Below are 115,343 nucleotides of genomic sequence, written 5' to 3' on the forward strand. Positions count from 1 at the left end.
GGAGCGCCGGCATGATCGCGATGCCACTGATCGATCTGAGCCTGCAGATCGTCACGCTTGGCAAGCAAATCGCGGTTCTTCGGTGCGAGCTCGGTGATGACCTTGTCGGCGCCGGCCCAGAACGTCTCGGCGTCTACACCGGTGCCGGGAAGAGCCTCCTCGACCACGAAGTCGTAGAGAACCTTGGCAACCTGAAGACTGCCGACCTGAACGCGCTCAGTCATGAATAGCCTCACTTTTCCGAAAGCGGAGCACCACATATGGATGCCATGAACCAACATCAATGTTACCTGGGAGTATTCCCACCGCTGTCCGCGCCCTGAGCTGCGATAATCGGGCGCGAAGAGCTGAAACGATCAAGTGAAATTCGTTCTGTCTAGAGTTTGCGCGCGGAAATCTCGAAACCGGCCTTGCGTAGACGCTCGGCCAGGACGTCGCCGAGCGCCGTCGCTGGAGTCAAAACGCCGGTAGCCGGGGGGAGATCCTTGTGGTCCTTCGCCAATGACAACGCAGATTCGCCGAGCATTACCGCCGTCGCGCTGTATCCCGGGTCGCCCTTCGCCTTCACTCGTGAGGTGTATCGAGCGCCGGTCGTGGTCGTGGTGAACACATCGAGCGTGAAGTGCCCCTTCTTCTGGGTGCTCTCGCTCGGGCCCTCGCCGGGTGCAGGCAATACCTTGTCGAGAAGGAAACGTGTCGGAGGAAGGGCGAGTCCGGCGACCAGCGCGCCGAGGCCGACTGCGACACCGCCCGCGATTACCGGTGACACCACCGAGGAGCCGACGCTCATCACCTCGCTGTACTTGAACTTCTTGCCGTACGCCCACTCTCGGAGCGCATTGCTGCGACGGACGACTCGTGTGTTGTACGACGCCATCACGAACGGTGCCTTCCATCCCTTCAACGACGGATCGATCTTCTTGCCGTCGACCACGCTCACGTCGCTCTGTCGTCCGAGGTCCGGCTCCCGGTCACGATCGGGGCTCAGTGAATACGGCGAGGCAGCGAGTTTCCGTAGGCGCGCATCGTCTTTCGACACGTCGATCTGATTGCGAAGCGAATCGATCGTGCCACCGCTCACGCCGCCGCGCAGCGCCGTGACCACCAGCGTTGTGTCGGTGAGCTCACCGGCGCCGTCGGCAGTGACCTTCTCGTGGAGGACGTGAACTCCGAGATCGGAAGGGATGGAATCGAATCCGCAGGAATGGACGATCTTTGCGCCGGTCGAGACCGCCAGCTCATGGTTGGCGTCGATGCTCTCGCGGTGGAACAGCACCTCACCGGTGAGGTCGACGTAATGAGTTCCGGCGGAGGCGCATTCGTGAACAAGGGTGTGACCGTACTTGGCGTACGGGCCGACCGTGGTGGCGACGACCCGAGTTCGCTGCGCGAGCGCCTTCAATGCGGTGGCGTCGTCGGCGTCGGCGATGATCAGGGGGAGATCGGCAGCGGCGGTACCCAGATCGGCGCGAGTGGCTGCCAACTTCTCGAGGGAGCGGCCACCGAGGCCGATCTTCGTGCCTTCGGGAGCATGTTTGACGAGGTAGTCGGCGAGTAGCTTTCCGACGAAGCCGCTCGCTCCGTAGACGATGATGTCGAGTTCTCGGGCGGGCGAGGTTCCAGTCATGGAGCCAGCCTACAAACGCGCACTCGAAAGTGATGTGACCGTGGTCACTCAGCAGGGAGGGGTTCCTTGACGACGAGGATCGGAGCCTCCACTTCGAGCAGGAGACGCTGCAGCGGGCGTTCGAGGAGGAACTTGCCGATGGGGGACATCCGGCGTGTTCCGACGATCAGGAGATCGACACCCGCGCCGTGGACCAGGTTCACGAGCGCGGTCACCGGATCGCCGTCGTGCTCGGTGGTGCGCAGATCCCACTTCGTCTCCGAGAATCCACCGGCGTCGAGCGCTGACTGAATCTCGCCGCGAAGAGCGGCCCGATCGTCCTCGGTGTCTCCGGTGTCGGCCGTGTCCCCGATGTTGACATCGTCCAGGACGTGCAGAACCAGCAGTTCCTCGCTTCGACCCACGGATTCCCGTGCGGCGGCCACGATTGCGGCGCGGCCTTCCGGGCTGTCCTTGTGTACGACGGCGATCGTCATGGTTCCTCCGAGTCGGTGAGCAGGTTCGCAGTCCATTATCGCCTGCAATGCTGTGCCCTACCTGAATTGAGCTACTCGACACGGGGGTTTGGCGGTGACGAGATCGCCACATCGGGGCGCCTAGGTGCTGCCTGTCACCACTGCGGGGTGCCGCCCATCACCACGGCGAGGGTTTGTAATCCTTGAGGAAGCAGCCGTGCAGGTCGATACCCAGTTCGCCCTGAACGATGGGGTCGTAGACGCGGGCTGCACCGTCGACGAGGTCGAGTGGTGCGTGGAAACCTTCGTCGGCCAACCGCATCTTGGTGAAGTGCGGGCGTTCGTCGGTGATCCAGCCGGTGTCGACGGCGGTCATGAGGATGCCGTCGTCGAGCATTTCCTTGGAGCTGGTGCGGGTCAGCATGTTCAGTGCTGCCTTGGCCATGTTGGTGTGCGGGTGGCCAGGGCCCTTGTACGCGCGGCTGAACTGGCCTTCCATGGCGGAGACATTCACGACGTACTTGCGTCGCGCAGCTGCCGCGGCCATCGAGGGGCGCAGGCGTGAAACGAGGATGAATGGCGCTACCGAGTTGCAGAGCTGGACTTCGAGAAGCTCGATCGGATCGACTTCCTCGACGGTCTGGACCCAACTGTTGGTGTGCGCGAGGTCCGGCAGCAGCCCGCCGGCGTCGATGGCGATGCCTTGCTCGATGCGATCGGGTGAAGCCGACTTGGCGACGAGTGCGAGCGAACTGACCGCGTCGGCGGACAGATTTCCGGAGGTGATGCTTGCGACGTCCGACAGCGATCCGGCCAGAGCCGCGGGGTGAGCGTCGCTCGTCTTGCCGAAGGTCAGGACATCAGGAAGTTCACCGGCGGGCAGGGCACCGGACTCGGCATCGACCAAGGCGCCGTAAGCGCCGGGGGAGCGTCGAACAGTTTGTGCGGCGTTGTTGATCAGGATGTCGAGCGGACCCTGTGCGGCAACGGAATCCGCGAGTGCAACAACCTGGGCGGGGTCGCGGAGGTCGATGCCGACGATGCGCAGACGGTGAATCCAGTCGTTGCTGTCTTCCATCGCTTTGAATCGGCGGATCGCGTCGTTGGGGAATCGCGTCGTGATGGTCAGATGTGCGCCGTCACGCAGCAGGCGCAGCGCGATGTACATACCGATCTTCGCGCGGCCGCCGGTCAGAAGTGCGCGTCGGCCGGTGAGATCAGTGCTCGCATCACGTTTGCTGCGGCTGGTGGCAGCGCACTCGGGGCACAGTTGGTGGTAGAAGGCGTCGACTGCGGTGTAGCGCTGCTTGCAGATGTAGCACGGTCGCGCCTTGATGAGCGTGCCGGCGGAAGCGCCGGCGGTGTTCGACTTGATCGGAATGCCTGCGGTCTCGTCGTCGATGCGATCGGGTGAACCTGTGGCAGTCGCGGCGACTACTTGGCGGTCCGCTTCGTTGACGGCTGCGCGCGAGGCGAGGCGGCGCTTCTTCTTGAGTCGCTTGAACAGATGGCCGACAGCGCGCTGCATGGTGATCGAATCGGGATGCTCGTCGTCGAGTTCGGCGGCTTCGGAAAGGACCTTCAGGCAGATTTCGAGTTCTGCGGGGTCGAGGCCGGTGAGTTCGGCTCGAGCAGATTCTGAATCGGCTGTTTCCAGCGAATCTGCCTGCAGTGCATCCGACTTCTTGGTGTCTGTATCCACTTCGAACTTCTGTTCCATCTCGATCGCCGCTCGCGCGGACTGTTCCCTGGTGCGGGAACTTCGCCAATTACGAGAAAAGCTCCGGTTCGATGAACCGGAGCTTTTCCTGTCTGTCTCAACACAGAGTGTCCGAGGGGGGACTTGAACCCCCACGTCCGTTAATAGGACACTAGCACCTCAAGCTAGCGCGTCTGCCATTCCGCCACTCGGACTCGGCCCCGATTTCTCGGTGCTGGGAAAGAGTATCCGATTAGGTGAGCTGCCCCAAATCGCCAGGTTGCGGGGCATTCCGGTCGCCCGCGTCGTTTGATTCGATGGTAGGAAAGTGGAATGACCACAACCCCGAATAATCCGAATCCGAGCAGAGCCGAAGCAGAAGTAGTCGAACTGGTCAGTTCTCTCATCCGCTTCGACACCTCGAACACGGGAGAACTCGAAACCACCAAGGGTGAGCGTGCGTGCGCGGAGTGGGTTGCCGCGCAGCTTCAAGAAGTCGGCTACGAGACGGAATACGTCGAGTCCGGTGCACCCGGACGCGGGAACGTCTTTGCCCGCTTGAAGGGAGCTGAGTCGGGTCGAGGCGCATTGATGCTTCACGGTCACCTCGACGTCGTTCCGGCCGAGCCCGCCGACTGGAGCGTCCATCCCTTTGCCGGCACCGTCCAGGACGGTTACGTCTGGGGGCGCGGAGCCGTGGACATGAAGGACATGGTCGGGATGATCTTGGCCCTCGCCAGGCAGTTCAAGGCGGAAGGCGTCGTACCGCCGCGTGATCTGGTGTTCGCCTTCGTGGCGGACGAGGAAGCGGGCGGCAAGTACGGATGCCAGTGGCTGGTCGAGCACCGCCCGGATCTGTTCGAGGGAGTGACCGAAGCCGTCGGTGAGGTGGGCGGTTTCTCGCTGACGGTTCCGCGGCCGGACGGAACCGACCGCAGGCTCTACCTCGTGGAGACTGCGGAAAAGGGCCTCGGTTGGATGCGTCTGACGGCCAAGGGACGCGCCGGGCACGGCTCCTTCCTCCACGACGACAACGCAGTCGCGACACTCGCCGGCGCGGTCTCGAGACTCGCTGCTCATCAGTTCCCGATCGTGATCTCGGATTCGGTTGCCGAGTTCCTCACCGCCGTCGGCGAAGAGACCGGATTGGACTTCGATCCAGGATCACCCGACATCGACGGGACTCTCGCGAAGTTGGGGACGATCGCCAACATCATCGGGGCGACCTTCCGTGACACGGCGAACCCGACGATGCTCAAGGCCGGATACAAGGCGAACGTCATTCCGCAGACTGCCGAGGCAGTCTTCGACTGCCGCGTGCTGCCGGGACGGCAGGCTGAATTCGAGCGCACGGTGGACCAGCTGATCGGCCCCGACGTGACCCGCGAGTGGATCACCAAGCTCGATTCGTACGAAACAACGTTCGACGGCCACCTCGTAGACGCCATGAACGAGGCGATCCTCGCCCATGATCCGGAGGCTCGCACAGTTCCGTACATGCTCTCCGGCGGAACCGACGCGAAGGCATTCGCGAAACTGGGCATTCGCTGCTTCGGCTTCGCGCCGTTGCAGTTGCCGCCCGAGCTCGATTTCAGTGCGCTGTTCCACGGCGTCGACGAGCGAGTTCCGGTGGACGCACTACTGTTCGGGACACGTGTTCTGGAACATTTCCTGCTCAATTCCTGACGAGCACGTAGATAGATCCGTGAGCTCGACGCACATCGAGCTCTCTTGTCACAGAAAGGATTCGCATGGCGCACGATCCGTACGAACCATTGCCGAAGTTGCCGAGTTTCGAGCTGACCAGTGACGACATCACTGCGGGCCAGCCGCTGAAGCTTGCTCAGGCCAGTGGAGCCTTCGGAGTTCCCGGTGGCGAAGACATCTCACCGCAGCTCTCGTGGTCCGGCTTTCCAGCCGAGACGAAGAGCTTCGTCGTGACGGTGTTCGATCCGGACGCACCGACGGCGTCAGGATTCTGGCACTGGGCCGTGGCGAACATCCCCGCTTCCGTCACCGAACTCCCGGCCGGTGCCGGCGCGGCGGACAGCGATGTCCTGCCTGCCGGAACCGTCACCCTCCGCCACGACGGTGGCGGGTTCGGTTTCATCGGTGCAGGCCCGCCTCCCGGGCACGGTCCGCATCGCTACATCGTGGCGGTGCATGCCCTCGACGTGGAGACGCTCGACGGAGTCACCCCTGACTCGTCGCCGGCGTTCCTCGGTTTCAACGTGTTCCATCACGCGATCGCGCGTGCAACCCTGACCGGGACGTTCGAGGTCGAGTAATCACTTTGCTGTGCGCCTTTATTAACCGCGGGCGGTTAATAAAGGCGCACAGCAGTTTCTAGCGAGGGTTCTCAGCTCCCACAGCCTGGGCGATCGACGAGAAGCCGGCTGCGCGGACGCGCTTGGCTATGCCCTTGTGGATGCTGCGAGCCCAGAACGGTCCGCCGTAGATGAAGCCGGTGTACCCCTGCACCAGCGTCGCGCCGGCGAGGATGCGCTCCCACGCCTGGTCGGCTGTTTCGATGCCGCCGACCGAGATGATGGTCATCTTGTCGCCGACTCGGGCGTACAGGCGCCGGAGCACCTCGAGCGAGCGGTCGGCAACCGGTGCACCGGACAGCCCGCCAGCGCCGAGTGCAGCTACCTCGGCATCCGGGGTCTTCAAACCGTCGCGGCGGATCGTGGTGTTGGTCGCGACGATTCCGGCAAGCCCGAGTTCGACTGCCAGATCGGCGACAGCGTCGACGTCCTCGTCCGAGAGATCGGGCGCGATCTTCACCAGTACCGGCACGCTGACGGTGTCGAGCACGGCCTGCAGGATCGGGCGCAGAGATTCGACGGCCTGCAGATCACGGAGTCCGGGTGTGTTCGGCGAGCTGACATTCACGACCATGAAGTCGGCCAGCGGACCCAGAAGCTGTGCGCTGGCGGTGTAGTCGGCAGCGGCGTCGGCAGCTTCGACGATCTTGGTCTTGCCGATGTTGGCACCGATCGGCACCGTGACGCGGCGCTGTCGCAGGAAATTCGCCGCGTGACCAGCGCCGTGGTTGTTGAAGCCCATTCGGTTGATCAGAGCGCGGTCGGCCGGAAGTCGGAAGAGACGCGGCGCGGGGTTACCGGGCTGAGCTTGGGCCGTCACTGTTCCGACCTCGGCGAAACCGAATCCCAACGGGCCCCAGGCGTCGACTCCGGTGGCGTCCTTGTCGAATCCTGCGGCCAGGCCGAGAGGTGCCGGGAACGTCAGACCGAAAGCCTGACTGCGCAGAACCGGGTCGTCGACGACAAGGACTTTTGCGACCAACCAGCGAAGGGGAGCGAACCGTGTCACCAGTTTCATCGCGGTGAAGGCAATGTGGTGGATGCGTTCCGGTGGGACCCGGAACATCAGGCTCAGCAGCAGTTGGTACACGATTCTCCAGCTCTTCGATGGTGTGATTTTGTCAGCGGTTTCGATGGCGGCGGGTTCTGGTCGTCTGTTGAACGATCAGTGCTGAATGCCGTCCGGATCGGTCACGTGCAGCGGCGTCTTCTTTCGCTTGAGCAGCACGCGACGACTGCCGTCGGGGTAGAGACGGACTCGGGAGAGTTCCCACCCGCCGAACTCGGCCGAGATCGCCAGGCGCATCGACGCCGTGACCCGCGAAACGTTCGGCGGTAGCCGGAGCGGCACGTAGTCGAACTTGTCGTCCGACGTCTCCCACTGCGCGGGGATCCCGCGCGTACGCTTTTCCATCAGTTCTCCCGTGACGGGATGACCTGCAGCCCGTCACCGGTTGCCGATCCGACGATCAGATTGCCGTTGGAAGAGTCTACGGCCAACGAATTCGGCTGTCGCACCGTCTTGAACCGCCCGGTCTCCACGGGGATGCCGGACGACAGATCGAAGCCGACCACTTCGTTGGTCGCCGTCAGTGTCACCCACACCCGATCCGCGGTCTCGTCGTAGGCGACGGCGTAAGGCGATTCGCCGACGGGGTAGCGCTGGTGCATCAGGAGCGGATCGGCAGTGAAGACGAGCAGTTCGTTGCCGGTGGTGTCGGTGACAAGGATGCGTCCGAAGCGATCGGTGGCCAGATGAGTTGCGCCCTCACCGGCGCGAAGAGCGACGCCGAGTTTGCCGTCTTCGAGATTGATCGCCGTCAGCGAGGTCTGACGGTGATCGAGGGCGCTCAGGTTGTCGCCGGTAACCGCAAGTTCGTCGACGGATGCAAACCCCGAAACCGTCTGTGACTGATCGGTCTTCGGGTCGACGATGTGAACTGAACCATTGTCCGTGCCGATCGCGATGCGGCCGTCGGTCAGCTCGACCGCGGAGTTCGCCTGGCCGTCGACCGGTATGGACGTCTGTTCGCCCGATGTCAGATTCAGCTTCACTACCTGGCGATCCATCGCCAGCAGAGCGCTACCGTCGGAGCCGATCGAAACGTCGCGTACGTCTGAATCCAGAGCTATCGGACGACCTGCGGAGGCGGGGTCGGCGCCGGCCAAACTGTCCGAAGGAACGACCAGCACCGATCGTGGGTCGTTGGCAACCAGAACAGCGCTGCGCGTGATCGGGTCGAATGTGATGGAATCGATCAGACCTGAATACGGGTGAACCACGCCGTCCGGGGTGCTGGTGGTGGCCGGTGAGACCGCTGCCGTAGCGGGATCGATCGTGATGAGGTCGTCTCCGCCATCTCCGGAAGAACATCCTGTGACCAGCAGAACCGCCGCCCCCATTGCTGCTGCAGTGGTGCGGATCCCTAGGCGAGCCATGTGTAGTTCCTCTTTTTCTTGTCATCTGTTCTTCACGCAGTGCGACTGTCATCGATCATCCCTGATCGCAGTCGGGCGCCGTTCATCGCGTCGAGGAACTACCGACCATTCCGCTCACACCCTTGACGCGATACCGTACGAACAGCGGTTGCGGTTGACGCTGCAATCACCGAGGAGATCATTGTGATTCCCACAGAACCCACCGATTCCGGCGCACAGCCGCCCGAACCGGCGCGGCCGGGCTTCGAGATCGAGGACCTCTCCGTCGGCGCTCATGCACACGGTTTCGGCAGGTCCGACGGTCGAACTTTCGCGTTCCGCGTACGCAAGAGCGTGCTGTTCGTCGAGGTATACGGCGAATACTGCGAGCACAGTGTGCCGACCCCTTCGGACGTTGTCGCCACGGCGGAGCGATCGGTCACCGACATCGATCTGACCGACGAGCGAAGCATCGCCGGTGTGGTGCGCGACGCAGTTCTCTCGACCGAGACTGATTGGTCACATCCGGACGTCGGTGACGGCGTTCGTCAGGGCGAGGGTCGCAGCCTGCCGACGGTGAGAGCAGTCCTGAACAGGCTGGGATCGATCATCGATTCTGTTCGGTGAATTCTCGGCGCGGGATAACCAGCGTTGCTCCGGTTGTCGGATGCGGGAACACCTCGACCGGATAACCGTAGACGCGGGTCAGAAGCTCTTCGTGCAGCACCGATTCCGGGGGACCGTCGGCGGCGATGCGTCCATTCTCGAGTACGACGATTCGGTCGGCATACGCCGCTGCCAACGCGAGATCGTGCAAAACGACGACGACGGCATCGCCGTCCGCAGCGCGAGCGCGCGCCACGGACATCACCGCTTCCTGGTGTCCGAGATCGAGTGCTGCAGTCGGCTCGTCCAGCAGGATGGTCGACGTTTCCTGTGCCAGTACCCGGGCAAGAGCGACCCGCGCCTGCTCGCCACCGGACAGCACGGCGAATGGCCGATTGGCGAACCCCTCGACATCGCAGGTCTTCATCGCCGCGGTGATAGCAGCGCCGTCGCGGTCTTCTCGGCGCGTTCCGGCCCATGGCGCACGTCCCATGCGAACGACCTGGCGAGCGCTGAACGAAAATCCGATGGTGTGTTTCTGGGGGAGCACCGCGCGTCGGCGCGCCATGTCGATCGGCGACCACTGAGTGAGGTCAGTGCCTTCGACGACCACCCGCCCAGCGATGACGGGCTGATCACCGGCCAACGCCGCAAGAAGAGTCGACTTACCGGCGCCGTTCGGTCCGACGAGGACGACGAGCTCGCCTGCCCGGACTTCGATGGATACGCCTTCGAGAATGTGTCGACCACCGCGTTCGACGGTGATGTCGCGCGCTTCGAGGGTGACATCACCGACGCCAGGGCTTTCCGGTTCGGGGGTGACGTGGCCGAACAGTTCGCGCCAGTTTCTTACGAGGCTGCTCATGCCCACCCGCCCTGTTGCGCGCGTGTTCGTCGGAGAAGCCAGAAGAAGAAGGGGCCGCCAACCAGAGCGGTCAGCATTCCGAGGGGCAGGTCTGCGTTGTCGATCAGCGACCGCGAGCCGAGATCTGCGACAAGCAGAACCAGTGCGCCGGCAAGGGCGCTCGCCGGAATCAGCGCGCGGTGGCCGGGGCCGACAAGAATGCGCATCAGGTGCGGAACGATCAGTCCGACGAAGAGGATGATGCCGGTGAAGGCAACACTCGCCGAGACCAGGAGAGCGACGATCAGAACCGCGAACTGGCGCAGCCGTTCGACGTTGACACCCAGGTGACGAGCTGCATGTTCACCGAGTGCGAGAAGGTCCAGACGCGGAGCGATCATGACCGTCGCGGCAATTCCGACAACGGTCATCGGCGCCACGATCATGACGGCATTCCACGACGCTCCGTTGAGTGAGCCGAGTTGCCAGAACACGATCTGATCGCGAGCGGACGGGCTGGCGACGAAGGTGAAGAACGCGATGAGTCCGCCGGCGAACGCATTGATCGCGACGCCGGTCAGCACCAATGTCACTACTTCGGTTCGGCCTTCGTGGCGCGCAAGCAGGTAGACCGCCGCGGTGGTGAACAGCCCGGCGACGAACGCCGCCGCAGCAACGGCCCAGCCGGCCACGAACGTGCCGCCGACGACGATGACAGCGCTCGCGCCAACTGCAGCGCCCGCGGACACTCCGATCACCCCGGGCTCCGCGAGTGGATTGGAGAACACACCCTGCAGGAGCGCACCGGAACATCCCAGCGCCGCGCCGACACAGATGGCGAGCACGACGCGGGGGAAGCGAACCTCCCACAAAGTCACTTCACCGCTGGGATGGGCGGGCATCGGACCGAGATCGATCCCGATGCGGTGCAGGATGCTGCCCAAAACCTCGAGAGGCGATGTCGGAACTTGACCGATGCACGCCGACAGCACTGCGACGATCACCAGGGCGAGAGTCAAGCTGACCAGAACCGCACTCACCCGCGACCGCGACGCGGGGCCAGACGCCGACTTGTCGGCGCCCCCGACGTCATGTGAATCCTCGGCTGCGGACACAGACTTACCTGCTTCGGAACTACCTGTTTCTGTACTCACGAATCAGCACTCACAAATCTTTGCTCACGATCCACCGGGCTCGTAGATCGCTTCGGCGAGTGCCGCCATGACGCGTCCGGTGTTCGGCCCGAAGCTGAGCAGGACACCGTCCTCCATGTCGACTACTCGTTTGTTCTTTCCGGCCGGCGTCTGAGCGATGCCAGGGACCTTTTCGAGGCCGTCGATTCCGCCGATCGATGCCAATCCGTCCGTCATCATCAGCAGGGCGTCAGGCGCTGCGGCGATGAGCGCTTCGCTGGTGATGGGTACGAACTGTTGTGTGATGCCCGAGGCGGTACCCGCATCTGTGGCGCCGAGGGCCTCGATCAAGGAATCGGCACCCGAACCTTCACCGCCGATCATGGTGATGGCCGATCCGCGCATGTAGAGGAACGCGATCTTCAGTGGATCGCCGTCGTTGGGAACCAGATCGCGCGCAGCAGCGATCTCCGATTCGGTTCGATCGATCAGCGCTGCGCCCTGGGCCGGAACGCCGAGCGCGTCGGCGACTGCTTGGATCTGCCCCGGCACACCTTCGAGGGTTCGGGTCGGGTCGAAGAACACCACGGGAACACCGGCGGCGCGCAACTGATCCTGGACGCTCTTGGGCCCGATGCTCGTGTCAGTGAGAACCACGGTGGGATTCAAATCGAGGATGGCTTCGGTATTGAGCGATTGGCCGCCGACCGTGACAACCGGTACGTCCGCGACCGCGGGGAACTTGGCGGCGGTGTCGCGGCCGACAAGGTTGTCACCGAGGCCGAGCGCCACCGTTGTCGTTGCGAGCGTCCCGTAGCGGTCGGCCGCAACGATCCGGCTGTTGTCGGTGATGGTCACGTCGACGCCGTCGAAGCTCTTCACCGTCACGGGCAGCGTTGCGGTCGGGTTGTCGGACACGGGAACCGGGCTGGAATCTTCGAGTACTGCGGTCCTGGCACCCTGAGATGTCGTGGAGTTGTCGCTGGATCCGCAAGCCACCAGACCGAAACCGGCTGCTGCGACCAGTGCCGCCGCGGCCAAGCGCTTCATCATTTGACGAGGTAGCTCTCGATGTCGCCTTCGAGGTCGGCGAACAGGTCACCGTTGAGGCGGTACGCCAGATTCACCTCGTCGATGAAACGCTGCTGTTCTTCGGCCGGAATCTGCAGCGCATCCAGATTCGAGCGGTAGTCGTCCTTGAAAGGCTTCGGCTTGGGGATGCCTTCGAAGATGTAGAAGCGAAGTCCGTCGGTCTCGAATCCGTAGGCGCGCTCGAGCATCCGGCGGATGATCTGTCCGCCCGAGAGGTCACCCATGTATCGCAGGTAGTGATGTGCGACGAAGCCGGCGGGCCAGTCGAACGCCACTTCCTTCAGGCGGGCGATGTAACGCTCGGTTGCCGGCAAGGCCACGAGTTCGTCGCGCCAGTTCGGTCCGCCGAGGAACTCGAGATCGGCTTCGAGCGAAGCCACCCGCAACAGATCCTCGGACAGGAACGGAGCGACCAACTCGTTGTCGGCGTGTGTGCGGCCGGCCTCTTCGAGGCTCGTGTAGACGAGGTACGTCTGTCCCAGAAGAGCGGCGTAGCCAGCCGTGGTCAGCTCACCGCCGAGAAGCGCGCCTACGAATCGGGACTGCTCCGTCTCGCGGTGTGCTGCGTCCGTCTCGGTCTTGATTCGTTCGGAGAAGGCGGGGCCTGCGTCTGCGGAAAGGCTGTCTACGTCGAGCGTGGTCATTGATTCTCCTGAGGCTGTAGTCAAGCGTTGCCTACTAGGTTAGCCTGCCCTCGCCAACACGATACCTTCGGTATTTCGATCAGCGGGACAGATCAAGCGCTCACATCGTCGAGAGCCGCGGCAATCGCTTTCGGAAGTTCCAATTCTTCGGTTGCCAGTACTCCTGTCAACTGGGCGAGATCCCGCGTGCCGACGACGGCGCTGGCCACCCCGGCGCGATCGCGCGCCCAGGCCAGTGCCACCGCCAGTGGGGAAGTACCCAGACCGTCGGCGGCGGTAACGACGGCGTCGACCACCCGGATCGAGGAATCGGTCAGATAGCTCTGTACATCTTGCGAATGTGCTTCGTCGGCGCCGCGGGAATCGACGGGAATGCCGTCGCGGTACTTGCCGGTCAGAACACCGCCCGCCAGGGGTACTGCGGCGAACACTCCGACGCCGTGGTGGGCCGCCGCTGCGAACAATTCTTCCTCGACGCCGCGCGCGAGCAACGAGTACTCGGCCTGCGTCGCGGCGAGTGTTGTTGCGCCACCGGCTCCGACGGCCGTCGCGAGCTGCCAGCCGAGGTAGCCGCGCACGCCCACATACCGCACCTTGCCGCTCGAGACCGCGTAGTCGAGGGTTGCTGCAACCTCGTCGACGGGCGTGAGCGGATCCCAGGTTGCGACCTGCCACATGTCGAGGAAGTCGGTTCCGAGTTCACGAAGAGTCGCGTCGAGCTGGCGGAGCAATCCGCGCCGCGAGCAGTCGACGCGGTCGGTGCCGATCGGAGTGGGATCGATGCCGGCGCTCGAGCTGATGATGAGTTCGTCACGTGGAACGACGTCGTCGAGCAACTCCGCGAGGATCCGTTGCGCCGCACCGGCGCCGTATGCGGGCGAGGTGTCGACCAAGGTTCCGCCGGCCTCGGCGAAGGCGAGCAGCTGCGCCGCAGCCTCGTCGCCGTCCGTGTCGCGTCCCCATGTCAGTGTGCCGAGCCCAAGTCGCGAGACCCGAAGTCCGCTCGTTCCGACAGATCTGTGCTTCATAACCGCCTGCATCTCGCGCCCGACTCGTGTGCGCAAGTGCGGCACCCGAGAGATCTCACCACGTGCAGACTAGTAGGCGCTCGCCTCGAGTCGGGGTATTCGGACACGGACGTGCCGGGCGCGGCGCGGCGTCGTGGGCCCCGGTAGCGTGGCGCCGGTGAAACGTGAACCCGACACACGAAACCTGTGTGCAGTAACCCCATTCGAATCAGCCGGGATCGGTGAGTGATGGGCGAAGCGATGACCTGGCTCCAGGCCGTGATCCTGGGCCTCGTGCAGGGATTGACCGAGTTCTTGCCCATCTCGTCTTCCGGACATTTGCGAATCGTGTCGGAGATATTCTTCGGCAGTGACGCCGGTGCGTCGTTCACCGCGGTGACGCAGCTCGGCACCGAACTGGCTGTGTTGATCTACTTCGCGCGCGACATCGTGAGGATCATCACTGCCTGGTTCCGGGGTGTGTTCAATGCCGAGCACCGGGGCGATCTCGATTACCGGATGGGCTGGTACGTCATCATCGGTACCATTCCGGTCGGCATCCTCGGGTTTCTGTTCAAAGACCAGATCCGTACCGGCGCACGCAATCTGTGGCTGATTGCCACGATGTTGATCGTGTTCGCGCTCGTCATCGCCGCTGCCGAGTACTACGGACGCAAGACGCGCCCGATCGAATCGCTCACAGCGCGCGACGGCATCATCATGGGTTCGGCTCAGGCGCTAGCGCTCATCCCGGGTGTCTCACGTTCGGGTGGCACGATCAGTGCCGGTCTTTTCCTCGGACTCACCCGTGAGGCCGCAGCTCGTTACTCGTTCCTGCTGGCGATCCCGGCGGTTCTCGCCTCCGGTTTGTTCAGCCTCCCGGATGCCTTCGAGCCGGCCGGTGAGGGTCTGAACGCGAGCGGTCCGCAGTTGCTGGTGGCAACCGTCATCGCCTTCGCGGTCGGTTACGCAGCGATCGCCTGGCTGCTTCGATTTGTTGTCGATCACTCCATGTACTGGTTCGTGGGATACAGAATCGCTCTCGGCGTAGTCGTCCTTGCGCTGCTGGCCACAGGGGTCGTGTCCGCGACATAGAGCCCGTTTCGACGTCGACCACCCGTCCGTGCGGCCACCGCCCCATTAGGGTTGTGGAATGACAGTTGTCCTACTGCGGCACGGGCGGTCGACGTCCAACACTGCCCATACCCTGGCCGGTCGAACGCCGGGTGTGGAACTCGACGACCACGGCCGGAAACAGGCCGAAGGCGTCGTCGATCGGCTGGTCGGTCTGGACATCGCGGAGATCGTCCGCTCGCCGCTGTTGCGGTGCGAGCAGACGGTCGGCCCCATTGCCGTCGACCGTGGTCTGACGCCGGTGGTCGAGGATCGCCTGATCGAGGTCGATTACGGCGACTGGACGGGTCGCCCGCTGAAGGAACTCTTGGAAGAACCGCTCTGGAAAGTGGTGCAGCGCCACGCTTCCGGTGCGGTCTTTCCCGGCGGTGAAGGGCTGGCCCAGGTACAGGCGCGAGCCGTTGCCGCGATCCGAGAGCACGATGCACGGCTGGCCGAAGAACACGGCAAAGACGTCGTCTGGATCGCCTGCACACACGGTGACGTCATCAAATCGGTTCTCGCCGACGCGTTTGCGATGCACCTCGATTCGTTCCAGCGGATCGTCGCCGAGCCGGCCTCGGTCAGCGTGATTCGCTACACGGCCACACTGCCGTTCGTTCTTCGAGTCAACGACACCGGAGACGTGCTCGCAGCGATCAGTGCAGCGAAGACCGCGACCAACGGTTCGGCTCCCGCGCAGGAGTCCGTCCCCGGTGGAGAGGTCGGTGCGTGAGCTGTGACGGATAATGGGTATTCAGTGATGTTCTGCTCGAACTCGAGGAGGTGCAATGTCGCGCGCGATTCACGTATTTCGCACTCCTGACCGATTTGTCGCAGGAACGGTGGGCGAGCCCGGTGACAGGTCTTTCTATCTCCAAGCCGTGCACGATTCACGGGTGGTGAGTGTGCTGCTCGAGAAGCAGCAGGTTCAGGTCCTCGCCGATCGCATGGGCCTTCTCCTCGAAGAGGTACATCGACGCTTCGGAACCGAGGTTCCGCCGCAGGCCGACGATGTCTCCGATCTCAGCCCGCTGGTCACACCGCTCGACGCGGAGTTCCGGGTCGGCACGATGGGGCTCGGTTGGGACGCCGATGCCGGTGCGGTCGTCGTGGAGTTGCTTGCCGTCAGCGAGACGGAGTTCGACGAATCGGTTGTCCTCGACGACGCCGACGACGGTCCGGACGCGGTCCGTGTGTTCCTGACCCCGGAGCAAGCGCGCGAATTCTCGCTGCGGTCCGAACGCGTCATCGCGGCGGGACGCGCGCCATGCCCTCTGTGTGGTGAGCCGCTGGCGCCCGAGGGGCACGTGTGCATCCGAACCAACGGATACCGGCGCGGCGAGTCCTTCGGTTTTGCGATCGACGACGCAGACGACGACGAGGTCTGACGTCGTGTCCGAACCTGGTGTGCCGGACGTTCTGCTCGAGGGTGATCTGACCCTGATCGGCCAGATCACCACGGCAAGCAACGCCACGCTGGTGTGCGAGTCGACTCTGGGGGAGCAGTCCACCCGTGTGGTCTACAAACCGGTGCGGGGTGAACGCCCACTGTGGGATTTCCCGGACGGCACTCTGGCCGGGCGTGAGGTTGCGTCGTACCGCGTGTCCGAGGCGCTGGGCTGGGGAGTGATTCCGCGAACAGTGTTGCGGGACGGCCCTTTCGGGCCAGGCATGGTGCAGCGTTGGATTGACACCGTCGATCGCCGCGCGGATGGATCCGGCGGACTCGAGATGGTCGACCTGTGCAGTCCGGGCAATGTTCCACCAGGGTGGTTCGAGGTCCTGCAGGCCTTCGACTCGGAGGGTGAACCAGTCTCTCTGATCCATGCGGACGATCCACGGCTGCAGCGAATGGCCGTTCTGGACGTCCTCATCAACAACGCCGACCGCAAAGGTGGCCACGCCCTCGAAGGCGTCGACGGCTCGGTGTACGGCGTTGATCACGGAATCTGTCTTCATTCGGAGAACAAGCTACGGACCGTGTTGTGGGGGTGGGCGGGGCAGCCCGTACCCGGTGCCTTGATCGCCGACGTCGCCGAATTCGCGACAACGCTCGATGGAGATCTCGGGGACGAGTTGTCCGAACTGATCACGGAAGAGGAAATCGTGGCCTTGGCGGTCCGGGCGATGCAGTTCGCAGAGTCGGCCGTGATGCCCGAACCGAACGGCCATCGAACGATTCCCTGGCCGGCTTTCTAGTCTCGAGACGTTTCCCGCTGTTCGCGAGTTGCCGTCTTCAATCCGGGTGAGCGAACCAATCGCAGTAGTTGTTCGCGCAGCGCGGCGACGTCCCCGACGCCGACGGTCAACGCCGCATCTTCCTTCTCGAGCGTCAGTAGTCGCTCGTACGTCAGTCTTCCGGCGTCGGTTATCGCGATCACGCGCCGACGCTCGTCCCGCGGATCGGTGTCACGCGTGACGTAACCCGCTCGTTCGAGACGGTCGATCGTGCGGCTCATCGTCTGATCGGTGACGCGGGCGTTCTTCGCGATGTCGCGTTGAGATGCCGCCCCACCGGCGATCGAGTGGAGCACGATCAGGCCCGCGTGCGTCATGTCCTGAGACCGCAGAACCTTCTCCCACGAGTGCTCTACCAGGCGCGCAGCGGTGGACAACAGCCGGCCGGTTGGCCAGTCGTCCAGGCCGTCGCTGCTCATGTTTTTGCCTTCCGTTTGCAATTACTCAGCATGCTGAACAAAATAGTCGGCAAGTCCTCTCTGCTGCCGATCCCTGGAGACCCAGTGAGCACACCAGTACAAAATCGTCCTGTTCGTCGCCTTCGATGGATTGTGCCAGCTCTCCTCGTCATCGGCTGGCTGGCAATCGGAGGATTCGGCGGCCCGTTCGCCGGAAAGCTCAGCACGGTGCAGCAGAACGACAACACGTCGTTCCTGCCGGCGTCGGCCGAAGCCACCGAAGTGGCAAAGCTTCAAGAGAGCTTCACGGACACCCGCTTCGTGCCGGCCATCGTCGTGGCGGAACGACCAGGTGGCCTCGAGCCCACCGACTCCACCTTCCTGTCCCAGACCGTCGATTCGTTTGTCGGTACCGAGGGATTCGGTGACGCGTCATCGCCGCCGATCCCGTCGGCCGACGGCCAGGCGTTGCAGATGTTCCTGCCGGTCGACAGCACCCTCGAGGTCAAGGACAGCGTGAAAGCGCTGCGCGCGGCGCTGGAGTCGAGCCCTGACGGACTGACAGTCAAGGTCACCGGCCCTGCTGGGCAGGTTGCGGATCTGTCGGCAGCATTCGCCGGTATCGACGGACTGCTGTTGTTGGTAGCCGGATCCGTCGTGATCCTGATCCTGATCATCGTCTACCGGAGTCCGATCCTGCCGTTCGTGGTGATCTTTTCGGCGATCTTCGCACTCGGATTGTCGAGCTTGCTCGTGTATCTGCTCGCCGACGCGGACGTCATCGCACTGAACGGTCAGAGCCAGGGCATCCTGTTCATCCTCGTGTTCGGTGCCGCCACCGACTACGCGCTGCTTCTGGTCTCTCGCTACCGGGAAGAATTGCGGATCGAGAAGGACAAGTACGCAGCAATGCGGACTGCGTGGCGCGCGACGCTCGAACCTGTCGCGGCGTCTGCCGGAACGGTCATCGCGGGCGTTCTGTGCCTGTTGCTCTCCGACCTGAACTCGAACCGCGGACTCGGTCCGGTGGCCGCCATCGGTATCGCCGCGTCCTTCCTCGCATCGATGACGTTCCTACCCGCTGTCCTCGTTCTGTTCGGGCGGACTGCGTACTGGCCGACCAAGCCGAAGTTCGACGCCGACCGCGAGCACCACGACGAGGCGAACGATCACCGGTTCTGGGCCGGGCTCGCTGCTCGAATCGGACGGCACCCGCGCCGCTTCTGGGTGGCGTCGACGCTGGTGCTTGTGATCTTCGCGCTGATGATGCCGCAGTTCAAAGCCAGCGGTGTCTCTTCGTCCGACATCTTCTTGCTCGACGTCGATTCGGTTGCAGGCCAGGAGATTCTCGGCGAGCACTTCGACGCGGGTTCGGGTTCCCCGGCCGTGGTCATCGCGAATGCGGATCAGGTGGACGCCGTCGCGGCAGCCAGTCGCGTGGAGGGCGTCAGCGACGTAAGCGTCGTACAGAACGGGGGAGTCCCTCTGGTTGTCGACGGACGAGTCTCACTGCAGGCGACGTTGACTGACGCTGCCGACTCACTCGAGGCCGAAGACACCATCGTGCGACTACGTGATGCAGTTCACTCCGTGGACGGCGCCGACGCGTTGGTCGGTGGCGTCACTGCGACCGACCTCGACACGAAGACCACCTCGACACGGGACCGGACACTCATCATTCCCGTGGTGATCATCGTGGTGTTCGTGATTCTCTCCCTGTTGCTGCGTTCGCTTCTCGCACCGCTGCTTCTCATGGGCACCGTTGTGCTCTCGTTTGCTGCGACACTGGGCATTTCGTCGCTGGTGTTCGACCACGTCTTCGGGTTCCCCGGCGCGGATCCGGTGGTCCCGCTGTTTGCGTTCGTGTTCCTGGTGGCTCTGGGAATCGACTACAACATCTTCCTCATGACGAGGGTGCGTGAGGAAGCGCTGAAGATCGGCACTCGGGCGGGTGCGCTGCGGGGACTCACCGTGACCGGCGGGGTGATCACGTCTGCCGGAGTTGTTCTGGCAGCAACCTTCTCGGCGTTGGCGGTGATCCCGCTGTTGTTCCTCGCGCAGATCGCGTTCATCGTGGCGTTCGGTGTCCTGCTCGACGCTCTGATCGTCCGATCCTTGCTGGTCCCGGCCCTGACCTACGACATCGGTCAGAAGATCTGGTGGCCGAGCAAGCTCGCGTCGACGCCCGAACCGGAGCAGGATCAGCCAGCACCTTCCCAGCCTCAGAGCAGTCTCCACTAGGCTCGGCAGCATGCAGTCTTGGTCCGATACCGCACTCCCGTCCGTTCCCGGTCAGGGGCCGCCGTTGCGGCTGTACGACACAGCCGACCGTCAGGTTCGCCCCGTCACCCCGGGCAAGAAAGCGACGATGTACGTCTGCGGCATCACCCCGTACGACGCCACCCACCTCGGTCACGCCGCCACCTACCTCACGTTCGACCTCGTGAACCGCATCTGGCGCGACGCCGGACACGACGTCCATTACGTCCAGAACGTGACCGACGTGGACGACCCGCTGTTCGAGCGGGCCAATCGCGACGGCGAGGACTGGATCGTCCTCGGCATGCGTGAGACCGCGCTCTTCCGGGAGGACATGGAAGCGCTGCGCGTGCTTCCGCCGAAGGACTACATCGGGGCCGTCGAATCGGTGAACGAAGTAGTCGAGTTGGTGGAGAAATTCGTGGCGTCCGGCGCCGCGTACATCGTCGACGACGCGGAGTTCCCCGACGTCTACTTCCGCGCCGACGCGACCGAGCAGTTCGGCTACGAGTCGGGCTACGACCGCGCGACGATGGAGAAGTTCTTTGCCGAACGCGGCGGAGATCCCGATCGCGTCGGAAAGCGCAATCCGCTCGACGCTCTCGTCTGGCGGGCGGAGCGTCCGGGCGAGCCTTCGTGGCCCTCACCCTTCGGGCCGGGGCGCCCCGGTTGGCACATCGAGTGCGCGGCCATTGCGCTCAACCGCATCGGCTCCGGCTTCGACGTCCAGGGCGGTGGCAGCGACCTGATCTTCCCGCACCACGAGTTCTCGGCAGCACATGCCGAATCTGCAACGGGTGATCGCCGTTTTGCGCGGCACTACGTGCACACCGGCATGATCGGCCTCGACGGCGAGAAGATGTCGAAGAGTCGCGGAAACCTCGTCTTCGTCTCGAAACTGCGCGGTGAAGGGGTCGATCCCGCAGCAATTCGTCTCGGATTGCTCTCCGGCCACTACCGCCAGGATCGCGCGTGGACCGATCAGGTCCTCGAGGATGCTCAGTCGCGTCTGAAGGTATGGCGCGAGGCAGCGGCTCTCGATTCCGCGCCGTCAGCCACCGACACTGTTGCGCGTTTGCGTCAGCATTTGGCCGACGATCTCGACACTCCGAAGGCGCTCGACGCGCTCGACGGTTGGGCACGCCGCGCCATCGAGGGCGGCGGATCCGACACGCAGGCACCCGGCGAGTTCGCCGATGCCGTAGACGCTCTGCTGGGTATTTCGCTTCGCTGAATCCCTGCTGTGCGCCTTTATTAACCCCGGGCGGTTAATAAAGGCGCACAGTGGTTTCTAGGCGTAGTCCAACGCACCTTCGGCTGGTGTCGGCACCCGGCGCCGTAGCGGCGAGCCCAATGCCCGCGCCAGATCCGTTCCGTCGTGCTCGGCGAGCAGCTCACCGTTCGACCACACCAGCAGCGCGGCGCTGACAGCTTGTTCGGCCGTGGAGTGCGCGAGGTCGTAGTGCGCACAGCCGGGGACGTCTGCGTACGTGATCCACAGGTCGTAGCCGGTCATGAAGAGATCCAGGTCGAACTGAACGCTCAAGCCGAGCAGCTCGCTGCGTCCGTTGTCGTCGACACCGGCGAAGGCCTCGTCCAGTGCCAGCAGACGCGGGGCGTGCGGGTCGGCCGAGTCCAGCATGACGTGCGCCGCGGCGAACAAAGGAAGGTGCAGCGAAACCGACTGCTCGCCACCGGACAGCGCGCTGTGCCGCGCGACGGTAAGGCGGTCTTCCTTGCCCTCACCGCTGATGAGGGTGAACGAGAACACGCGCCACTGCCTGTAGTCGAGCGCCGAGGACAGGATTTCCGGGTACGAGCGTTCGGGGTGCGCCGCGCGGGCGGTACGGATCTGGGTCGCGAAATGAGCTCGCAGAGTAGCTAGTTCATCGACGCCGAGGGCCGACGCGTCTCGATCCAGCAGCTTGGAGATCGCCCGCGAGCTGTCGTCGAGGTTGTCGGCGAGCACCCAGTGAACGCCGATGGTGTTGCCCGAGGACATCCGACGCTCACGCATCTCCGTGCCCATCTGTGCGATCAACACGCGTGCATCGACCGTGCGCTCGTGGATCTGCTGAGCCAATCCGGTCAGCAGGGCATCTTCGAGAATGCGACGCTCGGATTCGGTGAGCAACTGCTCCTGATCGCCGCGAGCATCGTGGATCCGCGTTGCGAATTCACCGATCGACGAATAGCCCTGATCGTCCTGCACTCGTACGACGGTCAGTCCGTCCGGTGCATCCCATTGCAGGCGGTAGTCCTGTCCGGCCGCTGCGAGTTGGGCGTCGAAGTCCTGCAACGCCGAGGTCAGTGCCGTGCGGGTTGCCTTGCGGGCACCGTCGGTGACACGCACCGCCGAGGTCGCAGCCTCGAGCGCTCGGTACAACTTGTCGACGTCTTCGGGGAGGACGGGCGGGTGGGCCGCGTCCTCGCTGCGATCTTCGTTCTGGATGCGGTAGACCAACTGATCGGGGCTCATCCACGCCGCTGAACTTGCCGGCCAGCTCAGATGTTCCTTGACGCCCAACAACTCGAGAAGGTCCGGGCGCGCATAGGGTGCGAGTCGCTCCGCATCACTGCGGGTTTCGGTCAGGGTGTGCCGAAGCGTCTCGACGGCGGTGTTGTACGCACCCTCTGCCGTGCCGATCTGGAGGACGGCAGCGTCGTACGCCTTTCGCGCAGCACGCTGTTCGACCTTGCATTCTTCGATCTTCGCGCGGGCTTTTGCCAGGTCGAGGTCGATCTGCTCGGCGCTGGCCCCGAGGGTGTCGCGCAGTGTCTCGAGGCGCTGGACCTGCTGAAGCAGACTCTCCTCGGCGATGGCGGCTTCCTCGGCGAATTCCTCCGCATTGGCGCGTGATTCGTCGAGACGGTCGCGAGACTCGCGTTCGAGTTCGACTTCCTTGGCATGCTCGCGTCGGCAGCGCAGCGCCAGTTCGCCCTGCTTCTCGAAATGACGGATCGCCGCCGCGAGGGAGTCGAGTTCACGGCCGATATGCGGGGTCCGGTGCTGCGACGCCGTCGCCCGGAGTTGCTTTTCCTTCGCCGCGAGATCGGCGATCGCCGCATCGAGTTCGCGTTGTGCCGTTTCCGTGGCCTCCGAGCGAGTGCGGAGTGCACCGGCGGATTCGGTGACGGTTTTGAGTGCGCGGAGGATCGATCCTGTCTTCGGCAATTCCTTTGCCGCAGAGTTGATTCGGCTCAGCTGCTCGTTGGTCTGCGTCACCAGTGCCTTGGCTGCATCGACTGCCGCGGCAAGTTCTTCCAGAGCCGCGTCGATCTCGGTGATCCGAGCTTCGCGTCGACGCGCCCGCGCTGTCGTGCCGATGTACTCGGCGTCGGCCTTGACGTGCCGGCCACGCGCGACACCTTGCCAGAAGCGGCCGTCGACGCCGATCGCGACGCTTGCATCGGAGTCGCCCGGTGCCTCGACGAGACTGATCGACGCGAGAATGTCCTGTACCCGAGCGTCGGGTACGTCGGCATTGCCTTCGACCTCGAGGACGTCGGCCAGCGTTCGTCCCTTCGGGCGCTGCTTGACCGGCAGAGCGGTCAGGAACTGCTCACTGACGTGATCGGGAATCGTTTCGTCGGGGCAGACCCAGCCGTCCAGCAGATTTGCCGCCTGGAGTGCGGATTCGATTCCCGTGGCCACGTCTGGTTCGACGGAATCGGCGAAGCGCACCAGCTGCCACAGCGGTGCCCCACCCAGATCGCTGCGGTTGTCGGTGCGTGCGTGGAAGGCCGGCGGAGCGTCGTCGTGTTCCGCCGAGACGGCCTTGCGCTCGGATTTCAGAGCTGCGATGGAGGCGTGTGATGCAGATATTTCAGCTTCGGCCTCACGACGTCGCTCGCGCAGCGTCTCGGTGCCTGCCTCGGTGTGCTCGGTGAGAACTGCGGACAGCGCCGGAGCGTCCTCGTCGCCGACTTCGGCGAGCGCCGCGTCGAGAGCCTCGAACAGCGACGTGTCTGCGCCGACAGCTGAGAACAACGAAGAGTGATCGGTCCACCACGCGCGCAGCCCACTGGCGCACTGACTGCGTGCGAGTTCCACGGCAGCTTCGCCCTCGAGCACAGCGGCCTTGGACGCTTCGAGCAGCTCTTGTCCACGGCGCGAGCTGTTTTCGGCCCGGGTTCGTTCGGTAGCGGCCTTCTCGACGGTCGCGAGCGCAGTGCGGACGACGCGTACGTCGCCGTCACGCTCCTCTGCATGGCCACGCACTGCTGCGGTGATCTGGTCGCTGCGTGAGCCGTCGGGCAGGGGAGTCCAGACGATGCCGGCGTCCTCGGCGGCTGCCTGCAGTTCGTCCTCGGCACGTGAGAGTGCCTCGGCTGCACGCTTGACCGACGATGCAGCCTTGTCGGCTTCGTCGCCGCGTTGCGCGAGTGCAGCCTGCGCCTTCCTCGACTTGTCTGCCTGTTGCTCGGTCGAGAGCTTGAGCGTCGAGACGGCCTGAGCGAGATCGTCGAGTTGCTGTTTGCCTTCGTAGGCGCTCGAGCGTTGCAACGCCTCGACATTGGCGCGCGCGTTCTCGAGTGCCTGCTCGGCCTGGTTGAAGCGATCCTCGGCTGTTGCCCGGGCTTCACGGCTGCGGGTCTGGGCGAGCGACGACTCGTCCATGGCGGCAACGCCTCTGGTGACTGCTGCGAGGCGGGTGCTGACCTGTTCGATCTCTCCGCGCGACTGCTGACGCAGGTACTTGGTGTAGACGCCGATGAAACTCTGCGCTGCCTGATCGGCGGCTGCGAGCCCCTCGAGCGCGCGGCCGACCTCTTCCATATCGCTGAACGAACGTGCAGCTTCGAGGACGAGTTGGTCGTCGAGTGGACGGAGGCCGTCGGTGAGCGCTTGCGAAAGGCCCTTCGGATCTAGGTTCTTCGCGAGCTGGGGACGGCGAAGCGTGAGAATGAGATTGATCAGCTGGTCGTAGCGCTGCACTCCGAGACCGAACATCCGCGCGTCGATCGCGGTGCGGTAGTCGAGGGGACGGTCGGTGATGGAATCGCTGCCGAGTTGTTCGGCCAACTGCTTCTTGGTGAGAGGACGATCGTCGTTGCCGATCAGCGAGAAGTCGACTCCGACGCGGCCGTCGGCGACGAAGTACCAGCGGGTGACCTTGTCGTTGGTGCGGGTTGCCCGCATGCCGATGCCCACGGTCACCGACTCGGGATCTTCGAGGGAGCCGCGGCAGAACTCCATCCACACGTAGGAGTGCGCGCTGTCCTGGCCCCGGTAGAGCAGGTTGGACTTCATCGTGCGCTCTTCACCGGCGAAGGGGTTGAGGCGCCGCGGTTCGATGCGGCCGTCGAAAACGAACGGGAACAAGACCTCGAGGGCCTTGGTCTTACCGGATCCGTTTGGCCCTCGTAGGACCAGTCGACCGTCGGCGAACGAGAACTCCTGGTCTCGGTAATCCCAGAGGTTGATGATTCCAGCCCGAGTAGGTCGGAAGCGGGCGTTGCTCATACGTTCTCTACCTCTGATAGTTCGCCGTTGGTGGAAGATTCGGGGCCGAATTCGTCGACCGGATCCGGTGCGGAATTGTCTACCGCGAAGTCGATCTGAGGGTCGCGTTCGCGTACGGAGACCACGACGTCGCGGTACCGGGCCAGGACGGGCAACACCAGTACGCCGCCGTCGACCGCACGCGTCAGGCGCAGACGTTGCAGCAACCCGAGCGCCTGCTTGCGCAGCCCGTTGTGATCGGCCTGCCATTGCGCTGCAAACGTGCGACCGAACTGGTCCACCAACTCGGTGACCTTGTCGGCGAGCCAGTCGTCGTCGATCATCGGGTACGTGACGGGCTCCGGGGGCTCGGCCGGTTCGCCGGCAGGCACCACGAAGTCGTCGTCCTCGTCGGCGAGGTCCTCGAAGATCCCGGCCTCGGGGATGGCGGCATCGAGTTGTTCGATCAGGTGATCGTCCGACACGTGCGGGATCGGAAGTTTCGGCAGCTCCGGAGCGTCGACGTCGAGCACGCGGTCGGCAATCTCGCCGGCGAGGAGTAGCGCTACCTGGGCGATCGTTCCGGTGCTCGGGAAGCGGACGTCGGAGAGGCGACCGGTGGGATCGATCATCGCGATTCCCTCGGCGCGACGCTCGGCCACCAACCCCGTCAGGAGTTCGACTTCCGACGCGGTCTTGGGCTGCGCCAACGCGATCAATTCGTGCTGATCGAGTTCACCCGCCAGTACGACCGGCCGCTCGACCAGAGCCCGACGCACTCGGCGTCCGATCTCTTTCGCGTCCACAGGAATTCCGTCGTCCTCGGCAGCGCTCGAGGTCTCCGTGGCCAGGAGTCCGCGGATGGAGTGCAGGTGCTGCAGTGCGCGCGGCGGACGGAACAGGGCTACGACGACGGAACGGTCGATGTCGTAGAGCGCTTCTCCCGCTTCGGGATTGGACGCCCAGCCGTTTGCGTCACCGTCGGCGAGTGCGATGGCGCCTCTGACGCCGAGCCAGCCCACTGCGTCGACGAAGGCGTCGCGGTCCGACGCACGATCGGTGGAGAGTTCGACGCCGTCGACTTGTGCAGCGTCGGCCGCGACGTGATCGGCCAACTCCGACAACGTGATCTGGTTCCCGGCGCGGCCCAACGCGGCCAGGCACAGTGCCAGGTAGGCGTAACGCGTGCGATCGAAGGTTCGCTCGGAGGCAGTTCGGGCCGGTGCCGACGGGTTGAGTCGATCCGACACCGTGAACAGGCGCGCGGTGGTCTCCGTCACCTCGAGGCGGTAGCCGAACAGTTCGAGTAGGTCGTCACGCAGCTCGGTGGCCCAACGGCGCAAGAGCGGCAACGCAATTCGATCCGGGTACGTCGAGGTGATCAGGTGGTTGGACAGGATCACTCGTGCCGCGCGTTGATACGAGTCGAGGGCAAGGGGCGTGATCTCGCGAGCTCTCATCGAACACTGACCTCGATGCCGTCGAGGTGCATACGCCCGCGGGCGGTCTTGATGGTGGTCGAACCGTCCGAGGGACTGAGCGTCAGCTTCACCCCGTTCTCACTACCGGTGGAACTCTTGACGCGTCCCACCACCGGAACACGCGCGGTCAGTGCTGCATTGAGCAGACTCAGCAAAACTTCGGTCTCCTGCTCGTTGAGTTCACGCTGATAGACGCCGTTCGACGCGAGTGATTGCGCCGCGGCGCTGCGCGTACGTTGCGCCGCCAATTGCTCTTCGCGCAGACGGCGGATGCTGCCGTCGTTGCGGGCGACCTTGCTCGGCAATCCTGGTGAGGGCGGGCGGCCGGTTTCGGCGAGTGTTCGCGCGATCTCGACCGGCGGTGCCTCCCACCACGAGCGTGAGTGAGAAATGATGTCGGCGTCCGGATGCACCATCGAGAGGTGGCGTGGACGGCCGAGGTCGAACACTGCCTGGAACAGAGCATGAGCTGCGTCTTCGGACGGCGTGGCGGCGAACCAGCCGGCGAGGTGCCGGAGCTGGCTCTCGCGGCTGACGCCGCCGCGACGGGTTTCCGTGACGCGGCGAAGGAGCGCCAGAACCGCGGCGATCGCGCTCATCGTGCCCTCACGTAGACGCTCGGACTCGCTGATCCCCGATTCCGCGGAGACGAACCAGGCGGTCAATCCTCGCCAACGCGCAGCCCAGTCGTCTTCGCGTTCGGTGATCGGGACGAACACCCGTTCGTCACTGGCGGCGGCGAGGCGGATCATGCGATCGACCCCGGTGGATTCGACGTGCTCGATCGCTTCCTTGAGCTTGGGGGCGTAGCGCGCCAGATCGGAGCTGAACTCCCGCATGTGCGTGAGCAGAGCGTCCTTGTGCGTGAGGAAAGCCTGCGGAGTGATCTCCGTGGTCCGTACGAGGTCGCCGAGGGTCAGATAGAAGTGCGCGGCTCGATCGGCCATGTCGGAGAGTGTCGAGTCGAGGCGCTTGAGCTTGCGGAAGATCAGATCGCCGTCGGAGCTTCGGTTGGCCTCGGCGAGTTCGGACATGTCTGCGAGCAGGTCCGGCAGAGCGAGACGCGAGAGCGAGGCCGAGTCCAGGCGTGCGGCGAGAACGTCCTCGACTGATCGATAGACCTGGTATCCGGCCTGACCGAACTGGTAGACGAAGTGGCGATTGCGGTACTCGGCCAGCGTGGCCGCGCGGGTGCCGTCGTAGCTGCGCTCGAGGATCTCCCACACATGGAGCTGATCCAACAGGGGAGTGACCTCTGCTGCCGACAGATCGGCCGCCGGATCTGATCCACCGATCTTCTCGAGGATTTGCGCGACGGCTCCGGCATGCAGCAGGACGGTGTAGTTGGCGCGAGCATGGTCGAAGGCACGAAGTACCCAGAGGTACTCGGCCCGTTTTTCCGCGATCGTGAACGAAAACAGCTTCAGTCGATTGGTGTCGGCGTACGCGGCGTAATCGGGCGCACTCGTTTCTTCCACCATGACAGGGTAGGCGAGAGACGCCCCCTCTTTTTCCTACGGGCGATCCGTAGCAGGGGATGCGGCGCGTCGCCACTGCGATTCGTTCTCGATCATCCATGTGAGCAGGTGCTCGGCCGCCGCCTCGTCGGAGTCCGGGCCGACCAGCAGATCGGCGAACGCTTGACTGGGGGCGACGATGCGGATGCCGTCGCGGGTGAGCAATCGGTCGAAGGCAGACGGTGAGAGGGGAGCGGTGATCCACACGTCACCGCCGGATTCCACCCGCCGTAGTCCGAGAGCGTCGGCGAACTGATCGACGTTGTCGGCATGGAAGTGGGCACGACGAGTTGGCGCGTACCGAGCAAAGGGTGCCGCGGCCACCGAGGCGGTACCGGCGTAGATGTGACCGCTGAGCTGACGCAGTTGATCGAAGAGTGCTTCCAACCCGTCCGGCGCGTGAAAGCCGTGAGGCGTCGGCGCTTTGGCGCCGGCTTCGGCCGCCCATTCACGAAGCATCTTCGGCCAGCGGACGTCACCGATCCCACCGCGGGGGAGCCTGGTCACCAGTTCACGATCCGACAGTGTCTGAACCACCCGATAGGTTGCTCCCGTCGACGCACCGGCCAGGCGCACCAAGGCAGTGATCGCCAGTGGCGCCGCGAAATCGGCAAGCGCACGCACGACGCGAGCTGACGGATCGCCCGTCAACTGTCCGGAAGGACGTCCGGGCCCTCGCCACGGATCGGCGTCGGCTCCGCGTCCACGCACCCAGACGGCGGGTCGATCAGCGGTCAACGACACATTGCCCGTGGCGTCTGCGTACGAGATCGCGTGGGAATCGAGCTGCCGGCGGACCGGCTCGGAGAGATATTTTGCGCACACGAAGCCGGGCTGACCGGTGGGGAAGCGATCGGCGATACCGGGAACGTCGCTGCTCAGGACACCGTGAGCGGCGTAGACGCCGAATTTGGCCACCGAGCCGTCAGGGGAGCGGAGGTCGAGTCGGAGTGGAGCCTCGGACAGGTCAGGGGAGCGCTGCGTCGACAAAGACCAGGTAGGAGGCAAATTTTCTTCGATGACGGCAACCGATCGCCGAAAAATGTCGATCGGCCGTTCCGGTTCCGACTCAGATTCGCTCATGTTCCAATGGTATCAATATCTGTCGACGACGGAAACACAAGATTCTCCGAATAATATTCGCCCTGTCAGCCTCGCGACAACGGTGGTCGCTTTCGCCGACAAACTCACTACCTACACAACTTCAAATTCGAAACTGCCGAGACCGATCAGCGTTGCTTCGGCATGATCAGGGGAGCGACGACGGCGAGCAATACTGCGGGGATCAGGAAGCTCGCGGCAGGCGAAGAGTCGTAGATCGGTGTCAGGGCCAGGGGAGCAAGAGCGGCGCCGCCGAAGCGCATCGCTTGGACGACCGACACGGCGCCTCCGCGATTGGGCCCCGCGGATCCGAGGACCGCCGCGTTGACGCCGACAAGGACGAACTGGCTCGCGACGCCTGCGACAAACCATGCGATCGCGATCACCGGCACCAAGCCGGCGAGGCCGACGACGGAGACCAGAACTGCTCCGCCCAGGGCGCCGATCATCACGGAGGAGCGTGCGCCGATGCGATCGATGAGGATTCCGATGCGCCGGGCCGAGAGGATGCCGGCCACGCCGAAGACGGTGAGCAGTAGGCCGCGGACGGTGGGGGACAGCCCGAACTCGTCTTCGAAGCGGAAGGCGAGCAGGAAGCTCAGTCCACCGAGGGCGCCCCAGCCGAGCAATGCAGCGATACCGATGCGGAGCACTTCGGGGCGTAATGCATCGCGGAGACGGGCGGGAGTGGTCGCTGCCGGTGCTTCGGACTTCGGAAGTCCGACGGCTCCCAGGATGCCCGCGACCACTGCGATGACGAGAAAGGCCAGACGCCAGTCGAATTCGGCCGCCAGTCCGCCGATCAACGGAGCCGACGACTGCCCTGCGGCCTGGAATGCGCCGAAGGCTCCAAGGGCTCGACCCAATCGAGCCTGCGGAGTTGCGGCCGCCAACGAAGCAAGCAGCAGCGGCGTGGTGAATGCGTTCGCGGAGCCCTGCAGTACCCGGGCGGCCAGGAAGATCTCGAGTGTCGGGGCGAGGAAGCATGCCAACGACGCGAAGACGTAGACGCCGTATGCGATCCGCACCGTCCGGACCTTGCCCCACCGCGTCCCGAGCGTCCCCGACACCAACATCAGAGCGGCGAAGGGGAGCAGGTACGCGGTGAGGGAGGAGGCGGCCGCCGACGGGCCGACCCCTAGATCGTCACCGATCTCGGGGAGGATCGAGGCAACCACACCGCCGCCGAACGGGCCGAGGAACCCGCCGGCGTACAGCGCGATCAGTTGAAGCCGGAGGCGCAGTGGGCGCTGTGTACTTCCACCTTCTTCTGGAGTGTTCTTGCTCACAGTCCGAAGCTGCCGGGGCCTCGCCGTCTGAGGTAGCGCTCGAATTCCGCGGCGATGGCGTCGCCGTCGATCTTGGAGATTGCTTCGCTGATGTCGGTTTCGGCGTCTCCCCGCTCTTCCAGGGTGCGCACGTATTCGCCGATTTCCTCGTCGTCCGCGGTCATTTCGTTGACCGCTTCCTCCCAATCCTCCGACTGAGCTGGGAGTTCACCGAGGGGGACCTCGATGTCGAGAACATCCTCGACTCGTTGAAGGAGGGCCACTGTGGCCTTCGGGTTGGGTGGCTGCGAGACGTAGTGCGGAACCGCTGCCCAGAACGAAATAGCGGGTACACCAGCACGAACGCACTCATCCTGAAGAACTCCGGTGATGCCTGTCGGGCCTTCGTATCGGGTCTGTTCGAGGTTGAATCGTGCCGCGGATTCGCTGCTGTACGCCGTGCCCGTGACCGGCACCGGGCGGGTGTGCGGAGTATCGGCGAGCAGGGCTCCGAGGATGACCACGGTCTTGACGTTCAGTTGGTCGATCAACTCGAGCAGATCCTCGCAGAAACTGCGCCACCGCATGTTGGGTTCGATCCCGCGAAGAAGGACGATGTCGCTCTCACTGCCGGGAGGCGAACAGACCGACAAACGTGTTGCCGGCCACACGATTTCGCGAGTGACACCGTCGACCTGACGGACCGTGGGACGGTTGACCTGGTAGTCGTAGTAGTCCTCGGAATCGAGTTCGGCGAGCGGCTGGGCATCCCAGATCAGCTCGAGATGTTCGACCGCACCGCTGGCTGCGTCACCGGCGTCGTTCCAGCCCTCGAAAGCTGCAACGAGGATGGGATCACGTAGGACAGGGATATCGCCCTCGAGGCGGTCACTGCTGTCGACGGCAAAGCCGTCAGGGCTCTCGAAGGCCGCGGAATCGTCGAAATCGACCGGGCCGTCGGGAGTGACGGGGAACTCACTTGGACTCACCCACCCAGCCTACGGCCAGAGCTTGTCGGTGCGCCCACTACTCTGGACGGCATGTCTGCCCCATTTAACTCTGCCCTGCTTGATGCGCTGAAACAGCGCGTTGTCATCGGCGACGGAGCGATGGGCACCATGTTGCAGGCCGCGGACCTCACCCTGGACGACTTCCTCGGCCTCGAGGGGTGCAATGAGATCCTCAACGACACCCGTCCCGACGTGCTCAAAGACATCCACCGTGCGTACTTCGCCGCTGGTGCCGATGCCGTCGAGACCAACACCTTCGGTTGCAACCTGCCCAACCTCGCCGACTACGACATCTCTCACCGGATCCGCGAACTCGCGGAAAAAGGCACTGCTCTCGCCCGTGAAGTAGCGGACGAGATGGGACCAGGCCGCGACGGCATGGCCCGATTCGTACTCGGCTCGATGGGACCGGGAACCAAGCTCCCCAGCCTCGGACACGCACCGTACGCAGTCCTTCGTGACGCGTACACCGAAGCTGCGCTCGGCATGATCGACGGTGGCGCCGACGCCATCCTCGTCGAAACCTGCCAGGACCTGCTTCAGGTGAAGGCTGCCATTCTCGGCAGTCAGCGCGCGATGGAGCAACTCGGACTGCGGTTGCCGATCATCACGCACGTGACGGTAGAGACAACTGGAACGATGCTCCTGGGCAGTGAGATCGGTGCGGCGCTGACGGCACTCGAGCCACTCGGTATCGACATGATCGGCCTGAACTGTGCCACCGGGCCGGCCGAGATGAGCGAACATCTCCGGCACCTGTCCAAGTACTCGACGCTGCCGGTGTCGGTCATGCCCAATGCCGGTCTGCCGCAGCTCGGCCCCAAGGGCGCCGAGTACCCGCTGACCGCCGACGAATTGGCCGAAGCCCTCAGTGGTTTCGTTTCCGAGTTCGGACTCGGCCTCGTAGGCGGCTGCTGCGGTACGACACCCGAGCACATCAGCGCGGTCGCCGACGCGGTCCGTCAGGTCGAGAAGGCCCAGCGCACCCCGATCCACGAGCCGAGTACCTCTTCGCTGTACTCGGCGGTGCCGTTCGAGCAGGACGCCAGCATCCTGATGATCGGTGAACGCACGAACTCCAACGGCTCCAAGGCTTTCCGCGAGGCAATGCTCTCCGCGGACTACCAGAAGTGCCTGGACATCGCCAAGGACCAGACCCGCGACGGCGCACACATGCTCGACCTCAACGTCGACTACGTGGGCCGCGACGGTGCCGCCGACATGTCGGAACTGGCCAGCCGTCTGGCGACGTCCTCGACGCTGCCGATCATGCTCGACTCCACCGAGCCTGCCGTGTTGCAGGCCGGTCTCGAACACCTCGGTGGCCGCTGCGCTGTCAACTCCGTCAACTACGAGGACGGCGCCGGCCCCGAATCGCGTTTTCACAAGATCATGACGTTGGTCAAGGAGCACGGCGCGGCAGTCGTCGCCCTGACCATCGACGAAGAGGGCCAGGCTCGCACAGCCGAGACCAAGGTCGCCATCGCCAAGCGTCTGATCGAGGACATCAAGGGAAACTGGGGACTCGCCGAGTCCGACATCATCGTCGACGCCTTGACCTTCCCCATCTCCACCGGTCAGGAAGAGGTGCGCCGCGACGGCATCGAGACCATCGAAGCGATCCGTCAGCTCAAGGCTGCGTACCCGGAACTGCACTTCACCCTGGGTATCTCGAACATTTCGTTCGGTTTGAACCCGGCGGCACGGCAGGTCCTCAACTCGGTGTTCCTGCACGAGTGCACCGAGGCCGGTCTAGACACGGCGATCGTTCACGCGTCCAAGATTCTGCCGATGGCGCGAATTCCGGACGAGCAGCGTGAAACCGCACTCGACCTGGTCTACGACCGTCGTAGCGAGGGCTACGACCCGCTGCAGAAGCTGATGGCTCTGTTCGAGGGTGTCTCGGCTGCGTCGGCGCGCGAGTCCCGTGCGCAGGAACTCGCCGGACTTCCGTTGTTCGACCGGCTCGAGCGTCGCATCGTCGACGGCGAGCGCAACGGCCTCGACGACGATCTCACCGAAGCGATGACGGTCAAGTCCCCGATCGAAATCATCAACGAGACACTGCTTTCGGGCATGAAGACCGTCGGTGAACTGTTCGGTTCCGGACAGATGCAGTTGCCGTTCGTTCTGCAGTCCGCCGAGGTCATGAAGGCAGCAGTTGCGTTCCTCGAGCCGCACATGGAAGCGACGGACGACGACGGCAAGGGTCGCCTCGTCATTGCGACGGTCAAGGGCGACGTCCACGATATCGGCAAGAACCTTGTCGACATCATCTTGAGTAACAACGGTTACGACGTCGTGAACCTCGGCATCAAGCAGCCCATCGCGACCATTCTCGATGCTGCGATCGAGCACAAGGCCGATGTCATCGGCATGTCCGGACTGCTCGTGAAGTCGACAGTGGTCATGAAGGACAACCTCAAGGAACTGAACTCTCGCGGTGTCTCGGAACAGTTCCCGGTTTTGCTGGGTGGTGCCGCGCTGACGCGTTCGTACGTCGAGAACGATCTGCAGGAGGTGTACGAGGGCGACGTCAGCTATGCCCGCGACGCTTTCGAGGGTCTGAACTTGATGGACCAGATCATGACGACCAAGCGCGGCGGCGGCCCGGCGCCGGACAGCCCGGAGGCCATCGCTGCTCGCGAGAAGGCTGCCGAGCGTAAGGCTCGTCACGAGCGTTCCAAGCGCATCGCCGAAAAGCGTAAAGCTGCAGCGGTTCCCGTCGTCCTGCCGGAGCGTTCCGATGTCGCTACCGACATTGCGGTGCCGACACCGCCGTTCTGGGGCTCGCGCATCGTCAAGGGAATCTCTCTGTCCGAGTACTCGGGGCTGCTCGACGAGCGCGCTCTCTTCCTCGGCCAGTGGGGCCTTCGCGGTCAGCGCAAGGGCGACGGTCCGACGTACGAGGAACTGGTCGAGTCGGAAGGCCGTCCGCGGCTCCGGTACTGGCTCGATCGGCTGACGTCCGAGGGCATCCTCGCGCACGCCGCGGTTGTGTACGGCTACTTCCCGGCGATCTCGGAGGGCGACGACGTCATCGTGCTCACCGAACCGAAACCGGATGCACCTGAACGGTTCCGGTTCACCTACCCGCGTCAGCATCGCGACCGTTTCCTGTGCATCGCTGACTTCGTGCGCTCGCGTAAGGAAGCAGAAGCGACCGGCCAGGTGGACGTTCTTCCGTTCCAGTTGGTGACGATGGGTCAGCCGATCGCGGACTTCGCCAACGAATTGTTCGCGTCGAACTCGTACCGTGATTACCTCGAAGTTCACGGAATCGGCGTCCAGCTCACGGAATCTCTGGCCGAGTACTGGCATCGACGCGTTCGTGAAGAGCTTGTGCTTCCCGAGGGGCATACCGTCGCGGAGCAGGACCCGACCGAGGTTGCCGGCTACTTCGATCTCGAGTACCGCGGAGCGCGTTACTCGTTCGGATACGGCGCGTGCCCGGACCTCGAGGATCGTGCCAAGTTGGTGGCGTTGCTCGAACCCGAGCGAATCGGCGTCGAATTGTCCGAGGAACTGCAGCTGCATCCCGAGCAGTCCACGGACGCTTTTGTCCTGCACCACCCGGAAGCAAAGTATTTCAATGTCTGAGTTGTTGACCGAGGTATCCGAATCGACCCTCGGTGGTGTCCTGTGGGACATGGACGGCACCCTGCTCGATTCGGAGAAGCTGTGGGACATCGCGCTTCGTGAGTTGTCCCTACGCCTGGGCGGACCGATGACGGAAGCGACACGCATCGCTGTCATCGGTGCGTCGAGCCCCTTCGCCCTGGCGACGGTGTTCGACGCCCTCGGCTTGGAGAAGCATCCCGATGCCGTCGCCGAGGCGAAGGACTGGATGTACACCCGCGTCGGCGATCTGTTCGAGGACGGCGTGACCTGGCGGCCGGGTGCTCGCGATGCACTGGCGACCGTGCGTGACGGTGGTCTGCGTTCTGCACTGGTCACCAACACCGAGCGAGTACTGGTCGATCGGGCACTCGGCATGCTCGGCCGTGAATTCTTCGACCACTCGGTGTGCGGCGACGAGGTTCCCAACGGAAAACCGGCGGCGGATCCGTACCTGCGCGGAGCGCATCTACTCGGACTCGAGCCGGCGCAGTGCCTCGCCATCGAGGACTCGCCGACCGGTACTGCGTCGGCACGCGCCGCGGGTTGCGCGGTGCTCGTCGTTCCGTGTGAGGTCGATGTCCCGGCCGGCCCTGGACGCGTGTTTCGAGAGTCTCTGGTGGACTTGTCCATTCACGATCTTCACGACGTTCACTCGAGCGCGGCACGTTAGGCGGGATTTGCTGTGGCTATTCCGAAAATTGTTCTGTTCTACCAGTTCACGCCGTTGGCGGACCCGGAAGCTATCAAGCTGTGGCAGCACAGCCTGGCCGAGTCCAACAACCTGACGGGCCGAATCATCGTCTCGCCTCACGGAATCAATGCGACGGTCGGCGGAGACATCGAGGATGTCAAGCGATACGTCCGCGGAACGCGTGGCTACGAGCCGTTCCGTACCGCTGACATCAAGTGGTCGGACGGACTCGGAAACGACTTCCCTCGCCTCAGCGTCAAGGCTCGCTCGGAGATCGTGACGTTCGGAGCCCCCGACGAGCTGAAAGTCGACGAGAACGGTGTTGTCGGTGGCGGAGTTCATCTGGCGCCCAAGGAACTACACGAACTCGTCGACAGTCGCGGTGACGACGTTGTGTTCTTCGACGGCCGCAATGCATTCGAAGCCGAGATCGGCCGCTTCCGGGATGCGGTAGTTCCGGACGTCGCCACCACCCGCGATTTCGTCGACGAACTCGACAGTGGAAAATACGACCATCTCAAGGGCAAAGCCGTAGTCACGTACTGTACTGGCGGAGTGCGCTGTGAGGTGTTGTCTTCGCTGATGCGCTCACGCGGCTTCGGCGAGGTTTACCAGTTGGACGGCGGAATCGTCCGTTACGGCGAGACTTTCGGCGACCGCGGCCTCTGGGACGGCTCCCTGTACGTGTTCGACAAGCGGATGAACATCGAGTTCTCATCCGAAGCCAAGACACTCGGCGTGTGTGTCGATTGTGGTACTCCGACACCGCGGTACCGCAATCGGATCGACGGCGACGGCCGCACCCTCGAATTGCTCTGCGAGAGTTGTTCACCAGACCTCGAGCAGGACTGAGCAGTGCCCAAGGCTCCGTTGCCGATCCGAAACGGTCTCGGACCCGACCGGCTGCGGATGCCGGCGGAGTCGTCGGCGCATACCGTCCTCGAGCATCTGATCGGCGAGCACCCGGGGGAGCGGGACCTGTGGGCGGACCTCGTGAATGCCGGAGACGTCGTCGACGAGCACGGGCGGAAGATCACGAGCCGAACGCCCTATCAGCCGACCCGTTTCGTGTACTTCTACCGCGAGCCGGCCCCCGAGATTCCGGTTCCGCACGAGATCGAGATCTTGTACCGCGACGACTCCATTCTCGTGATCGACAAACCGCACTTCCTGGCGACCATTCCACGGGGAGCGCACATCGTCGAAAGCGCCGTCGTGCGACTGCGTCGTGATCTGGATCTTCCGGACCTTGCGCCCGTTCATCGCCTCGACCGGATGACGGCGGGTGTCATCGTGTTCACAGTGACACCGGACTTACGACGGCCGTACCAGGAACTTTTTGCCGAGCAGCGGATCGTCAAGGAATACGAGGCGATTGCAGGGTTCGATCCGGAACTGACTTTCCCTCGCACGGTGCGTAGCCGCATCAACAAAGTTCACGGCGAGATGACGGCTACCGAGATCGATGGCGAGCCGAACAGTGAGACTTCGATCGAACTGATCGAGACGATCACCGACTCGGCCGGCCGGACTCTCGGTCGATACAGGTTGCTCCCACGGACCGGCCGTACCCATCAGCTTCGGCTGCACCTCAACTCGCTGGGCGTCCCGATCGTCGGTGACAATTACTACCCCGAGTACCTTCCCGCGGTGCCCGGCGACTTCTCGACTCCGTTGCGATTGTTGGCGCGGGCGTTGGAATACCCGGATCCGATCACCGGGCAGACTCGCAGGTTCGTGAGTTCGCGCAGCCTCGACGCAGGCCTGTGAACACCGCTGTTCGTGGGCGTGTGCAAACCGCTTCCGTCCTCGTGAAAGAATGTGTACCCGTGAAGACCTTCGAATCCTTGTTCGCCGAATTGACCGAGCGTGCTGCTACTCGCCCCGAGGGGTCCGGCACTGTCGCCGCCCTCGACGCCGGTGTGCATGCTCAGGGCAAAAAGGTCATCGAGGAAGCCGGTGAAGTGTGGATCGCTGCGGAATACCAGAGCGATGAGCAGCTAGCCGAGGAAATTTCCCAGCTGCTGTACTGGACGCAGGTGTTGATGGTCGGTCGCGGACTGACCCTCGAGGACGTGTACCGACATCTGTGATCGGAGCTGACCAGCGAGATGTTCGCCATCTCGCTCGTCCAGGGCTTCCGATTCATGTCGTCTCACGTCACCCACACCTTCCGAAAGGACATCCACCATGCTGCGCGTAGCAGTTCCCAACAAAGGCTCACTGTCCGAGTCCGCCGCCGAAATTCTCAGCGAGGCCGGCTACCGTCGACGCACCGATTCCCGTGATCTGACGGTCCTCGATCCTGCCAACCAGGTCGAGTTCTTCTTCTTGCGTCCCAAGGACATTGCGATCTACGTCGGCTCCGGTGAGCTGGATCTCGGCATCACTGGTCGTGATCTCGCCGGCGACTCGGGCGCTCCCGTATCCGAGCGTCTGTCACTGGGCTTCGGCCGTTCGTCGTTCCGCTACGCAGCACCGGCAGGCAAGGACTGGGCCGTTGAGGATCTGTCCGGCCTGCGCATTGCGACGTCGTACCCGAACCTTGTCCGCAAGGACCTCACCGATCGCGGACTCGACGCAACCGTCATCCGTCTCGACGGAGCAGTGGAGATTTCGATTCAGCTCGGTGTCGCCGACGCGATCGCCGACGTGGTCGGGTCGGGTCGTACTCTCCGCCAACACAACCTCGTTGCTTTCGGTGAATCGCTCTGCGATTCCGAAGGTGTCCTGATCGAGCGCACCGGCGCTCCGCAGGACGATCCCGCACGCAATCAGCTCATCGAACGCGTACGCGGAATTGTCTTCGCGCAGCAGAATCTGATGATCGACTACGACTGCCCGCGCACCATCCTCGACGACGCCATCAAGATGACTCCGGGTATGGAGTCGCCGACCCTCTCGCCGTTGGCTGACCCCGACTGGGTCGCGGTTCGCGCGATGGTTCCGATCAAGGGGCACAACCAGGTGATGGATGCCTTGGCGGAACTCGGCGCGAAGGCCATCCTCGCGTCGAACATCCGCTCGGTACGCGCTTTCTGATCACTGTCTGAAAAGATTTACGCGCATTCGCGCCCGTTCCTGGAAATCAGGAACGGGCGCGAATCTGCAAAGTCTGGGCGATACGGCCGACGGCGCCCTGCTCGTCGTAGAGCACTCCCGCACACATGCCGACGCCATCCGGACCGGTCGTGGTTTCGGCGGCGACACCGACCCACTCGCCCTCGGGCACACGGAAGATATGCACCGTGAGATCGGTGTTGAGGAACGTCCAGTGCTCAGGGTCGAGCTTGGCGCCGACGCCGTTGGAGATGTCGGCCACCGCGAACAAACGCTCGAGGGCAGACATCTTCTCGCCCTCGACCAGCTCGGGCTTGGGGCGCGCCCAGACCTTCCCGGTTCCCACGCACCCGATCGGAGCAATCCAGGACCAGTCGAGGGTCTTGAGGTAGCCGACGCTCCAGAGACCCTCGAGAACGCCCGGGGTGCCGCTGTCACGGGGTTCGAGCGGGGGATCGACTACGTGGACGACCTCGCCGGTATCGACGGTCTCCATCCGCCATGCCGTACCGCGCGCAACCGCGCGGGCAGATCCGTCGGCGGTGGTTGCCCACAGCTCGGCGACGATCAATTCGATTCGGCGACCGGGGCGTTCGATCCACGACCGGACTTCGAGGTCGGCAATCGGAATGGGCCCGAGAATCTCGACGACGACGCGCGTCAGACGGGTTTCGTCGCGCGCACCGCACCGCTCGAGGGCTCGTACCAACAGCGCCGACGGGGGAGCACCGTGCTGCAGTGTCGGGCCCCAGATGCTGACAGTCGCCTGCGTGCTCGCGAACCGCTCGTGCCCTTCCTCCGTGGTCCCGAGGTAGCGGTAGTACGAACTGTCCGTCATGTTATGAATTCTCCTTTGCAGCAACAGGTTCGGTGCTCAGCAGGTCCGGCCAACCTGGATACGGCGGTGGTGTTCCGCCGAACGAGGGGCACAGTGACTTGTGATCGCACCAGTCGCACAGTTTGCCAGGCTTGGGTCTGAAGTCTCCGGTCGCACCTGCCGCGAGGATCGCCTTCCAAATGGCGGAGAGGGTCCGCTCGAATCGAATGAGCTCGTCGTGATCCGGGGCGTACGTCAGAATCGAGCCGGAGGCCAGATAGATCAGGCGCAGTTGCGCGGGAACGATTCCGCGAGTGCGCAGTAGTACGAGCGCGTAGAACTTCATCTGGAAGAGCGCTTTGGACTCGGTGAACTCGCGGGGTGCCTTTCCGGTCTTGTAGTCGACCACCCGCACCTCACCGGTCGGTGCAACGTCTATCCGGTCGACGAAGCCGCGGAGTCGAACGCCGTTCTCCAACTCGGTCTCGACGTAGACCTCGCACGCCTCGGCATCGAATCGAGTGGGATCTTCGAGCGTGTAGTACGTCGCGACGAGCTTGCCGACTTCGCCGAGAAACGCGTCCAGCTCGTCTTCCGGAATCAGATCAGCTGCCTCGGGAGACTCGGCACTGACACGTTCCCACGCGGGACGGACGAGTTCGGCTGCGCGATCGGGAACCCGGTGACCGGTCGGGAGTGCAAAAAGCGCTTCCAGGGCCGCGTGGACGACGGTGCCTCTGACCTGGGCTCTGGTAGGTGTTTCCGGAATTCTGTCGACCGCTCGGAACCGGTAGAGCAGGGGGCATTGCTTGTAGTCACCCGCACGCGAAGGAGAGAGCGCCGGCCGACTACGCGGGCGCTCCTGTGATGTTGCACCCGTTGGAGTGGGGGTTGGCAATTCGACAGAGCTCACACCTGGCAGGCTATGCGGTTGGTCCGACAACTCCGTCGGAGCCGGTGGCGAGGACACCGGAAACAAGCGAACAGGGATCATCTGCGCATGGCGAACGAGCTGCAACCAGAAGAAGGCACGACCGAAGTGGATGAGGTTGTGCAGTCCGCTGTCGCCGAGATTCCCGAACAAGAGCTTCCGGAAGCTGATCTCACTGCGCCGGGCAAGCGGCCGTCGGGGCCGTTTCGCGTCGGCGACCGGGTCCAGCTGACCGACGGCAAGGGACGCCACTACACGATCGTGCTCGAGGCGAACCGCGAGTACCACACCCACAAGGGCGGAATCGTTCACAACGATTTGATCGGCGCCGACGAGGGCAGCGTCGTCAAGTCGGTCAACGGCACGCCCTATCTCGCCCTGCGTCCGCTACTGGTCGACTACGTGCTGTCCATGCCGCGCGGTGCACAGGTCATCTACCCGAAGGACGCAGCTCAGATCGTCCACGAAGGCGACGTGTTTCCAGGAGCGCGCGTGCTCGAAGCCGGAGCCGGCTCCGGCGCACTGACGTGTTCACTGCTGCGTGCCGTCGGACCCGAGGGCAAGGTCATCTCCTACGAGGTCCGCGACGATCATGCCGAACACGCGGTTCGCAACGTCGAGACCTTTTTCGGTGAACGTCCGCCGAACTGGGAACTGACCATCGCCGATCTGGCGGAGTTCGATCCGGAAGCGCACGGCGGCAAGGTCGATCGCGTCGTACTCGACATGCTGGCTCCATGGGACGTCCTGCCCGCCGTCTCGAAGGCGCTCGTGCCAGGCGGCGTGTTGATCGTCTACGTCGCGACCGTTACTCAGCTCTCGAAGGTCGTCGAAGCGATGCGTGAGCAGGAATGCTGGACCGAGCCACGGTCGTGGGAATCGATCGTGCGCGGTTGGCACGTCGTCGGATTGGCGGTGCGTCCCGAGCATCGGATGCAGGGCCACACCGCGTTCCTCGTGAGCGCTCGTCGTCTGGCCGAAGGAACGGTCACCCCGAAGCCGCAGCGGCGCGCGGGCAAGGGCTCGAACACGGCAGCCAAGTAGTCATACGAAATCAACAAGAGCGGCGATCCGGATTCCGGATCGCCGCTCTTGTCGTAGCTGGAAGTTATGCGGTGCAGGAAGCGCGGCCCATTTCCAGGAGCACGCATGCCGAGGTGTCGGACAGCTTCCAGGAGCCGTCTTCGAGCTCCCAGGTCCACGGGGTGGCGGGTGCGGCGCCGTGCGGGCTGACGACGGCGACGTCTGCGGTTGCGGTCTGACCGTCGACCTTGACGTTGTCCACGTTGAACGTGATCGCGTAGGCCGGGTTACCGCCCAGCGCAGCACTCATCGTCTCGATGTTGGCCTGACGCTTGGTTCCGTCGACCACCAGAGCGGTCTTCTCCTCGATCGGCTTGGCCGGATCGATCAGAGCGACGAGCGAAGCGTTGAGCTCCTCGGCCGTCGGAGCCGTTGCGGCAGCGGCAGCAGGCGTCGTAGCGGAAGCCGAGGCCTTGGCCGTGGTGCTCGAGGCGGCGACCGAAGTCGAGCTGGCAGCCGTCGAATCCTTGTTGTCGTCCGAGCTGCATGCGCCCATGGTCAGGACGGCAGCGACGGCACAAGCGCTGATGAGAGTCTTGCGGATGATCACAGCGTTACCTTTCGTTGTAAAGAGAGACAGGCGCTGTCTCCATCTTGTAGGCAAGGCTAACATGACCAAAACCTGGCTCGAGATCAGTCGGCACGGTCCGTACTCACGTGTGAATTCGCACTCGCGCACCGTGTCTGGCGACACTTGGGGCCTTATGCCGGTAGCGTTGATGGATCGCACTGGGAGGAGACGCACATGAGCTCGACAGAGAACCCGGATTCGGTTGCGGCAGCAGAAGAACTCCACGCGCTACGAGTGGAAGCACAAGTACTGCGCCGACAACTTGCACAATCGCCGGAGCAGGTGCGTGAGCTGGAGTCGAAGGTGGACTCGCTGTCCATCCGAAACAGCAAGTTGATGGACACCCTCAAGGAGGCCCGTCAGCAGCTCATCGCACTTCGTGAAGAAGTCGACAGACTCGGTCAGCCGCCGAGCGGTTACGGAGTCCTTCTCTCGGTACACGAGGACAAGACCGTCGACGTGTTCACGTCGGGTCGCAAGATGCGATTGACGTGCTCACCGAACATCGACACGGACACCCTTGCCCTCGGACAGACGGTGCGCCTCAACGAGGCACTCACCATCGTCGAGGCCGGCACCTACGAGCAGGTCGGTGAGATCAGCACGCTCCGTGAGGTACTCGACGACGGCTTGCGCGCACTGGTGGTCGGTCATGCCGACGAAGAGCGCATCGTCTGGCTCGCAGCACCGTTGGCAGCCGTCTTCGCCGACCCCGAAGCCGACATCATCGCGTACGACGCCGATTCTCCGACCAGGAAACTGCGTCCGGGCGACTCGTTGCTCGTCGACACCAAGGCCGGGTACGCCTTCGAGCGCATCCCGAAGGCCGAGGTCGAAGATCTGGTTCTCGAGGAAGTTCCGGATGTTCACTACGACGACATCGGTGGTCTCGGGCGTCAGATCGAACAGATCCGTGATGCCGTCGAACTCCCGTTCCTCCACAAGGACCTGTTCCACGAGTACTCGCTGAGGCCGCCGAAGGGTGTACTGCTCTACGGTCCGCCTGGTTGCGGTAAGACGCTCATCGCCAAGGCCGTCGCCAACTCGTTGGCCAAGAAGATCGCCGAAGCTCGCGGTCAGGACAGCAAGGACGCCAAGTCCTACTTCCTGAACATCAAGGGCCCGGAACTTCTGAACAAGTTCGTCGGCGAAACCGAGCGTCACATCCGGATGATCTTCCAGCGTGCTCGTGAGAAGGCGTCCGAGGGGACGCCGGTGATCGTCTTCTTCGACGAGATGGACTCGATCTTCCGTACCCGTGGTTCGGGAGTCTCTTCCGACGTGGAGACAACGGTCGTCCCGCAGCTGCTCAGCGAGATCGACGGTGTGGAAGGGCTCGAGAACGTCATCGTCATCGGCGCTTCCAACCGTGAGGACATGATCGACCCGGCCATCCTGCGTCCGGGCCGACTGGACGTGAAGATCAAGATCGAGCGCCCCGACGCGGAATCCGCTCAGGACATCTTCTCGAAGTACCTGGTGGACGGTCTGCCGATCAATGCGGACGACCTTGCCGAGTTCGGTGGCGATCGCACCGCATGCTTGAAGGCGATGATCGTTCGCGTCGTCGATCGCATGTACGCGGAGAGCGAAGAGAATCGTTTCCTCGAGGTCACCTACGCCAACGGCGACAAGGAAGTTCTGTTCTTCAAGGACTTCAACTCGGGTGCGATGATCCAGAACATCGTCGACCGCGCCAAGAAGTACGCGATCAAGTCGGTACTCGACACCGGTGCTCCTGGCTTGCGTGTGCAGCACCTCTTCGATTCCATCGTCGACGAGTTCGCCGAGAACGAGGATCTGCCCAACACCACCAATCCTGATGACTGGGCACGTATTTCGGGCAAGAAGGGTGAGCGGATCGTCTACATCCGCACACTCGTCACCGGTAAGAACGCCAGTGCCAGCCGCGCGATCGACACAGAGTCGAACACGGGCCAGTACCTGTAGCGAAACGAACACCGATCGGGCCGGCCACTCCTCGGGAGTCGTCGGCCCGATCTGTGCGTCGCTGCCGTTCCCTCCGTTGCGATTGGACCGGTCGGTCGCGCTGGTTTAGAGTCCCGCCGTGCAGATACATCTTCGACACAATCCGTCGTCCACTGTCGCTCGCTGCTACCTCGCGCCCGGCGAACCGCTGCGCGTGGAGAGCGGGGCAATGCTCGCGCATTCCGCCGGCGTAGTTCTCGAAGCGAAGGCGCAGGGCGGCGTCCTGCAGGGACTCAAGCGGTCGATGCTCAGTGGGGAGTCGTTTTTCGTCACGACGTATACCGCTCCGCCGCAAGGTGGTTGGGTTGACGTGACCGGCGTGCTTCCCGGCGATCTGATCCCACTGACCATCACCTCCGATCGCCCGTTCTTCCTCAACCGTGGAACCTGGTTGGCCAACTCCTACGGCGTGACCGTCGAGTCCAAGTGGGGAGGCATGTCCAACCTCTTCGGCGGTGAGGGTGGATTCGGTCTGCGGGCAAGTGGCGACGGTGAAGTAGTGCTGGCCGTCTACGGCGCGATCGACGTCATCGACTTGCAGCCAGGCGAGACGGTCACGATCGATACCGGTCACGTGGTCGCCTACGACCTCGGGATGAACTTCAACATGCGGCGCGCCGTTCAGGGGCGCACCATTCAGTCGATGAAGTCCGGTGAAGGATTTGTCTTCGACTTCACCGGCCCCGGACGCGTTCTCGCGCAGACCCGCAACCCCAGCGCGTTTGCTGCTTGGCTCTCGGCCATCACCCCGGGCTGATCACGGTCGCAGCAGTGTTCAGTCCCAGCGGTGTTCAACTCCAGCGGTGTTCAACTCCAGCGGTGTTCAACTCCAGCGGTGTTCAGCTCCAGCAATAGTCGGCCAGCAGCGCGCGTGAGTCCGGAACGAACTGCCACGACGGGTCCTGCAGGTGGGCGCCGAGTTCTTTCGGCGTCCACCACCAACCTTCGGCGATCTCGCTGGGTTGATGTGCCATCGGCCCGTCGTATCTGAGTTCGAACGCAAACAGGTGACAGCGCAACGGAGAGTTGTTCCACTCGCCGTCCCAGGAGATTCGAGCGATCTCCGTCAGTTGGAGTGGCTGATCTGCTGTTCCGAAGATTCCGAGTTCTTCACCGACTTCACGGATCGCGGTTTCCTGCGGCGTCTCACCTGGATCAACGACACCTCCGGCAAGACAGTCGTGATAGCCCCCGAACACCGCTTTCGTGTCGGTTCGGCGATGGACGTAGATGCGGGAGCCGTCCCCGGTGCGAACCAGGACGCCCGCACTCGCGTGCCAGAGCCCACCCGAGTAGACGACGGAACGTGGTGCTCGGCCGATCGGATTACCCGTCCGGTCGTACACGGCGACTACCTCGTCCGCGGGATTCAGGTCTGCGGTGAGAGGTTGGTGCATTCCTCCAACTGTGCCACGCCTGTGGGTGCCGCGCCGCAATCACATAGGCTCTTGTGTCATGCAGCGGATCATCGGTGTCGAGGTCGAATACGGAATATCTTCACCCAGTGAGCCGTCGGCGAATCCGATTCTCACTTCAACCCAGGCGGTGCTTGCCTACGCCGCCGCAGCGGGCGTGCCACGGGCCAAGCGCACACGCTGGGATTACGAGGTCGAATCTCCGCTGCGAGATGCCCGAGGCTTCGATCTGGGGCGAATGAGCGGGCCCGCACCGGTCATCGACGCTGACGAGATCGGCGCCGCGAACATGATTCTCACCAACGGGGCACGGTTGTACGTCGACCACGCCCATCCGGAGTATTCGGCCCCCGAGGTCGCCGACCCGCTCGATGCCGTGATCTGGGACAAAGCCGGCGAACGAGTGATGGAGGCAGCTGCGCGGCACGCCTCCAGCGTGCCGGGTGCCCCACGGTTGCAGTTGTACAAGAACAACGTCGACGGCAAGGGTGCGTCGTACGGCACGCACGAGAACTACCTCTGCTCGCGTGACACCCCGTTCGCCTCGATCGTGACCGGCTTGACGCCGTTCTTCGCGTCCAGGCAGGTGATCTGCGGTTCCGGTCGTGTGGGTCTCGGTCAGTCCGGCGACGAGGCCGGATTCCAGCTTTCGCAGCGATCCGACTACATCGAGGTCGAAGTAGGCCTCGAGACCACGCTCAAGCGCGGAATCATCAACACCCGCGACGAACCGCACGCGGATGCGGACAAATACCGCCGGCTGCACGTCATCATCGGTGACGCGAACCTCGCGGAGATGTCGACCTACCTCAAGGTGGGAACAACCGCGCTGGTACTCGACCTGATCGAGGCGGGCGTCGACCTCACCGATCTGCAACTGGCGCGTCCGGTCACCGCCGTCCACCACATCAGCCACGACCCCACTCTTCGCAAGACCGTTGCGCTGGCCGACGGTCGTGAACTGACGGGGCTTGCGCTGCAACGTATTTACCTCGAACGTGTCTCCAAGTTCCTCGATCGCGAGGCGGATCGTGATCCGCGAGCGGACGATATCGTCGCCAAGTGGGCGATGGTTCTCGATCTCCTCGAGCGCGATCCCATGGAGTGCGCGAACATCCTCGACTGGCCGGCCAAACTGCGCCTGCTCGAAGGTTTCCGCAATCGTGAGGGACTCGCGTGGTCGGCTCCGCGATTGCATCTGGTGGATCTGCAGTACTCCGACGTGCGACTCGACAAGGGCCTCTACAACCGTCTGGTTGCTCGCGGCTCCATGGAGCGGCTTGTCACCGAACAGCAGGTTCTCGACGCGGTCACGAACCCTCCCACCGACACTCGCGCATACTTCCGTGGCGAGTGCTTACGCCGATTCGGTGCCGATATCGCGGCCGCGAGCTGGGATTCGGTCATCTTCGATCTCGGCGGCGAGTCGTTGATCCGCATCCCCACCCTCGAGCCGCTTCGAGGTACCAAAGCGCACGTCGGAGCGTTGCTCGACTCCGTTGACAGCGCCGCGGAACTGGTTGATCAGCTCACTCACTGAAACAGCCGATGCGGCTCGCCGTCGCGTCTCTCCACACCTGACGGTGCCGCTCGGTAGGGTGAAGGTCCGAGCGGGATCAGTTACCGACTCTGCTGGGCCGAACAGGATGCTCGCGAGAGCTCCCTTCACACAAGGAGGTCGACGGCGATGGCTCAAGAACAGACGCAGCGTGCCGGTGGCGGCGAAGACGACGAAACCACTGGTGGCGACGGCAGTGCCGGCCAGGAACGTCGTGAGAAGCTCGCTGCAGAAACCGACGACCTGCTCGACGAGATCGACGACGTGTTGGAAGAGAACGCCGAGGACTTCGTCCGTGCCTATGTCCAGAAGGGCGGCCAGTGACGGTGGATCGCGCGCCCCGGATCACCGACGGGGACACACGGTTGAGCTTCGGCTCGAATCTGTCGTCATTCTCGGAATACCTTCGGGTGCATGCACCGGAGCATCTTCCGCAGAACCGCTTCGCCGACACAGGAGGTGTTGTCATGGGCGGGGGAGACGTAGCTCCGCACGGCACCACCATCGTCGCGATCAGCTATGCGGGTGGTGTTCTGCTCGCGGGTGATCGCCGAGCGACGATGGGCAACCTCATCGCCAGCCGTGACGTGCAGAAGGTGTACGTCACGGACGACTACTCGGCTGCGGGTATCGCCGGTACGGCCGGGATCGCAATCGAACTGGTCCGGCTCTTCGCGGTCGAGCTCGAACATTACGAGAAGATCGAAGGCGTCCCACTCACGTTCGACGGCAAGGCCAATCGACTTTCGTCGATGGTTCGAGGAAATCTCGGAGCAGCGATGCAAGGTTTGGCGGTCGTGCCACTGCTCGTGGGTTACGACCTGGACGCCGTCGATCCGTCGAGGGCCGGTCGCATCGTCTCCTACGACGTCGTCGGTGGGCGGTACGAGGAGCGCGCGGGCTATCACGCAGTCGGATCCGGTTCCCTGTTCGCGAAATCGGCGCTCAAGAAGCTGTATTCCCCGGGAATCGACGAGGACACCGCGCTTCGGTTCGCGGTCGAGGCGCTGTACGACGCGGCAGATGACGATTCGGCTACCGGTGGTCCTGATCTGACACGCGGGATCTATCCGACAGCGGTCACCATCACCTCGGCCGGTGCCGTGGAGTTGTCGACGGCCAAGGCTGCCGAGATCGCAAGGGAGATCGTCGCGGCTCGTACTGCGACAGCGAGTCCGGAAGGGGAGTCTGCGCTATGACGATGCCGTACTACGCATCAGCCGAACAGATCATGCGCGATCGTTCGGAATTGGCGCGCAAGGGAATTGCCCGCGGACGCAGCGTCGTCGTTCTCACCTACCGCGACGGAGTGCTCTTTGTCGCCGAGAACCCGTCGAGGGCGCTGCACAAGGTCAGTGAACTGTACGACCGTCTCGGATTTGCGGCAGTGGGCAAGTACAACGAGTTCGAGAATCTGCGCCGCGCGGGCATCGTCCACGCCGACATGCGTGGGTACTCGTACGACCGTCGGGACGTCACGGGGCGTTCCCTCGCCAATGCGTACGCACAGACCTTGGGAACGATCTTCACCGAGCAGCCCAAGCCGTACGAGGTCGAGATCTGCGTTGCCGAGATCGGCCGTTTCGGGAGTAGTACGCCGGCTCAGCTCTACCGGATCACGTACGACGGTTCCATCGCGGACGAGCAGGAATTCGTGGTCATGGGCGGTACAACCGAACCGATCGTGACGGCGATGCGCGAGTCCTACCAGCGAGACCTCGACCTCGAATCCGCGGTGCGGCTCGCGGTCGGGGCGCTTCAAAAGGGCGGTCCGGCGCCGGCCGGAACCACTGAGGCGGAACCGCGAACACTCGATGTGAGTGCACTCGAGGTTGCCGTTCTCGACAGCAACCGTCCACGCCGTGCGTTCAAAAGAATCGCTGGTTCGGCATTGGAAGAGATGCTTCCAACTCCGGCAGCAACTGAGGACGCGCCGCCGGCAAACGGCGACGCACCCTCGTAGTTGCTGCGTCGGTCTGGGAGTTACTGCAGGTCTGGAGTTACTGAGTGATTCTGTAGACGGCCACCGCGCCCGGTTCGGTGTCGAAATCGAACCGGCGCGCGTCTGCCACCACTTCACCGTCGGTGGCGATGGCGACCGGTGAATCGGCCACTCGAACCGACATCGAGGACACGAGTTCGCGAACGTAGACCCGCGAGCTGCCCAATGTTCCTGTGGCAGCAGCAAACAGCAGGCGTGAACGCGAGAACTTCTTGTCCGCGCGCAAGTAGCGGACGTCCAGCAGTCCACGGTTCATCTCCGGACGCGACATCGGCACCTGATCAGCGGGGGAGTATCGCCCGTTTCCGACGAACAGCATCCAGATGGTGGTCCGCTTCCCGTCGATGGTGACAGTCATCGGCTCTGCCGCTGCGAGAACCCGGATCATTGCAGCACCAGCGGCCGGCCACTTACCGAAACGCGGTTCCCACTTTTCCCTCAGACGCACAGCGTCCGGGTATCCTCCCAGGCTGGCTGTGTTGAGAAACCGTGCAGTCACTCCGGAATCCGTGCGCACCACCGCGTGGTCGACAAATGCCGCCTGACCGGACTCGACTGCCTGTGCGGTCTCCTCGACATTCACCGCCCCGACGTCGCGGGCGAAATGGTTCAACGTTCCGCCGGGAAAGACGGCAAGTGGTAGCTCGTGCTTTGTCGCCGCGGTCGCGACCGTGACCACTGTTCCGTCGCCGCCGCATACTCCTAACGCTTTCGGCGAGAGTTCGGGGATCTTGGCATCGATCTGCATGTCGAAGTCGATGTCCGCGTCGAACTCGTAGACGATGGCCTCCGGTAGCAGTTCTCGAATCGATTCCACGATCCCGTCGTCCTCGGAGCCTGAACCAGGATTGGTGAAGACCAACAAGCCTTCTCCGCGCGCGAGCGCGGGAACCACACACTCGGGTCCGAGTTCGGCGGGTTCTTCGTCTCGCACCGCCCACCAACGACGTGTGCCGGCAGCGATTGCGCCGCCGACCGCGAGGCCTGCGAAGACGTCGGACGGCCAGTGCACTCCGTTGTGAACGCGTGAGTACGCCACTGCTGCGGCCAGTGGCGCGAGTGCGGCGCCCGCCGCCGGGGACTCCATGGCCACTGCCGCGGTGAATGCCGCGGCCGAAGACGAATGCCCGGAGGGGAACGAGGACGACGTCGGAATGTCGACGCCTCGCTTCGGGCTCAGCCAGACACGCGCCGGTGGGCGCCGGCGGGGGAAGAGGGGCTTGAGTATGCCGTTGGCCAGCGCGCTCGAACCTGCCAGCGCGAGCATCCCACGTGCCGCTGCCCTCCTGGGGCGGCCACCGATCATCGCGAGCAAGGCCGCGACAACCATCCACAAAACGCCGTGATCGGCAGCTCTGGAGAGAAACCGCATGGTCGGGTCGAGCACGGAAGGGCGCAGTGCTCCAGTGCTTTCCATGACTTTGACGTCGCTTCGGACAACTTTTCGGCGAATAAGGCTCACACCGTCACACTATGCCGCCGCCCGACGTTGTCGAGTCGTGACTTACGACGCGATCGAAGTACACGGGTGAACCTCGCATTCTGGTTGTAGTGTCGAAGTGTGCAGAGACGAATCATGGGTATCGAGACGGAATTCGGCGTTACCTGCACCTTTCACGGGCACAGGCGACTGAGCCCCGACGAGGTTGCTCGTTACCTCTTCCGTCGTGTCGTGTCGTGGGGTCGCAGCTCCAATGTCTTCCTCCGTAACGGAGCCCGCTTGTACCTGGATGTGGGTTCGCACCCGGAGTACGCGACCGCAGAGTGCGACAGCCTCATCCAGTTGGTCAATCACGACCGTGCCGGTGAGCGAGTGCTCGAAGAACTGCTGATCGACGCCGAGGCGAGACTCGCCGAGGAGGGGATCGGCGGCGACATCTACCTCTTCAAGAACAACACCGACTCGGCCGGAAACTCGTACGGATGCCACGAGAACTTTCTCGTCGCGCGCGCCGGTGAGTTCTCCCGCATTTCGGATGTCTTGTTGCCGTTCCTCGTCACGCGCCAGTTGATCTGCGGCGCCGGCAAGGTGCTGCAGACGCCGAAGGCCGCGACGTTCTGCCTCTCGCAGCGTGCGGAACACATCTGGGAAGGTGTCTCGTCGGCGACCACGCGCTCGCGTCCGATCATCAACACCCGCGACGAACCGCATGCCGACGCCGAGAAGTACCGCCGACTGCACGTGATCGTCGGCGATTCGAACATGGCCGAAACAACGACGATGCTCAAGGTCGGTTCTGCAGCACTCGTGCTCGAGATGATCGAAGCCGGGGTTTCGTTCCGCGATTTCGCTTTGGACAACCCGATTCGTGCCATCCGCGAGGTGAGTCACGACGTGACGGGTAAAAAGCCTGTCCGTCTAGCTGGTGGTCGTCAGGCCAGTGCCCTCGACATTCAACGCGAATACCACGCCAAGGCAGTCGAACACCTGCGTAACCGCGAACCGGACCCGCAGGTCGAGCAGGTAGTCGACCTGTGGGGTCGCACCCTCGATGCCGTCGAAGCTCAGGATTTTGCGAAGGTCGACACGGAAATCGACTGGGTCATCAAGCGCAAGCTGTTCCAGCGCTACCAGGACCGTCACGGTTTCGACCTGTCCGATCCCAAGATCGCGCAGCTCGACTTGGCGTACCACGACATCAAACGCGGCCGGGGTGTCTTCGACGTGCTGCAGCGCAAGGGCTTGGTCAAGCGGGTCACCGAGGACGAGACGATCGACGATGCCGTCGAGAATCCGCCGCAGACCACGCGCGCCAAATTGCGAGGCGACTTCATCACTGCAGCCCAGGCCGCAGGCAGGGACTTCACGGTCGACTGGGTTCACCTCAAGCTCAACGACCAGGCGCAGAGAACGGTGCTGTGCAAGGATCCGTTCCGTTCCGTCGACGAGCGCGTCGAGCGTTTGATCGCTTCGATGTAGGTCACCCATTTTCACGATTTACAACACGGCAGGTCTGTTTTGCGGCGACGCGCCGGGCACGAAAGTGTCCGGCGCGCGTTCGGTTATCGGATAGCCACTAGGATTTCGGCGTGGCGACATCAAAAATCGAGCGGTTGATGAACCTGGTGATCGCATTGCTGTCCACCAGACAGTTCCTCACGGCGGAGAAAATCCGCGACAGTGTGGCCGGGTACAACGATTCCGCGAACTACGAAGCGTTCAGTCGCATGTTCGAACGCGACAAGAACGAACTTCGTGACCTGGGTGTCCCGTTGGAAACCGGTCTGGCAGGACGGTTCTCGACGGTCGAGGGTTATCGGATCAATCGCAACGCTTATGAGCTTCCGGACGTGGACCTCACCAGCGAGGAATCTGCTGCGGTTGCTGTCGCCGTGCAGTTGTGGGAGTCGCCGGAACTGATTTCGGCAGCCCAGAGTGCACTACTCAAACTCCGAGCGGCCGGCGTCCAGGTCGACTCAGAAGTCAGTGCCGCGCCGGTCACGGCGATTCCCGCGCGCACCCGCGGTTCGGAGCCCGCGCTCGGCAAGCTGCTTGCAGCCGTCGACGCCGGACGAGCAGTTCATTTTCAGCACCGCGGCGCGTTGAACGAACCGTTCACCGAGCGCACCGTCGAGCCGTGGGGCGTAGTCACGCACAACGGCAAGTGGTATCTGGTCGGGCACGACGTCGACCGTGATGCGGTGAGGACCTTCCGGCTCTCCCGGATCGGTGACGATGTCAGGGAGTTCGGCCCGGCCGGTTCGGTTCACAAACCCGAAGGTGTTGATCTTCGCGAGGTCGTCGACCGCGTGACCGGATCGGGAGTCGTCACCGGAACCGCCACGGTCTGGGTCGCAGACGGCCGCGCACATGAGCTTCGGCGGCTTGCGACGTCGTCGTCCGATCGGCGGCTGACCGATCGTGATGGCAGCGTGCTGGCCATTCCCGTCCGATCCTGGGAATGGACCGCTCGGTTGATCGCCGGTCACGGTTTGGATGCACTGGTGTTGGACCCACCGGATTTGCGTGCTGAGGTCGTCGCGAAGCTTCGCGCCGCCGCGGCGAGCCTGGCCACCAGCAATGACGGACAGGGGGACAACTGATGAGCAATCGACTGTCATCGCGGTTGGCACGGCTGCTCAACCTCGTGCCGTACTTCATCGCGAATCCGGGCATCAGTCCCGCCGAGGCGGCCGAGGAACTCGGCGTCAGCACGACTCAACTGATGACCGATCTGAATCAGCTGTGGGTGTGCGGACTGCCCGGGTACGGTCCCGGCGATCTCATCGACCTGTCCTTCTCCGAGGAAAGTATCGAGGTCACGTTCTCGGCCGGGATCGATCGCCCGCTGCGCCTCACCTCTACCGAAGCGACGGCATTGCTGATCGCCCTTCGGTCGTTGGTGGAAATGCCGGGCATGGTCGATCCGTCGTCGGCCCAGCGCGCTATCGCGAAGATCGAGGACGCAGCAGGCTCGGCCGCGGCACGAGCTATCGGTCAGGACCGGGATACATCGCCGGCGCCGGACATCGCCGAAGACCCGATCGCCGCGACGGTCAGAGCCGCGCTCGCAGACAAGACCGCCCTGCGATTGACGTATTATTCGGCCTCGCGTGACGCGGTCTCCGAGCGCATCGTCGATCCCGTTCGTATCGTGTTGGTCGACAACTACAGCTACCTCCAGGCCTGGTGCCGTCAGGCCGAGGGTGTGCGGTTGTTCCGATTCGATCGGATCGATGCCGCCGTCCAACTCGACGAGCCCGCCGACCCGCCGCCGCAGGCCCTCGAGGAAGATTCGAATCTCGAGTTGTTCAGCGGCGACGGTTCCCTTCCGGAAGCACGGTTGTTCATCACCAAAGAGTGGGTGTGGATGCTCGACTACTACCCGATGGACGTCGAGCACGTGAACGACGACGGGTCGGTCGAGGCGACGATGAGTTTCGGAACACTCGAATGGATGGCAAGGCTGGTGTTGGGATTCGGTGAGGGAGTTCGGGTCCTTCATCCGCCGGAACTGGTCTCCGAAGTCCATGATCGGGCCGTTGCGGCACTCGACGCCTACGACGTAATCGGTTCGTAAAAGTTGGGGAAACTCCGCGTTCAGTGGGTTCGCAGGAAACAAACAGGTAAAAGGTAGCTGAAGTAAGTGCTTTGACACCTCCGAGCGCCGGTTGTGTCCGGTAGCATCGAGGAATCTGATCATGGGAGGTCGTTATGGGTGCAATGCAGCCGATGCATTGGCTGATTGTCGCTGTTGTCGTCGTAATTCTGTTCGGGTCGAAGAAGCTTCCCGATGCAGCACGCGGTCTGGGTCGTTCACTCCGCATCTTCAAGAGCGAAGTCAAGGAAATGCAGAACGACGATGCGGCGCCCGCAAGCGCGCCGGTCGCACAGCCTGCTCCGGCACAGTTGCCGACGGCCAACACCGCGGTGGTCGCAAACGGTGCAGCAGCACCTGTTGCGCAGCCGACCGAAGTCAAGCCGCTCTAGTACACACTGCGTTCTAGCCGGGGTGAAATATTCGTTCACCCCGGTTGTCTGCTGACCAAGACCAGGATGCACAGTGCGTATTCCGTTAGATCCGCGTAACCGCAAGCGGAAGGTCAACCCAGACGGCACCATGTCGTTGGTCGACCACCTGTACGAATTGCGGACTCGTTTGTTGTTCGCATTCCTCGGCGTGATCATCACCACGGCGTTCGGCTTCTTCTGGTACTCACACTCGATACTCGGTCTCGAGAGTCTGGGCGATCTGCTTCGTGGACCGTACTGCGAGCTTCCGTCCGAGAGTCGCGCCAACCTCAGCACCGACGACGCGTGCCGATTGCTGGCGACCGGGCCGTTCGAGCAGTTCATGCTGCGATTCAAAGTGGCGCTCACCGCCGGCATCGTTCTTGCCTGCCCAGTGTGGCTTTACCAATTGTGGGCATTCATCACCCCGGGGCTCTACGCCAAAGAACGTCGATACGCGGTCGGATTCGTCACCGCTGGTGCCGCTCTCTTCATTCTCGGCGCGATCCTGGCGTACCTCGTCGTGGCGAAGGCTTTGCACTTCCTCCTGACCATCGGTGACAACGTCCAGATCACCGCGCTCAGTGGTTCGGAGTACTTCGGCTTCATCATCAACCTGCTGCTCATCTTCGGTGTCAGCTTCGAAATTCCACTGCTCGTCGTCGTGCTGAACTTTGCCGGCATTCTGACGTACGAGCGTTTGAAGGCCTGGCGTCGAGGATTGATCTTCGGGCTTTTCGTATTTGCTGCAGTCGCCACGCCGGGTTCGGATCCGTTCTCGATGCTGGCGCTCGCGCTGGCCCTGACGCTTCTCTTCGAGGTCGCTGTTCAGATCGCTCGCCTCAACGACAAACGTAAGGCCAAGCGAGCCGGTGAAGACTGGGGCGCACTGTCCGACGAGGAAGCGTCCTCCATCTCGTCTCCGTCCGATCTGAACGAGGCTTTCGACAATCCGACCAAACCCAAGGCCGAATCGAGTGGTTTGTTCGGACGTAAGTCCAAGTCCAAGGCTCCGGTTGCGGAGAAATCCGACACCGGCGGCGACAACGCGCCCGGTCAGGATTTCACTGACACCCTCTGAGCGCCGTGCCACCACGTCGGCGGCGTGTGAAACCCTGACGAGGTGGTTATGAACAAGAGTGAACTGAGCACGTTTGCGTCCAGCCTGAAGTTCGAACTCGATCCATTCCAGGTGAAGGCATGCGTTGCGCTCGAAGCGGGCCACGGAGTCCTTGTCTGCGCGCCGACCGGCGCAGGCAAGACCGTGGTCGGCGAGTTCGCTGTCCACCTGGCTCTCGCGGCGGGCCGCAAGTGTTTCTACACGACGCCGATCAAGGCGTTGAGTAATCAGAAGTACGCAGAACTCGTCGAGCGGTACGGCCCGAGCGAGGTCGGCCTGCTGACGGGTGATTCGAGTATCAACTCCGACGCACCGGTGGTCGTCATGACCACTGAAGTCCTGCGGAACATGCTCTACGCAAATTCCGAGGCACTGCGCGGGCTTTCGCACGTAGTCATGGACGAAGTGCACTACCTGGCGGACCGGTTCCGTGGTGCGGTGTGGGAGGAAGTGATCCTGCACCTGTCCGAGGATGTTCGGCTGGTGAGTTTGTCGGCGACCGTGAGCAATGCCGAAGAATTCGGCTCCTGGATGGAAACCGTCCGCGGCGACACCACCGTGGTCGTCGACGAGACGCGGCCGATCCCGCTGTGGCAGCACATCATGGTCGGTCGACGGATCTTCGATCTCTTCGACAGCCGCAGTCATCCTGCCGCTGGGCCGAAGACCGTGCTCGTCGATCAGGATCTGGTTCGCCACGTCAAGCAGCGTCAGGCTCTCGAACGCGTCGAGAGCTGGCAGCCGCGTGGCCGCGGGCGTCGTGGCAGCTACCAGAGTTCCAACGATTTCCGACCCTTGCCACGACCTGACGTCATCGCGCAGCTGGACCAGTCCGGACTGCTCCCGGCCATCACCTTCATCTTCAGCCGCGCCGGTTGTGATGCGGCTCTTGCACAGTGCCTGCGGTCCCGACTGGATCTGACTTCGCCGGAGCAGGTTCGCGAGATCGACACCATCATCGAGAAACACACCGGGGAACTACCCGAGGAGGATCTCGAAGTTCTCGGATATCGGGACTGGTGCAAGGCACTGCGACGCGGACTGGCCTCTCACCATGCAGGCATGTTGCCGGCATTTCGCCAGACAGTCGAGGAACTGTTCGTCAAAGGTCTCGTGCGTGCGGTCTTCGCGACCGAGACGCTGGCCCTCGGCATCAACATGCCGGCACGCACGGTGGTCCTCGAACGTCTGGTCAAGTACAACGGTGAATCGCATGCCGAACTGACACCGGGGGAGTACACGCAGCTGACCGGTCGGGCAGGCCGACGCGGCATCGACGTCGAAGGGCACGCTGTGGTCCTGTGGCAGCCCGGGGTCGAGCCCACGGATGTCGCCGGCTTGGCGTCGACCCGGACGTTCCCGCTCCGCAGTTCGTTCCGCCCCTCGTACAACATGTCGATCAACCTCGTCGAACGCATGGGCGCGGCCGATTCACGGAAGCTGCTCGAGCGTTCCTTCGCACAATTCCAAGCGGATCGCTCGGTGGTCGGCCTGGTGCGTGGCATCGAGCGGAACGAAGAAGCCCTGAAGGGTTTGCAGGAGAAACTCGGCGGTGCGGACGGCGAATACTTCGAATACGCGTCGTTGCGTGAGCGGCTCAGTGCGCGCGAGCGCGCGCTCGAACGTAAGGGCCGCGAAGATCGACGCGGAGATGCGGTGGAGTCCCTCCGTGCACTCGCCCGCGGTGACGTGATCGCAATTCCCATCGGTCGTCATTCCGGGGTGGCAGTGGTCCTCGTCCCGGACAACGATCCGAAGGACCCGCGTCCGCTGGTTCTGACTGCCGATCAGTGGGCCGGCCGACTCTCCTCGGGTGATTTCCCGGAAGCAGCCGACGTTCTGGGAAAGATGCGCCTGCCCAAGCATGTCGATCACCACACCGCAAGGATCCGGCGCGATCTGGCCTCGGCATTGCGTAGTACCGGGATCAGTGCTCCCCGGCGGAAGAAGCGCCACAAGGCGGGCGCGTCCGAAGACGCCGAGGTCGCTACTTTGCGACGCGCTATTCGCTCGCATCCGTGCCACAGCTGGCCCGATCGTGAACATCTGAGCCGGATCGGTGAGCGCTACAACCGGCTGGCCCGGGAAACGCAGTCGATGAGGGAAAAGGCAGCGGCCACCACCAACTCGTTGGCGCGGACGTTCGACCGCATCATTGCGCTACTCAAAGAACGTGAGTACATGACTGCCGAAGCAGCGCCCGAAGTCACCGAATCCGGACGACGACTCAGCCGCATCTACTCCGAAAGCGACCTTCTGGTCGCCGAGTGCCTGCGGACCGGGGCGTGGACAGGTCTCAGCCCGGCCGAGTTGGCGGCCGTCGTCTCCTCGGCGGTCTACGAATCACGTCGGGACGGCGACACCGTTGATCGGGTGCCGACAGCGGCGCTTCGTCACGCCCTCAACGACACTCAACGATTGTGGAGCGAACTGCGGTCGGACGAGATTCGTCACAAGCTGCCGCCGACGCGGGAACCGGATCTCGGATTCGTCACCGCCGTTTATCACTGGGCGAGTGAGAACTCGCTTGTCGACGCACTGATCGCGGCCGGAGTGCAGGGCCGTGCGTTGTCTGCGGGTGACTTTGTACGTTGGTGTCGTCAGGTGATCGATCTCCTCGATCAGGTCCGCCTGACATCGACGGATGCCGACGTCGCGAAGACTGCGGCGCGGGCGGTAGCTGCAATTCGTCGCGGGGTAGTTGCTGTCGACGCAGCATGACCGCAACTATGTGGTTTGATTCGCAGACTGGTATTTCGAGTGGGAGGCGAACATGAGCGGGCCTTACGGACCGAACGATCCGAATCGGCAATGGGGTCCTGGTGATCAGCAGCAGCCGAACGAGCAGCAGTGGGGGCAGAATCCTCAGCAGCCGGGCGGTCAGCAGCAGCCTGGTCAGCAGCCCGGCCAGCAGCAGCCGTGGGGTCAGCCTGGTCAAACACCGCAGCCCGGTCAACAACCCGGCCAGCAACAGCCGTGGGGACAACCTGCCTACGGCCAGCCCGGGCAGCCTGGTGGTCAGCCTGCGTACGGTCAGCCGCAGCAACCTGGACAAGGACAACCCGGCCAGCAACAGCCGTGGGGACAACCCCAGCAGCAGCCTCCCGCTCAGCCGTGGGGTCAGCCCGGGCAACAGCAGGCACCTGACGCAACCCAGGCCTGGGGTCAGCCGCCTGCTGCCGCACCTCAGCAGGCATGGGGCGCCGCCGCTCCCGGCCAAGCGCCGGGACAGCAGAATCAGTGGAACCAGGCTCAGCCGTTCCCGAGTCCCGGTGCGCCCGGAAACCAGTCGGGTAAGTCGAAGAAGCCCTTGATCTTCGGTGCGATCGGTGTTCTCGTCGTTCTTGCTGCTGTCGTGGTGGCCCTGGTGTTCGGTGTCTTCGGCAAGAACACACTCGATCAGAGCGCGGCTCAGGCCGGCGTCGAGAAGATCGTCACCGAGTCCTACGGGGCAAAGAACGTGAGCAATGTTCAGTGCCCCGCGGATCAGGAAGTCAAGTCAGGCAACAAGTTCACCTGCACGCTTTCGATCGCGGGTGTGAAGTCGAACGTGACTGTGACGTTTGTCGACGACAACGGCACGTACGAGGTCAGCCGCCCGAGCTGACGCTCTACTGGTCGGAACGGCCTGCCGCCGCAGCCGCGAGCGCGGCGGCAAGCCGTCCGGCAGAGCGCTCGATGTTCAGCGAGGCCGCCACTTCCTCGAAGCGTGCGGGATCGGCGGGGGTCGCCGGGAGTTGGTCGTCCTTCGAGAACTGAACGTCCGCGTCGCGAACCACTCGTACTACCGGCAACGCAGCATCAAGGTAAGCGATGGCCTCTGGTGAGGTGAGTTTTGCGCGAATCCCCTTGGCCATGTCGGATTCCGGATCAGCTGCGGCCGCGCGAAGTCCGGCCAACGAGCCGTAGCGCAGCATCAGCGTCGACGCAGTCTTCTCACCGACACCCTTGATGCCGGGTAGACCGTCGGAGGCGTCTCCGCGCAGTACCGCGAGTTCGGCGTATGCCTCGCCCGCACGATCACCGGGTACTCCGTACTTCTCGGCAACCTCGACCGGTCCGAAGAGTTCGGCCTTGGACAAGCCACGGCCCACGTAGAGGACACGAACGGGCACGTACTCGTCGGTGACGACCTGCAGAAGGTCTCGGTCACCACTGACGACGACGGTGAGATCTTCGCGCTCGGTGGCGGCAAGCGTTCCCAGCACGTCGTCGGCTTCGAGTCCGACGGCACCCGCCGTCGCGATTCCTGCTGCTGCGAGCACGTCCATGATCATGTCGACCTGAGGCGTCAACGTGTCCGGAACTTCTTCGGACGAACCGTCAGAGCCTTCTTCGACGCGATGCGCTTTGTACGTCGGGACTGCATCGACGCGGAACTGCGGTCGCCAATCCAAGTCCAGGCACACCGCGAGACGACTCGGCTGGTGTTTGGTGATCAGGGAAGCCACCATGTCAGTGAAACCGCGCACGGCGTTGACAGGTCTTCCGTCGGGGTCGACGAATGACTCGGGCAGCGCGTAGAACGCACGAAACCACAGGCTGGCACCGTCGAGGAGAAGCAATGGCCCACTCATGGTCACCATCCTGCCAGTCGGCACTAACCTGTAAGCCATGACGTCTCCAGCCGAACAGGATTCCCGATTCTCCAGCGCCGTCTACGGCGCACGTATCGCTCGCGCCGCGGAGTTGGCTCGATCAGCAGGACTCGACGGTCTGGTGGTGACTCCAGGCCCGGATCTGCGGTACCTGACGGGTTCTCGAGCCGACTCGTTCGAGCGCTTGACCGCGTTGGTCATCGCTGCGGACACGGCGAAGGCGTCTGTCGTGCTTCCTCGCTTGGAGTTGGCGTCGTTGAAGGAATCGGCGGTGGGCGATCTCGGGCTGACCGTCCTCGACTGGGTCGACGGTGTCGACCCGTATGCGATTGTGGCGGCGCAACTCCCGACCGGCGCCAAGGTTGCGGTGACGGATGCGATGCCTGCATTGCACCTGATCCCGCTCGCAGACACCTTGGGCGCGTTGCCGATCCTCGCTACCGGCGTATTGCGTGAATTGCGGATGGTCAAGGACGACGCCGAGATCGAGGCGTTGCGACGGGCCGGTGCGGCGATCGACCGTGTTCACGCCCGCATGGCCGAGTTCTTGATCGTCGGCCGTACGGAAGCCGAAGTGGGCGAGGCAATTTCGGAGGCGATTCTCGAAGAGGGGCACACCGAGGCCGCGTTTGTGATCGTCGGATCAGGCCCGCACGGCGCCGATCCGCATCACGAGGTTTCGGACCGGGTGATCGAGAGCGGCGATATCGTGGTGATCGACATCGGCGGACCGGTCGAGCCCGGCTACAACTCGGATTCCACCCGCACGTACAGCATGGGGCAGCCGTCCGCCGAGGTATCAGCGCAGTTCGCGGTACTCGAAGCGGCACAGCAGGCTGCCGTCGATTCGGTGCGGCCAGGAGTATCCGCAGAATCCGTCGACGTTGCCGCCCGCGAAGTGCTTGCCGCACAAGGTCTTGCGGAGGTCTTCGTTCACCGCACCGGTCACGGTATCGGGCTGTCCGTGCACGAGGAGCCGTACATCGTCGAGGGCAACACCATCGAACTCGTCGAAGGTATGGCCTTCAGCATCGAACCGGGAATCTACTTCCGCGGCAGTTGGGGTGCCCGTATCGAGGACATCGTCGTCGTGACCGCGGACGGTTGCGAGTCGTTCAACAACCGTCCGCACGGCCTGACTGTCCTCGGCTGATCAGCTTTCCTTGAACGCCGCGGACCCGAGGATGCGGGTGACGTCGATTTCGATGACCACGCGCGCTGGGTTGACCCGTGGCTGGCGGTACCGCTCGGCATAGCGCCGAACGGCGTCGGCCACGGAGTCCTCGTCGGCGAGCACGCGTGCCGGCCCTTCGAGCGTGAGCCAGCGACCACCGTCGACCGAACTGACTGCGGCGTATCCGCCACGCGCTGCGTTTATCGCCTTCTGTGAACCACCGCTGGTGATCACGCGCGCCTTTCCGGCTTCCTGGTCCCAGGTGAACCCGACGGCCACGACGTGTGGGGTGCCGTTCGGACGCAACGTCGTGAGTGTCGCGAGGTGGTATTCACCGACGAACTTCAGCCCGTCTTCGGTGAGAGTCTGCTGTGCCGATGGCGTGGTGGAGGGGGTGAGCGTCATGCCACGACGGTAATCCAGGACACTGGAGCGGTGACTGCGGGTGCGAACGTGAATGACATCGAGACGGTACTGCTCCTCGGCGGACGAAGTGAGATCGGCCTCGAGATCGCGGTCAGGCTCGCGCCGGGCCGCAACATCGTTCTGGCTGCCAGACGCAGCGGCGAGCTGTCGGAGCAGGAGCAGATGCTCAGGAACGCCGGAGCGGTCGGCGTCTCCACCGTCGAGTTCGACGCCGACGCCGTCGACACGCACGGAGACCTCCTGGACGCCGTAGTCGCCGAGCACGGTCGGATTTCGGTTGCAGTACTGGCCTTCGGAATTCTCGGCGATCAGGCGCGTGCCGAAACCGACGCGGCGCATGCGGTCGCGGTGGTGCACACCGACTACGTGGCGCAGATCAGCATCCTCACGCACCTCGCGGAGATCATGCGCCGACAGGGAACCGGAAAGATCGTGGTGTTCTCGTCCGTCGCCGGCGTTCGGGTTCGCCGCGCCAACTACGTCTACGGGAGCGCAAAGGCCGGCTTGGAAGGTTTTGCCAGCGGTCTGGGCGACGCGCTGCACGGTTCGGGCGTGCAGTTGATGTTGGTACGGCCAGGGTTCGTCATCGGGAAGATGACCGACGGAATGTCGCCTGCCCCGATGTCGAGCACTCCGTCGCAGGTCGCCGACGCCGTCGTACGGGGACTGAACTCCGGGGCGACTCGGGTGTGGGTTCCGCGAATTCTGCAGCCGGTGTTCTTCGTCATGCGGCTTCTGCCTCAGACGATCTGGCGCCGGATGCCGCGATGACCGCACACCCGGTGGTGATCGTCGGCATCGGCGCCGACGGCTGGGAAGGGCTGTCCGAGAGCGCGCAGGGTGCAATCCTCGGTGCGGAGGTCCTGATGGGGTCGCCGCGCCAGCTGGACTTGGTCCCGGCGGCACATCTCGGGGCACGGCGTGCGCCCACCAGGCTCACCTGGCCGTCTCCGATGATTCCGGCGTTGCCGTCGATGTTCGCCGAGAACGCGGACCGCAAAGTATGTGTGCTCGCCAGCGGTGACCCGATGTTCCACGGCCTCGGCGTCACGTTGGTCCGGCTGCTCGGCGCGGACAACGTGCGAGTGATCTCGCACCCGTCGTCGGTGGCGTTGGCGAGCGCGCGAATGGGATGGGCATCGGCCGAGGTCGACGTCGTGAGCCTGGTGAACCGAGACTCGGCGACCGTCTTGGCGGCAGTGGTCGATGGCGCGCGCCTGTTGGTTCTGAGCAACGGGCGCTCGACACCGGGGGAGGTGGCTCGTCTGTTGTCCGGCGCGGGCTTCGGACGATCGATCGTGACCGTGCTGGCCCAGCTGGGCGGGGCCGAGGAATCGCGGACCGTCACGGTGGCAGACGAGTGGGATCACGCGGACGAGGACGTGGACGCGTTGAACGTTCTGGCCGTCGAGTGCATCTCGGTCGATCATCCGTTGCGGCTGACTCGAATCCCGGGTCTACCGGATGCTGCCTTTGTCGGCGACGGTCAGATGACCAAGCAGGAGATCCGCGCATTGACGTTGTGTGCACTCGCACCGGCGCCGGGAGAACACCTCTGGGACGTCGGCGGAGGGTCGGGAACCGTCGCCATCGAGTGGATGAGAACCCACCCGCGTTGCACTGCAACAGCATTCGAGAAGGTGGCGAGCCGGGTATCGCAGATCGGTGCCAATGCAATCAATCTCGGCGTGCCTGCGTTGGCAGTGAAAGCGACCGCGCCCGAGGCGTTTGCGGAAGAGGTTCGGCGTCCCGATGCGGTGTTCGTCGGCGGCGGCGTCACGCAACCGGGAATGCTCGAAGCGTGCTGGGAGCAGTTGAGCGTGGGCGGGCGTCTGGTTGCCAACGCCGTGACCGCCGAGTCCGAATCGTTGCTGCTCGGCTGGATGAGTCGCCATGGTGGGACGCTGCGACGCTTTCAGGTGCAGCGCGCCGAGCCTTTGGGCGCGTTCAACGTTTGGCGACCGCAACTTCCGGTGGTCCAATGGTCCGTCACAAAAAGTCAGCCGTCTGCAAGCGCAGACACAGATACGCCGGAGGAATCCACACAATGACCGTTCATTTCATCGGTGCGGGTCCCGGTGCGGCAGATCTGATCACTGTCCGCGCGCAACGCATCATCGCTGCGAGCCCTGTGTGCTTGTACGCCGGCAGCCTTGTCCCGGCGGAGTTGCTCGAGTGGTGCCCGGTCGGGGCGCAGGTCGTGGACACTGCTCGCCTGAGCCTGGACGAGATCACCGCAATCCTTGTCGAAGCGGATTCCGCCGGGCTGGACGTCGCGCGTCTGCACTCCGGTGATCCGTCGATCTTCAGCGCGGTGGCCGAGCAGGCTCGTCGCCTGGACGCCGCGGGTGTCGATTTCGACATGATTCCCGGTGTTCCTGCATTTACCGCGGCAGCAGCTGCACTGGGGCGTGAGTTGACCGTCCCAGGCGTCTCGCAGACCATTGTTCTCACCCGAGTCTCCACCTTGTCGACGGCAATGCCGGAGGGCGAGGATCTGCGGTCCCTGGGCCGCAGCGGCGCAACGATGGTGGTTCACCTCGGCGCTCATCGCATCGAACAGATCGCATCCGAGTTGGCCGACAATTACGGCGAGGACTGCCCGGTGGCGGTCGTCGCCTTCGCCTCGCGGCCCGAGGAGATCGTTGTTCGAGGCACTTTGAAGACGATCGTCGAACTTGTTCATGCAGCCGGCATCACGAAGACGGCCGTTGTGATCGTCGGCCGAGTGTTGACTGCTGAAGGATTCCCGGACAGCTATCTCTACTCGGCGGCGCGTGAGAGAAGCACACACTGACCCCGACGGGTACTCGTCATCGCGTGCTCCTGCTCGGCGGCACGGGTGAAGGTCGAGTGATCGCTTCTCGGTTGGCCGGTTCAACCGACCTCGAAGTTGTCACATCGCTGGCCGGCCGGGTTCGTGATCCTCGATGGCCGGAGGGGGAAGTACGCATCGGTGGGTTCGGGGGAGCCGAAGGCCTCTCGGAGTGGTTGTCGAACAACGATATTCGTGCAGTGCTGGACGCCACACATCCGTTTGCCGCTCGCATCACCAAAAATGCATTCGACGCGTGCCTCGCGAATTCCGTTCCGTACGCCATGTACCGACGCCCCCCGTGGCGCGAGCAACCCGGCGACACCTGGCTTCCGGTACGCGATCTCGATCACGCCGCAGAATTGGTGCCGACGATCGGCTCACGCGCTTTTCTGACGATCGGGAGGCAAGGAGTTTCGGCGTTCGACCGCGTGAAGAACGTCTCGTTTCTCGTGCGTTCCATCGATCCGCCTTCAGGGACATTGCCGCCTCATTCGCAATTGCTGCTCGCACGTGGCCCATTCGACGTCGAAGCGGAAGTCGATCTGATGAGAACTCACGGCATCGACGTCGTGATCACCAAGAACAGTGGCGGCGAGCAGACGTACGCAAAGATCGCCGCCGCCAGGCAATTGTCGATCCCGGTGATCGTCGTCGAACGACCACCGATCCCGGCGACCGCTCCGGCATTCGACACCGAAGCCGGGGCGGTGGACTGGCTCACGGCTTTCGGTAGTGGAACGGCGCTGTGAGGCCGACATCGCGTTCGCTTCAGGTTCGTCTAAGGTTCCGTGACCATACTGGAGGGATGTTGGGATCTTTCGACGCCGCACTGCGGGACCGCGCATGAGAGTGTCGGTTCCCGGAATGAGCCGTCGAAAACCATCGGGAATTCACGTGCGGACGCTCCACGCGCGCGTAAAATTGCTGACTGCAGGGCTGGTGGCGATCGCGGTGATCGTGTCGGCGTCGGCGGTGTACATCGTGTTCAACGCGTATTTGCAAGGCAACGTCGATCGACAACTCGAGCGCACGAGTGACGCGATCACCGACACCGTCAATTTCGGCGGTGTCACACCGGTTCTGGGATTGACGGCCGGCGCGGATACAGCGGTCATCCAGGCGGTGGGGCTTCTCACTGCCGACGGCGCCTTGGTGACGGCGACCCCCGGTCTGCCGCCGTTCAGCACCAGCGCAGACGCCATCAGGTCGATCGCAGACGGCAATTCGTCGCAGACGATCGCAACCGTCGATGCGTATCGAATTCTTGTCGAGCCCTCGGTTGCGGGCCAAACTTTGGTTGTCGCCCAATCCTTGGGGCCGACCCGTTCGGTCCTCAAGCGACTCGCAGTGGTGTTGGCGGCACTCGGGGCGGCCGGCATCGCACTCGCCTATGCGGCCGGAGATGCTGTGGCACGCACAGGATTACGACCAATTGCGCGACTCACTGCGGCAACGCGGCGGGTTGCCGAAACGGATGATCTTGCGCCGATTCCGGTGACCGGCGACGACGAGTTGGCGTCGTTGACAGTCAGTTTCAATCGGATGCTCGGGACGTTGTCGGAATCGCGGGCGCGCCAGAGAAGTCTGATCACCGAAGCGGGCCAGGACCTTCTGGCTCCGTTGACTGCACTTCGCACCAATATCGAGTTGTTGATGTCTTTCGATACCAAGTCCGGCGCGATTTCCGAGGCAGATGCAACGCAGTTGCGTGAGGAAATCACGGACCAGATGATGGAGTTGACGCTCCTAGTCGGAGACTTGGTGGACCGTGCGCGGGTTGACGAAAGCACGTTGGGGAGAGGAGATTCCCTCTAAATCGGACGTCTGACCAGCGCCTTTGTTGCATTCGTAATTGAAGCAATGGAAGGAGCGCTGGTAATGTGGGGCAATTGTGAAGTTTTTGGGTATAGCTGGAGTGTGGCGCGAACCGTGGGGTTTGCTGGGCGGGGGCCTTTGGAGGACGAGAGGGATTCAGTGGTCAAGCAAGCACGCGCCGAGCTGACTCGGCAGCAAATCGTTGCCGGCGCGGCCGCGCAGTTCGAGAAGACTGGTTACGGCAGCACCAGCATGGCCGACATAGTCTCGGGGGCCGGTACTACCAAGGGCGCGTTGTACTTCCATTTCGCGTCGAAGGACGAGCTCGCGCAATTCATCATTGCCGAACAGCATCGGCTCTCGATCGAATCGGTGCAGGCGATTTCCGCGACGGGCAAGGACCCGTTGGAACAGATGATCATGCTCACGCACGAAATGGCACGTCAGATTGTCGACGAGCCGATCGTTCGCGCGGGCATTCGCCTGACGCTGGAACTGAGCACGTACGAGGGGCCGGTGGAACCGTACGCCGAATGGATCTCGGCAATCACGGATCTCACCGCCAGAGCTCAGGCGGAAGGTGAAATCCGAAAATCGGTCAGCGCAGAATCGTTCGGCAGGTTCATGCCCTCGGCATTCACCGGGGTACAGCTGGTTTCGAACGTTCTCACCCGACGCTCGGACCTTCCGGATCGTGTCGACGAGATGTGGCAGATCCTGCTTCCGGGAATCGTCAGCGACGAACTTTCCGGTGACATCGAGCGCCTCGTCAAGTCGCGGTGGACTCCGGCGGCGGCGTAGCCTGCGGGACATGGCCGTCACGCGGATAGTTTCGGATCTGTCGAGTAGTTCACTCGAGGCCGCGCAGCGCTTCTACACCGAAGTGCTGGGCCTCGAAGTTGTCATGGATCACGGGTGGATCGTGACGTTGGCTTCGCCGACGGATCCGTCCTTGCAGATCAGCGTCATGACGCACGACGCTCATGCCCCCGTCGTGCCGGACGTCTCCGTCGAGGTGGACGATCTCGACGCAGCGTACGAGGCCGCGGTGCAGCGCGGCGACACGATCGTCTACCCCGTCACCGAGGAGCCGTGGGGTGTGCGCAGGTTCTTCGCTGCCGACCCCGACGGTCACGTGATCAACATCCTCAGCCACCGACGCGAGCAGTGATGGTGTCCGGCCCGGGCGGACTGACGTACCTCGAGGTGGGCGCGACGGCAGGCGTTCTCCCCGCTGGCTATCACCACGTTCACGAGAGCGCGACCGTCGGATCCGGACGTGAAGATTTCGAGGTCGCAGCTCGTACCGTCCTGGAATGGGGAATGCACCGCGGAGCCGGTCTGATCGTCCGTACGGCAGCCCCGACCGCGGTGGCAGGTCAGGATGCGACTTTCGGACTCGGTCCGGTGACTATCCCGGTTCGGATCGTCTATGTCGTCGACGACCCCAATCGCAAGGGCTTCGCGTACGGAACCCGCGCAGGCCACCCCGAATGCGGGGAGGAGTTGTTTGTCGTCCAGTTCGACGAGACCAGCCAAGCGGTTCGTATCGAGATCGTCGCATTCTCCAAGCCTGGAACGTGGTGGGTGCGTCTCGGCGCTCCGATCGGACGTCGAGTTCAGGCGTTTGTGACGCGCCGCTACATCCGTGCCGTCCGCGCGAGCGTCGACCGATCGCGGGTTTGACCCGTTGTAGGCGTCAATTCAATCCAGCGTACGAGTGCAATCCCGACACGACGTAGTTGATTGCAAACATGTTGAAAAGCATGGTTGCGAGCGCAGCAACATTGATCCATGCCGCACGCATGTTCTTCAACCCTGCGGTAGCGCGCGCATGGAGGTACGCGGCATAGAGAACCCAGGAGATGAACGAGACCGTCTCTTTGGGGTCCCAGCCCCAGAAACGTCCCCACGCGGCTTCCGCCCAGATCGCCCCGCAGATCACCCCGATGCTGAACAATGGGAACCCGACGACCGTTGTTCGGTAGGCCACGCGGTCAAGCAATTCGGATGACGGCAGTCGTGCCGCAATCCAACGCAACGCGCGTTTCTTCGACTGCGGACCCACCTCGGCAATCATGAAAAGTGCGCTGACCGCACTTGCGAACGTAAGGATGCCGGAGGCGGCGACGATGATCGTGACGTGCACGCCGATCCAGTACGAACGAAGAGCGGGTACGACCGGCGCTGCCTCGGCATACATGCTTGCGGCGGCGACGAACAGAAGCACCACGGTGGGTGACAGAACGAAGATGGTCAACGATCGAATCGGGTACCGCCGCAGAATGGCCAGCCAGCATGCCACCAATGCCGCGCTGAGGAAAAGCGCGTACTCGTAGAGGTTTCCGAGAGGCCATCGGTGCGTCGAGATGCCGCGAAGTGCAAGCGCGGTGACGTTGAGCACCAGGGCGACGACGATGAGAGACATGGCAGCGCGACCCGCACGATGGGCGCGGGTTCGATTCGGCGGCAATGCGATCCGGCCGGGCAACGCCGGATTCGATGCACTTCCGGCATGTGCGAGTGCCGGTCGCACTGTGGCAGAGAGGGGTGCGCTGGCGAAGTCGACGACGGAAAGAACCAGGGCGAGAACGTAAATCGCGAAAGACGACGCGAAGGCGTAGTCGCTGTACTGCGCGAGAACTGGATCGACCGACATCAGGCTCCTCATAACGACCGGTTGGTTGTCATTTGGAATCTACTACACACGATCGTAGAACTGGCAGGGCCGTCTGTCGGATCAGTGGTCCGGAAAATGATTGGACTAGCTTCGGTTCGGATTGATAGCTTGTGCGAGACCGTGACAACACGCCAGGAGGTGAGACCCATGAACGCTGTAACCATGTGGGTGCTCCCACTCGTGTTCACGGATCGGCGATTGACGTAGGTGTCGCCGGGAGCGCCTCGAGTAGGCATCCCGAAAGGTAACACCATGCAATCCAATTCTCAGACCATCGAATTCACTTCCGAGACGACGTTGAACGGTGTCGTCGAACGCTATTTCACTCTGGACGACATCACCGGTGTGCTCTGGTCACCCGCGTCCGGATCTGTCGAATCACCCCTTCTGCTGTCCGGGCACTCCGGCGGCATGCACAAGAAGGCACCAGGACTGGTTGCCAGCGCACTCCACAGTGTGAGCTCCCACGGGTTCACAGTCGCCGCGATCGACGCGCCCGGACACGGCGACCGCCCGCAGAACACACAGGACGAACAGTGGGTCGAGGCGATCCACCAGGCTAGGGCGGCCCACGAGCCGATCGCCCCGATCGTCGTCGAGTACAACCGATCGTTGGCGGAGCGTGCAGTGCCGGAATGGCAGGCGACCATCGACGCTCTGCAAACACTGCCCGACGTCGACGCCGACGCTCCGATCGGCTTCGGCGGCGTGTCGCTAGGGGTCGTGACCGGGCTGATGTTGGCCCCGGTCGAATCCAGGATCGCTGCCGTGAGCTTCGGGGGAGTTTTTGTGGACGACTCCCTCATCGAGGCAGCGCGAAAGCTCACGGTCCCGGTCGAGTACCGGATCCCTTGGGACGACAAGGATTACGACCGCACGTCGGGGATAGCGTTGTTCGATGCCTTCGGCTCGAAGGAGAAGACGCTGCACGCCTACTCGGGCAGGCACTATCCGGTGCCCGACTACGAGCGCGACAGTTCGGCTCGGTTCTTCGCCCGCCACCTCGGCGGGAGCGGTGGCGCTCCTGTGAGCTGACGTGAACACGTATCGGCGTCCGGCCTGTGTCGGACGCCGATGCGATTTCGATCCTTCGCTCGCTAGTAGCCGTCCAGCTAGGCCATTTTTGCTGAGGCGCGCGAGGGTGCGCGCTAGCATGGCCCTCGACCGGGAATGCTTACAGCTCGAGGTGCAGTGCCCGTGGAATAAGAGGCCAGAGTGTTCGATAGCGACGAGTGGTCCTTACGGTCCGCCGGGCGGAACGAACTTGTTCGTGATCCAGTTCGATGCTTCGATCTCGTCGCGGATTGTCCGGAGAACTTCGGTGGCTAATGCTCTTGCTGTGCCGAGTATCCGGTCAATACTGAACACCGAACACCGAACAAGACTGGAAACTCTTCTCGCGTCCGAACTGAGGCGACGACATGTGTTTCAACCGCCCATGTCCAGCCATGCGTCGACTACCCGTCCGATACCTGACCCGGGGGCGGTATTTGAGTGGGCCGATATCGCACGGCGACTGCACCCGACTGGAACTCGTGGCGATCGACGAGCTCAAGCTGGATGCGCTCGCGCAGACCGGCAAACAACGTCGGTCCGTGTCCGGCGAGGACCGGTTGCACAAGGAACTCGTACTCGTCGATCAGTCCCTGGTCTGCCAATGCCAGGGGGAGTGTCACGCCGCCAACCCACAGGCCTTCGCCGGGCTGCTCCTTGAGTCGCTGAACTGCTGGCCCCAAGTCGCCCAGCACCAGGTCGGCATTCCAATCGACCCCGCTCAACGTGCTCGACACGACGTACTTCTTCGCCCGGTCCATTGCCTCGGCGAACGGGATCTCCCACTCGTCCATCCAGTCAGGCCACGCGCCCGTTGCAGGCTTCCGCCACGCCGACTCCATCATCTCGTAGGTCACCCGGCCGAACAGCAAAGTATCGGCGCGTTCCATCTGAGCGGTCCAGTAGCGCATCGACTCCTCGTCGGGTGGAAGCCCCGCCTCGTGATGGCAGCAGCCGTCGAGGGTGATGTTGATCGAGTATCGAAGTGGTCTCATCTCGTTGTTCTCCCCTGATACGCGCAGAGTGACAGCACCGGACCGTACTCAGACTACTGCCGGGCCGTCGGTGTAGATCAGGTTCGGGACCTGGAGTCACGCGGGGGTCGACCGAACAGTAACCAGACGAGCGCACCGAGTACAGGCACCGCGATCACCAATGCCGACCACCAGAATTTGCCGCCCGAGCGGTCGAAGTCGGTGCGCACGATCGCCACGAGCGCGCTAATCGTGATGAAGATCCAGGCAAGAACGAAGACGGTGAAGGTGATGTCCACCCAAAGCGGAATGGTGGGGTTGTGGATCGATTCGTTCACGCTTCCAGACCACTTTCAACCGCTGCGACTTGATTGGAATAACACGCTCCAGCTCTTGGGCTTAGTGCGAGATCGACCTTCCCTCGGTACCCCGTCGATCACGCGGACGCGAGACGTTCGGAGATCAACGCGTTGAGGGAAACCCCTTCCTCGGCGGCGGCGCGTGCCAGCTTGCGGTGCAAAGTCGGCGTGATCCGGACCTGGAACTTGCCGGAATATCCGCGATCGCTCAGCGGCTCGGGGATCCGCTCACCTGTCTCTGCCATGTCCTCGAGCGTCTCGGCCACCGCTGTACGGATGCCGTCGAGCGCGGCTGCTTGGGTATCCGCGAGCCACGACAGGCCAGGGAACTCCGTGCAGGTTCCCAGGAACTCTCCGTCGGGTTCGTACCACTCGACTCGGTATGTGTAGTGCTCCACTGCGGGGATCACGGCGATTCTCCTTCCATGCGTTCGATTGCTGCCAGAACTTGCCCTACCTGGTACTGCTTGGCCTTACCGCCCGAACCCTTTTGAATGTTGATGCGTGGTCCCGGCCACGGCGTCTGGAACTTGGCGTGAGACCCGGCGTTCTGCCTGGCCTGGCCGAAGACATCGATGCAGAGTGCGAACAGTTCGTCGTAGGTGACGTTCTGCGGCGCGGTCCGCATTTGCGCGAGCAGCTTGTCTCTCTTCCCCATGCAATATTGATACTGCATCTAGTATCACCGTGGGTCAGCGGAGTGCGCAAGGTGTGAGTGCCCACACCGTGCAATTCTCTCTCTCCCGAGGCGGAGGTGGAGCTGTTCACGCTTCCAAACCACTTTCGACGACTGTGCCTTGATGAAACAACACACTCCATCGATTCTCGGCGAACCGCCAGATGGATGATCGCTCGGTAACCCGATGCGCCTGCGCCAGCCGGTACGTCACCAGATAGGTGTCAGGCGCGATCCTGCTCAGCGCCGGCCGGTCAACCCTCCACCCGAGTTCGGCGGCGTCGTTCACCTCGCCGCGGAGTCGCCGGCTCGCGACTGCCGACTGCACGTAGTCGCGGGTGTATCGAGCGCCGGAGGCTCCGATCTCCCGGAACTCCGGGTCGACGACCGCATCGAACTCGTCTCGTGACATCGCTACTCGAGTTCGGTGAAACAGAGGTTCGAACTCCATCAACTCGTCGAGGATCGGGCGCAACTCGTGCGGGGTCGTCACGACTGCTCCGAGAACTGCGCCCTCATCTCGATACCTATCTCCGCGTGTCGCAGGAGGAAGGCCTTCTCGTCATACCCCTTGCGCCGCAACCAGAGAGTGACCTCGCTGTTGCATTTGCTTGCATTGCACGAGCGGCACGCCGGTGCGATGTTGTCGAGCGTGTAGCGCCCACCGCGGGAGATCGCCAGCACACAGTCACGCTGCGGCGACTCGTCCGGCTCGCCGCAGTACGCGCAGCCACCCCAGGCCGCTTTGAGCGCGGACCACTGCTCGACGGACAGGTCGTGCTCCACCAGATCCATTCGGCGTTTGCGTTTGCGCGCGTATCTGGCTTTCCGGGTCCGGTTGACGGGCATGACGCCATGCTATCGCCGAGTGGTGGTTACTCCGGGTACCGCCGCGGGGTGAACACCTGACGGCCCGAACCGGTTTCGACGACCGTGGTCATCGATGAGCCGACGATCAGCAGAGTCCGCATGTCGATCTCGGAAGGCTCGAGCTCGCCGAGGGTCACGACGCGAACTGATTCCTCGGCGCCGGCAACATCGCGCCCGATGACAACAGGAGTATCGGGGGAGCGGTGTTCGAGTACGAGGTCCTTCATGGCTTGGACCTGCCACGTCCGCGACTTCGACGCCGGGTTGTAGACCGCAAATGCCATATCTGCGGCTGCAACTGCCGAGATACGGCGAGCGACGACATCCCACGGCTTGAGGCGATCGGAGAGGGAGAGCACCGCATAGTCGTGCCCGAGGGGAGCGCCGACGCGACTGGCGACAGCGTTTGCCGCCGTCATACCGGGAAGGATGCGGACCGGGACCCCGCGCCACTGGTCTTCGGCGGCAACTTCGAGAACTGCTGCAGCCATGGCGAATACGCCGGGATCACCCGAGGAGACGACAGCTACACGGGCGCCGTTCTTCGCCAGGTCCAACGCCATCGCGGCGCGTTCGGCTTCGACGCGGTTGTCGCTGGAATGGCGCCGCTGGCCCGGACGCGTCGGCACGCGATCGACGTAAGGGCCGTAGCCGACGAGGTCGGTGGCCAACGAAAGCTCATGCGCCACTTCGGGTGTGGTCCATGCGGTGTCGCCCGGCCCGAGTCCGACCACGACCACCTCGCCGCGGGATTCGGTTGCGGGTCGAGGGTTGTTCGACGGGCTCGGAACGATGGCGATCGAGAAGTACGGAACTCCGTCCGGGTCGACCTCGGCAGCGGATTCGACGCGTTGACGTGTGGTGCTCGCGCGCTCGACGTAGTGCGCTTCATCCAAGCGGCCGGAATCCTCGAGCGATTGCAGGACCGGCGGGAACGTGCGTCCGAGCTTGAGGATGGCAGCGGCGTCGGTTTCCTTGAGCCGCCTGGTCAGCTCGGCCTGCGGCAATGTTCCGGGCAGGATCGTCAGGATTTCTTCACCCTCGACCAGCGGCTTTCCGAGTGCAGCAGATGCCGCGCTGACGGAGGTGACACCGGGAATCACTTCGGCGTCGAAGCGATCGGCCAGCCTCTTGTGCATGTGCATGTAGGAGCTGTAGAAGAGCGGATCGCCGGCCGCGAGCAGGGCAACGGTTCGACCGGCCGCGAGGTGAACTGCCAGCCGTTCGGCAGCCGCTTCGTAGAATTCGTCCATCGCGCCCTGGTATCCGCCGGGATGATCAACGGTCTCGGTGGTCACGGGGTAGACGAGGTGTTCTTCGATCTGTCCTTCGCGCATGTACGGCGCTGCAACTCCGCGGGAGATGCTCTTGCCGTGCCTCGCGGAGTGGAACGCAACCACATCGGCCTCGCCGATGACGCGGGCGGCCTTGACGGTCACCAATTCGGGATCGCCGGGGCCGATACCGACACCCCAGAGCTTGCCTGCACTCATTCGACTTCGCTCGCAATCGCATTGACGACGGCCGCGGTGATCGCGCTGCCGCCGCGTCGGCCGCGGAGAACGAGATGATCGATCCCGCTGGCGTGTTCGATGAGGGCTTCCTTCGACTCGGCAGCGCCGATGAAGCCGACCGGACCTCCGACGATGGCGGCCGGACGGGGTGCGCCGGCTTCGATGAGGTTCAGGAGATGGAACAGTGCGGTGGGTGCGTTTCCGATCGCGACAACAGCGCCCTCGAGCTTGGCTCCCCACAGTTCGAGAGCAGCCGCCGAGCGAGTGTTGTCGATGGTCGACGCCAGCACGGGAACCCGCGGATCGCCGAGGGTGCAGATGACGTCGTTACCGGCGGGCAGACGCTTGCGCGTGATGCCGGCAGCCACCATCTGGGCGTCGCAGAAGATCGGCGCGCCGTCGCGCAGAGCTGCGCGCGCAGCCGAGACGACACCGGGTGTAAAGGCGACGTCGTCGACGAGATCGACCTGGCCACTTGCATGAATCATGCGCACTACAGCTTGCGAGACATCCGCCGGGAAACGGCTCAGGTCGGCTTCGGCCCGAATGGTGGCAAAGGACTGGCGATAGATTTCCGCGCCGTCACGGATGTACTCGATCATGTGCCACACGATAGAGGCATCACCGATCGGCCGGATTCACCCGGTAACCGTCACTCGTCGCAATCACATCCGCTACGTCCCCGCGGGGACGTCCGCAGCTGCGGTCGCACCCGGCCCAGTGCTGGCGCCCGACGACGGGCAGTTCTGCCTGCTCGACGGCGGTGATTGCGTCGGTGCGCACATCGGCGAGCGACTTCTCGCATCCCGGGCTTCCGGTGCAGGCGGTGACGTCGAGCCACGGTGAGTTCTCGTCGAAGATCAACCCCATCGGCGCCAACACCCGGACTACCTGCTCGGCAGCCCATTCGTCGAGGTCGAAGATGTGCACCGATCGCCACGGCGTCACGACAACGGGCTTGTCGACGGCGGCCAGGAACTCGGCCAGCCGAGCGTCGAGCAGCCCGAATCGCAAGCCTCCGCCCAGGGCTACGGTCCCGTCGCGCTGCTCGAGCCAGCCGATGGTGGGCCGTGCATCCGGCGTGAGGTCCGCAGCACCGGTGGACTCGGCGCTCAGACCCAGCTGCTCGAGGGTGCGTTCGATTCCGTCCGGAACCTCGGCCAGGCGCCAGTGCTTGTCGCGGACGTCGAGGAATGATCGAGCCGCCTCGAGGAGCAATTCGACGGCGTCGTCCGCCTGGACGAGATGAGTGGTGTGGTGACCGGCGAGCACCAGTGAATGCTCGGTGGCGCTGCGCGCATGGAGTCCGAAATCGCCCCGTAGCCCGGTGATGTCTCCGCGCCCGTCGTCGAGGGTGAACAGGGTTCGCCCTGGCAGATCCGCCAATGCTTGATCCGCTTGGATCGCCGAATCGAGACGGTGGACCAGTTCACGAATGTCGGCTACGCCCCCGATACGGCCGGACAGTGGGGACGCGAGGATGTTGCGCACTCGCTCGTGCGTCGCGGACGGCAGCAGGCCGGCCGACGCGATTCGCGCTGCGAAAGCTTCGGGATCCGAGACCGAGCGCAGTTGGACGTTGCCCCTCGAGGTGAGTTCCATCTGCCCGTTGCCGAGATCGCGCGCTGCGTCGGCGAGCGTCTGCAATTGGACCGGGGTGAGGAGTCCGCCGGGTAGGCGCACGCGTGCCAGTGCGCCGTCGGCGGCGTGGTGAACTTGCAGTGCACCCGGGCACGCGTCTGGCTGTGAACGGTCCGTGGGCATGGCTCCAGGGTACGACCTGTCATGAGTGCCTTCTGCGGACCGGTAGCATCACCACCACCAGTGACGGCAGTTGAGGAAACCGGTGAAAGTCCGGTGCGGTCGCGCCACTGTGAGTGTTGCTCGAGCGGGACGTGTTTCCGCTCGGAAACACGAGTCAGACCCTCAACCGCCGTCGATGACAGATCTGTGCCACGGGGCGCGAAACCCCAGGAAGGCTTCACCCGTGATTCTTCTGCTCTCCACGTCCGACACCGATCTGCTGAGCGCCCGCGCCAGCCAGGAAGCCGGCGACGGCGTCTCCTATCGCTGGGCCAACCCCTCACGCTTGCTGGTCTCGGAGGACTTGCCGCCCTTGCTCGACGGCGTCGACCTCGTGATCGTTCGTATCCTCGGCAGCCGTCGCAGCTGGGAAGACGGCTTGGAGATGGTCCTCGCCTCCGGACTCCCCGTAGTCGTTCTCGGCGGCGAGCACGCGCCGGATGCCGACCTCATGGAGTGCTCGACGGTCTCCGCCGGTGTTGCTGCCGAGGCGCACAACTACCTGGCTGAGGGTGGCACACAGAATCTGGCACAGCTGCACCACTTCCTCTCCGACACCGTCCTGCTCACCGGCCACGGTTTCGAGCCGCCGGCTCACCTGCCTTCCTGGGGCATCGCTGATTTCGCGCCCGATCTCGACTCGGCGAGCGGTCCGGTCATCGCAGTTCTGTACTACCGCGCCCAGCATTTGGCCGGAAACACCCGGTATATCCAGGCGTTGTGCGACGCGGTCGCCGAGGCCGGTGGCACCGCGCTCCCGATCTACTGCGCATCTCTGCGAACCGCAGAAGCCGAACTTTTGAGCACGCTCCGCCGCGCCGACGCCATGGTCGTGACAGTTCTTGCTGCCGGCGGCACCAAGCCCGCCACCGCGTCCGCTGGTGGGGACGACGAAGCCTGGGACGTCGCCGCACTCGCTGCACTCGACGTCCCGATCCTGCAGGGGCTGTGCCTGACCAGTAGCCGCGCCACCTGGGACGAGAACGACGACGGACTGTCGCCTCTCGACGTCGCGACGCAGGTGGCGGTGCCGGAGTTCGACGGTCGCATCATCACCGTCCCGTTCTCCTTCAAGGAAATCGACTCCGACGGGCTGTCCACGTACGTCCCCGATGTCGAGCGCGCTGCCCGTGTCGCCGGCATCGCTGTCCGTCACGGCAAGCTTCGCCACATTCCGACCACCCAGCGTCGCGTTGCTCTGATGCTCTCGGCGTACCCGACCAAGCACGCCCGTATCGGCAACGCCGTCGGCCTCGACACTCCGGCGAGCGCAATCGATCTGCTCACCGAAATGCGTTCTGCCGGTTACGACCTCGGTCCGGTCGACGGCCCTGACGCAGTTCCCGGCCTGGCAGCCAAGGACGGCGATGCGCTGATCCACGCCCTGATCGCGGCCGGCGGCCAGGATCCCGACTGGCTCACTGCCGAGCAGCTAGAGGGCAATCCGATCCGCATCTCGGCAGCGAAGTACCGCGACTGGTTCGCCACCCTGCCCGAGGAACTGCGCAGCGGTGTCGAAGAACACTGGGGTGCAGCGCCCGGCGAGCTGTACGTCGATCGCTCGCAGGATCCGGACGGCGAAATCGTCATCGCGGCACTGCGATTCAACAACATCGTGCTCATGGTCCAGCCGCCGCGGGGATTCGGTGAGAAGCCCGTCGCGATCTACCACGACCCGGATCTGCCGCCGAGCCACCACTACCTCGCGGCCTACCGCTGGATCGCTGCCACCCCGGACAACGGCGGATTCGGCGCCGACGCCGTTGTGCACCTCGGCAAGCACGGCAACCTCGAATGGTTGCCGGGCAAGACACTCGGCATGTCCAGCAATTGCGGCACCGACGCAGCGCTCGGCGACCTGCCGCTGATCTACCCGTTCCTGGTCAACGACCCGGGCGAAGGAACACAGGCCAAGCGTCGTGCTCACGCGACGCTCGTCGATCATCTGATCCCGCCGATGGCCCGTGCCGAAAGCTACGGCGACATCTCCCGCCTCGAGCAACTGCTCGACGAGCACTCCAACATTTCCGCACTCGATCCGTCCAAGCTCCCGGCTATTCGCCAGCAGATCTGGACACTGATGCGTGCCGCCAAGATGGACCACGACCTCGGCCTCGCCGAGCGGCCTGAAGAAGACGTGTTCGACGACATGCTCCTGCACGTCGACGGTTGGCTGTGCGAGATCAAGGACGTCCAGATCCGCGACGGTCTGCACATTCTCGGCCGTGCACCCCAGGGCGACGCCGAAATCGAACTGGTCCTCGCCATGCTGCGTGCCCGTCAGATGTGGGGCGGCGAACAGAGCGTCCCCGGTTTGCGTGAAGCACTCGGGCTCAGCGAAGACGGCGACGAGTCGCGCAGCCGTGTCGACGACGTCGAGGAAAAGGCGCACGCTCTGGTTCGCGGCATGTACGACGCCGATTGGAACCCCGCTGCGGCAGAACAACTCAGCGACGACGAGACCGTCGTGAAGATCCTGCAGTTCGCGGCCACCGAAGTGGTTCCGCGTCTGCGGCAGACGGACAACGAGATCAAGCAGGTCCTGCACGCGCTCGACGGCGGATTCATCGCCGCGGGTCCGAGCGGTTCGCCGCTGCGCGGCCTGATCAACGTTCTTCCCACTGGTCGTAACTTCTACTCCGTCGACCCCAAGGCAGTTCCTTCACGTCTGGCGTGGGAGACCGGTCAGGCGATGGCCGAGTCGCTCGCCGCTCGCTATCTCGCCGATCACGGCGAATACCCGCGCTCGGTGGGTCTGTCGGTGTGGGGAACCGCCGCCATGCGTACCTCCGGCGACGACATCGCCGAAGTGTTCGCGCTCCTCGGTGTTCGCCCCGTCTGGGACGAAGCAAGCCGACGCGTCGTCAACCTCGAAGTCATCGATCTCGAAGAACTCGGCCGCCCGCGCATCGACGTCACCGTCCGCATCTCCGGATTCTTCCGTGATGCGTTCCCGCACGTGCTCGCACTGCTCGACGACGCCGTTCAGCTGGTCGCGGCACTGGACGAGACGGACGAGCAGAACTACGTGCGCGCCCACTCACAGGCCGACCTTGCCGAGCACGGCGACGCCAGGCGTGCGACCACCCGTATCTTCGGTTCGAAGCCCGGAACCTACGGCGCCGGACTGCTGCAACTCATCGACTCCAAGACCTGGCGCGGTGACGACGACCTCGCCGAGGTGTACACCAACTGGGGCGGCTTCGCGTACGGCCGTGGGCTCGACGGAATCCCGGCAGCCGACGACATGCGCAGTGCTTACCGTCGAATCAACGTGGCGGCCAAGAACACCGACACACGTGAGCACGACATCGCCGATTCGGACGACTACTTCCAGTACCACGGCGGCATGGTTGCCACCGTGCGCGCGCTGACCGGAAAGTCGCCCGAGGCATATATCGGCGACAGCACTAGGCCGGAATCGGTTCGCACACGCACACTTTCGGAAGAGACCGCACGTGTCTTCCGGGCGCGCGTGGTCAATCCCCGCTGGCTCGACGCGATGCGCCGTCATGGGTACAAGGGTGCCTTCGAGATGGCGGCCACGGTCGACTACCTCTTCGGGTACGACGCCACCACCAACGTGGTCGCGGACTGGATGTACGAAAAGCTCGCCGAGACCTACGTTCTGGACGAGCAGAACCAGAAGTTCATGACGCAATCCAACCCGTGGGCACTACACGGAATCGCCGAGCGGCTCCTCGAAGCCGCCGAGCGCAACATGTGGGAGCACCCCGAGCAGAAGACACTCGACGGCTTGCGTCAGGTGTACCTCGAAACCGAAGGCGAACTCGAGGGGGAGTAAACCTCGAGAATCATCAGCAGGTCCGGGCGCTGAAGTGCTTCAGCGTCCGGACTTGATGATCTGAGCGATGTTCCGCTCCGCCAGAGCAGTGATTGTCAGTGACGGATTGACGGTGCCGGTGCTGCCCGGAATAGCAGCGCCGTCCATCACGTACAGGCCGTCGTAGCCCTTGACTCGCCCGTAGCTGTCAGTGGCCTTGCCCAGAACCGCACCGCCGAGGGGATGCGCGGTGAACGAGGAATTGACGTCCTTCGCGAACGGCAAGGCGGACGGCAGCGTGGTGCCGGCGAAGGCCATCTTGTTCTGGACGGCGCGCAGGGCCTCGACGGTGGCGTCGTTGCCGTTCTTCGGCCAGTTCAGCACCACCCGATCGTTGCCCCCGTCGTAGGCGAAGTCGGCGCGCTGCGAATCGAGGGTCATACCCAAGGTTCCGAGCATGCCGATGTTGACGGGTAGGCCGGGGACGTACCAGTTTTCCAGGGAGAGTGGCATTCCCGACTCGTCGACGATGCGTGATGCCGACGGTGCGGCTTGCGCAGTGCCGTCACTGAAGCCGAACGAGCGCACCATCCCGGCGTCGCCGTTCGTTCCCCAGCCCTTACCGACGTGTTCGTTGAGGTTCGGCAGCGCGCCCGTCGCCTGGGCGCGTACCAACAGTTCGGACGTGCCGATCGAGCCGGCGCCGAGGAACAGACGGTCACAGGTAAGAGTCTTCCGGGCCAGAACGCCACCCGTCGGATCCGTCGATTCGACGTCGACGACGTAGCGTCCATCACGTTCGCGACTGATCGCGAGCACCTGATGTCCGTAACAGACGGTGGCTCGTCCGGTGGCTTCGGCGGCAGGAATGTAGTTCTGTGTGAGGTCGAACTTCGCGCCGTTGGAGTTACCCATGTTGCTGTCACCGACAGTGGCCGAGGCTCGGGTTCGGCCGTCGAGTTCTGAGCGCACCACGTCCCAGTTCCAGATCCCGTCGATCCGCTGCGGATCGAATCCGGCACGACGAGCGTCCTGATCCCAACGACGCGAGTGGCCGAAATTCGGGGTTTGGTAAATGTCTTCGGGCAACGGGCTCAGACGCAGCATCTGGCGCACCTTGGGGTACCAGGTGGACGCCATCTCGTCGTAATCGAGGGAGTTGCCGAAGACTGCGTCGAAGAATCGGCGCTCGGGCGCGATCATCACGCCGGTGAAGATGATGGAACCACCGCCGACTGCAGCGCCGCGCCAGACCGAGATGTGTTCGTAGTCGGTGGCATCGAGGACGCCGCTGAAGTAGTCGCACACCACCGGGAGTCCGGTGAGGTTGGTGAACGATGTGCGCCGGAAAACTCCGCGGCCGTCGGCCAGCATGTCGGAGGTGTGAATCTCCCGCTGCGGATCATGCGGCCATCGGAGTCCGCGTTCGAGGATGGTGACCTGGGTGCCGCTCTGCGCCAACCGGAGAGCGGTCGCGCTGGCGCCGAAACCTGACCCGATGACGATGGCTTCGGAATGTTCCGGGGGAGTGGGCGAGGGTACGAACAACTCGGGGACGAGTGCGCGGTAGTGATCGGCACCCATCGGTAGCGCACGAAGAGGCGCGGGGGCGGCGTGGCTGATCGAGGTCGACATGAGCGGTGTCGCGGCTGCAACTGCTGCCCCCACTCCGGCCGCTTTGAAAAAGTCACGACGCTGCATGTCACGACGCTGCATGTGTTTGTTCGACTCCCCAGTTCGACGATTTGCCTCAGAATAACTCGAGATGGAGGTTGGGGACGAAACGGCATGTTGGATGTGCGCAGAAACCGGATAAAACGTGCATAAGTGGCATGTTTCAGCCGATTGTGGAAGGTCGCCGGATAGTCGCCGAGGCTCATCGGTGTCCAGTGAGAGGTTCCCGCCCCTATCCTCGAGGAGTGAACTCCGACTTCAAGCGCGTCTCCGAGGCCAAGTACGTCCTACTCACGACCTTCCGCAAGGACGGAACGCCGGTGGCGACGCCGCTCTGGGCCGCGCCGGACGGCGACAAGCTCCTGATGTGGACCGTCACCGATTCCTACAAGGTCAAGCGCATCAAGCGAAACCCCTCGGTCACAGTCGCCGCGTGTGACGCGCGGGGAAATCCGAAGGGTGAACCGGTTGCCGCCGTCGCCGAGATCCTCGACGCGCCGGGCACCGATCATGCTCGCGACGCGATCGCGCGTCGCTACGGAATCCTTGGCTGGATCACCATGAAAGGCAGTCTCCTGCGCCGCGGCAAGACCGGAACGATCGGACTTGCCATCACTGCAGCTTGACCGCGTCAGTTGCCGAGCAGATCGTCCAACGCTGAATCGAACCGCGGATAGGTGAAGGGGAAGCCGTTGTCCGTCAGCACTTTCGACACGGCGTGACGACCCGTCAGGCCCAAGGCAGCGTCGCTGCGCAGCAGGAACGCGCCGAATCTGACCATGACAGCGGGCGTCGGCGGTGCAGGTGGCCGGTGAAGGTGCTTGCGCAGCCCGGCCATCAGTTCTGAATTGCGGACGGGATCCGGGGCAGTCGCGATGACCACGCCCGAGGCAGCCGAATCGGGTTCGAGGGTCCAACGAACGATCGACAGCCAGTCGTCGATGTGAATCCAACTTGTCCATTGTCGACCTGACGCAACGCGTCCGCCCAGACCGAGACGTACGAGCAACAGGAGTCGCTCTAGCGCCGGTGTGCCCTTCTCCAATACGACGCTGGTTCGCAGGATCACTACTCGTGACGTGTTTGCTCCCTCGACCGCTGCCTCCCAGTCCTTTGCGACGTCGGTCATCTGAGGTGGTCCGTCAGCGAGTGGGGAAGCCTCGTCGAGTCGGGTCTCTCCGGCGTCGCCGTAGATTGCGAGCGTGCTCGCTTGGATCCACACCGGAACAGGGTGCGCCAGTAGTTTCGACGCTTCGACCAGCGCGCGGGTCGGACCGACTCGGGAGTTGGTGAGCAGTGCGATGTTTGCCGGGGTGGGTCGGCGATCGACCAACTCGCCGGCCAGATTGATCACCGCGGCGCCGTCGAGTTCTCCTGCCCAGTCGCCGACCGTGACACCGTCCCACTGAACCTGCCTGTGCCCGCCGGGTTTCGGTGACCGAGTCAGGACCACGACGTCATACCCACGGTCGGCGAGATCGTCGCTGATTCGGCGGCCGAGAGCGCCGGTGCCGCCGGCGATCACGACCTTCGTCATCACTGCGCCTGGCTGACCGAGGACATGCGGAAGTCGGGAATCCGCATGGGCGGCATGGCCGTGCGGGTGAACCAGTCTTTCCACTCGCGGGGAAGCGTGATCTCGGTGCGTCCAGCCTCGGTGACCCGCCGCAGGAGATCGAGCGGGCTCTCGTTGAAACGGAAGTTGTTGACGGCGCCGACGATCTTGCCGTCCTCGATCAAATACACCCCGTCACGGGTGAGTCCGGTCAACAGCAGCGTCGTCGGATCCACCTCACGGATGTACCAGAGGGTTGTGAGCAGTAGCCCCTTCTCGGTACCTGCGATCATGTCCTCGATCGAGGTGTCGTCACCACCGGTCAGGATGAGATTGTCGCCGGGAACTGCGACAGGTCGACCGAATTCTCGTGCAGCGTGGCGCGGGTACGCCAGTGCATTGACGACGCCGTCTCGGACCCAGTCGACGGGTTCGATCTCCATACCGTTGTCGAACAGTGAGACGGATTCACTCGACGACGTCGTGATCACGAACGGCGCGGACTGCAAGCCCTCGGCGCGGGGGTCGGAGGTGAGTGTCAGTGGCAATCCGAGCTTCTCGCCGATCCGGGTACCACCGGTGGTGGAAAGTGCGGTGTGGCCCTCTTCGGCGCCGCGCCCCTCCATGGTCCACATCAGATAGATCATCAGGTCCGCGACAGCCGAAGGCGGAAGAATCGTCTCGTAGCGGCCGGCGGGCAGACTGACCGAATTTTCCGCCCAATCGAGTCGAGTGGTCAACTGCGACAAAAGGTTCGGCGCTGAAATGTCAGTGAAATCGACAGTTCCGGATCCGACCCAGGCGCTGGCGTCGCCGCGCTTGCCGTTGATCTCCACGGAGCCGGTGGCCTGAGCCGTTCTACGTCGCACGCCCGTCGAAGTTCCGAGCCAGGTGGTGTGCAACTGGTGGTGAGCGAAGCCGAACAACTGGTCATCACCGTCGAAGGCCGTGGACAGGTCGGCAGCCAACTGCGCAAAGACACCGATGTCGGTCAGGGCGGCCGGCAGGTCCCAGTCGGTCTCTGCCGCCGACTGCGTGATCAGGTCGGACGCGTCGTCAGCCGGAGTGGCTGTGCGCGCAGCCTGTTCGCTTGCCTGTACGAGTGCGGAAATCTGCTCCGGATCGACACTGCTGGAACTGACAGTGCCCACCTTCGCGATGTCACCCTCGCGCACGATCGAGATCACCGTCCACGTCCGGGACAGCGAAACTCCGTTGGTGGTCATCGAATTGTTGGCCCACCGCAGCGACGCCTCACTCGCATCGGTCACGATCACCAACGATTCGTCTACCGTCCTCGCGGCCAATGCACGCTCGACGACCTGCTGCGGATCGATCACTGCTGAGCCTCCGAACGAGTATTGAGGATGTTGACTCCGCGGAACAGAGCGGACGGGCAGCCGTGGCTGACCGCCGCAACCTGACCGGGTTGCGCCTTGCCGCAGTTGAATGCGCCCTGCAGGCGCCAGGTCGACTCACCGCCAACGGCTTCCATCGAGCCCCAGAAATCCGTCGTCGTCGCCTGATACGCCACGTCACGCACCTGACCGTCGAGCTTTCCGTCACGGATCTTGAAGAACCGCTGACCGGTGAACTGGAAGTTGTAGCGCTGCATGTCGATCGACCAGGACTTGTCACCGACGACGTAGATGCCGTTCTCGACTCGCGAGATCAGGTCTGCGGTCGAGGTGTCCGTAGAAGGGTCGGGGGAGAGCGAGACGTTGGCCATTCGCTGGATGGGAACGTGATGTGCGGAGTCGGCGTACGAGCAGCCGTTGGAACGCGTCAGCCCCAGCCTCCGCGCGAACACGCGGTCTAGTTGATACCCGACCAGTGTTCCGTCTGCCACCAGATCCCACCGTTGAGAGGCGACGCCGTCGTCGTCGAATCCGACGCTGGCCAGGCCGTGCTCTTCGTTACGATCGGCGGTCACGTGCATGAGTGGCGTTCCGTATTTCAGCGTTCCCAGCTTGTCCGGCGTCGCGAACGACGTACCGGCGTAGGCCGCTTCGTAGCCGATCGCCCGGTCGTATTCGGTGGCGTGTCCGATGGATTCGTGGATCGTGAGCCACAGATTGGTCGGATCGATCACGAGGTCGGTCGGACCTGCTTCGACAGTGGGCGCCTTGGTCTTCTCGGCCAGCCACTCCGGGATCTGCGCGAGCTCTTCACCCCAGTTCCATGTGCTCTCCGCCCCGAGGTACTCCCATCCGCGACCTACCGGCGGCGCCAAGGTGCGCATCGATTCGAAGCTGCCGGCCGATTTGTCGACGGCGGTCGCCTCGAACTCGGGGTGCAGACGCACCCGTTGCTGGGTGATCGACGAACCGGCCAGATCCGCGTAGAAAGTCTGCTCCTTGACCTGGAGGACACTCGCCGTGACGTGATCCACACCGTCAGCGGCTTGAAGCCGTCCGGAGTAGTCGACCAGCAGCGCTACCTTGTCGGCCGTCGGTGTCGCGAAGGGATCTTCGAGGTACGGGGACACCCACGTCGCGTCGGCGTAGACGGGTTCGTCGGCGAGGGTGACCGGATCCCGATTGAGCGAGCGTAATGCCTTCGCAACCTCGACCGCTTGGCGTGCCAGCGCAGCCGCGACGTCAGGGGATACCTCGGCGTGCGAGGCGAATCCCCACGTGCCGTCGACGATCACACGGACGGCGACCCCGATCTCGTCTCCGTCGGACACCGCCTGAACTACGCCGTCGCGCAAGCGGATCGACTGTGTGAGCACGCGGTGGACACGAACATCGGCGTGCTGAGCGCCGGCTGTTCTCGCTGCCGACAGCGCCGCATCAGCGACAGCTCGCAGCGGGAGGGCGAGGAAATCTGCATCGACATCTCGGGTGACGGTCACGCACACGACGCTAGCCGACGACCGCCGATCTCAACCGAACTGCTGCCATCCGAGGCGAATCACCATGGCGATCACGACCACCAACAGCGTGATCCGGACGAATCCGGATCCCTTGCTCAGCGCCATCCGCGAACCGATGACCGCGCCGAGCACGTTGCACACCGCCATCGCCAAACCCAAACTCCACCAGACATGCCCGGTGACGGCGAAGTAGGCGAGCGCGCCGAAATTGGAACCGAGATTGATCACCTTCGCCATGGCTGCGCTTCGAACGAATTCGGTTCCGAGGAAGGTGGCGAAGCTGATGATGAGGAAAGTGCCGGTGCCGGGTCCGAGCAGACCGTCGTAAAGCCCGATGAGTCCGGCGGAGAGCAGCAAGACGAGGACGGTCTTGCGCTGCGTCGGACGATGAGTGGCGATCGTGGTGCCCAGCGTCGGCCGCATTGTCACGAAGACGGCGACAGCGACGAGTACGACCATCACGATCGGAATGAAGTACTTCTTGTCGATCAGTGAAACGGCCGCCGCCCCGCACGCGGACGTCACCGCTGCCAAGGCGGCTGCCGGCGCCATCTGCCGCCATTGCATCGGGATTCGACGCGAGAACGTGTACACCGCAGCACTCGTCCCGGTGAATGCCGTCAGTTTGTTGGTGGCCAGTGCGGCCTGCGGGGTCAATTGCGGGGCGACCAGAAAGAGCGCGGGCAACAGAATCAATCCGCCGCCGCCGACGACGGCGTCCACCCAACCCGCCGCCGTTGCTGCCGTCATCAGCAGTCCCCAATCAGCAATATCCACGGCGGTGACTCTTTCACAGCTGTGACACTCTTGAGCACATGCGGAGGTTCAGCCTGTGGCTGCGAGGAAAGCCGATGATCGCGGACAGCGCGCTGGCGCTCGTGTTCTTCGCGCTCGAGGTAGTCACGTTCGTCAGTTCGCCGCGTGAGGAGCGGTGGCCTCAGCTCGTCGTCGGATTTCTGATCTGCCTTCCCGTCGTGTGGCGTCGCAAATATCCGCGTGTGTCCGCTGCGTCCATATTGTCGATGTCGTACTTCGCGACCCTGATGATGTGGGCGACCGGGGATCCGGCTGCGGAACATCCAGGCCTGCTGGCGCTCGGAGTTTCGCTCTACACACTCGTTGCGTACGTCGATCGGCGTACCGGGGCGATATTCGCGTGCTTCCTTGCCCTGGACATGACTTTCTCGTTGCTCGTCATCCGCCAAGACGTGATCCTGACGATCATCATCGCGACGCTGCTCTATGCGCTGGCCTGGATCACCGCCGAGTTCTTGAGCGCGCGACGTGCCTACGACGAGGAAGTGGCCGCCAGACTCGAAGTGGCCGAATACGAACGGGACCGCCGCGCCGAGGATGCGGTGGCGACGGAAAGAACCCGGATCGCCCGCGAACTCCACGACGTCGTCGCACACGCGGTCAGCGTGATGATCGTTCAGGCGGACGGCGCCTCGTACGCCGTCGATTCCAATCCGGCGTTGGCGAAGAAGGCGCTCGGCAATATCTCCAGCACCGGACGTGATGCGCTTGCCGAGCTTCGCCGGACCGTCTCGCTTCTGCGCACCGAGGTCAGTAGCGATTTGATGCCGCAACACGGAACGGCCGGCATCGCCAAGGTCGTCGAGATGATGCGTGCCGCCGGTCTCGGCGTGCGCCTAGAGCTGACCGGCGAGCTCGACGACGTCAGTCCATCGGTCAGCCTGGGCATTCATCGCCTCGTTCAGGAATCACTGACCAATGTCCTCCGCCACGCCGGCGCGAACCCGAAGGCCCGAGTCACCGTGCGCCGCACCGAGACCGCGGTACTGCTCGAGGTCGTCGACAACGGAACGTCGAGCTCGACCTTCGCTCACGGTTCGGGCAACGGACTGGTCGGCATGCGTGAGCGGGTGGCGGTACTGCACGGGACACTCGAGACGGGACGACGCCCCGACGGCAGTTGGCGTGTGTACGCAGAGTTGCCGCTCGAGATCCACGATTGATACCGGCTCGCCGCAATCGCATTGGCACCGACGTCTCAGGCCCGATAGGTTTACGCCGTGCCCATCACCATGCTGCTAGTCGACGACCAGGAACTCATGCGGATGGGCCTGAACATGGTGCTCGAAGCACATGAGGACATCTCGGTCATCGGTGAGGCCGGTGACGGAGCCGCGGCGGTCGCAGCGGCGGTGGCGCTGAAGCCTGACGTCGTGTTGATGGATGTGCGGATGCCGATTGTCGACGGGGTGAAAGCGACGGAGCAGATTCTTGCCTCCGGGATCGAATCCAGGGTCCTGGTCATGACGACGTTCGACCTGGACGAACACGCGCTCGGCGCCCTGCGTGCCGGAGCGAGTGGGTTTCTTCTCAAAGACACCCCGCCCGAGGACCTCGTGTCGGCTATCCGCAGCGTGGCGGCCGGTGATGCGGTTGTTTCCCCGAAGGTGACACGTCGTCTGCTGTCGAGGTTCATCGTGGACGGTCCGGCGCCGCGACGCGATCCGGTGGTTCTCGACGTCCTGACCGAACGCGAACGCGAAGTCCTCGGGCACGTGGCCACGGGACTGTCGAACATCGAGATCGCACAGCAGCTGTACCTGTCCGAATCGACGATCAAGTCGCACGTCGGACGCATTCTGACCAAACTCGATCTGCGTGATCGTGTGCAGGCGGTGGTGCTGGCCTACGAGACCGGACTGGTAACTCCGGGCGCGTAGGCCAGCCGCCTGTCAGGCAGCGAGCGTTTCGCTCTGCTCAGGCATCAAAAGCGCCCACTGTTGGCAGCACGATGCAGGTCTTCCCGTCTGCGTAATCGACATTGCCGAACAGAGCGGCAAACACCTTGCCGTCGCCGGTGTCGACGACCTTCGAGAGCAACGGCGTATCGAGTACGGGCAACTTCTCGTCCAACGGGACGATGCCACCCTTGAAGGTGCCGACGTTGATCCAGGCAACACTCAACCCTGAGGTCTTGGGTATGCCGACGTAACCCGGGATTGCCTGGAACCGGAGATGGTCGGCCTCGACCCACGGCGGCAACGGGAAGTTCGGACCGGCCTGTGCGGAGCTGAGGGTGACGGTGACAGGTTCACCGGCCACGCCACACCCGACTGTCGGTGCGGGGTACATGAACGACTGCGGCTTGGTGACGCCGATGTCCGGGAGATCGAGGGCGGTCGTGATCTGATCAGCGCCTGCCGTGCCGATCAACTGCTGAACAGCAGCAGAGGCTTCGGGGGAGATGGCTGCGGCCTGCGCGATCAGCGCGGCAATTCCTTCGGGTACTACCGGTTCTGCGGCCGCGGTTCCCGCGCTGATCATCGTGCTGCCGGCGGTGAGTGCCACGACGGCGGCAGTGCCGGCGATGGCAGCGGGAATGCGTCGGGCGAGTGTCTTGCCGGGGAGTCGGCTCATGTCGGGCTCCTTCATTTCATGAGGCCGGGAAATGCGGCCCGAAGTGACTTGACCATGCGCATAGTCTCAACGTCAACTTGAGGTTTAGAATCGTTAGCGGAGCGTTAGTTAACGCCAGGCAAGTCGCACGTGCGCGAGAGAAGGCCCGTGTGACTCACGGCACTCGCCTGTTTTGCACCTCTGCGTCGTTGTCGGGAGAAAATCCGGCCCCTCGAGCGTTGAACGGATAGACCGTCTGAAAGGGGACGTCATGATCGCCGCCGTATTCCTCCTCTACGTGATCGTCGAGATCGCCGCATTGGTCATCGTGGGCAACGCCATCGGTGTCGCCTGGACAGTGCTGCTGTTTCTCGCCGGTTCGCTTGTCGGATTGATCCTCATGCGTTCGCAGTGGCGACGAGTCATGGACGGATTCCGCAAGGCAACGAGGGGTGAGGGATCGCCGTCACTGGCGGTCGCCGACGGCGCCTTGGTCGCGGCGGGCTCCGCGTTGATGTTCGTACCCGGACTCGTGACTTCCGTTCTGGGCCTTCTGCTTCTGATTCCGCCGACCCGGTGGGCGCTCCGCCCGCTTGCGGTGCTCCTGGCAGGCAAGCGCGCAGCAGCATTTGCCGCCGGTGGTGACGCCTTCGCCGGAACCGTCGGCTACGCGGCGCGCATGCGCGGAAACGGCGAGGTGATCGACGGCGAGATCATCGTCGAGACACCCGAAACCACCGAGTACGTAGCAAGCAACGGCAAGGAACTGGTCCTCGAGGGTGAGATTCTGGACACGGATACACCCACCCGTTCGCGGGGGCCGCAGTACTAACAGGCAGACTGGGTGCTCGTGACTACTCGTCTGCTGGTCAACGGCCGGATCTACAGTTCATTTGCACCTGACGCGACCTCGATCGCCATCACCGACGGCACCGTCGTGTGGGTCGGCGACGAGCGCGCCGGACGGGCGTTGCACCCCGCCGCGGAGATCGAAGACCTGGGCGGTGCGTTTGTCACTCCCGGGTTCGTCGACACCCACGTCCATATCACTGCATTGGGACTCAATCTCGTCGGTCTGGATCTCGTGGGCGCGAACTCACTGGACGAATGCCTCTCGCGAGTACGAACATTCGCAGCGGCAAACCCCGAAACTGCCCATCCCGACGCAGTCATCTGGGGACATGGTTGGGATGACACCGAGTGGGCAGATCAGACGCCGCCTTCGACCGCGGATCTCGACGCGGCTGCCCCTGGCCGCAAGGTGTATCTCTCGCGGATCGACGTTCACTCGGCCGCGTGCTCGAGCGCATTGCGCGACGGGATCTCCGGCCTCGCCGACACTGCCGGATACTCGGCCGACGGCCCGCTGACCTTCGACGCACACCACCTGGCGCGCAATGCGGCTCGGAACCTGCTGACCGAATCTCAGCGCGCGTCTGCTCGTACCGCGGCGCTCGATCTGTGCGCCTCCCGCGGGATCGTCGCAGTGCACGAGTGCGGCGGACCGGACATCTCGGGACTGACCGATTTCCAGGAACTACTGGCCCACGACCACGGAGTGGAGGTTCGGGGTTACTGGGGTGAGCGCGTCGACACCGAAGAGGATGCTCGCGCACTCCTCGACAAAACCGGAGCAGACGGACTCGGCGGGGATCTCTTCATCGACGGTTCGCTCGGTTCGCATACCGCGTGGCTGCTCGAACCCTATGCAGACCAACCTGATTCGACGGGCAACGCCTATCTCGACGTCGACGCGATCGCCGCACACATCCGGGCCTGCACCCTCGCGGGTGTCCAGGCCGGCTTCCATGCCATCGGCGACGGTGCCGTCTCGTCGGCAGCGGCCGCGTTCCGCAAGGTCGCCGACGAACTGGGTGGCCCCAAGGTCGCCGCGTTGGGTCACCGCCTCGAGCACGCGGAAATGATGTCGATGGCCGACGCGGAAACCTTCGCGGCCTTGGGTGTCATCGCGAGCGTCCAACCGGTGTTCGACGCACTGTGGGGCGGTACCGACGGTCTGTACGCCACGCGCCTGGGAGTCGACCGCGCAGCAGCGTTGAATCCGTTTGCACCTGCTGCCGGTAAGGGTGTCTCGCTCGCATTCAGCTCCGATGCCCCGGTCACCCCCATCGAGCCGTGGGCGATGCTGCGCGCCGCTGTCCAGCACCGCACCGACGGAAGTGGAATCTCACCGCGTGCGGCCTTCTCCGCCGCAACGCGCGGCGCCTGGCGCGCGGGCGGAGTGCGGGACGGCGCCGCGGGAACGCTCAATCCGGGTGCACCCGCCTCCTACGTGTTGTGGGAGGCAGGCGAACTCGAAGTCAGTGCACCGGCCGATTCAGTTCAGCGATGGTCTACCGATCCGCGCTCGCGAGTACCCGCTCTGCCCAGGCTGGCGGAAGATGCGCCGATTCCGGTCTGCATCAAGTCGGTGCATCGCGGACGCGTCGTCTACCAGCGCGGCTCGACGAGTGAGTGAGGCCGGCGCAGAGGCGCCCAGCAGCGATCGCTCCCGCGTGAACGCTGTGCTCACCGGTTCGGCATGGCTACGTTCGCTGTACGCAGCCGCAGGCGGATTCTTGATCTTCGCCGGGTTCCCACCTCGTCCGCTGTGGTTTCTGGCGCCAGTCGGGATCGCTCTTCTGACGTGCGTGTTGACGAACTTCGGTCGAGGCGGATTGCGTCTTCGTGCCGGCTTCGGTTACGGGTACCTGGCCGGTCTCGGATTCCTGGTGCCGTTGCTTCCGTGGATCGGTGTGTTCGTGGGCGCGGTCCCGTGGATCGCGTTGGCCGCGGTGGAGTCGTTGTTCATCGGACTGTTCGGGTTGCTGGCGGTACTGGTGGCGAGGTTGCCTTGGGCACCTTTGTGGATTGCCGCGACCTGGACGCTTACCGAGTGGCTTCGTTCCAGCGTCCCTTTCGGCGGATTTCCTTGGGGCAGGCTCGCATTCGGTCAATCCGAAGGGTGGCTCCTCCCACTCGCGAGTATCGGCGGTGCGCCGCTGCTCAGCTTCGCGGTGGCCCTGACCGGTACCGGCTTGGCAGCAGTCGTCGTCGCTGTCGCGGCAAAACGATGGGACCGAGGATTCTTCGGAGCCGTTGCCGCCGCCATCGTGCCCGTGATCGTTGCTCTCGTGGTGTCGCCGTTTCTTGCCACCATGGATTCCGGCGACCGAACGATCACCGTCGCCGCGATCCAGGGCAGCGTTCCGCGGTTGGGCTTGGACTTCAACTCGCAACGCAAGCAGGTCCTCGACAACCACGTCGCCGAAACCGTGAAACTGGCAGCCGAGGTGGACGCGGGCCGCGTCGATCAGCCTGACGTCGTGATCTGGCCGGAAAATGCCTCGGACATCGACCCACTGCGAAACGCCGATGCCGCGGCCGACATCACCCGAGCCTCCGAAGCGATCGGAGCCCCGATTCTTGTCGGCACCGTACTCGTGAATGCCGATCGGACGACCACCAATTCAGTGATCGTGTGGGACGGCGCCGATGGTCCTCAGGAACAGCACGACAAGAAGATCATCCAGCCGTTCGGTGAATACCTGCCATACCGAAGCTTCTTCCGGAACTTCTCCTCGTACGCCGATCGTGCGGGCAATTTCGTGCCCGGCGAGGGCAACGGCGTTGTCCACGCAGCGGGTGTACCGATCGGCGTCGCGACTTGTTACGAGGTTGCGTTCGACCGGGCGTTCCAGGAATCGGTGCGCAATGGTGCGCAGCTGCTGGCAGTACCGACCAACAACGCCACCTTCGGGGACACCGAGATGACGTATCAGCAGCTGGCAATGTCCCGTGTGCGGGCAGTCGAGCACGGCCGTGCCGTCGTTGTGGCCGCAACCAGTGGTGTCAGCGCCATCATCGCTCCCGACGGGGCAGTGACTTCGCAGACCGACCTGTTCGTGCCGGCGGCACTTGTGGCCAAGGTGCCGCTCTCGACCAGCTCCACCCTCGCTACCCGAGTAGGTCCGGCGCCGGAGATCGTGCTCAGCATCATCGCGGTCGGTGCGATTGCCATGGCGCTGGTAGCCCGGCGCCGAGATCGGGCCGAGCAATCACCTGAGGAGGCTGCGGCAATCTGACCCGAGCAACGGATATCGGGCTGCCGATGTTCCGAGGGGCGCCTACGCGGGTACTCGCTGTGCCACCCGTTCCTGCGTAAAGGCGGCCTCCTGTGACCGAGCCAGACAAGACTGAGCCAGACAAGGCCCAGCCTGAGAAGACCGAGCCCCAGACTGCAGTTCGCAAGACCAGTGTCGTCGACGCGGTGCTGCAGTCACCGCTCGCGGGGCTGTCACCGTGGATCCTGCTGTCCTTGCTCTCCGGGCCGGGAAGGTTCGAGGAATCCGCGGCCGCCGCGCTCGGGTTGTCACTGCTGATCTTGGCGGCCAGTCACCGGCGCGGCGGCACGGTGAAGCTGTTGGAGGTCTTCGACGTCGTGTTCTTCGGCGTTCTGGCGGCCATCGGCCTCCTCGCGTCGGCGAACACGATTCGGTGGTTCGAACTCTGGGGAGGCGAACTGACCAACATCGCGCTGGTGGTCTTTGCCTTCGGATCGATCCTGCTCCGCAATCCTTTCACTTTGCAGTACGCGAAAGAGTCGACGCCTGAAGAGTATTGGACGACGCCACTGTTTCTGCGCATCAACTACGTCATCACCGCAGTGTGGGCGCTCGCCTTCACATGGTCGGCCGCAGTGGGCCTGTTCGGAGACGCACTGCTGCACGACGGAGACAACTTCTGGACCGGATGGATTCTGCAGTTGCTCGGAACCTTCTTCGCGATCTCCTTCACCGAGTGGTACCCCGAGTATGCGCCGAACAAGGCCGCTCAGGCTCAGGGCCTCGAAACCGAACCACCGCAGTCGATTTTCAGGCTGTTCGACTTTTTGCCGGTGTTCGTAGCCGTGACCGGCATCGCGGGGTTGGTGACCGACTCCGTTTCCGTGACCGCAGGCGTCACGTTGATTCTGGTCGGCGTGTTCGGACATCTGGCGATGCGACGGTTCACCGTCGACTAGGAGCTCTCGGTGATCTCGCGCCGACGGGAACTTGGTGCACGATCGTCTCGATGACCGGCAGGTGCCGGCTGATGCACGGAATTTGTCCGTTTCTGCGATAGTCAGTGCACCTGCCGTGCAATGGAAACGAGGGAAATTGAGCGTTATTTCGAGTACTGCACACAAGCACGAGCCCATACACGGACGACGTCCACCAGCGGATCACCGCTTCCTCGGACTCGACACACGCGTCTTCCCACACGCCCTCGCGATCTTGGGGGTGTGGATGCTCTGGACCGTGATCGTGCCCGCCATCGATTCCGCTGTCTCCTCCGAAGATCCAACCGGCGCCGGAGACCGAATGGCCGTGACCGAAACTGTCTCCTTCGCCGCACCTGCGGGCTGGAATGTCGAGAGTGGTTTCCGAACCGACCAACATGGCGCGTCCGATTCGCTCCCACGTGTGACGTTGACCGGCGGCACCGTCACCGTGAGCGTCGACGCCGACACATTCAGTGGAACTGCCGACGAGCTCCTCTCCCAAACAGATGCCGTGAGTCTTGCGACGAACGGCAGTTCCGTGCTTGCGGTCTCCGGTACACGCCAGCCGATCAGCACCGACGGGGGTCTGAGCGGCGTCCAGGTCAGCTTTGACACTCCGCGGTCCGCCGGATCGGTGACCACATTCGTCACCGACGGCGAGGGAATTCGGGTACAGGTAGTCGGCCCACCCGATCAGATCGCCGCCCGCGGTCGAGAAATCACCGACATGATCGCCTCCATCGGCACACATGAGGGAGACACCAAGTGAGCAGCGATCTCCTCGAAACCCGCTCCCGCGCATTCGATACGACGGCCTGGGGCGAGAAATTTCACTTCTTCCAACCACGCAACGTCGTGTTCTGGATATACCTGTGGATGTGCGGATTCGGCCTCGTCAAAGGCTGGCAGATGTTCGCCCCCTTCGCCGGATACTTCGGGCGCGCACTCCTCGTTGCCGGCATCGTCGGCATCATCAGTGCCGCGGTCTGGACATGGTGGTTCCGGCACATCGACCGCTACGAACGCCAACCCGTAGGACTAGTGGTCACCGGCTTCATCTGGGGCGCCACCGCAGCAACGTTCACTATCGCAGTACCCGCGAACGGAGCAGTCGGCTCGCTCTACACGAAGATTTTCGGGCAGGTATGGGCTCAGGACTGGCATGCGGGCCTCTCTGCACCGTTCGTGGAGGAAACCGCCAAAGGCATCGGCATCGTCGTCCTCCTCGCGCTTGCACCGCGACTGGTGCGCACCGCAACCGACGGCCTGCTCCTCGGCGCTTTCATCGGCTTGGGATTTCAGACCAGCGAAGACTTTCTGTACTCGATTGCCGGCGCGACGCAGGGCTTCGGCGCCCACCAAACCGACGGACTGATCGGTTCCATCGCCACCCGCACCTACTCCGACATCGTCTCTCATCCCCTCTTTACAGCCCTTTTCTGCGCCGGCGTGATCTATCTGATCGGCACCCCGGCCCAGCCCCGGCGGATCGGACGCGGATTGGCGTTGATCGTGGCACCCATCCTGATCCACGGCGTGTGGGATTCGATGCTCGCGATCGCCGGCGGCAGCAGTTCGCTCGTGTTCGTCATCATGATCGGCGACATCGTCTTCGCTTTCACTGCCTTGTGGATCGCGTTCGTCTGGGCGCACCCACGTGAGTCCCACTTCGTCCGTGACATTCTCGCCCCGGAAATCGAGTCCGGCGTCCTGACCGACGCCGAGGTGACAGCCGCCGGCGGATGGCGACAACAACGCACTTACGCGAAAGCCGCACCCACTCGCACCGAACGTCGCCAACGACGACATATCGTTCGTGCCGCGCTGGATCTGTGCAGCGACGTTGCTGTCAGCAAGGGCGACGACAGCTCCCAGGTCGTCGAATCACGCAACGAAATCACCCGCCTCCGCCAAGGAACCGCGGCACAGAGCATCGCTCAGTGACCGCGAAGTAGCGGAAGTACCGTTCAGCACCGTAAGTCATTTACCCACACCGACTGACTGGGCTACCAGTTCACGATCGGCGTGAGTGGGGTACCGAAGTTTGGTGTGTCGCGGGGTGGGGGATACAGCTCACACTGGTGCACGAAGCAGTGCCGATGGTTCTCCAGCGCGAATCGCGAATCCGCGCACTGTCGGCTCGCGAGTGCGCCTGGATGCTGAATGACGTTGTCCTGAAGCGTCTTTGAGGACCGCGAAGCATCCTGAAGTTGCCACGTCGAAGAAGGGCCGAAGTATGACGTCGACTTGTGAACGATCACTCCCCGTAGAACGAGAAAGACCGCCCGGTGTAGAACCGGACGGTCTTGATCGAAGTGCTAGTTCATGCGCCGCGACGCTTGGCCTTCAGCAAATCGAGACGCTCTTTGAGGAGCTCTTCGAGTTCCTCGACCGAGCGACGCTCGAGCAGCATGTCCCAGTGGGTGCGGGGAGGCTTGACCTTCTTGGCTTCGGGGGCAGTTCCCTCCATGAGGGCGCCTTCGAGGCCGTTGCGGCACAACCAGGTGCCGGGGATCTCGGCTTCGTCCGCGAACGGGATGTCGAAGATCTCGCCGTTCTCGCACTTGTACTTGGCCATACGACGGGGCGCGAGGTCATGGTCACGGTCGGTCTCGTAGCTCACAGCTCCGAGACGGCTACCTCGAAGTACGCGATCTGCCATGGTGGTGTCCTCTCTTCGTTCGTCACCGCTGGTGGGCGCCCTGACTTGGGGAGTAGACGCTCACACTCATCTACAACGCCACGAGCACCCGATTGGTTCCCGTGTGGCGAGAAGACGCAACCTCTCCATCTTACCGGGTACCGCGCGCGTTCATCGAAGGCGTCCGAATCTCGAGTACAGTGTCGACTCATGGCTGAGAGCACACGCGTCGGATCACCGCAGACTGCGCGTTCCGGAAACCCGTGTGTGTGGTGCGGCCGCGAGGTCGCGGTGACGGGAGTGGGTCGTCGTCGCCGGTACTGCAGCCAGTCTTGTCGCCAGCGCGCGTACGAGCAGCGCAATGCCGTCAAGGGCACGACGATCCCGGCTGACGCCGTCATCTTGACCGCCGTCGAGGCCGTCGAACTGGTGGATCGGATGTTCGAGGTTCGCTGCGCCGCCGAAGATGTGGCGACTGCTGTTGCCGAGGGAGCCGAAAGTTCGGAACTCGCACAGTTGTGTGAACGGTTGACCGAACTTGCCCGTGAAGCCGAACGTTTCCGGTGAAGCAGGTGTGGGCAACCGGTTTCTAGCCTTGCGTTGAGCACCGCAGCACTGCGGTGCGCCTGACGCCTGACGACGACAAATTCTGATCCTGAGTTCGGACCTTCGGGGAGGTTCGGACTTCGAAGCGACCCTTCGTCGAGGTCGATGACCTTCGGCTGCGCTCTCGCAGGATCGCCACATGGTTTCCACTCGATATCGAGGCGGTGCGATGTTTCTCTTCAATCCCCGAGCCACAGTTCCCGGCGCTGATCGTCACAACGCTGTGTGGGGGTGGTCGTGATGGATACCGGCAAGAGGATCGATCCGCTGACCGGATCGCGAAGCCTGCCGGCAGGGGCGTTTCCCCTGTCAGCGGTGCAGCGCAGTATGTGGTTTGCGCAGCAACTTCACCCGACGGTGCCGTATTTCATTGCGCAGTACATCGAGTTCCACGGCGACCTGGACATGCAACTGCTCAGCCGCGCTGCAGTGGAGGCCGCCCACGAGTTCGAGTCGCCATTTCTGCGGTTGATGTACCCCGATGGTGAGCCGTGCCAGATCGTGGACTTCACGATCGATCCGGGTATCGACTACTTCGACTTCCGCGAGCGTGAGAACCCTCGGCAGGCTGCGTCGGAGTGGATGGACAACGATTACGCGACGACGCTCGACTTGACGCGTGATCGTCTCGTCGAGATGACAATTCTCCAAACTGGTGATCGAGACTACTTGTGGTACACCAGGATTCACCACGTTGCTCTCGACGGATACAGCGGAATGACGATAGTGAATCGAATTGCCGCGATCTACACCGCAGCAGTCGAGGGCCGGGAGCCTGCGGTAAACAAGGCGCTCGACGTCACGACGCTGTCCGAACTCGATCAGAAGTACCGCGAATCGAGTCGGTTCGAGGCCGACCGCGAATACTGGGCCCAGCGAGTGTCCGGCGTCGAGCACGGTTCTACGTTGGCAACGCGTGAGGGACCTCCGACTGCGCGTAGCGAACTCGTCAGTGCCGCGATGTCGGCGAACAGCCTTGCTGCCTTGGACGAGTGGAATTCGCGTTCCGGTGCCACTGCGGCGGCGGTGCTGATTTCGGCACTGGCGTGCTATTTGTCTCGCAACACCGGCTACGACGACGTTCTGATAAATCTGCCGGTCTCGGCGAGGACCACGGCACCGCTGCAACGCTCCGGCGGAATGCTGGTCAACGTCGCGCCCCTTCACATCCACGTCGACCCCGACGAAAGCGTGGACGATCTGGTCGGGCGGGTCCAACTCGAACTCCTCGGCGCGCTTCGTCATCAGCGATGCAGTCTCGAAGACATCAGGCGCGATGCGGGCTTGGCGGTCGGCGATGCACGACTGTCCGGTCCGATGATGAATGTGATGCTCTTCCGGCAGGAGATAACACTGGGATCACTGACCGGCGAGTTTCACATCGTCACGTCGGGGCCCGTCGAGGATCTCCTGGTCAACGTGTACCAGAGTGGCGACCCAGCTCAGACGTTGATCGACTTTCGTGGCAACCCCAATCGCTACGGTCACGACGAACTGGTTGAACACCACCGGGCGTTCACCGAGTTGGTCGCAGAACTGACAGCAGCACCGGCCGGTACGCCGATGAACCGGATTCATCCGGCAAGCGCCGAGGCCGGGGCACGCAGTGCGCAGCGGAGGGAAACCGAAAGGTTCTGGGCTGGATATCTGGGGGACTCCGACGAGGGTTCGGCGCTGGGGCTCGAGCGAATCGACGCAGAATCGGAGCCGACCACTACGAATCGGCTCAGCTTCCCGCTCGATCCCGCGGTCGCCGAACTTGCACGTACGGAAGATGTCTCACTCTTTGCCGTTGTCCACGCGGCATTTGCGGCATTGTTGTCGAGATCGACCGAGCGCCGTGACGTGTTGATCGGAACGAGGACCGAGTGGGGGACTTCGCCGCTGCGCTGCGAGGTCGATCCGGCGGCGCCGTTCGACGAGTTCGTGAGTTTTCTTGCTCGAGAACGCGACACGTTGTTGGTTCGATCGGCGGCAGGTATCCCCGAGCTGCCCGAGTTGCACGTCCATCTCAACGACGGCTCGCAGGAGACCACGATTGCCGGACTCGATGTGGCGATCGACGTCCACGCGGATACCGGCGCCCTCGAGGTGGCGTACTCCACGCAGCACTACGCCGAATCCACGGTCCAAGCCTTCCTCTCGCGACTGGTGCGGATCCTTGCGGGCGCAGCGGCAGCCCCGCGAACGTCGGTCGGAGATCTCGATCTTCTCGACGAGTTCGAGCGTGAGTTCCTTATGCCGGCACGGGGAGCGACCGCGTCCGCGCCGTTGACCCTGCCCGATATCCTCCGCCGGGCCGCGGCTGTGAACCCCGATGCCCCAGCGCTCGTTTTCGGTGATCGTGAGGTGAGCTACCGGGAACTCGACGCCGAGTCGAACACACTCGCCCGCGAACTGATCAACAGGGGAGTCGGCCCAGGTACCTACGTCGCCCTTGCACTGTCGAGGTCGATCGAATCGGTGACCGCGACGTGGGCAGTGGCCAAGACCGGCGGCGCCTTCCTCCCGATCGATCCGCACTACCCCGAGGATCGTATTCGGCACATGCTCACCGATTCGGGAGCTGTTGTCGGAATCAGCGTGGGGGAGCACCATGCCGGGCTCGCCGATTCGGTGGACTGGCTGCTTCTGGACGAACTGAACACCGACGAACCGAACGCGTACCGCTCGGACGCACCGCTCGACGATGTCGAACGTCGCTCACGCGTGCGCTACGACGACCCGGCTTACCTGATCTACACCTCGGGATCTACCGGCGTCCCCAAAGGCGTCGTGGTCAGTCACCGCGGGCTGAGCAGCTTCGCCGACGAAGAACGAATCAGGTTCGGAGTCGAACCAGGCGACCGCACCCTGCATTTCTCGTCGCCGAGCTTCGACGCTTCGGTACTCGAACTTCTCCTTGCCTTCGGCGGCGCGGCGACGATGGTGATAGCGCCGCCCACCGTGTACGGCGGCGACGAACTGGCCCAGGTGATGCGCGTCGGCCGGGTGACACACGCTTTCGTCACCCCGGCCGCGCTGGCAACAGTCGATCCCGCCGGCCTACCGGATCTACGAGTGGTCGTGACCGGCGGCGATGCCTGCTCGCCCGCGCTGGTAGATCAGTGGTCACACGGACGCTCGATGTTCAACGCGTACGGACCGACCGAAACCACCGTCGTCGCCACCCTGACCGGACCGCTGAGCAGCGATGTTCCCGTCACCATCGGAAAGCCGATGCGCGGCGCCGCGGCCGTCCTCCTGGATTCGCGGCTTCAACCGGTGCCGATCGGTGTCGCCGGCGAACTCTATGTGAGCGGTATCGGTTTGGCGCGTGGATACCACGCGCGAGCCACGATCACGGCCGAACGATTCGTCGCCGACCCCAACGGCGTTGCGGGAGAGCGCATGTACCGCACGGGTGACCTCGCGCGGTGGAACGGCGCGGGTGAGCTGGAGTACCTCGGACGGAGCGACTTCCAGATCAAGATCCGCGGTTTCCGCGTCGAACTCGGCGAGATCGACGACGTACTGCGCCGCCATCCGAGCGTCGCGCAGGCCGTCACCGCCGGAGTTTCGGGCCCGAGTGGGGAAACACTGTTGGCGGCGTACGTCACGGCGGCTGAGGGCACGCACATCGACAACTCCGAATTGATCGCCCACGCCGGATCCTCGTTGGCAGCGCACATGGTTCCGTCGCGGATCGTCGTACTCGATTCCATTCCACTGACTCCCGCCGGAAAGATCGACAGGAAAGCATTACCGGACATCGATTCGGCTGGCGGCACGGCCGAATACCGTGCCCCCGAGACCTCGACCGAGAAGCGAATTTCTGCGGTGTTCTGCGATCTGCTCGGCATCACCAGGGCAGGAGCAGACGACAGTTTCTTCGACCTCGGCGGTGACTCGCTGATCGCGACCCGAGTCGTGTCGAGGGTCAACGGAGCACTCGGGACGACGCTGAGCGTTCTCGACCTCTTCGAGGCGCCGACCGTCTCCGCTCTGGCTGCTCGCGCAGACCTCGCGGACTCGCGGAACACGCGCGCCCCAGCACTGACGCGTATCGATCGCCCTGACCGGATACCGGTATCTCTGGCTCAGCAACGTATGTGGCTGACCAATCAACTCGATCCGAGTTCGCCGGCGTACAACATTCCGATCGCGGTTTCGATGACCGGCGATCTCGACGTCGACGCACTGTTCACCGCACTGCGGGACGTGATCGTTCGGCACGAGGTCTTGCGGACCGTTTTCCCCGAGAGCGCCCGTGGTCCGGTCCAGCACGTTCTCGGTGTGGACGAGATGTTCGATCATCTCGAGGTGGAAACGGTGCCTGCCGCAGCGGCCGCAGCGCGGGCGAGCGAACTGGCACGAACGGGATTCGACGTCAGCGAATCGGTGCCGATCCGCGCCACTCTGCTCGAGGTGAACGAACGCGAGCACACCCTGGTCCTCGTCGTTCACCACATTGCAGCGGACGGCCTGTCGATGGCGCCGCTGGCTCGTGACGTGATGGTCGCTTACGCGTCGAGGGCGAGCGGGCGTGTACCGGCGTGGTTGCCGCTCGAAGTGCAGTACGGCGATTTCAGCGAATGGCAACGAGGAGCGCTCGGCGAAGCATCCGACCCGGATTCGATTCTCGCCGAGCAGTTGCGGTTCTGGTCGCACACTCTCGCCGAACGCGGTGAGCTCGCGGAACTGCCGATGGATCACCCGCGGCCTGCAGGTGTCTCGCTGCGCGGTGGAGATCTCGATTTCCGGATCGACTCCGCGACGTACCGCCGGGTCGGCGAGATCGCGGCGCGATGCGACGTCAGCGTGTTCATGGTGATCCACGCAGCGCTGGCCGTCCTGCTCAGTCGAGAATGTGGAGCGAACGACATCACGATCGGCACCCCGGTGGCCGGGCGTAGCGAGCGCGCCCTCGACGACGTCGTCGGAATGTTCGTCAACACGGTGGTGCTGAGGACGGTTCTCGACGGGGGACTCACCTTCGGTGAAGTTCTCACCCGCGTCCGGGACGTCGACGTGGCGGCCTTGCAGCACACCGAAGTGCCGTACGACGTACTCGTCGAATCCCTCGCAGAGCGCCAGGCACCGCTGTTCCAGGTCATGTTGGTGATGCAAGGCGCTGCTCCCGCCGAGGTCACCTTGCCCGAGCTCGACGTCACTGTTGACGAACTGTCCACGGGTGCAGCAAAGTTCGATCTTCAGGTCATTCTCACCGACCGCGGCGACCATCTCGACGGCCAGTTGAACTACGCCAGCCAACTTTTCGACTCGGACACCATGTCGGGCCTCGCTGATCGCTTCACGATGCTCCTCGACGCAGTAGCGGCCGACCCCGAATCAATCGTCGGCGACGTCGATCTCACAGCTGTGGGCGAGGCGGAACTGGTCCTCGAGCGCTGGAATGCCACCGAACACGCCGTACCGATCACCACCCTCTCCGACCTGGTGGCGGAGCAGGCAGCCCGGACGCCCGAGGGGGCCGCGCTCATCTACGGCGAGCGGACACTGACGTATGCGGAGTTCGACGCGAGGGTCAGCGAACTTGCCAGAACCCTCATCGCCCACGGTGTCGGCCCGGACATGCGCGTCGCGGTGTCGATTCGCCGGTCACCCGAACTACTCGTCGCGGTCCACGCCGTGATCCGTGCCGGCGCGGCGTATGTCCCGGTGGACCCCGACCATCCGGCCGAACGTATCGCGTACGTCTTCGACATCGCCGCACCGATCTGTGTGCTGAGCCGGCCCCAGGACCACGGCGCACTTCCCGCGCGAGTCCCGATCGTCGACATCGATCTCGATCGTCCCGTGTCCACGACGGTGCCGATCACCGACGCTGATCGGATCCGACCCCTCCTCCCGGACAATGCTGCATACGTGATCTTCACGTCCGGATCGACCGGTCGGCCGAAAGGCGTTGCAGTATCACACCGTTCGATCGTCAATCGCCTTCTGTGGATGCAAGACGCGTACCCACTTCACGCGTCGGACGTGGTGCTGCACAAGACTCCGGTGACCTTCGACGTCTCGGTGTGGGAACTGTTCTGGCCCCTGCATACTGGTGCGCAGTTGGTGATCGCGGAACCGGAGGGGCACCGTGATCCCGGGTACCTGTCGGCGTTGATGGCCGAAAAAGGCGTCACGACGGCGCACTTCGTTCCGTCGATGCTCGCGGAATTCGTCGCGGTCGCGACTGCCGGGCAGTGCGCAAGCCTGCGTCAGGTGTTCTGCAGCGGTGAAGCTCTCGCTCCCACCACCGCGGAGGCGTTCACCCGTCTGAGTTCTGCAGGATTGTTCAACCTGTACGGACCCACGGAGGCTGCCGTCGACGTGAGCGCCGCCGAATTCACCCCCGACATGACCGTCACCGTTCCCATCGGTGCTCCTGTGTGGAACACCCAGCTCTATGTCCTCGACGGGCGGCTGCATCCCGTTCCGGTCGGCGTTCACGGCGAGCTGTACCTGGCGGGAGTGCAACTGGCGCGTGGATACCTCGGGCGCAGCGATCTCACCGCCGACAGATTCGTGGCCGATCCGTACAGCCCGGCTGGCACCCGGATGTACCGAACCGGTGATGTCGTCCGGTGGCGCGCCGACGGGCTACTCGACTACGTCGGTCGACGCGATTTCCAGGTCAAGATCCGCGGCCAGCGCATCGAGCTCGCCGAGGTCGAAGCAGCGTTGCTCAGGCTGCCCGGTGTCACGCAAGCTGCTGCTCTCGTCCATCACGACGACGTGGTCGGTGACAGCTTGGTCGGCTACGTCATCGCCGAGACCGGCACCTCGATCGACACGGACGGCATGCGCGCCGAGTTGAGAGGTCTCCTTCCCGCCTACATGGTTCCCGCAGTGGTCATCGCCCTCGACGTGTTTCCGCTCGGCTCGACCGGCAAGCTCGATCGGAAAGCTCTGCCCGCTCCCAGCTTCGACAGCTCGCAGACGTATCTGGCGCCGAGAACACCGCTCGAAGCACAGTTGGCGGCGATCTTCGAGGAGCTTCTGGAATCCGGGGCAGTCGGTGTTCACGACAACTTCTTCGAGATCGGCGGAAACAGTCTCGTCGCTGCCCGAGCCGTGGCGCGCGTGAACGATTCACTCTCGTTGAACCTGTCGATCAGAGAGTTGTTCGACGCGCCGACCGTTGCGCAGTTGGCGGTCGAGTGCGCCACGGCGCGAGGGGGAGCAGCCGTTCTTCCGCTCGAGGCGTTGCCGCGGCCGCAGTCGATTCCGCTGTCGCTGGCCCAGAAGCGCATGTGGTTCGTCAATCAATTCGACGTCACCTCCGCGGCGTACAACGTGGCCATAGCGATCAGGCTGAGAGGCCGGTTGGACGTTGCGGCCTTGGAAGGCGCGATCACCGATGTGCTCGATCGCCACGAATCGCTGCGCACGCTGTTTCCCATGATCGAGGGAGTGCCGGCGCAGGTAATCGTGGAACCCGGTGAAGCGTTGGGGTCGCTACCGATTGTCGGCGCGAGCACCGAAGCGGTACTCGGGGAGATCGAACGCGTCACCTCGAGGGGCTTCGACGTGACGCAGGCTCCACCGATCAGGGCGGAACTGATCGAGGTCGACGCAGAAGATCACGTCCTGGCTGTGGTCGTCCATCACATCTGCGCCGACGGATTCTCGATGGCACCGTTGGCGTTCGACGTGATGAGCGCGTACTCGGCACGGCATCGAGGTGAGGCACCCGACTGGTCTCCTCTCCCGGTCCAGTACGCGGACTTCGCGATCTGGCAGGAAAGGGCTCTCGGACGGATAGACGAAGCGGAGAGCACCCTCGCCGGCCAGCTCGAGTACTGGACACGTCAGCTGGCAAGTGTGCCCGAGCTTCTCGCGCTCCCCGCAGATCGCCCGCGGCCGCGCGTACAGGATCTCTCGGGCGGCGTCGTTCGATTCGACATCGATGCCGGCATTCATCGTCGTCTGAGCGAAACCGCGATCGAACACCGAAGCAGTATGTTCATGGCGATACACGCCGCGTACGCGGTGCTCGTGGCCAGATTGTCCGGCATGGAAGACATCACGATCGGCTCACCGATCGCCGGACGCGGAAATGCCCTCCTGGATCCGATGGTCGGTATGTTCGTCGGAACGTTGGTGCTGCGCGCCGATGTCGACCCCGCAGCCTCGTTCACCGATCTGTTGGCCAGAGTTCGCAGCACCGACCTCGACGCCTTCGCTCACGCAGACGTCCCCTTCGAGCGCGTCGTCGATGCGCTCGCTCCGGAGCGGTCGACTTCGCATTCACCGTTGTTCCAGGTGATGCTGGAGTTCAAGAACACCAGTCGACCAGCAGTTCGTCTGACGGACCTCGAGGTCGAGGTCCTCGAACTCGAATCCGCCGTTTCGAATTTCGATCTGCAACTCACGCTTGCCGAGACATTCGACGACGACGGCCGGCCGGCGGGAATCGAGGCCGGGTTCACCTACGCGAGCGCCCTGTTCGACGAGTCGACGGTCGAAGGCTTCGCTCGATATCTTGTTCGGATCCTCGGTGCGGTGACCGAATCACCGCACACGCCGGTCGGCGACATCGATCTCGTGGTCGACACCGACACGATGAGCGTCGTGTCTGCACCGGAACTTCCCGGCCAGATTCACTTCTCGACGTTGCTCGAGCGGAAGTACGTCGACGAACCGCAGAGAACTGCACTGATTTTCGGCGACCGACATCTGACGTACTCCGATCTGGACCGCCGGGCCAATCGGCTTGCACGACTGTTGATCGGCCGCGGGGCAGGTCCGGAATCCGTTGTCGCCCTGGCATTGCCACGCTCACTGGAATCCGTGGTCGCGATCTGGGCGGTTGCCCGGACCGGCGCCGCATTCGTACCCGTCGACCCGGCGTACCCCGTCGACCGCGTACATCACATGATCAACGACTCGGGAGCGGGCGTCGTCCTCACCACCGCCGAGCATGTGGGTGTCGTCCCCGACGAGGCAGACGCAGTTCTGCTCGATCAGGCCGAGACACTGGCAACCCTCGAACAGTTCGGAGATCAGCGGCTGGAGGCCTCGGAACTGGCGGGGACGGTGTCTCTGGACAATCCCGCCTATGTCATCTACACCTCCGGTTCCACCGGCGTCCCCAAAGGAGTCATGGTCACTCACCGTGGGCTTTCGGCACTCGCCGAACAGGAACGTACTCGATTCGGGGTGGAATCGACCTCGCGCACGCTGCATTTCAGCTCACCGAGCTTCGACGCCTCGATTCTCGAACTCCTGATGGCCGTTGGTGCCGGGGCCACGATGGTCATCGCTCCACCGAGCATCATCGGCGGAACCGAACTGACGAGCCTGATCGCCGATCAGCACGTCACGCACGCCTTCATCACCCCGGCCGCTCTGGCCACGGTCGATCCGAGCGAACTGAACGAGCTGGTCTGCATCGGAACCGGTGGCGACGTCTGCCCGCCCGATCTCGTCGCCGCCTGGGTCAGTGATCACCGGATCATGATCAATGCCTACGGACCGACCGAATCGACGGTCGTCGCCAGCATCACCGAGCCGATGTCCCCGGCCGATCGAGTGACGATCGGCCGCCCGTCGACAGGCATCACTGCGTGGGTCCTCGACAATCGCCTGCACCGCGTCCCGGTCGGAGTGACGGGGGAGCTGTACGTCAGTGGCGACGGACTCGCCCGCGGTTACCGCAACCGCGCCGGCACCACCGCCGAACGTTTCGTGCCCAATCCCGCGGGCAGTGCGGGCACACGGATGTACCGCACCGGCGACCTCGCCAGGTGGAACAAGAACGGCGAACTCGAGTACCAGGGCCGAGGTGATTTCCAGGTCAAGATTCGTGGGTTCCGCATCGAACTCGGCGAGATCGAAGCAGTTCTGGCTCGCTATCCCGGGGTCGCGCATTCCGTGGTGACCACGCTCGAACGTGACGGAGGCGCCGCGCGAATCGTCGGATACGTCGTGCCCGCCAACGATGCTCAGACTGTGGATCCCGAGGCCGTCATCGCGTTCGCGGGTTCGGCTCTGGCCCCGTACATGGTTCCTGCGGCGGTGGTCGTGCTCGACGAACTGCCGATGACTGCCAACGGAAAGCTCGACCGCCGAGCCCTGCCGGTTCCCGACCTGCGAGCAACCCAGGCACGCTCGCGGGCTGCCGAGTCCGATACCGAGCGCACGCTGGCCGCCTTGTTCGTCGATGTCCTCGGTGTCGAATCGGTGGGCGTCGACGACTCGTTCTTCTCGATGGGCGGCGATTCGATCATGTCGATTCAGCTCGTCGCCCGTGCCCGCGACGCCGGGCTCGTGTTCACCCCGCGTGACGTCTTCGAGGTGAAATCGGTCGCCGGTCTTGCGGTTTTGCTGGCATCGACCAAGGACGACGAACCCGAGGTGCTCGAGGAACTTCCCGGAGGCGGCGTCGGCCACGTGCCGTTGTTGCCGGTGGCACAGTGGTGGCTCGACCGGCTCGGCTCCGATCTCCAGGGGCTCGATTCGTTCTCCCAAGCGACCCTTCTCAATGCGCCGCACGGGCTTCGCAGTGTGGAGCAGTTGACCGCAGCGCTTCAAGTCGTTCTCGATCGTCACGACATCCTTCGCGCGCGCCTCGAACTCGACGGCGAGCGCGGGCTCATAGTCGGCGATCCGGGATCTGTTGCAGCCGAGGACATCTGCCGGGTAGTCGAGGTCGAGGCCGAGCCGGGCACCGCCGTGTTCGACGCGGCGATCGTCGCCGCCCTGGGTGATGCACGTCGAGAACTCGACCCCGTCCGGGGCGAGATGGTGCGGGTCGTCTGGTTGTCCGGCGTACGCAACACCGGCCGGTTGCTCCTGGTGATCCACCACCTCGCGGTGGACGGCGTGTCCTGGCGCGTGCTCGTACCGGAACTTGCGTCCGCTTTCCACCGGATCGACGCCGGCGAGGAGCCGGAGCCGTCGTATTCGGGCACGTCGGTTCGTCGTTGGTCGCATGCGCTCCGTGACATCGCGCCCGATCGAAGAGTCGAATTGCCCCGGTGGCGTTCGATCCTCGAAGGTGACGACCCCCTGATCGGAACCCGGCCGCTGGACCCGCGGCTCGACACGTTCGATTCGGTCGGCCGAGTTGTCGCCGACGTGCCCGTCGAACTGTCCGACACAGTCCTGACCACGCTTCCCGCGCTCTTCGGTGGATCCGTCAACGACGGTCTCGTTGCTGCTCTCGCGCTGGCACTGACGCAGTGGAGGCAGGCACAGGGCATACGAACCGGCAACGTGCTCGTCTCGATGGAAGGTCACGGACGCGAGGCTCACGTGGTGCCCGGTGCGGACGTCCTGCACACCGTCGGCTGGTTCACCAGTGTCTTCCCGATGCGAATCGACCTCGCCGACATCGACATCTCGAACGTGTTGAGCAGCGGCCCCGAGGCAGCGGTGGTTCTCAAGCGGGTCAAGGAAGAACTGTTGGGAGTTCCGGACAGCGGCATCGGGTACGGAGTTCTGCGTTATCTCGACGAGGTGGGCCGAGCGGGACTGGAAGATCTCCGCCAACCGCAGATCTCCTTCAACTATCTCGGTCGTTTCTCCGGCACCGAAGCAGGAGAGTCGCTGGGGGACTGGGCACTGGCCCGCGACGTCGATCTGGAAGCGGCAGCTCGGTCCGAGATGCCCGTGGGTTCGGTCCTGGACGTCAATGTCGTCACCACCGAAATCTCGGGTGCACCGCACATCGGTGCCACTATCGCCTATCCCACCGGCGTGCTGGCAGAGCGCGATGCTCGCGCCATCGCCGAACTCTGGGTGCAGTCGTTGCGCGCTCTGGCCACCTACGCCGAACACAGCGAACGCGGGGGACTCACACCGTCGGACATCGACCTGATCGAACTGGACCAGGAGTCCATCGACCACCTCGAGCGCGAGTTCCCGACACTGACCGACGTCTGGTCCCTTTCACCGCTGCAATCCGGACTGCTCTTCCACGCCCGCTACGCCGAACACACAGTCGACGCGTACACCGTCCAACTCGCACTCGAACTCGACGGCGTCGACGCGTCCAGGTTGCACCGCGCCGCACAGGCGTTGCTCGACCGTCATGAGAACCTGCGAGCTGCGTTCACGACCGACACCGGTGGGCGATCGGTGCAGGTGATCAGCGCCGACGTGGACGTGCCGTGGACCGAGATCGACATCTCTCCGTTGGCCCCCACCGAACAGGCAACCGAGATACGCGAGCTCCTCCATGCGGATCGGGTGCGAGGCTTCGACATGGCCACGCCGCCCCTGCTGCGGTTCCTGCTTCTGCGAACCGGAGACGACGCGTATCGGTTGATCCTGACCAACCACCACATCCTCCTCGACGGATGGTCGATGCCGCTGCTGGTCCGTGACCTACTGACGCTCTACGCCACCGACAGTGATCACAGTGCCATCCCACGCGTGCACCCCTACCGGGACTATCTGAGCTGGATCAGCACTCGCGACGACAGCGTGTCGATCGAAGCCTGGGGCGAAGCACTCCGCGGACTCGACGACCCGACGCTGCTCACCGGAACTCACGCCGTCGACGAGGACGGCGCCACCTCACGCTCGACCACCACAGCCCTCGGAGAACGTGAGACGGAACTTCTGCGTGGATTCGTCCGCTCCCGTGGCCTGACGACAGCCTCCTTGATCCAGGTGGCCTGGGGAATCGTGCTCGCCGAACTCCTCGGCCGCGACGACGTCGTCTTCGGTGGAACCGTCTCCGGCCGACCACCCCAGGTGTCCGGCGTCGAGTCGATGGTGGGTTTGTTCATCAACACTGTCCCCGTCCGAGTTCGCCTCGACCCGCGAGAGTCACTGGCAGCGCTGTGCGTTCGTGTCCAAGCGGAACAGGCGCGGTTGTCCGATCACCATCATGTGGGGCTTTCGCACATCACTTCGGCAGTGGGGGCCGCTGCATCGTTCGACACGCTGACTGTGTTCGAGTCGTATCCCGTCGACCGCGGTGGACTCTCCTCGGGCACCGACATCGCCGGAATGCACGTTCTCGACGTCCACGACGCCGAGGATGCCGCGCACTATCCACTCGCGATCGTTGCCTCTGCGGCAGACGGGCGACTGCGGCTCAAATTCGAGTATTTCCCGGGAGTCCTGGGCGATCACGACATCGACGCGATCGCGGACCGGCTGCTCCGTACCCTCGAACTGATCACCGCACAACCGGATCTTCCGCTGGCGAAACTGCGTTTGATGCCGGATTCGCAAGTGCAGCAATTGGTTCCCGCGCGCGGCCGGCAAGGCCGCTCGGTAAGGACACTCGATCGCATCTTTTCGGACACCGCGAGCAGATTCCCCGAACGGGTCGCACTGTCCTGTGGTGACAGAAAGATGACCTATCGAGAGCTGGACGAGGCGTCGAATCAGTGGGCGCGCGTGCTCATCTCGGAAGGCGCGGGCCCGGACTCACGGGTGGCGATCTGTGTGGAACGGTCCTTCGAATCCGTCGCAGCGGTCTGGGCGATCACCAAGACCGGTGCCGCCTTCGTGCCGATCGATCCTCGCTACCCGAGTGACCGGATCTCGTTCATGCTCGAGGACTCGGCATCATCGCTCGGAATGACCACGGCTGCACACGCACCGGCCGGCGGTGGCGCAACGAAGTGGCTCGAACTCGACGACTCGGCGAACGCCACTCGGCTCTCCGGAGTGTCCACGTCACCGCTACGCGAAGACGAGCGCCGGGGAACCCCGCGGCTGGAGAACACTGCCTACCTCATCTACACCTCGGGCTCGACCGGCCGGCCCAAGGGTGTCGTCGTCACGCACACCGGTCTCGAGAACTTCGCCGACGAACAGCGTCATCGCTACGGTCTCACGGAGAATTCACGCGCGCTGCATTTCGCCTCGCCGAGTTTCGACGCCTCCGTTCTCGAGTATCTGCTCGCCTTCGCCGTCGGCGGCGAACTGGTCGTAGCTCCCACCACCGTCTACGGAGGGGCCGAACTGGCCGACGTTCTCCGAGAGGGACATGTCACGCACGCGTTCATCACGCCCGCAGCGCTGACGTCGGTGGATCCCGAGGGACTCGACGAACTGACCACCATCACGGTCGGTGGCGAGGCGCCCTCGGCGGACCTGGTGCGCACCTGGGCGCCGGGAAGATCGTTCGTCAACGTCTACGGACCCACCGAAACCACCATCTCCTGCAACCTCAGTGACCCCATCCCAGCCGGTGAGAAGGTCTATCTCGGGCCGCCGAACCGCGGCTTCAGCGAGGTCGTCCTCGATCGCAGACTTCAACCGGTGTCCGTCGGAGTTCCCGGCGAACTGTATGTCGCCGGAGTTGGACTCGCGCGCGGCTATCACGGGCGTTCACCGCTGACGAGCGAACGATTTGTCGCCAACCCGTACGGCGAGCCGGGGGAGCGGATGTACCGCACCGGAGACGTGGTGCGCTGGCGCAGTGACCGCACCATCGAGTACCTCGGACGCAGCGACTTCCAGGTCAAGATCCGCGGGTTCCGTATCGAACTCGGCGAGGTCGACACGGCGTTGGGTCAGCTGCCCGGTGTGGAGTACGCGGTCACATTGGCGGTGCGCGGACCCTCCGACGAGCAGGCCTTGGCGGCATATGTCGTCTGCGACGACGAACGCCCGGTGAGCGCCGAGGACATCCGGGCGGCGGCACGGGAGCTACTGCCGGCACACATGGTGCCAGCGAGCGTCGTCGTGCTCGACGAGCTACCACTGACCGGCGTCGGCAAGGTCGATCGGGCTGCTCTTCCGGCGCCTCGCTTCGACACCGATGCCGAAACACTCGCTGCACCGGCGACCGAGCTCGAACGGCTGGTGGTGGGCGTTTTCGAGGACGTGCTCGGAGTGTCCCCGATCGGTATCGATACTCACTTCTTCGACATCGGCGGAAACTCACTGACCGCGACCCGCGTCATCGCCCGCGTCAACGCACTTCTCGGCACCGACATCGGCGTTCGAGGATTGTTCGAGTCTCCGACAGTTCGGCAGCTGTCTCGTCTGGCGGAGAGTGTCGGCCGCGGCGAGAACCCCAGACCACCGTTGACTCGGCGATCTCGCCCGGATCCACTGCCCGTGTCATTGGCACAGAAGCGGATGTGGTTCCTCAACCAGTTCGACGTGACCTCGCCGGCCTACAACGTTCCCCTGGCAGTGCGCCTCGACGGCGATCTGGACTTCGCCGCATTGCAGGCCGCGGTAGCGGACGTATTGGGTCGCCACGAGAGCTTGCGGACGAAGTTCCCCTCGATCGACGGACAGCCGGTGCAGCAGGTGATGTCCAGCGACGAGGTCATGCCGATCCTGGAGCCGGAAATCGTCACTGCTGCCAGAGTGTCCGATCGAATCCTCGAGCTGGCCTCGGCAGGCTTCGACGCCTCGGCCGAAGTTCCGATCCGCTGCGCGGTCCTGCGCGTCGACGGGGACGAGCGCAGGCACGTACTCGTGATCGTCGTCCACCACATCGTCGCCGACGGGTTCTCGATGAACCCCCTGGCAGCGGACGTGGCAGCGGCCTATGCGGCCCGCAGCGCCGGCAGTGCGCCGAGCTGGTCGGAACTGGCCGTGCAGTACGGCGACTTCGCTGTGTGGCAGCACGAAGTGCTCGGCTCCGAGGAAGATCCGGACTCGGCTCTGACCCGTCAGCTCGATTACTGGAAGGACCGACTCGCGGGACTGGGCGAGCCGATCGCCCTGCCGACGTCGTTCCCACGTCCGGCAAAGCCGTCCATGGTCGGCTCTGTTCACCGGTTCGCGGTATCGCCGCAGTCCCATCGGGCGCTGACCGATCTGGCCCGCGAGCACGGCAGCACCATGTTCATGGTCATGCACGCAGCACTGGCGGTACTTGCGGCACGCCTGGCGGGTACCGAGGACATCGCCATCGGTACACCTGTCGCCGGGCGCGGCGAGGCCGAACTCGATCACCTGGTCGGAATGTTCGTCAACACTCTTGTGCTGCGGACACAGATCACGCCCGACGCGTCGTTCGAGGACGTACTCGCCCAGGTTCGCGAAGGCGACCTCGGCGCGTTCCAACACACCGACTTGCCCTTCGAAAGGTTGGTCGACGCACTCGCCCCGGAACGCTCGACGTCGCACACTCCGTTGTTCCAGATCCTCATCGAGTTCCGTAACAACGCGCTACCGCAACTCGAACTGCCAGGTCTGTCGGTCTCGGGAGTCGAGTTCGACCTACCCGTCGCCAAGTTCGATCTGCAACTCTCGGTCACCGAGCGTTACGACGCGGATGGCGGAACGGATGGAATCGACGCCGAATTCATCTACGCCACAGACCTGTTCGACGATGGATTGATCGAGTCGTTCTCGCGCAGACTGCTCACCCTCCTCGAGGCGGTCTCCCGAGAGCCGTCGACTCCTACCGGTGACATCGACGTCGTGGGCGCCGGCGAGCGTCGACAGATGCTGACCGAGTGGAACACTCACGCCGAACCGGCTCCGGCCGACAACATCGCGGACCGATTCTTCGAAGCTGTTGCAGCACATCCGTCGTCGACCGCGGTCAACGACAGCGACGGCGCCATGACGTACGCCGAACTGGACGGGCGCGCGAACCGCCTGGCGCGGCTCCTGATCGGCCGCGGTATCGGTCCGGAATCCGTGGTTGCCGTTGCGATGCCCAGAACCACCGATCTCGTGCTCGCCCTCGTCGCCGTCATCAAAACCGGGGCGGCATACCTGCCGGTCGACATCACCTACCCGGCCGAGCGCATGCGATTCCTCTTCGACGACGCGCGGCCGGTATGCCTGGTCACGACCGGAGACTTCCGAAGCGACCTACCTTCGGAGATCATCGAATCCGGCATCGACATCGTCGAACTCGGATCGCCGGAGATCGCGGTACGCCTCGATCACTCCGCGCCACATCGCATCACCGACGCGGACCGGACGACACCACTTCTGCCCGACGCGATCGCGTACATCATCTACACCTCCGGATCCACAGGGCGCCCCAAAGGTGTCCAGGTCAGCCACCGAAACGTTCTGACTCTGATGGACAACACCTCCCCGACATTCGGGTTCGACAACACGGACGTGTGGACGATGTTCCACTCGTACGCATT

General features: G+C 63.8%; 94 protein-coding genes, 1 tRNA gene and 1 riboswitch (2 of these 96 cut by a window edge). Of the genes, 51 read left to right on the forward strand and 44 right to left on the reverse strand.

All coding sequences use genetic code 11. The features are described from left to right. The 5 genes from AC2ETI_RS00275 to AC2ETI_RS00295 all read right to left on the reverse strand — a co-directional run. Nucleotides 1-224, reverse strand: partial view of a malate synthase G gene (locus tag AC2ETI_RS00275; protein WP_483633436.1) — the beginning only. 1,960 nt of this gene lie to the left of the window's left edge; the window shows 224 of its 2,184 coding nt (coding positions 1-224); it begins with the start codon at nt 222-224; its stop codon lies off the left edge, out of view. A gap of 152 nt (nt 225-376) precedes the next feature. Further along, nucleotides 377-1,627 carry a saccharopine dehydrogenase family protein gene (locus tag AC2ETI_RS00280; protein WP_070386266.1) on the reverse strand — a complete coding sequence of 417 codons (1,251 nt, stop codon included), beginning with the start codon at nt 1,625-1,627 and terminating at the stop codon, nt 377-379. 44 nt (nt 1,628-1,671) lie between these two features. Next, nucleotides 1,672-2,103, reverse strand: coding sequence for a universal stress protein (locus AC2ETI_RS00285; protein WP_020723653.1), 432 nt, complete (start codon nt 2,101-2,103; stop codon nt 1,672-1,674). A 157-nt stretch (nt 2,104-2,260) separates the two neighbouring features. Continuing rightward, nucleotides 2,261-3,802 carry an SDR family NAD(P)-dependent oxidoreductase gene (locus tag AC2ETI_RS00290; protein WP_020907830.1) on the reverse strand — a complete coding sequence of 514 codons (1,542 nt, stop codon included), beginning with the start codon at nt 3,800-3,802 and terminating at the stop codon, nt 2,261-2,263. A 108-nt stretch (nt 3,803-3,910) separates the two neighbouring features. Continuing rightward, a tRNA-Leu gene (locus tag AC2ETI_RS00295) sits at nt 3,911-3,996 on the reverse strand. A gap of 118 nt (nt 3,997-4,114) precedes the next feature. Here AC2ETI_RS00295 and AC2ETI_RS00300 point away from each other — a divergent pair. Together AC2ETI_RS00300 and AC2ETI_RS00305 are read left to right on the forward strand one after the other, a co-directional pair. Then, a complete protein-coding gene (locus tag AC2ETI_RS00300; protein WP_003946170.1) occupies nt 4,115-5,467 on the forward strand; it encodes a M20/M25/M40 family metallo-hydrolase in 1,353 nt (450 codons plus the stop codon). Between the two features lie 65 nt (nt 5,468-5,532). Beyond that, nucleotides 5,533-6,069: a YbhB/YbcL family Raf kinase inhibitor-like protein gene (locus tag AC2ETI_RS00305; protein ID WP_007733394.1), complete on the forward strand. Its 537-nt coding sequence runs from the start codon at nt 5,533-5,535 to the stop codon at nt 6,067-6,069. Nucleotides 6,070-6,127: 58 nt separating this feature from the next. Here AC2ETI_RS00305 and AC2ETI_RS00310 read toward each other — a convergent pair whose 3' ends face one another. The 3 genes from AC2ETI_RS00310 to AC2ETI_RS00320 form a co-directional block, all read right to left on the reverse strand. Continuing rightward, nucleotides 6,128-7,198 carry a quinone-dependent dihydroorotate dehydrogenase gene (locus AC2ETI_RS00310; protein ID WP_046378589.1) on the reverse strand — a complete coding sequence of 357 codons (1,071 nt, stop codon included), beginning with the start codon at nt 7,196-7,198 and terminating at the stop codon, nt 6,128-6,130. A 75-nt stretch (nt 7,199-7,273) separates the two neighbouring features. Then, on the reverse strand, nt 7,274-7,522 hold the full coding sequence (locus AC2ETI_RS00315; RefSeq protein ID WP_003946171.1) for a DUF5703 family protein: 249 nt from the start codon (nt 7,520-7,522) through the stop codon (nt 7,274-7,276). Beyond that, nucleotides 7,522-8,547, reverse strand: a complete 1,026-nt coding sequence (locus tag AC2ETI_RS00320; RefSeq protein WP_019748546.1) for an NHL repeat-containing protein — start codon at nt 8,545-8,547, stop codon at nt 7,522-7,524. Before AC2ETI_RS00320 ends, AC2ETI_RS00315 begins: the two co-directional genes overlap by 1 nt. A 183-nt stretch (nt 8,548-8,730) precedes the next feature. On the opposite strand from AC2ETI_RS00320, the gene AC2ETI_RS00325 reads away from it, so the two are divergent. Then, nucleotides 8,731-9,153 (forward strand): hypothetical protein, encoded by a 423-nt coding sequence (locus AC2ETI_RS00325; protein ID WP_483633437.1) that lies wholly within the window; start codon nt 8,731-8,733, stop codon nt 9,151-9,153. Here AC2ETI_RS00325 and AC2ETI_RS00330 read toward each other — a convergent pair. The 5 genes from AC2ETI_RS00330 to AC2ETI_RS00350 all read right to left on the reverse strand — a co-directional run bounded on the left by AC2ETI_RS00330 (nt 9,134) and on the right by AC2ETI_RS00350 (nt 13,873). Beyond that, nucleotides 9,134-9,997: a heme ABC transporter ATP-binding protein gene (locus AC2ETI_RS00330; RefSeq protein ID WP_446695909.1), complete on the reverse strand. Its 864-nt coding sequence runs from the start codon at nt 9,995-9,997 to the stop codon at nt 9,134-9,136. The genes AC2ETI_RS00325 and AC2ETI_RS00330 overlap by 20 nt on opposite strands. Beyond that, the gene (locus tag AC2ETI_RS00335) at nt 9,994-11,091 is read right to left on the reverse strand and encodes a FecCD family ABC transporter permease (protein WP_019748543.1); all 1,098 of its coding nucleotides are present in this window, start codon (nt 11,089-11,091) and stop codon (nt 9,994-9,996) included. Before AC2ETI_RS00335 ends, AC2ETI_RS00330 begins: the two co-directional genes overlap by 4 nt. A 63-nt stretch (nt 11,092-11,154) precedes the next feature. After that, on the reverse strand, nt 11,155-12,162 hold the full coding sequence (locus AC2ETI_RS00340) for a heme/hemin ABC transporter substrate-binding protein (protein WP_019748542.1): 1,008 nt from the start codon (nt 12,160-12,162) through the stop codon (nt 11,155-11,157). Then, nucleotides 12,159-12,845: a biliverdin-producing heme oxygenase gene (locus AC2ETI_RS00345; RefSeq protein ID WP_003946162.1), complete on the reverse strand. Its 687-nt coding sequence runs from the start codon at nt 12,843-12,845 to the stop codon at nt 12,159-12,161. The genes AC2ETI_RS00340 and AC2ETI_RS00345 overlap by 4 nt, the downstream gene beginning before the upstream one ends. Before the next feature lie 92 nt (nt 12,846-12,937). Further along, nucleotides 12,938-13,873: an aldo/keto reductase gene (locus AC2ETI_RS00350; protein ID WP_003946175.1), complete on the reverse strand. Its 936-nt coding sequence runs from the start codon at nt 13,871-13,873 to the stop codon at nt 12,938-12,940. 228 nt (nt 13,874-14,101) lie between these two features. Here AC2ETI_RS00350 and AC2ETI_RS00355 point away from each other — a divergent pair, with 228 nt between their 5' ends. The 4 genes from AC2ETI_RS00355 to AC2ETI_RS00370 are packed head-to-tail and all read left to right on the forward strand — an operon-like array spanning nt 14,102 to nt 17,167. Then, the gene (locus AC2ETI_RS00355) at nt 14,102-14,947 is read left to right on the forward strand and encodes an undecaprenyl-diphosphate phosphatase (protein ID WP_019748539.1); all 846 of its coding nucleotides are present in this window, start codon (nt 14,102-14,104) and stop codon (nt 14,945-14,947) included. Between the two features lie 58 nt (nt 14,948-15,005). Beyond that, complete coding sequence (locus AC2ETI_RS00360) at nt 15,006-15,701, forward strand: histidine phosphatase family protein (RefSeq protein ID WP_019748538.1); 696 nt, start codon at nt 15,006-15,008, stop codon at nt 15,699-15,701. Nucleotides 15,702-15,756: 55 nt separating this feature from the next. Then, a complete protein-coding gene (locus tag AC2ETI_RS00365) occupies nt 15,757-16,356 on the forward strand; it encodes a DUF3090 domain-containing protein (protein WP_019748537.1) in 600 nt (199 codons plus the stop codon). A 4-nt stretch (nt 16,357-16,360) separates the two neighbouring features. Next, a complete protein-coding gene (locus AC2ETI_RS00370) occupies nt 16,361-17,167 on the forward strand; it encodes an SCO1664 family protein (RefSeq protein ID WP_003946172.1) in 807 nt (268 codons plus the stop codon). Here the strand turns inward: AC2ETI_RS00370 and AC2ETI_RS00375 are convergent. Next, nucleotides 17,164-17,625: a MarR family winged helix-turn-helix transcriptional regulator gene (locus tag AC2ETI_RS00375; RefSeq protein WP_021344341.1), complete on the reverse strand. Its 462-nt coding sequence runs from the start codon at nt 17,623-17,625 to the stop codon at nt 17,164-17,166. The two genes, AC2ETI_RS00370 and AC2ETI_RS00375, sit on opposite strands and share 4 nt — an antisense overlap. Nucleotides 17,626-17,655: 30 nt before the next feature. Here AC2ETI_RS00375 and AC2ETI_RS00380 point away from each other — a divergent pair, with 30 nt between their 5' ends. After that, nucleotides 17,656-19,845, forward strand: a complete 2,190-nt coding sequence (locus AC2ETI_RS00380) for an MMPL family transporter (RefSeq protein ID WP_244891364.1) — start codon at nt 17,656-17,658, stop codon at nt 19,843-19,845. Between the two features lie 10 nt (nt 19,846-19,855). After that, nucleotides 19,856-21,097, forward strand: coding sequence for a cysteine--1-D-myo-inosityl 2-amino-2-deoxy-alpha-D-glucopyranoside ligase (mshC, locus tag AC2ETI_RS00385; protein ID WP_020969678.1), 1,242 nt, complete (start codon nt 19,856-19,858; stop codon nt 21,095-21,097). Between the two features lie 57 nt (nt 21,098-21,154). On the opposite strand, the gene AC2ETI_RS00390 is transcribed toward mshC, so the two are convergent. From AC2ETI_RS00390 to AC2ETI_RS00415, 6 genes are all read right to left on the reverse strand, one after another. Further along, a complete protein-coding gene (locus AC2ETI_RS00390; protein ID WP_256064437.1) occupies nt 21,155-25,330 on the reverse strand; it encodes a TIGR02680 family protein in 4,176 nt (1,391 codons plus the stop codon). Next, a complete protein-coding gene (locus AC2ETI_RS00395; protein ID WP_256064438.1) occupies nt 25,327-26,769 on the reverse strand; it encodes a TIGR02678 family protein in 1,443 nt (480 codons plus the stop codon). The genes AC2ETI_RS00390 and AC2ETI_RS00395 overlap by 4 nt, the downstream gene beginning before the upstream one ends. Beyond that, nucleotides 26,766-28,271, reverse strand: coding sequence for a TIGR02677 family protein (locus AC2ETI_RS00400; RefSeq protein WP_019748531.1), 1,506 nt, complete (start codon nt 28,269-28,271; stop codon nt 26,766-26,768). The genes AC2ETI_RS00395 and AC2ETI_RS00400 overlap by 4 nt, the downstream gene beginning before the upstream one ends. 33 nt (nt 28,272-28,304) lie before the next feature. Then, nucleotides 28,305-29,390: a helix-turn-helix domain-containing protein gene (locus AC2ETI_RS00405; RefSeq protein ID WP_021344331.1), complete on the reverse strand. Its 1,086-nt coding sequence runs from the start codon at nt 29,388-29,390 to the stop codon at nt 28,305-28,307. Between the two features lie 146 nt (nt 29,391-29,536). Then, entirely contained in the window at nt 29,537-30,697 is a 1,161-nt protein-coding gene (locus AC2ETI_RS00410) for an MFS transporter (protein WP_070386257.1), read from the reverse strand. Then, nucleotides 30,694-31,548: a PAC2 family protein gene (locus tag AC2ETI_RS00415; protein ID WP_223257810.1), complete on the reverse strand. Its 855-nt coding sequence runs from the start codon at nt 31,546-31,548 to the stop codon at nt 30,694-30,696. Before AC2ETI_RS00415 ends, AC2ETI_RS00410 begins: the two co-directional genes overlap by 4 nt. A 168-nt stretch (nt 31,549-31,716) precedes the next feature. Here AC2ETI_RS00415 and metH point away from each other — a divergent pair, with 168 nt between their 5' ends. From metH to hisG, 6 genes are all read left to right on the forward strand, one after another. Then, nucleotides 31,717-35,286 (forward strand): methionine synthase, encoded by a 3,570-nt coding sequence (gene metH, locus AC2ETI_RS00420; RefSeq protein ID WP_020907816.1) that lies wholly within the window; start codon nt 31,717-31,719, stop codon nt 35,284-35,286. Further along, nucleotides 35,279-35,977 carry an HAD family hydrolase gene (locus AC2ETI_RS00425; RefSeq protein ID WP_483633438.1) on the forward strand — a complete coding sequence of 233 codons (699 nt, stop codon included), beginning with the start codon at nt 35,279-35,281 and terminating at the stop codon, nt 35,975-35,977. Before metH ends, AC2ETI_RS00425 begins: the two co-directional genes overlap by 8 nt. 12 nt (nt 35,978-35,989) lie before the next feature. Continuing rightward, complete coding sequence (trhO, locus tag AC2ETI_RS00430) at nt 35,990-36,850, forward strand: oxygen-dependent tRNA uridine(34) hydroxylase TrhO (RefSeq protein WP_042951950.1); 861 nt, start codon at nt 35,990-35,992, stop codon at nt 36,848-36,850. A gap of 57 nt (nt 36,851-36,907) precedes the next feature. Next, entirely contained in the window at nt 36,908-37,768 is an 861-nt protein-coding gene (locus AC2ETI_RS00435) for a pseudouridine synthase (RefSeq protein ID WP_229757176.1), read from the forward strand. Nucleotides 37,769-37,827: 59 nt separating this feature from the next. Continuing rightward, a complete protein-coding gene (locus AC2ETI_RS00440; protein WP_003944933.1) occupies nt 37,828-38,091 on the forward strand; it encodes a phosphoribosyl-ATP diphosphatase in 264 nt (87 codons plus the stop codon). A gap of 97 nt (nt 38,092-38,188) precedes the next feature. After that, the gene (hisG, locus tag AC2ETI_RS00445) at nt 38,189-39,040 is read left to right on the forward strand and encodes an ATP phosphoribosyltransferase (RefSeq protein WP_003944905.1); all 852 of its coding nucleotides are present in this window, start codon (nt 38,189-38,191) and stop codon (nt 39,038-39,040) included. 46 nt (nt 39,041-39,086) lie between these two features. Here the strand turns inward: hisG and AC2ETI_RS00450 are convergent, their stop codons facing one another. Both AC2ETI_RS00450 and AC2ETI_RS00455 read right to left on the reverse strand, forming a co-directional pair. Continuing rightward, complete coding sequence (locus AC2ETI_RS00450) at nt 39,087-39,896, reverse strand: thioesterase family protein (protein WP_019748522.1); 810 nt, start codon at nt 39,894-39,896, stop codon at nt 39,087-39,089. A gap of 1 nt (nt 39,897) precedes the next feature. Then, entirely contained in the window at nt 39,898-40,788 is an 891-nt protein-coding gene (locus AC2ETI_RS00455; protein ID WP_370627683.1) for a RecB family exonuclease, read from the reverse strand. A 138-nt stretch (nt 40,789-40,926) separates the two neighbouring features. Here AC2ETI_RS00455 and AC2ETI_RS00460 point away from each other — a divergent pair, with 138 nt between their 5' ends. Beyond that, a complete protein-coding gene (locus AC2ETI_RS00460) occupies nt 40,927-41,850 on the forward strand; it encodes a tRNA (adenine-N1)-methyltransferase (protein WP_007729892.1) in 924 nt (307 codons plus the stop codon). A 64-nt stretch (nt 41,851-41,914) separates the two neighbouring features. On the opposite strand, the gene AC2ETI_RS00465 is transcribed toward AC2ETI_RS00460, so the two are convergent. Beyond that, nucleotides 41,915-42,439 (reverse strand): WKL family lipoprotein, encoded by a 525-nt coding sequence (locus AC2ETI_RS00465; protein ID WP_021344326.1) that lies wholly within the window; start codon nt 42,437-42,439, stop codon nt 41,915-41,917. Nucleotides 42,440-42,634: 195 nt separating this feature from the next. Here AC2ETI_RS00465 and arc point away from each other — a divergent pair, with 195 nt between their 5' ends. Then, a complete protein-coding gene (arc, locus tag AC2ETI_RS00470; RefSeq protein WP_003944870.1) occupies nt 42,635-44,410 on the forward strand; it encodes a proteasome ATPase in 1,776 nt (591 codons plus the stop codon). Between the two features lie 118 nt (nt 44,411-44,528). Continuing rightward, a complete protein-coding gene (locus AC2ETI_RS00475) occupies nt 44,529-45,206 on the forward strand; it encodes a TIGR00266 family protein (RefSeq protein WP_003944961.1) in 678 nt (225 codons plus the stop codon). A gap of 82 nt (nt 45,207-45,288) precedes the next feature. On the opposite strand, the gene AC2ETI_RS00480 is transcribed toward AC2ETI_RS00475, so the two are convergent. Then, nucleotides 45,289-45,846, reverse strand: coding sequence for an NUDIX hydrolase (locus AC2ETI_RS00480; protein ID WP_483633439.1), 558 nt, complete (start codon nt 45,844-45,846; stop codon nt 45,289-45,291). Between the two features lie 58 nt (nt 45,847-45,904). Between AC2ETI_RS00480 and dop the strand changes: the two genes are divergently transcribed. The 4 genes from dop to prcA all read left to right on the forward strand — a co-directional run bounded on the left by dop (nt 45,905) and on the right by prcA (nt 49,385). Beyond that, a complete protein-coding gene (gene dop / locus AC2ETI_RS00485; RefSeq protein ID WP_019748516.1) occupies nt 45,905-47,404 on the forward strand; it encodes a depupylase/deamidase Dop in 1,500 nt (499 codons plus the stop codon). Nucleotides 47,405-47,551: 147 nt separating this feature from the next. Beyond that, nucleotides 47,552-47,746: a ubiquitin-like protein Pup gene (locus AC2ETI_RS00490; protein ID WP_003944925.1), complete on the forward strand. Its 195-nt coding sequence runs from the start codon at nt 47,552-47,554 to the stop codon at nt 47,744-47,746. Further along, nucleotides 47,743-48,621 (forward strand): proteasome subunit beta, encoded by an 879-nt coding sequence (prcB, locus tag AC2ETI_RS00495; protein ID WP_019748515.1) that lies wholly within the window; start codon nt 47,743-47,745, stop codon nt 48,619-48,621. Before AC2ETI_RS00490 ends, prcB begins: the two co-directional genes overlap by 4 nt. Continuing rightward, complete coding sequence (prcA, locus tag AC2ETI_RS00500) at nt 48,618-49,385, forward strand: proteasome subunit alpha (RefSeq protein WP_019748514.1); 768 nt, start codon at nt 48,618-48,620, stop codon at nt 49,383-49,385. Before prcB ends, prcA begins: the two co-directional genes overlap by 4 nt. Nucleotides 49,386-49,422: 37 nt before the next feature. Here prcA and AC2ETI_RS00505 read toward each other — a convergent pair whose 3' ends face one another. Next, nucleotides 49,423-50,841: a phosphatase PAP2 family protein gene (locus tag AC2ETI_RS00505; RefSeq protein WP_021344323.1), complete on the reverse strand. Its 1,419-nt coding sequence runs from the start codon at nt 50,839-50,841 to the stop codon at nt 49,423-49,425. Nucleotides 50,842-50,985: 144 nt separating this feature from the next. Between AC2ETI_RS00505 and pafA the strand changes: the two genes are divergently transcribed. The 7 genes from pafA to AC2ETI_RS00540 all read left to right on the forward strand — a co-directional run bounded on the left by pafA (nt 50,986) and on the right by AC2ETI_RS00540 (nt 59,603). Continuing rightward, the gene (gene pafA / locus AC2ETI_RS00510; protein WP_007729869.1) at nt 50,986-52,344 is read left to right on the forward strand and encodes a Pup--protein ligase; all 1,359 of its coding nucleotides are present in this window, start codon (nt 50,986-50,988) and stop codon (nt 52,342-52,344) included. Nucleotides 52,345-52,454: 110 nt separating this feature from the next. Further along, nucleotides 52,455-53,468 (forward strand): helix-turn-helix transcriptional regulator, encoded by a 1,014-nt coding sequence (locus tag AC2ETI_RS00515; RefSeq protein ID WP_046378583.1) that lies wholly within the window; start codon nt 52,455-52,457, stop codon nt 53,466-53,468. Further along, nucleotides 53,468-54,445 (forward strand): helix-turn-helix transcriptional regulator, encoded by a 978-nt coding sequence (locus AC2ETI_RS00520; protein WP_021344321.1) that lies wholly within the window; start codon nt 53,468-53,470, stop codon nt 54,443-54,445. Before AC2ETI_RS00515 ends, AC2ETI_RS00520 begins: the two co-directional genes overlap by 1 nt. A 134-nt stretch (nt 54,446-54,579) precedes the next feature. Beyond that, the gene (gene tatA / locus AC2ETI_RS00525; RefSeq protein ID WP_003944836.1) at nt 54,580-54,855 is read left to right on the forward strand and encodes a Sec-independent protein translocase subunit TatA; all 276 of its coding nucleotides are present in this window, start codon (nt 54,580-54,582) and stop codon (nt 54,853-54,855) included. Between the two features lie 73 nt (nt 54,856-54,928). Then, nucleotides 54,929-55,957: a twin-arginine translocase subunit TatC gene (gene tatC, locus AC2ETI_RS00530; protein WP_019748510.1), complete on the forward strand. Its 1,029-nt coding sequence runs from the start codon at nt 54,929-54,931 to the stop codon at nt 55,955-55,957. Nucleotides 55,958-56,005: 48 nt separating this feature from the next. Continuing rightward, a complete protein-coding gene (locus AC2ETI_RS00535; RefSeq protein ID WP_397510310.1) occupies nt 56,006-58,717 on the forward strand; it encodes a DEAD/DEAH box helicase in 2,712 nt (903 codons plus the stop codon). 52 nt (nt 58,718-58,769) lie between these two features. Beyond that, complete coding sequence (locus tag AC2ETI_RS00540; RefSeq protein WP_020907805.1) at nt 58,770-59,603, forward strand: DUF4333 domain-containing protein; 834 nt, start codon at nt 58,770-58,772, stop codon at nt 59,601-59,603. 4 nt (nt 59,604-59,607) lie between these two features. Here AC2ETI_RS00540 and AC2ETI_RS00545 read toward each other — a convergent pair whose 3' ends face one another. After that, entirely contained in the window at nt 59,608-60,573 is a 966-nt protein-coding gene (locus tag AC2ETI_RS00545) for a 5'-3' exonuclease (RefSeq protein ID WP_069146631.1), read from the reverse strand. A gap of 37 nt (nt 60,574-60,610) precedes the next feature. Here AC2ETI_RS00545 and AC2ETI_RS00550 point away from each other — a divergent pair, with 37 nt between their 5' ends. Next, nucleotides 60,611-61,747 carry a M24 family metallopeptidase gene (locus tag AC2ETI_RS00550; protein WP_020969665.1) on the forward strand — a complete coding sequence of 379 codons (1,137 nt, stop codon included), beginning with the start codon at nt 60,611-60,613 and terminating at the stop codon, nt 61,745-61,747. Here the strand turns inward: AC2ETI_RS00550 and AC2ETI_RS00555 are convergent, their stop codons facing one another. Then, the gene (locus tag AC2ETI_RS00555; RefSeq protein ID WP_019748505.1) at nt 61,748-62,173 is read right to left on the reverse strand and encodes a PPOX class F420-dependent oxidoreductase; all 426 of its coding nucleotides are present in this window, start codon (nt 62,171-62,173) and stop codon (nt 61,748-61,750) included. A 30-nt stretch (nt 62,174-62,203) separates the two neighbouring features. On the opposite strand from AC2ETI_RS00555, the gene dprE2 reads away from it, so the two are divergent. The 8 genes from dprE2 to AC2ETI_RS00595 all read left to right on the forward strand — a co-directional run bounded on the left by dprE2 (nt 62,204) and on the right by AC2ETI_RS00595 (nt 68,513). Further along, on the forward strand, nt 62,204-62,965 hold the full coding sequence (dprE2, locus tag AC2ETI_RS00560) for a decaprenylphospho-beta-D-erythro-pentofuranosid-2-ulose 2-reductase (RefSeq protein ID WP_256064461.1): 762 nt from the start codon (nt 62,204-62,206) through the stop codon (nt 62,963-62,965). Then, a complete protein-coding gene (gene cbiE, locus AC2ETI_RS00565; RefSeq protein ID WP_283308854.1) occupies nt 62,962-64,245 on the forward strand; it encodes a precorrin-6y C5,15-methyltransferase (decarboxylating) subunit CbiE in 1,284 nt (427 codons plus the stop codon). Before dprE2 ends, cbiE begins: the two co-directional genes overlap by 4 nt. Then, a complete protein-coding gene (gene cobM, locus AC2ETI_RS00570) occupies nt 64,242-64,991 on the forward strand; it encodes a precorrin-4 C(11)-methyltransferase (RefSeq protein WP_080910369.1) in 750 nt (249 codons plus the stop codon). Before cbiE ends, cobM begins: the two co-directional genes overlap by 4 nt. Before the next feature lie 23 nt (nt 64,992-65,014). Beyond that, the gene (locus AC2ETI_RS00575) at nt 65,015-65,761 is read left to right on the forward strand and encodes a cobalt-precorrin-6A reductase (protein ID WP_256064464.1); all 747 of its coding nucleotides are present in this window, start codon (nt 65,015-65,017) and stop codon (nt 65,759-65,761) included. A gap of 145 nt (nt 65,762-65,906) precedes the next feature. Next, nucleotides 65,907-66,827, forward strand: a complete 921-nt coding sequence (locus AC2ETI_RS00580; RefSeq protein ID WP_230091155.1) for a HAMP domain-containing protein — start codon at nt 65,907-65,909, stop codon at nt 66,825-66,827. A gap of 159 nt (nt 66,828-66,986) precedes the next feature. Next, complete coding sequence (locus AC2ETI_RS00585; RefSeq protein ID WP_019748499.1) at nt 66,987-67,628, forward strand: ScbR family autoregulator-binding transcription factor; 642 nt, start codon at nt 66,987-66,989, stop codon at nt 67,626-67,628. Between the two features lie 10 nt (nt 67,629-67,638). Beyond that, a complete protein-coding gene (locus tag AC2ETI_RS00590; protein WP_019748498.1) occupies nt 67,639-67,998 on the forward strand; it encodes a VOC family protein in 360 nt (119 codons plus the stop codon). Beyond that, entirely contained in the window at nt 67,998-68,513 is a 516-nt protein-coding gene (locus AC2ETI_RS00595; protein ID WP_256064465.1) for a DUF1990 domain-containing protein, read from the forward strand. Before AC2ETI_RS00590 ends, AC2ETI_RS00595 begins: the two co-directional genes overlap by 1 nt. A 13-nt stretch (nt 68,514-68,526) precedes the next feature. On the opposite strand, the gene ccsB is transcribed toward AC2ETI_RS00595, so the two are convergent. After that, on the reverse strand, nt 68,527-69,486 hold the full coding sequence (gene ccsB / locus AC2ETI_RS00600) for a c-type cytochrome biogenesis protein CcsB (protein ID WP_483633440.1): 960 nt from the start codon (nt 69,484-69,486) through the stop codon (nt 68,527-68,529). A gap of 273 nt (nt 69,487-69,759) precedes the next feature. Here ccsB and AC2ETI_RS00605 point away from each other — a divergent pair, with 273 nt between their 5' ends. Beyond that, the gene (locus tag AC2ETI_RS00605; RefSeq protein WP_483633441.1) at nt 69,760-70,542 is read left to right on the forward strand and encodes an alpha/beta hydrolase; all 783 of its coding nucleotides are present in this window, start codon (nt 69,760-69,762) and stop codon (nt 70,540-70,542) included. Nucleotides 70,543-70,964: 422 nt separating this feature from the next. On the opposite strand, the gene AC2ETI_RS00610 is transcribed toward AC2ETI_RS00605, so the two are convergent. The 9 genes from AC2ETI_RS00610 to cobG form a co-directional block, all read right to left on the reverse strand. Further along, nucleotides 70,965-71,555, reverse strand: a complete 591-nt coding sequence (locus AC2ETI_RS00610) for a dihydrofolate reductase family protein (protein WP_256064469.1) — start codon at nt 71,553-71,555, stop codon at nt 70,965-70,967. Between the two features lie 77 nt (nt 71,556-71,632). Then, entirely contained in the window at nt 71,633-71,872 is a 240-nt protein-coding gene (locus AC2ETI_RS00615; protein ID WP_020907792.1) for a PLDc N-terminal domain-containing protein, read from the reverse strand. A 98-nt stretch (nt 71,873-71,970) separates the two neighbouring features. Beyond that, nucleotides 71,971-72,303, reverse strand: coding sequence for a type II toxin-antitoxin system HicB family antitoxin (locus tag AC2ETI_RS00620; protein ID WP_020969654.1), 333 nt, complete (start codon nt 72,301-72,303; stop codon nt 71,971-71,973). Continuing rightward, nucleotides 72,300-72,551: a hypothetical protein gene (locus AC2ETI_RS00625; protein ID WP_021344304.1), complete on the reverse strand. Its 252-nt coding sequence runs from the start codon at nt 72,549-72,551 to the stop codon at nt 72,300-72,302. Before AC2ETI_RS00625 ends, AC2ETI_RS00620 begins: the two co-directional genes overlap by 4 nt. 106 nt (nt 72,552-72,657) lie before the next feature. Next, the gene (locus AC2ETI_RS00630; protein WP_256064471.1) at nt 72,658-73,062 is read right to left on the reverse strand and encodes a nuclear transport factor 2 family protein; all 405 of its coding nucleotides are present in this window, start codon (nt 73,060-73,062) and stop codon (nt 72,658-72,660) included. Beyond that, nucleotides 73,059-73,418, reverse strand: coding sequence for an HNH endonuclease (locus AC2ETI_RS00635; protein WP_078377497.1), 360 nt, complete (start codon nt 73,416-73,418; stop codon nt 73,059-73,061). The genes AC2ETI_RS00630 and AC2ETI_RS00635 overlap by 4 nt, the downstream gene beginning before the upstream one ends. A 26-nt stretch (nt 73,419-73,444) precedes the next feature. Then, a complete protein-coding gene (gene cobJ / locus AC2ETI_RS00640; protein ID WP_047270543.1) occupies nt 73,445-74,932 on the reverse strand; it encodes a precorrin-3B C(17)-methyltransferase in 1,488 nt (495 codons plus the stop codon). After that, nucleotides 74,929-75,555: a precorrin-8X methylmutase gene (locus AC2ETI_RS00645; RefSeq protein WP_007729839.1), complete on the reverse strand. Its 627-nt coding sequence runs from the start codon at nt 75,553-75,555 to the stop codon at nt 74,929-74,931. The genes cobJ and AC2ETI_RS00645 overlap by 4 nt, the downstream gene beginning before the upstream one ends. Nucleotides 75,556-75,574: 19 nt before the next feature. Continuing rightward, entirely contained in the window at nt 75,575-76,717 is a 1,143-nt protein-coding gene (gene cobG / locus AC2ETI_RS00650) for a precorrin-3B synthase (RefSeq protein ID WP_256064479.1), read from the reverse strand. A 51-nt stretch (nt 76,718-76,768) separates the two neighbouring features. Then, nucleotides 76,769-76,901, forward strand: a riboswitch (cobalamin riboswitch). A gap of 39 nt (nt 76,902-76,940) precedes the next feature. Between cobG and cobN the strand changes: the two genes are divergently transcribed. Then, nucleotides 76,941-80,561, forward strand: a complete 3,621-nt coding sequence (gene cobN / locus AC2ETI_RS00655) for a cobaltochelatase subunit CobN (RefSeq protein ID WP_256064480.1) — start codon at nt 76,941-76,943, stop codon at nt 80,559-80,561. Between the two features lie 39 nt (nt 80,562-80,600). Here the strand turns inward: cobN and AC2ETI_RS00660 are convergent, their stop codons facing one another. Then, nucleotides 80,601-82,241, reverse strand: a complete 1,641-nt coding sequence (locus AC2ETI_RS00660) for a GMC oxidoreductase (RefSeq protein WP_483633442.1) — start codon at nt 82,239-82,241, stop codon at nt 80,601-80,603. Between the two features lie 218 nt (nt 82,242-82,459). Between AC2ETI_RS00660 and AC2ETI_RS00665 the strand changes: the two genes are divergently transcribed. Further along, nucleotides 82,460-82,840: a PPOX class F420-dependent oxidoreductase gene (locus AC2ETI_RS00665; protein ID WP_029255376.1), complete on the forward strand. Its 381-nt coding sequence runs from the start codon at nt 82,460-82,462 to the stop codon at nt 82,838-82,840. 5 nt (nt 82,841-82,845) lie between these two features. On the opposite strand, the gene AC2ETI_RS00670 is transcribed toward AC2ETI_RS00665, so the two are convergent. The 4 genes from AC2ETI_RS00670 to AC2ETI_RS00685 are packed head-to-tail and all read right to left on the reverse strand — an operon-like array spanning nt 82,846 to nt 87,424. Further along, nucleotides 82,846-83,751, reverse strand: coding sequence for an epimerase (locus tag AC2ETI_RS00670; RefSeq protein ID WP_256064484.1), 906 nt, complete (start codon nt 83,749-83,751; stop codon nt 82,846-82,848). After that, nucleotides 83,751-85,109, reverse strand: coding sequence for a metallopeptidase TldD-related protein (locus tag AC2ETI_RS00675; RefSeq protein WP_256064489.1), 1,359 nt, complete (start codon nt 85,107-85,109; stop codon nt 83,751-83,753). Before AC2ETI_RS00675 ends, AC2ETI_RS00670 begins: the two co-directional genes overlap by 1 nt. After that, nucleotides 85,106-86,626, reverse strand: a complete 1,521-nt coding sequence (locus AC2ETI_RS00680) for a TldD/PmbA family protein (RefSeq protein ID WP_483633443.1) — start codon at nt 86,624-86,626, stop codon at nt 85,106-85,108. Before AC2ETI_RS00680 ends, AC2ETI_RS00675 begins: the two co-directional genes overlap by 4 nt. A 30-nt stretch (nt 86,627-86,656) precedes the next feature. Then, nucleotides 86,657-87,424, reverse strand: coding sequence for a TSUP family transporter (locus AC2ETI_RS00685; protein ID WP_080910376.1), 768 nt, complete (start codon nt 87,422-87,424; stop codon nt 86,657-86,659). Between the two features lie 38 nt (nt 87,425-87,462). Between AC2ETI_RS00685 and AC2ETI_RS00690 the strand changes: the two genes are divergently transcribed. After that, complete coding sequence (locus tag AC2ETI_RS00690; RefSeq protein ID WP_019748480.1) at nt 87,463-88,626, forward strand: sensor histidine kinase; 1,164 nt, start codon at nt 87,463-87,465, stop codon at nt 88,624-88,626. A gap of 57 nt (nt 88,627-88,683) precedes the next feature. Next, nucleotides 88,684-89,343 (forward strand): response regulator, encoded by a 660-nt coding sequence (locus AC2ETI_RS00695; RefSeq protein WP_483633444.1) that lies wholly within the window; start codon nt 88,684-88,686, stop codon nt 89,341-89,343. 37 nt (nt 89,344-89,380) lie between these two features. Here AC2ETI_RS00695 and AC2ETI_RS00700 read toward each other — a convergent pair whose 3' ends face one another. Beyond that, nucleotides 89,381-90,040 (reverse strand): hypothetical protein, encoded by a 660-nt coding sequence (locus AC2ETI_RS00700; protein ID WP_020969642.1) that lies wholly within the window; start codon nt 90,038-90,040, stop codon nt 89,381-89,383. 250 nt (nt 90,041-90,290) lie between these two features. Between AC2ETI_RS00700 and AC2ETI_RS00705 the strand changes: the two genes are divergently transcribed. The 6 genes from AC2ETI_RS00705 to AC2ETI_RS00730 all read left to right on the forward strand — a co-directional run bounded on the left by AC2ETI_RS00705 (nt 90,291) and on the right by AC2ETI_RS00730 (nt 97,007). Continuing rightward, nucleotides 90,291-90,851: an FxsA family protein gene (locus AC2ETI_RS00705; RefSeq protein WP_003944915.1), complete on the forward strand. Its 561-nt coding sequence runs from the start codon at nt 90,291-90,293 to the stop codon at nt 90,849-90,851. A gap of 12 nt (nt 90,852-90,863) precedes the next feature. Next, nucleotides 90,864-92,498: an amidohydrolase gene (locus AC2ETI_RS00710; protein ID WP_020969641.1), complete on the forward strand. Its 1,635-nt coding sequence runs from the start codon at nt 90,864-90,866 to the stop codon at nt 92,496-92,498. Between the two features lie 37 nt (nt 92,499-92,535). Next, nucleotides 92,536-94,104: an apolipoprotein N-acyltransferase gene (gene lnt / locus AC2ETI_RS00715; protein ID WP_256064607.1), complete on the forward strand. Its 1,569-nt coding sequence runs from the start codon at nt 92,536-92,538 to the stop codon at nt 94,102-94,104. A gap of 92 nt (nt 94,105-94,196) precedes the next feature. After that, a complete protein-coding gene (locus AC2ETI_RS00720; protein ID WP_019748476.1) occupies nt 94,197-95,042 on the forward strand; it encodes a hypothetical protein in 846 nt (281 codons plus the stop codon). A gap of 136 nt (nt 95,043-95,178) precedes the next feature. After that, nucleotides 95,179-95,832, forward strand: a complete 654-nt coding sequence (locus AC2ETI_RS00725) for a hypothetical protein (RefSeq protein ID WP_230091154.1) — start codon at nt 95,179-95,181, stop codon at nt 95,830-95,832. Beyond that, nucleotides 95,829-97,007, forward strand: a complete 1,179-nt coding sequence (locus AC2ETI_RS00730) for a PrsW family intramembrane metalloprotease (RefSeq protein ID WP_483633445.1) — start codon at nt 95,829-95,831, stop codon at nt 97,005-97,007. Before AC2ETI_RS00725 ends, AC2ETI_RS00730 begins: the two co-directional genes overlap by 4 nt. A gap of 379 nt (nt 97,008-97,386) precedes the next feature. On the opposite strand, the gene AC2ETI_RS00735 is transcribed toward AC2ETI_RS00730, so the two are convergent. Then, entirely contained in the window at nt 97,387-97,725 is a 339-nt protein-coding gene (locus AC2ETI_RS00735; RefSeq protein ID WP_019748472.1) for an RNA polymerase-binding protein RbpA, read from the reverse strand. A gap of 189 nt (nt 97,726-97,914) precedes the next feature. On the opposite strand from AC2ETI_RS00735, the gene AC2ETI_RS00740 reads away from it, so the two are divergent. Then, nucleotides 97,915-98,271 (forward strand): hypothetical protein, encoded by a 357-nt coding sequence (locus tag AC2ETI_RS00740; RefSeq protein WP_020907776.1) that lies wholly within the window; start codon nt 97,915-97,917, stop codon nt 98,269-98,271. 279 nt (nt 98,272-98,550) lie between these two features. Continuing rightward, a protein-coding gene (locus AC2ETI_RS00745) for a non-ribosomal peptide synthase/polyketide synthase (protein WP_483633446.1) crosses the window boundary here: on the forward strand, nt 98,551-115,343 show its 5' portion. Its footprint extends 9,784 nt past the window's final position; the window shows 16,793 of its 26,577 coding nt (coding positions 1-16,793); its start codon is at nt 98,551-98,553; the stop codon falls past the right edge of the window.

The organism is Rhodococcus sp. MurmanLake-1, from assembly GCF_056945715.1.

What these genes read in the sequence shown, in the direction of transcription:
- cobG (WP_256064479.1), bottom strand. Translation starts at nt 76,717, where the DNA reads ATGCCCACGGACCGTTCACAGCCAGACGCGTGCCCGGGTGCACTGCAA.
- AC2ETI_RS00320 (WP_019748546.1), bottom strand. Translation starts at nt 8,547, where the DNA reads ATGGCTCGCCTAGGGATCCGCACCACTGCAGCAGCAATGGGGGCGGCG.
- AC2ETI_RS00605 (WP_483633441.1), top strand. Translation starts at nt 69,760, where the DNA reads ATGCAATCCAATTCTCAGACCATCGAATTCACTTCCGAGACGACGTTG.
- AC2ETI_RS00405 (WP_021344331.1), bottom strand. Translation starts at nt 29,390, where the DNA reads ATGAGCGAATCTGAGTCGGAACCGGAACGGCCGATCGACATTTTTCGG.
- AC2ETI_RS00425 (WP_483633438.1), top strand. Translation starts at nt 35,279, where the DNA reads ATGTCTGAGTTGTTGACCGAGGTATCCGAATCGACCCTCGGTGGTGTC.
- AC2ETI_RS00400 (WP_019748531.1), bottom strand. Translation starts at nt 28,271, where the DNA reads ATGGTGGAAGAAACGAGTGCGCCCGATTACGCCGCGTACGCCGACACC.
- AC2ETI_RS00360 (WP_019748538.1), top strand. Translation starts at nt 15,006, where the DNA reads ATGACAGTTGTCCTACTGCGGCACGGGCGGTCGACGTCCAACACTGCC.
- AC2ETI_RS00395 (WP_256064438.1), bottom strand. Translation starts at nt 26,769, where the DNA reads ATGAGAGCTCGCGAGATCACGCCCCTTGCCCTCGACTCGTATCAACGC.
- AC2ETI_RS00625 (WP_021344304.1), bottom strand. Translation starts at nt 72,551, where the DNA reads ATGGGGAAGAGAGACAAGCTGCTCGCGCAAATGCGGACCGCGCCGCAG.
- AC2ETI_RS00355 (WP_019748539.1), top strand. Translation starts at nt 14,102, where the DNA reads ATGGGCGAAGCGATGACCTGGCTCCAGGCCGTGATCCTGGGCCTCGTG.
- AC2ETI_RS00555 (WP_019748505.1), bottom strand. Translation starts at nt 62,173, where the DNA reads ATGACGCTCACCCCCTCCACCACGCCATCGGCACAGCAGACTCTCACC.
- AC2ETI_RS00350 (WP_003946175.1), bottom strand. Translation starts at nt 13,873, where the DNA reads ATGAAGCACAGATCTGTCGGAACGAGCGGACTTCGGGTCTCGCGACTT.
- AC2ETI_RS00700 (WP_020969642.1), bottom strand. Translation starts at nt 90,040, where the DNA reads ATGAGCCGACTCCCCGGCAAGACACTCGCCCGACGCATTCCCGCTGCC.
- mshC (WP_020969678.1), top strand. Translation starts at nt 19,856, where the DNA reads ATGCAGTCTTGGTCCGATACCGCACTCCCGTCCGTTCCCGGTCAGGGG.
- AC2ETI_RS00705 (WP_003944915.1), top strand. Translation starts at nt 90,291, where the DNA reads ATGATCGCCGCCGTATTCCTCCTCTACGTGATCGTCGAGATCGCCGCA.
- AC2ETI_RS00595 (WP_256064465.1), top strand. Translation starts at nt 67,998, where the DNA reads ATGGTGTCCGGCCCGGGCGGACTGACGTACCTCGAGGTGGGCGCGACG.
- AC2ETI_RS00660 (WP_483633442.1), bottom strand. Translation starts at nt 82,241, where the DNA reads ATGCAGCGTCGTGACTTTTTCAAAGCGGCCGGAGTGGGGGCAGCAGTT.
- AC2ETI_RS00635 (WP_078377497.1), bottom strand. Translation starts at nt 73,418, where the DNA reads ATGCCCGTCAACCGGACCCGGAAAGCCAGATACGCGCGCAAACGCAAA.
- AC2ETI_RS00545 (WP_069146631.1), bottom strand. Translation starts at nt 60,573, where the DNA reads ATGAGTGGGCCATTGCTTCTCCTCGACGGTGCCAGCCTGTGGTTTCGT.
- prcA (WP_019748514.1), top strand. Translation starts at nt 48,618, where the DNA reads ATGACGATGCCGTACTACGCATCAGCCGAACAGATCATGCGCGATCGT.
- AC2ETI_RS00645 (WP_007729839.1), bottom strand. Translation starts at nt 75,555, where the DNA reads ATGATCGAGTACATCCGTGACGGCGCGGAAATCTATCGCCAGTCCTTT.
- AC2ETI_RS00490 (WP_003944925.1), top strand. Translation starts at nt 47,552, where the DNA reads ATGGCTCAAGAACAGACGCAGCGTGCCGGTGGCGGCGAAGACGACGAA.
- AC2ETI_RS00610 (WP_256064469.1), bottom strand. Translation starts at nt 71,555, where the DNA reads ATGAGACCACTTCGATACTCGATCAACATCACCCTCGACGGCTGCTGC.
- cobJ (WP_047270543.1), bottom strand. Translation starts at nt 74,932, where the DNA reads ATGAGTGCAGGCAAGCTCTGGGGTGTCGGTATCGGCCCCGGCGATCCC.
- AC2ETI_RS00280 (WP_070386266.1), bottom strand. Translation starts at nt 1,627, where the DNA reads ATGACTGGAACCTCGCCCGCCCGAGAACTCGACATCATCGTCTACGGA.
- AC2ETI_RS00520 (WP_021344321.1), top strand. Translation starts at nt 53,468, where the DNA reads ATGAGCAATCGACTGTCATCGCGGTTGGCACGGCTGCTCAACCTCGTG.
- AC2ETI_RS00305 (WP_007733394.1), top strand. Translation starts at nt 5,533, where the DNA reads ATGGCGCACGATCCGTACGAACCATTGCCGAAGTTGCCGAGTTTCGAG.
- cobM (WP_080910369.1), top strand. Translation starts at nt 64,242, where the DNA reads ATGACCGTTCATTTCATCGGTGCGGGTCCCGGTGCGGCAGATCTGATC.
- AC2ETI_RS00540 (WP_020907805.1), top strand. Translation starts at nt 58,770, where the DNA reads ATGAGCGGGCCTTACGGACCGAACGATCCGAATCGGCAATGGGGTCCT.
- hisG (WP_003944905.1), top strand. Translation starts at nt 38,189, where the DNA reads ATGCTGCGCGTAGCAGTTCCCAACAAAGGCTCACTGTCCGAGTCCGCC.
- tatA (WP_003944836.1), top strand. Translation starts at nt 54,580, where the DNA reads ATGGGTGCAATGCAGCCGATGCATTGGCTGATTGTCGCTGTTGTCGTC.
- AC2ETI_RS00285 (WP_020723653.1), bottom strand. Translation starts at nt 2,103, where the DNA reads ATGACGATCGCCGTCGTACACAAGGACAGCCCGGAAGGCCGCGCCGCA.
- metH (WP_020907816.1), top strand. Translation starts at nt 31,717, where the DNA reads ATGTCTGCCCCATTTAACTCTGCCCTGCTTGATGCGCTGAAACAGCGC.
- AC2ETI_RS00670 (WP_256064484.1), bottom strand. Translation starts at nt 83,751, where the DNA reads ATGACGAAGGTCGTGATCGCCGGCGGCACCGGCGCTCTCGGCCGCCGA.
- AC2ETI_RS00435 (WP_229757176.1), top strand. Translation starts at nt 36,908, where the DNA reads ATGCCGGCGGAGTCGTCGGCGCATACCGTCCTCGAGCATCTGATCGGC.
- dop (WP_019748516.1), top strand. Translation starts at nt 45,905, where the DNA reads ATGCAGCGGATCATCGGTGTCGAGGTCGAATACGGAATATCTTCACCC.
- AC2ETI_RS00735 (WP_019748472.1), bottom strand. Translation starts at nt 97,725, where the DNA reads ATGGCAGATCGCGTACTTCGAGGTAGCCGTCTCGGAGCTGTGAGCTAC.
- AC2ETI_RS00535 (WP_397510310.1), top strand. Translation starts at nt 56,006, where the DNA reads ATGAACAAGAGTGAACTGAGCACGTTTGCGTCCAGCCTGAAGTTCGAA.
- AC2ETI_RS00505 (WP_021344323.1), bottom strand. Translation starts at nt 50,841, where the DNA reads ATGGAAAGCACTGGAGCACTGCGCCCTTCCGTGCTCGACCCGACCATG.
- AC2ETI_RS00390 (WP_256064437.1), bottom strand. Translation starts at nt 25,330, where the DNA reads ATGAGCAACGCCCGCTTCCGACCTACTCGGGCTGGAATCATCAACCTC.
- AC2ETI_RS00290 (WP_020907830.1), bottom strand. Translation starts at nt 3,802, where the DNA reads ATGGAACAGAAGTTCGAAGTGGATACAGACACCAAGAAGTCGGATGCA.
- AC2ETI_RS00550 (WP_020969665.1), top strand. Translation starts at nt 60,611, where the DNA reads ATGACGTCTCCAGCCGAACAGGATTCCCGATTCTCCAGCGCCGTCTAC.
- arc (WP_003944870.1), top strand. Translation starts at nt 42,635, where the DNA reads ATGAGCTCGACAGAGAACCCGGATTCGGTTGCGGCAGCAGAAGAACTC.
- AC2ETI_RS00380 (WP_244891364.1), top strand. Translation starts at nt 17,656, where the DNA reads ATGCTGAACAAAATAGTCGGCAAGTCCTCTCTGCTGCCGATCCCTGGA.
- AC2ETI_RS00590 (WP_019748498.1), top strand. Translation starts at nt 67,639, where the DNA reads ATGGCCGTCACGCGGATAGTTTCGGATCTGTCGAGTAGTTCACTCGAG.
- AC2ETI_RS00365 (WP_019748537.1), top strand. Translation starts at nt 15,757, where the DNA reads ATGTCGCGCGCGATTCACGTATTTCGCACTCCTGACCGATTTGTCGCA.
- AC2ETI_RS00300 (WP_003946170.1), top strand. Translation starts at nt 4,115, where the DNA reads ATGACCACAACCCCGAATAATCCGAATCCGAGCAGAGCCGAAGCAGAA.
- ccsB (WP_483633440.1), bottom strand. Translation starts at nt 69,486, where the DNA reads ATGTCGGTCGATCCAGTTCTCGCGCAGTACAGCGACTACGCCTTCGCG.
- AC2ETI_RS00340 (WP_019748542.1), bottom strand. Translation starts at nt 12,162, where the DNA reads ATGATGAAGCGCTTGGCCGCGGCGGCACTGGTCGCAGCAGCCGGTTTC.
- AC2ETI_RS00315 (WP_003946171.1), bottom strand. Translation starts at nt 7,522, where the DNA reads ATGGAAAAGCGTACGCGCGGGATCCCCGCGCAGTGGGAGACGTCGGAC.
- cbiE (WP_283308854.1), top strand. Translation starts at nt 62,962, where the DNA reads ATGACCGCACACCCGGTGGTGATCGTCGGCATCGGCGCCGACGGCTGG.
- AC2ETI_RS00345 (WP_003946162.1), bottom strand. Translation starts at nt 12,845, where the DNA reads ATGACCACGCTCGACGTAGACAGCCTTTCCGCAGACGCAGGCCCCGCC.
- AC2ETI_RS00480 (WP_483633439.1), bottom strand. Translation starts at nt 45,846, where the DNA reads ATGCACCAACCTCTCACCGCAGACCTGAATCCCGCGGACGAGGTAGTC.
- AC2ETI_RS00740 (WP_020907776.1), top strand. Translation starts at nt 97,915, where the DNA reads ATGGCTGAGAGCACACGCGTCGGATCACCGCAGACTGCGCGTTCCGGA.
- AC2ETI_RS00690 (WP_019748480.1), top strand. Translation starts at nt 87,463, where the DNA reads ATGCGGAGGTTCAGCCTGTGGCTGCGAGGAAAGCCGATGATCGCGGAC.
- AC2ETI_RS00450 (WP_019748522.1), bottom strand. Translation starts at nt 39,896, where the DNA reads ATGACGGACAGTTCGTACTACCGCTACCTCGGGACCACGGAGGAAGGG.
- AC2ETI_RS00330 (WP_446695909.1), bottom strand. Translation starts at nt 9,997, where the DNA reads ATGAGCAGCCTCGTAAGAAACTGGCGCGAACTGTTCGGCCACGTCACC.
- AC2ETI_RS00375 (WP_021344341.1), bottom strand. Translation starts at nt 17,625, where the DNA reads ATGAGCAGCGACGGCCTGGACGACTGGCCAACCGGCCGGCTGTTGTCC.